Genomic DNA, 115,343 nt, shown 5'->3' with positions numbered 1-115,343 from the left:
GATGTTACCGTAACCGCCGCCCCAGCTTGGGATGTCGGAGTGGTTGTCGTATTCGGTGAAGTGCAGTTTGAACATCGTGCCTTTGGCGCGGCCATCCTGAATGGTGTACACCGCATCCAGGCTGTAGGCAGACTCTTCAATAGTCCGGTTTTTGTCGTAGTACGCATCCGGATTGCTCTGCCAGGTAGCGGGTTTAGCATCCCATGCGTAAACGTAGGAAGCGCCGATGGCGAAGCCTGGAAGATTCCAGTTTTTCAAGTCATACATCGCACCGAAGAAGACCGCTTTTTCGCCGTTGGCGTTGAAGTCAGAACGGTTATCCCACCAGATATCCAGGCGACCGTTGGAGGAAGCGTAGGTTGGAGTCATACGTTGCAGGAAGTATCCCTGCTGACCGTCGGCTTTAACCCAGGTGCCTTCCAGACGCAAATCCACTACATCAGCCGCCCGGTAACCAAAGGTCAATGCTTGCAGCCAGGCAGTGCCGTCGTAAAGGTCGTTGACGCTGCGATCGTCAACTTTATCGCGCGTACCGTAGAACTGGTAGCTGGTGGTTAACGGGCTACCGGCGATATCAAATTTGTAGCTGGCTTTGGCAAAGTATTGATCGATATACCCTTCCGCCTGACCAAATGCTGCTTCCAGTACGAAGTTATTTTTGAAGTCGTATTTCGCACCGATGGAGTGCAGATAATCAACTTTGGTGGTTTTATCGTTCTGATAAAACTCATCCATTTCCAGATGCCACGGTGCTTTGTATTCGTTGGTCCACATGTAGGAGAAACTCAACGCACCAGCATCGCCGTAATCAAAATTCGCCCCGGCTTCCGCCCCCTGATAAGTACCCGGCATAAAGCTCCAGTGCGGCGCTAACAGCGTTTGACCAGTTGGCTGAATGTAACCTGCCCTCGCCCAAACCGGACCGTATTTAAATTTGGCCGCTGCTTTATACAGGCTTATACCGCTTTTATCGCCGGACCAGTCTTCGTCATAGGCTTTATTACTTTTTGAAAACGCGATTTCGTTCGGGTGAGAGCTGTCACCGTTTTCCGCCATTTCAATCGCCGTAAACGCGGCAATATCAAGGCCGAACATATCAGCAGCATAACCGGACTGAAAATCGAGGTTGGCGTTCCAGGTGGAGTGAGAAAGGTTGGTTTTGTATTTGTCGCCGTCGGTAACATCTTTACGGTCGCGTTCACGCTGCCAGTAATAGATACCGCCGGTTAAGGTTGAATCGTCGATGAATCCTTCGGCGCGAGCCTCCGGCATTGCCATAAAGCCCGACATTGCTGTAACACCGGCGATAGCCAGCGCCAGCGTACTACGTTTGCCACTAAACGTACGCATGGGTTAATCCTCTTTGACGTATAAATTGCTGCACCAAAGGTGAACAGCGAAAAAAATAAAAATTAAAAAAGTAGCGTTGAGAAAAGTCTCGCTGACTACAGGAACAGACTATTTTTCGCGACGCGAATTATCAATCTCTTTCTGTAACCAGAATGTAAGAACATGAGCAACCGCACATATTTTGATGATTTTTGTTACAAGGCTTAAGTTTGCAGTTGAAAGGCTTGCAGAAGAATAAAAACGTGAAATTCCAGCAAGATGAAAGCGGTTACATTTTATTTAATTATGTTTTGTGATTTTAAATTTATTTTATGGATAAATTGCGAAGCGGAATTAATTCGCGAAGAAAAGCAGAAAAAACGCCGCAGAGCGCGGCATTTTGAATTGTTTGCATGTTTCATGCCGGATGCGGCGTAAACGCCTCACCCGGCCTGGTAGAACTTAAAATTACTCGCCTACTTTCGCCCAGGTATCACGCAGCCCAACGGTGCGGTTAAATACCGGTTTTTCCGCCGTAGAATGGCGGCTGTCGAGGCAGAAATAACCTTCACGCTCAAACTGGAATGCTTTACCCGCTACCGCGTCTTTCAGAGACGGTTCAGCAAAGCCCTGTTTGATCACCAGCGATTCCGGGTTAATCACCGACAGGAAATCATCCGCAGCACCTGGGTTCGGCACGCTGAACAGACGATCGTACAAGCGGATTTCAACCGGCAGCGCATGTGCCGCGCTCACCCAGTGGATAACACCTTTCACTTTACGACCATCTGCCGGATCTTTGCTTAAGGTGTCGGCGTCATAAGTACAGAAGATGGTGGTGATATTGCCTTCGGCATCTTTCTCCACGCGTTCTGCCTTAATGACGTAAGCATTACGCAGACGCACTTCTTTACCCAGCACCAGACGCTTGTACTGCTTGTTAGCTTCTTCGCGGAAATCGGCGCGGTCGATCCAAATCTCACCGCTAAACGGCACCTGACGGCTCCCCATTTCCGGTTTGTTCGGATGGTTCGGCATGGTAACCATTTCGCCTTCGCCCTGGTAGTTTTCGATAACCAGTTTCACCGGATCGATAACCGCCATTGCGCGCGGGGCGTTTTCGTTGAGATCTTCACGGATGCAGGATTCCAGCGACGCCATTTCAATGGTGTTGTCCTGCTTGGTCACGCCGATGCGTTTGCAGAACTCACGAATAGAAGCCGCAGTGTAACCACGACGACGCAGACCGGAAATGGTCGGCATACGCGGGTCATCCCAGCCTTCAACGTGCTTGTCGGTCACCAGCAGGTTCAGCTTACGCTTGGACATCACAGTGTATTCCAGATTCAGGCGCGAGAATTCGTACTGGCGCGGGTGAACAGGAATGGTGATGTTGTCCAGCACCCAGTCGTACAGGCGACGGTTGTCCTGGAACTCAAGCGTACACAGAGAGTGCGTAATACCTTCCAGCGCATCGCTGATGCAATGGGTGAAGTCGTACATCGGGTAGATGCACCACTTGTTGCCAGTCTGGTGGTGTTCAGCAAATTTAATGCGGTACAGCACCGGATCGCGCATTACGATAAATGGCGACGCCATGTCGATTTTCGCACGCAGGCAGGCTTTACCTTCTTCAAAACCACCGGTACGCATTTTTTCGAACAGCGCCAGGTTCTCTTCAACGCTGCGGTCGCGGTACGGGCTGTTTTTACCCGGCTGCGTCAGGGTGCCGCGGTATTCGCGGATCTGTTCCGGTGTCAGTTCATCAACGTACGCCAGGCCTTTATTGATCAGTTCGATCGCATAGGCGTGGAGCTGATCAAAATAATCGGAGGAGTAACGGACGTTACCAGACCAGTGAAAACCTAACCACTCTACGTCGTTTTTGATCGACTCAACATACTCGATATCTTCTTTTACCGGGTTAGTGTCGTCGAAACGCAGGTTGCACTGGCCTTTATAGTCCTGGGCGATCCCGAAGTTCAGGCAGATAGATTTCGCATGGCCAATATGCAGATAGCCATTCGGCTCCGGCGGGAAACGGGTGTGTACTGTGGTGTGCTTACCACTGGCCAGATCTTCATCGATGATCTGACGAATAAAGTTAGTCGGGCGGGCTTCTGCCTCACTCATCGTGGATTCCTCAAAGCGTAAACAACGTATAACGGCGTATGATCTTATAAGCGGGACAGGCTGACAACTGTTAGTTAGTGAAAATCGAAAATCTCACTGAGATTATGGGGATGATTGATGAAAAAAAAAGCGGCAGAGAAGATCTCCACCGCTTGTCATTGTTGGATGCGACGCTGCCGTGTCGCATCAGGTATAAAGCAGATTACTTTTTGATTTCATACAGCGGTGTTTGACCCGCCACGACATGGCCCTGAGCTTTAATGATCAAGCCGCTGAAATCGTCGATATTGCTGCAAACCACCGGGCTAATCATCGAGCGGGCGTTTTCGTTCAGATAATCCAGATCCATTTCCAGAATCGGTTGCCCTGCGCTTACTTGCGCGCCCTCTTCCACCAGACGTTTAAAGCCTTTACCTTCCAGCGCTACGGTGTCGATACCCATATGGACGACGATCTCCGCGCCTTTTTCGGTTTCCAGGCAGAACGCGTGGTTGGTGTTGAAGATTTTCACGATTGTCCCTGCGGCTGGTGATACGACGATTTTATCTGTCGGTTTCACCGCCACACCGTCACCCACCGCTTTGCTGGCGAATGCTTCGTCAGGAACCTGATCCAGTGCCACAACATCACCGGTAATCGGCGATACCAGCTCCGCGACAGACACCGCGTTTGGTATAGCCTGCGGTTTTGCTACAGGCGCGGCAGTTGCAGGCGCAGTTTCAGCTGACGCAGCGGCTACCGGACCACGGGCAACAACTTTCTTCATTGCATCGCCAATGGATTCCGCTTTCGCGCCAACAATCACCTGAATAGTCTGTTTGTTCAGTTTCACTACCCCAGAAGCACCCAGCCGTTTACACATCGCATCGTTGACGCGAGCCGAGTCAACCACGGTCAGGCGCAGACGAGTAATACAGGCGTCAATTGCTTTCAGGTTGTCAGTGCCGCCAACCGCAGCAATATAGTTGGTCGCCAGTTGATTGAGGCCTTCTTCAGTGTTGCTGTTGGCTTCTTCAGTAACGATCTCATCTTCTTTATCTTCACGACCCGGCGTTTTCAGGTTGAACATGCGGATAACCAAACTGAACACCACGAAGTAGATAGCGAAGAAGACAACACCCATAACCAGCAGCATCCAGACGTTCTGGCTGGCGGCCGGCAGGTTATACATCAACGCGTAGTCGATAGCCCCCGCAGAGAAGGAGAAGCCCGCGTGGATACCCAGCAGCGTTGCCACAAACAGGCTGATACCGGTCAGCAGTGCGTGCAGGAGGTACAGCAGCGGCGCAAGGAACATGAACAGGAATTCCAGCGGCTCAGTCACACCGGTCAGGAACGCAGTAACAGCAACAGAAAGCAGCATACCGCCAACCATCGGACGACGCTCTTTCGGTGCTGCAAAGTACATCGCCAGCGCCGCACCCGGCAGACCGAACATCATGATCGGGAAGAAGCCGGACATGAACATCCCCGCGGTGCCGTCACCGGCATAGAAGCGGTTGATGTCACCGTGGAAAACCGTACCCGCCGCGTTGGTGAATTCACCAATCTGGAACCAGGCGATGGTGTTCAGTACCTGATGCAGACCGGTTGGGATCAGCAGACGGTTGATGAAACCAAAGATACCGGAACCCAGCGCGCCCGCAGAAACGATCCACTCGCCGCCTGCATGGATAGCGTGCTGTACCGGCGGCCAGACGTAACCAAAAATGGCCGCCAGCACCAGGCAGAAGAAGCCGGTGGCGATCGGCACAAAGCGTTTGCCGCCGAAGAAGCTCAGGAAGTCCGGCAGTTTAATATCGGACCAACGGTTATAGGCTGCACCACCGACCAGACCGGTAATGATACCCGCCAGTACACCCATGTTAATTTCCGGGTTGATGGTCACCATCGCTTTGGTTAACACAAAGTAACCTACCGCACCCGCCAGTGCCGCCGCACCTGCGCTGTCTTTCGACCAGCTGGATGCCACGCCGATGGCGAAGATTAATGCGAGGTTATCAAAAATCGCACCGCCCGCCTGGGCAATAAACGCAACGTTAAGTAAATCTGGCTGACCGAATCGCAGCAACAGCGCCGCCACCGGCAGCACCGCGATAGGGAGCTGTAACGCCCTACCGAGTCGCTGGAAAAAACCTAAAATATTCATCTTATTCCCCCTACGAGAACCCTATTTGGCTCGTTTAAAGCCGTATTTTTATTTTGCTGCAAATTGTACTGCCGATGTTCTGTAATCAGATTGTTAGATCATCTGCTACAGAGTGTGTGAAAATTTAATTCGTATCGCAAATTAAACGCGTGTCTTTTGTGAGTTTTGTCACCAAATATCGTTATCATCACTCCCTTTTACTGGCTAAACCAGAAAACTTATTTTATCATTCAAAAAATCAGGTCGGATTGACGCCTGTCTGCGCAAATCCAGGTTACGCTTAAAGATGCCTAATCCGCCAACGGCTTACATTTTACTTATTGAGGTGAATAATGAGACTGATCCCCCTGACTACCGCTGAACAGGTCGGCAAATGGGCTGCTCGCCATATCGTCAATCGTATCAATGCGTTCAAACCGACTGCCGATCGTCCGTTTGTTCTGGGCCTGCCGACTGGCGGCACGCCGATGACCACCTATAAAGCGTTAGTCGAAATGCATAAAGCAGGCCAGGTCAGCTTTAAGCACGTTGTCACCTTCAACATGGACGAATATGTCGGTCTGCCGAAAGAGCATCCGGAAAGCTACTACAGCTTTATGCACCGTAATTTCTTCGATCACGTTGATATTCCAGCAGAAAACATCAACCTTCTCAACGGCAACGCCCCGGATATCGACGCCGAGTGCCGCCAGTATGAAGAAAAAATCCGTTCTTACGGAAAAATTCATCTGTTTATGGGCGGTGTAGGTAACGACGGCCATATTGCATTTAACGAACCGGCGTCTTCTCTGGCTTCTCGTACTCGTATCAAAACACTGACTCATGACACTCGCGTCGCGAACTCTCGTTTCTTTGATAACGATGTCAATCAGGTGCCAAAATATGCCCTGACTGTCGGTGTTGGTACATTGCTGGATGCCGAAGAAGTGATGATTCTGGTGCTGGGTAGCCAGAAAGCACTGGCACTGCAGGCCGCCGTTGAAGGTTGCGTAAACCACATGTGGACCATCAGCTGTCTGCAACTGCATCCAAAAGCGATCATGGTGTGCGATGAACCTTCCACCATGGAGCTGAAAGTTAAGACTTTAAGATATTTCAATGAATTAGAAGCAGAAAATATCAAAGGTCTGTAATTGTTATCCCTGCCCTGACACCTTGCTCAGGGCAATATTTTTTAAAATCGGGGGTCAGAATGTATGCATTAACCCAGGGCCGGATCTTTACCGGCCACGAATTTCTTGATGACCACGCGGTTGTTATCGCTGATGGCCTGATTAAAAGCGTCTGTCCGGTAGCGGAACTGCCGCCAGAGATCGAACAACGTTCACTGAACGGGGCCATTCTCTCCCCCGGTTTTATCGATGTGCAGTTAAACGGCTGCGGCGGCGTGCAGTTTAACGATACTGCTGAAGCAGTCAGCGTAGAAACGCTGGAAATCATGCAGAAAGCCAATGAGAAATCAGGCTGTACTAACTATTTGCCGACGCTTATCACCACCAGCGACGAGCTGATGAAACAGGGCGTGCGCGTTATGCGCGAGTACCTGGCAAAACATCCGAATCAGGCGTTAGGTCTGCATCTGGAAGGCCCGTGGCTGAATCTGGTAAAAAAAGGCACCCATAATCCGAATTTTGTGCGTAAGCCTGATGCCGCGCTGGTCGATTTCCTGTGCGAAAATGCCGATGTCATTACCAAAGTGACCCTGGCACCGGAAATGGTTCCTGCAGAAGTCATCAGCAAACTGGCAAATGCCGGGATTGTGGTTTCTGCCGGTCACTCCAACGCGACGTTGAAAGAAGCGAAAGCCGGTTTCCGCGCGGGGATTACCTTTGCCACCCATCTGTACAACGCAATGCCGTATATTACCGGTCGTGAGCCGGGCCTGGCGGGCGCGATCCTCGACGAAGCTGACATTTATTGCGGTATTATCGCTGATGGCCTGCATGTTGATTACGCCAACATTCGCAACGCTAAACGTCTGAAAGGCGACAAACTGTGTCTGGTTACTGACGCCACCGCGCCAGCAGGTGCCAACATTGAACAGTTCATTTTTGCGGGTAAAACAATATACTACCGTAATGGACTTTGTGTGGATGAGAACGGTACGTTAAGCGGTTCATCCTTAACCATGATTGAAGGCGTGCGTAATCTGGTCGAACATTGCGGTATCGCACTGGATGAAGTGCTGCGTATGGCGACGCTCTATCCGGCGCGTGCGATTGGCGTTGAGAAACGTCTCGGCACACTCGCCGCAGGTAAAGTAGCCAACCTGACTGCATTCACACCTGATTTTAAAATCACCAGGACCATCGTTAACGGTAACGAGGTCGTAACTCAATAAGAGAAAGTATGACACCAGGCGGACAAGCTCAGATAGGTAATGTTGATCTCGTAAAACAGCTTAACAGCGCGGCGGTTTATCGCCTGATTGACCAGTATGGGCCAATCTCGCGGATTCAGATTGCCGAGCAAAGCCAGCTTGCCCCCGCCAGCGTAACCAAAATTACGCGTCAGCTTATCGAACGCGGGCTGATTAAAGAAGTTGATCAGCAGGCCTCCACCGGGGGCCGCCGCGCTATCTCTATCGTCACCGAAACCCGCAATTTCCACGCAATCGGCGTACGGCTTGGTCGTCACGACGCCACCATCACCCTGTTTGATCTCAGCAGCAAAGTGCTGGCAGAAGAACATTACCCGTTGCCGGAACGTACCCAGCAGACGCTGGAACATGCCCTGCTGAATGCCATTGCTCAGTTTATTGATAGCTACCAGCGCAAGCTGCGCGAGCTGATCGCCATTTCCGTGATCCTGCCGGGGCTTGTTGACCCGGACAGCGGCAAAATTCATTACATGCCGCATATTCAGGTGGAAAACTGGGGGCTTGTAGAAGCACTGGAAGAGCGTTTTAAAGTGACCTGTTTTGTCGGCCACGATATCCGCAGTCTGGCGCTGGCGGAGCACTACTTCGGTGCAAGTCAGGATTGCGAAGACTCCATTTTAGTGCGTGTCCATCGCGGAACCGGGGCCGGGATTATCTCTAACGGGCGCATTTTTATTGGCCGCAACGGCAACGTCGGTGAAATTGGCCATATCCAGGTCGAACCGCTGGGTGAACGCTGCCACTGTGGCAACTTTGGCTGCCTGGAAACTATCGCCGCCAACGCTGCCATTGAACAACGGGTGTTGAATCTGTTAAAGCAGGGCTACCAGAGCCGCGTGCCGCTGGACGACTGCACCATAAAAACTATCTGCAAAGCTGCGAACAAAGGCGATAGCCTGGCGTCGGAAGTGATTGAGTATGTCGGTCGTCATCTGGGCAAAACCATCGCCATTGCCATCAACCTGTTTAACCCGCAAAAAATTGTTATTGCCGGAGAAATCACCGAAGCCGATAAAGTGCTGCTCCCTGCTATTGAAAGCTGCATTAATACCCAGGCGCTGAAGGCGTTTCGCACTAATCTGCCGGTGGTACGTTCTGAGCTGGATCACCGCTCGGCAATCGGCGCTTTTGCGCTGGTAAAACGCGCCATGCTCAACGGTATTTTGCTCCAGCATTTGCTGGAAAATTAATGTGCTTTTATAGTGGCGCTTATTGTTGTCAATATTCTGGGTAGTCCATGACCATTAAAAATGTAATTTGCGATATCGACGGCGTGCTGATGCACGATAACGTCGCCGTACCGGGTGCAGCGGAATTTTTGCACGGGATTATGGATAAAGGCCTGCCGCTGGTGTTGCTGACCAACTATCCTTCGCAGACCGGGCAAGATCTGGCGAACCGCTTTGCCACTGCCGGTGTCGATGTACCTGACAGCGTGTTTTATACCTCTGCGATGGCGACCGCCGATTTCCTGCGTCGCCAGGAAGGCAAGAAAGCGTATGTGGTGGGCGAAGGCGCACTGATTCATGAACTGTACAAAGCCGGTTTCACTATTACCGATGTGAACCCTGATTTTGTGATTGTTGGCGAAACGCGTTCCTACAACTGGGACATGATGCATAAAGCAGCCTATTTCGTCGCTAACGGTGCACGTTTTATCGCCACCAACCCGGACACCCACGGGCGCGGTTTTTATCCGGCGTGTGGTGCGCTGTGTGCGGGGATCGAAAAAATCTCCGGACGTAAACCGTTCTATGTTGGTAAGCCGAGTCCGTGGATCATCCGCGCAGCATTAAACAAAATGCAGGCGCATTCGGAAGAAACGGTGATTGTCGGCGATAACCTGCGTACCGATATTCTGGCGGGCTTCCAGGCCGGTCTGGAGACGATTCTGGTACTCTCCGGCGTTTCGTCGCTCGACGATATCGACAGTATGCCATTCCGCCCCAGCTGGATTTACCCATCGGTCGCCGAAATTGACGTTATCTGAATACCACCCACGTCTGCGGACGTGGTTGGCTCTGATGACAAGCGCCAAACTGCCTTATGCGCTACGCTTATCAGGCCTACGCAGCTCCTGCAATATATTGAATTTTCATGCTTTTGTAGGCCGGATAAGGCGTTCACGCCGCATCCGGCATGAACAAATCGCACTTTGTCAGCAATTTGGCCCCCGTAAAATATAACCATTCAATAAAACCCGCTAAAAATTATCGATTCATCAATAAATACATCCTTACACCAGACCTTTTTTCACCAATCGACAATCACCATTACGTTTTTTATTTTTTCACCGCCAAATCGCTTGCGCACAGTGCTGCTTTGCGGCATTTTTTTAAACAAGCAAACACAACAAGCAACAAATACCAGGTTAACGGAGAAGGTTATGTGTTCAATTTTTGGCGTATTCGATATCAAAACAGACGCAGTTGAGCTGCGTAAGAAAGCACTCGAGCTGTCACGCCTGATGCGTCATCGTGGCCCGGACTGGTCCGGTATTTATGCCAGCGATAACGCCATTCTCGCCCACGAACGTCTGTCCATTGTTGACGTTAACGCGGGGGCGCAACCTCTCTACAACCAACAAAAAACTCATGTGCTGGCAGTAAACGGTGAAATCTACAACCACCAGGCATTGCGCGCTGAATATGGCGATCGTTACCAGTTCCAGACCGGGTCTGACTGTGAAGTGATCCTCGCGCTGTATCAGGAAAAAGGGCCGGAATTTCTCGACGACTTACAGGGCATGTTTGCCTTTGCCCTGTACGACAGCGAAAAAGATGCCTACCTGATTGGTCGCGACCATCTGGGGATCATCCCACTGTATATGGGCTATGACGAACATGGTCAGCTGTATGTGGCCTCAGAAATGAAAGCCCTGGTGCCGGTATGCCGCACGATTAAAGAGTTCCCGGCGGGGAGCTATTTGTGGAGTCAGGACGGCGAAATCCGTTCTTATTATCATCGCGACTGGTTCGACTACGATGCGGTGAAAGATAACGTGACCGACAAAAACGAGCTGCGTCAGGCACTGGAAGATTCCGTTAAAAGCCATCTGATGTCTGATGTGCCTTACGGTGTGCTGCTATCTGGTGGCCTGGATTCCTCAATCATTTCCGCTATCACCAAGAAATACGCAGCCCGTCGCGTGGAAGATCAGGAACGCTCTGAAGCCTGGTGGCCGCAGCTGCACTCCTTTGCTGTAGGTCTGCCGGGTTCACCGGATCTGAAGGCAGCCCAGGAAGTGGCAAACCATCTGGGCACTGTGCATCATGAAATTCACTTCACTGTACAGGAAGGTCTGGACGCCATCCGCGACGTGATTTACCACATCGAAACCTATGATGTGACCACTATTCGCGCTTCAACACCGATGTATTTAATGTCGCGTAAGATCAAGGCGATGGGCATTAAAATGGTGCTGTCCGGTGAAGGATCTGATGAAGTGTTTGGCGGTTATCTTTACTTCCACAAAGCGCCGAATGCCAAAGAACTGCATGAAGAGACGGTGCGTAAACTGCTGGCCCTGCATATGTATGACTGCGCCCGTGCCAACAAAGCGATGTCAGCCTGGGGCGTGGAAGCACGCGTTCCGTTCCTCGACAAAAAATTCCTCGACGTGGCGATGCGCATTAACCCACAGGATAAAATGTGCGGTAACGGCAAAATGGAAAAACACATCCTGCGTGAATGTTTTGAAGCGTATCTGCCTGCAAGCGTGGCCTGGCGGCAGAAAGAGCAGTTCTCCGATGGCGTCGGTTACAGTTGGATCGATACCCTGAAAGAAGTGGCGGCGCAGCAGGTTTCTGATCAACAGCTGGAAACTGCCCGCTTCCGCTTCCCGTACAACACACCGACCTCAAAAGAAGCGTATCTGTACCGGGAGATCTTTGAAGAACTCTTCCCGCTTCCGAGCGCCGCTGAGTGCGTGCCGGGCGGCCCGTCCGTCGCGTGTTCTTCCGCTAAAGCGATTGAGTGGGATGAGGCGTTCAAGAAAATGGACGATCCGTCTGGTCGTGCGGTTGGCGTTCACCAGTCGGCGTATAAGTAAGAAATGCGGTACTGCCCCGGAGAAATCCGGGGCTGTTTTAGTTATTGAGCTGCTTGTTGATTCTGATATGCAGTAAGGAAATGTTCCGGGTTTGCCACATCACTGTTTGACAACTCATCACTGTAGGCCACCGACCAGGTCGCCTGCTCATCCGGAATATGCAGGCTGCCATTCCCCTCTTTCAGGCGTAATAACTCAAAAGATTTGCCCTTAATTACGGCGGTATAGGATTTTCACCTTCCTGTAATGCTTTCACTTTACAGCGAAAAATATGGCCATCGATGTCATTATCAACATGCGATACCTGAATGAGGGCTTCATTAGAGGCTTTCGGCCCTATCCGCATCATCCACACCACAGCGCCTTCCTGCCCACGATAGCCAAAAACATATTTACCGATTTCCGGTTTGACCGTATCGGCAAACGCAGATTGCATAAGTAATAACGCACCCATCAGCGCCGTCATAAAACGCAGCATAGTATTCCCTCAATAAATCGCCTGAAGTGGTAGCAGAGATGCAGGCGTAGCGATCCCTGCCCTGTCCTGTTGCAACGGGCCAGTATTTCATAGATTAATTTCCCACCACTATTGTTGAATTCCGAATTTCATCCTGTATGACAAAAGAATGGCTGTAGGGTGGGGAAAAAACACAAAGTAAACAATAATTGACGAATATAGCGCCACGCTGTTCGCAACCTAACCAAACAGTCACTTTCGAGCAATTTTCCTTGAAAAAGAGGTTGACGCTGCAAGGCTCTATACGCATAATGCGCCCCGCAACGCCGATAAGGTATCGCGAAAAAAAAAGATGGCTACGTAGCTCAGTTGGTTAGAGCACATCACTCATAATGATGGGGTCACAGGTTCGAATCCCGTCGTAGCCACCATCTTTTTTTGCGGGAGTGGCGAAATTGGTAGACGCACCAGATTTAGGTTCTGGCGCCGCAAGGTGTGCGAGTTCAAGTCTCGCCTCCCGCACCATTCACCAGAAAGCGTTGTACGGATGGGGTATCGCCAAGCGGTAAGGCACCGGTTTTTGATACCGGCATTCCCTGGTTCGAATCCAGGTACCCCAGCCATCTTCTTCGAGTAAGCGGTTCACCGCCCGGTTATTGGGGTATCGCCAAGCGGTAAGGCACCGGTTTTTGATACCGGCATTCCCTGGTTCGAATCCAGGTACCCCAGCCATCGAAGAAACAATCTGGCTACGTAGCTCAGTTGGTTAGAGCACATCACTCATAATGATGGGGTCACAGGTTCGAATCCCGTCGTAGCCACCAAGTTCTGAATGTGTCGAATGCGTTCGGCAAATTCACAAACCAATTTGTTGGGGTATCGCCAAGCGGTAAGGCACCGGATTCTGATTCCGGCATTCCGAGGTTCGAATCCTCGTACCCCAGCCAATTTATTCAAGACGCTTACCTTGTAAGTGCACCCAGTTGGGGTATCGCCAAGCGGTAAGGCACCGGATTCTGATTCCGGCATTCCGAGGTTCGAATCCTCGTACCCCAGCCACATTAAAAAAGCTCGCTTCGGCGAGCTTTTTGCTTTTCTGCGTATATTCAATGTCGAATGCGATGTTGACTCGTCTTATCCTTCAAAGTCGGATGCGACGCTGACGCGTCTTATCCGACCTACGGTTGGCATGCATCCGGCAATGTTGTAAGGCTACAACCCTAACGCATATTTCAGCGCCTGACGTTTCAACATGCCAGCACGCTCCGCCGCCATCAAACCAAGATTACGCACAAAACGCAGTGGTGGCAGATTATTGCTGAATCCGGCATAAAACAGATCCATACCGCTCTGCATAATGAAGTTATCCGCCATGCGCCGCATCTGGTAACGCTTGAGGATCGGATAACTGGCCCACGCTTCGCCATGGCTGCGAGCGTTGACCAGAACGTCAATCAGGGCATCGACATCACGATAACCAAGATTCACCCCCTGCCCCGCCAGCGGATGGATGGTATGCGCGGCATCGCCCACCAGTGCCAGTCCCGGCTGCACATACTGCAACGCATGGCGGCGCGTCAGCGGAAAAGCGCCAGCGGCAAGCGGTGTTACATACCCAAGACGTGACGGGAAATGCTTCGCGATTTCCGCCTGTAGCTGCGCCATATTCATATTCTGCAACTGGCGAATGCGTGCCGGAGAGTCATACCACACCAGCGATGCCCAGTTATCAAACAACGGCAGAAACGCACGAGGTCCATCCGGGGTAAATTGCTGCCAGGTGCTGTCGCCGGGATCGTTCTCACACTGTACGCTAATCAACATACACGACTGTGCATACTGCCAGGCATGAACGCCAATTCCCGCCATCTGCCGCACCTGCGAATTTGCGCCGTCGGCACCAATCACCAGCTTCGCGCGGATCGTTTCACCGCCCTTCAGTTCCAGCTCCTGAAGATCATTATGGCGATGCAGCGCAATCAGCGAGCCTGGCACACGTAACGTTACTTTCGGATGCGCTTCCAGCGCCTGCCACAGCGCCTGTTGCAGGACAGTGTTTTCCACCATGTAGCCAAGCAGCGGTAGCTTAAGTTCAGCGGCGTCAAACACCACATGCGCCGTTTCCCACTCCCACGTTTCCAGTCTGCGGTAAGGATGGCAACGCATAGCCTGTACCGCGTCCCAGACGCCTAAACCTTTAAGCAATGATACCGAAGCCGCACTGATCGCCGAGATCCGCACGTCCGGTTGGCTGTCAGCGACAAACGGCGCAGGTTCTGCGTGCTCGATCACCGTTACCGCAAATCCGTGCTGTGCCAGCCCCAGCGCCAGTGCGCCGCCGACCATTCCTCCGCCGACAATGGCAATTTCCGTTGGTTGATTTGTCATGGTCAATCATCCTGTTAGCAATATGCTTTAAGTTTACAGGATTTTTACCCCCAAGGGCTGATAACGCTCATACTGGTCACAACGGCAGCAAAGCATTACACTATGCGCCCTGCATTCCTGGCTACTATTTCGCAAGAGCAAGTCGATGACCAAAAAACTCCATATTAAAACCTGGGGCTGTCAGATGAACGAGTACGATTCATCGAAGATGGCCGATCTGCTGGATGCCACCCACGGCTATCAACTGACCGACGTGGCGGAAGAAGCGGATGTGCTGCTGCTGAACACCTGCTCAATCCGCGAGAAGGCTCAGGAAAAAGTCTTCCATCAGTTGGGTCGCTGGAAACTGTTAAAAGAGAAGAATCCAGACCTGATTATCGGCGTCGGCGGCTGCGTGGCATCGCAAGAAGGCGAGCACATTCGCCAGCGCGCCCACTATGTCGATATTATTTTTGGGCCGCAAACGCTGCACCGCCTGCCGGAGATGATCAACTCCGTGCGCGGCGACCGCAGCCCGGTTGTAGATATCAGCTTCCCGGAAATCGAGAAGTTTGACCGTCTGCCGGAACCGCGTGCCGAAGGGCCGACCGCGTTTGTCTCCATCATGGAAGGCTGCAATAAATATTGCACCTACTGCGTAGTGCCTTACACCCGTGGTGAAGAGGTAAGCCGTCCGTCCGACGATATTCTGTTTGAGATTGCCCAACTTGCTGCTCAGGGCGTGCGTGAAGTTAACCTGCTCGGCCAGAACGTGAACGCCTGGCGCGGTGAGAACTACGACGGCACCACCGGATCGTTTGCCGATCTACTGCGTCTGGTTGCTGCGATCGACGGGATCGATCGTATTCGCTTTACCACCAGCCATCCGATCGAATTCACCGACGATATCATCGAAGTGTACCGCGACACGCCGGAGCTGGTGAGCTTCCTGCATCTGCCGGTACAGAGCGGTTCCGATCGCATTCTGAACCTGATGGGACGTACCCATACAGCGCTGGAGTACAAAGCGATCATCCGTAAACTGCGTGCGGCGCGTCCGGATATTCAGATCAGTTCTGACTTCATCGTTGGCTTCCCTGGTGAAACCACCGAAGACTTCGAGAAAACGATGAAGCTGATTGCCGACGTCAATTTCGACATGAGCTACAGCTTTATCTTCTCTGCACGTCCGGGTACGCCAGCCGCCGATATGGTTGATGATGTTCCGGAAGAAGAGAAGAAGCAGCGTCTGTATATTCTACAAGAACGTATTAATCAGCAAGCGATGGCATGGAGCCGCCGGATGCTCGGCACCACCCAGCGTATTCTGGTAGAAGGTACATCGCGTAAGAGCATCATGGAGCTTTCCGGTCGCACTGAAAATAACCGCGTGGTCAACTTCGAGGGCACACCGGATATGATCGGTAAATTCGTCGATGTAGAAATTACCGACGTCTACCCGAACTCTCTGCGCGGTAAAGTGGTGCGAACTGAAGATGAAATGGGTCTGCGCGTGGCAGAAACACCGGAATCGGTGATTGCCCGTACCCGCAAAGAAAACGACCTTGGCGTGGGTTATTATCAGCCGTAATTCTCAGGCCCGCCGTTCCGGTGGGCCTTGTTTTTTCTCTCTTTATCCCCATCTTTATCGCAATGCTTGCGCCTTTTTCCTGTGGCGTGAATAATTTCCTTATAGGCCGGTGAATGTTCAGCTTCCGGCGGCATACAGATAAGAGGAACGGTTTGAACATAGACACTCGCGAAATCACCCTGGAGCCAGCAGACAACGCGCGTCTGTTGAGCCTGTGCGGCCCGTTTGATGACAACATCAAACAACTCGAACGCCGTCTCGGCATCGAGATCAATCGCCGCGATAACCACTTTAAACTGACCGGCCGTCCGATTTGCGTCACCGCTGCGGCAGACATTCTGCGTAGCCTGTATGTCGATACCGCCCCGATGCGCGGTCAGATTCAGGATATTGAACCGGAACAGATCCACCTTGCGATTAAAGAAGCGCGGGTACTGGAGCAAAGCGCGGAGAGCGTGCCGGAGTACGGCAAAGCGGTCAATATCAAGACCAAACGCGGCGTAATCAAACCGCGCACGCCAAACCAGGCGCAGTACATTGCCAATATTCTCGACCATGACATCACCTTCGGCGTTGGCCCGGCGGGTACGGGTAAAACCTACCTGGCAGTGGCTGCGGCAGTTGATGCCCTGGAGCGTCAGGAAATTCGCCGTATTCTGCTGACTCGTCCGGCGGTAGAAGCCGGTGAGAAACTGGGCTTCCTGCCTGGCGATTTAAGCCAGAAAGTAGACCCGTATTTGCGCCCGCTGTACGACGCGCTGTTTGAAATGCTGGGCTTTGAGAAAGTCGAGAAACTGATTGAGCGCAACGTTATTGAAGTCGCGCCGCTGGCCTATATGCGTGGCCGTACGCTGAACGACGCGTTTATCATTCTCGATGAGAGCCAGAACACTACCACCGAACAGATGAAGATGTTCCTGACCCGTATCGGTTTTAACTCAAAAGCGGTTATCACCGGCGACGTCACGCAGATCGACCTGCCGCGTAATACCAAGTCAGGCTTACGTCATGCCATCGAAGTGCTGGCTGACGTCGAAGAGATCAGCTTTAACTTCTTCCACAGCGAAGACGTGGTTCGTCACCCGGTGGTGGCGCGTATCGTTAACGCTTATGAAGCCTGGGAAGAAGCAGAACAAAAACGTAAAGCGGCGCTGGCAGCAGAACGCAAGCGCGAAGAACAGGAACAAAAATGAGTCAGGTGATCCTCGATTTACAACTGGCATGTGAAGATAATTCCGGGTTACCGGAAGAGAGCCAGTTTCAGACATGGCTGAATGCGGTGATCCCGCAGTTTCAGGAAGAGTCGGAAGTGACTATTCGCGTGGTCGATACCGCCGAAAGCCACAGTCTGAATCTGATCTATCGCGGTAAGGATAAGCCGACCAACGTGCTCTCCTTCCCGTTTGAAGTGCCGCCTGGCATGGAAATGTCGCTACTGGGCGATCTGGTTATCTGCCGTCAGGTGGTTGAGAAGGAAGCTCAGGAGCAAGGCAAACCACTGGAGGCGCACTGGGCGCATATGGTGGTGCACGGCAGTCTGCATTTGTTAGGTTACGATCACATCGAAGATGACGAAGCAGAAGAAATGGAAGCCCTCGAAACAGAGATTATGCTTGCTCTGGGCTATGAGGATCCGTACATTGCCGAGAAAGAATAATTTGCCAGGCATTTGACTGGCAGATGTCCCCGCCGTTGGTGATTAACGACGGCGTTTTGATTAACTAACATGAGAACCCATACGACGCCATGAGCGACGACAATTCACATAGTAGTGACACGATAAGCAACAAGAAGGGATTTTTCTCCCTGTTACTCAGCCAACTTTTCCACGGTGAACCGAAAAACCGTGACGAACTGCTGGCGCTGATCCGTGATTCCGGGCAGAACGACCTTATCGACGAAGATACGCGCGATATGCTCGAAGGGGTGATGGACATCGCAGACCAACGCGTCCGCGACATCATGATCCCCCGCTCCCAGATGATTACCCTGAAACGCAACCAGACGCTGGACGAATGCCTTGATGTCATCATCGAGTCCGCCCACTCACGTTTCCCGGTGATTAGCGAAGACAAAGATCACATTGAAGGGATTCTGATGGCGAAAGACTTGCTGCCGTTTATGCGCAGCGATGCTGAAGCCTTCAGCATGGACAAAGTGTTACGTCAGGCAGTTGTCGTTCCTGAAAGTAAGCGCGTAGACCGGATGCTGAAAGAGTTTCGCTCTCAGCGTTACCACATGGCGATCGTCATTGACGAATTCGGTGGGGTTTCCGGTCTGGTGACCATTGAAGACATCCTGGAACTGATTGTTGGTGAGATTGAAGACGAGTATGACGAAGAAGATGATATCGACTTTCGTCAGCTGAGTCGCCATACCTGGACCGTGCGCGCACTGGCTTCCATTGAAGACTTCAACGAAGCGTTCGGCACCCACTTTAGCGATGAAGAGGTCGACACCATCGGTGGTCTGGTGATGCAGGCATTTGGGCATCTTCCGGCGCGTGGCGAAACCATCGACATCGACGGTTACCAGTTCAAAGTGGCGATGGCCGACAGTCGGCGTATTATTCAGGTTCATGTCAAAATCCCGGATGACTCACCCCAGCCGAAGCTGGATGAATAAAACCGAAACTGGATAGATAACTACATGGCTTTTGCCTCATTAATTGAACGCCAGCGCATTCGCCTGCTGCTGGCGTTATTATTCGGTGCCTGCGGAACGCTGGCCTTCTCTCCTTACGACGTCTGGCCTGCGGCGATTATTTCGCTGATGGGGCTTCAGGCGCTGACCTTTAACCGCCGTCCACTCCAGTCTGCCGCTATTGGCTTTTGCTGGGGATTTGGCCTCTTTGGCAGCGGTATTAACTGGGTCTATGTCAGCATCGCGACTTTTGGCGGAATGCCTGGCCCGGTTAACATCTTCCTGGTGGTGCTGCTGGCGGCGTATTTGTCGCTGTATACCGGACTGTTTGCTGGCGTGCTGTCGCGTCTGTGGCCGAAAACCACCTGGCTGCGCGTGGCGATTGCCGCCCCTGCTCTCTGGCAAGTGACCGAGTTTCTGCGCGGTTGGGTGCTGACCGGCTTCCCGTGGTTACAGTTCGGCTATAGCCAGATTGATGGCCCGTTAAAAGGGCTGGCACCGATAATGGGCGTGGAAGCCATTAACTTCCTGCTGATGATGGTTAGTGGCCTGCTGGCACTGGCGTTGGTCAAACGCAACTGGCGTCCGCTGGTAGTGGCCGTCGTGCTGTTTGCCCTTCCCTTCCCGCTGCGTTACATCCAGTGGTTTACCCCGCAACCGGAGAAAACCATTCAGGTTTCGATGGTTCAGGGCGATATTCCGCAATCACTGAAATGGGACGAAGGCCAGCTTCTTAATACGCTGAAGATTTACTACAACGCAACGGCACCGCTGATGGGCAAATCATCGTTGATTATCTGGCCGGAGTCGGCGATAACCGATCTGGAAATTAATCAGCAACCGTTCCTCAAAGCACTGGACGGTGAGTTGCGCGATAAAGGGAGCTCGCTGGTAACCGGGATTGTTGACGCGCGTCTCAATAAGCAGAACCGCTACGATACTTACAACACCATCATCACGCTGGGGAAAGGTGCGCCGTACAGCTACGAATCAGCCGATCGCTATAACAAAAACCATCTGGTGCCGTTTGGCGAGTTTGTCCCGCTGGAGTCGATTCTGCGTCCGTTAGCGCCGTTCTTTGATCTGCCAATGTCGTCGTTCAGCCGTGGGCCATATATCCAGCCACCGCTGTCGGTAAACGGTATTGAGCTTACTGCGGCTATTTGCTACGAGATCATTCTCGGCGAGCAAGTGCGTGATAACTTCCGCCCGGATACTGACTACCTGCTGACTATCTCCAACGATGCATGGTTTGGTAAGTCTATTGGTCCATGGCAGCACTTCCAGATGGCGCGAATGCGTGCGCTGGAGCTGGCGCGCCCATTGCTGCGTAGCACCAACAACGGCATTACGGCGGTGATTGGCCCGCAGGGTGAGATTCAGGCGATGATCCCGCAGTTCACCCGCGAGGTGTTAACCACTAATGTGACACCGACCACCGGACTCACACCGTATGCACGTACCGGCAACTGGCCGCTGTGGGTGCTGACGGCGCTGTTTGGTTTTGCCGCTGTGCTGATGAGCCTGCGTCAACGACGTAAATAATCCCTTCTTATCGTGCCGGAATACATCCCGTATTTCGGCACGCTCACCGGATGCGGCATCAGTGCGTTATCCGGATAACAAAATTCCCCTATCCAACTTTGGCACATCTATTGCTTTGTTATACAAGGCAAAGCTTGAACCAGCATCAGTACAACCCGGTTGCACCACAGCAATCCACGGGTAGCACCAAAAGAGTGCATTTTAAGAATTTTGCTTCGGAATGGTGCGGCGCATCTCGCAAAAACAAACAATAAAACAGCAATATCTTTACATTTAGCCAAACTAAATGTTACCTAACAGGCACAACACTGCACAATAAAGTTGCAGACGATAACAACACAAACACTCACAACGGGTATCCATGCGTTCTTAACGCAGAAGATAAAGGAGTTGGATATGCAATTACGTAAACCTGCCACAGCAATCCTCGCCCTGGCGCTTTCCGCAGGACTGGCACAGGCAGATGACGCCGCCCCGGCAGCGGGCAGTACGCTGGACAAAATCGCCAAAAACGGCGTGATTGTCGTCGGTCACCGTGAATCTTCAGTACCTTTCTCTTATTACGACAATCAGCAAAAAGTGGTGGGTTACTCGCAGGATTACTCCAACGCCATTGTTGAAGCAGTGAAAAAGAAACTCAACAAACCGGACTTGCAGGTGAAACTGATTCCAATCACCTCACAAAACCGTATTCCACTGCTGCAAAACGGCACTTTCGATTTTGAATGTGGTTCCACCACCAACAACGTCGAACGCCAGAAACAGGCGGCTTTCTCTGACACTATTTTCGTGGTCGGTACGCGCCTGTTGACCAAAAAGGGGGGCGATATCAAAGATTTTGCCGACCTGAAAGACAAAGCCGTAGTCGTCACTTCCGGCACTACTTCTGAAGTTTTGCTCAACAAACTGAATGAAGAGCAAAAAATGAATATGCGAATTATCAGCGCCAAAGATCACGGTGACTCTTTCCGTACCCTGGAAAGCGGTCGTGCCGTTGCCTTCATGATGGATGACGCTCTGCTGGCCGGTGAACGAGCGAAAGCGAAGAAACCAGACAACTGGGAAATCGTCGGCAAGCCGCAGTCTCAGGAAGCCTACGGTTGCATGTTGCGTAAAGATGATCCGCAGTTCAAAAAGCTGATGGATGACACCATCGCTCAGGTGCAGACCTCCGGTGAAGCGGAAAAATGGTTTGATAAATGGTTCAAAAATCCAATTCCGCCGAAAAACCTGAACATGAATTTCGAACTGTCAGACGAAATGAAAGCACTGTTCAAAGAACCGAATGACAAGGCACTGAACTAATTACAAGAACCAGGGGCGGAAATTCCAGCCCTCTCGATTGTTACGTAGCACGGACAGACTATACGCCTGATGGTCGTTCCCCATCGGGCCTGAAAACCGCAATACGCTGGGTAACAATCTTCGAGGGTAGCAGTTAACGCTGCTACCCTCTTTTTTCTGGAGTAGATTTATGTCTATAGACTGGAACTGGGGTATTTTTTTACAACAAGCCCCGTTCGGCAACACCACCTATCTTGGTTGGATCTGGAGTGGTTTTCAGGTGACGATCGCTTTGTCGATCTGCGCCTGGATTATCGCTTTCCTCGTCGGTTCATTTTTCGGCATTTTACGTACCGTTCCAAACCGTTTTCTCTCCGGTCTGGGTACGTTGTATGTCGAGCTGTTCCGCAACGTGCCGTTGATTGTGCAATTCTTTACCTGGTATCTGGTGATCCCGGAGCTGTTGCCGGAGAAAATCGGCATGTGGTTTAAGGCCGAGCTGGATCCCAATATTCAGTTTTTCCTTTCATCCATGCTTTGCCTGGGGCTGTTTACCGCCGCCCGTGTTTGCGAACAGGTACGCGCCGCGATTCAGTCGTTGCCGCGTGGGCAAAAGAATGCCGCGCTGGCAATGGGGCTGACGCTACCGCAGGCTTACCGCTACGTACTGCTGCCTAATGCTTATCGCGTTATCGTCCCGCCGATGACTTCGGAGATGATGAACCTGGTGAAAAACTCCGCCATCGCCTCGACTATCGGTCTGGTAGATATGGCGGCGCAGGCGGGTAAATTACTCGATTACTCCGCTCACGCCTGGGAGTCGTTTACCGCCATTACGCTTGCGTATGTGTTGATTAACGCTTTTATCATGCTGGTGATGACGCTGGTTGAACGTAAAGTTCGCCTGCCCGGCAACATGGGGGGCAAATAATGTACGAGTTTGACTGGAGTTCCATTGTTCCTTCCCTGCCATATCTGCTCGACGGGCTGGTGATCACCCTGAAAATCACCATCACGGCGGTGGTCATTGGGATTTTGTGGGGCACGATGTTGGCGGTAATGCGTTTATCCAGCTTTGCGCCTGTGGCGTGGTTTGCTAAAGCCTACGTTAACGTGTTCCGTTCGATCCCACTGGTGATGGTACTGTTGTGGTTTTACCTGATTGTGCCGGGTTTTCTGCAAAATGTGCTGGGATTATCGCCGAAAACCGATATCCGTTTAATTTCTGCAATGGTGGCGTTTTCGATGTTTGAAGCAGCCTACTATTCAGAGATTATCCGCGCTGGTATTCAAAGTATTTCTCGTGGTCAGTCGAGCGCCGCGCTGGCGTTGGGGATGACTCACTGGCAGTCGATGAAACTGATTATTCTGCCGCAGGCTTTCCGCGCGATGGTGCCGCTGCTGCTCACTCAGGGCATCGTACTGTTCCAGGATACCTCACTGGTGTATGTGTTATCTCTGGCCGATTTCTTCCGTACCGCCTCAACCATTGGTGAGCGTGATGGTACGCAGGTTGAGATGATCCTGTTTGCCGGATTTGTTTATTTCGTTATTAGCCTTAGCGCGTCGTTGTTGGTCAGCTACTTGAAAAGAAGGACAGCATAATGATTACCCTGAAAAATGTTTCAAAATGGTATGGTCACTTTCAGGTGCTGACCGACTGCTCAACCGAAGTGAAAAAAGGCGAAGTGGTGGTGGTTTGCGGCCCGTCTGGTTCCGGCAAATCAACGCTGATTAAAACCGTCAACGGCCTCGAACCGGTGCAGCAAGGTGAAATTACCGTCGATGGCATCGTGGTTAACGATAAGAAAACCGATCTGGCAAAGCTGCGTTCCCGCGTCGGGATGGTGTTCCAGCATTTCGAGTTGTTCCCCCATTTGTCGATTATTGAAAACCTGACCCTGGCGCAGGTGAAAGTGCTTAAACGCGATAAAGCACCCGCTCGTGAAAAAGCATTGAAATTGCTGGAGCGCGTGGGACTTTCCGCACATGCCAATAAATTTCCGGCGCAGCTTTCCGGCGGTCAGCAACAGCGTGTGGCGATCGCTCGCGCATTGTGTATGGATCCTATTGCCATGCTGTTCGACGAACCGACATCGGCGCTGGATCCGGAGATGATCAACGAAGTGCTGGACGTAATGGTCGAACTGGCGAACGAAGGAATGACCATGATGGTGGTGACCCACGAAATGGGCTTTGCCCGTAAAGTGGCGAATCGGGTGATCTTTATGGATGAGGGTAAAATTGTCGAAGACTCGCCGAAAGATGCGTTCTTCGATGATCCGAAATCGGACCGCGCAAAAGACTTCCTCGCGAAAATTCTGCATTAATCACTCTGGCGCGCATACCCAAGTGCGCGCCATCTCACGCTTTATCGTTTCGCTCCTCGTATCTGTTACATCCTGGCGTTACCCTTGTCGCAAAGAAGCACACAACAAGGAGCAACAATGGCACTGCCAATTCTGTTAGATTGCGACCCAGGTCATGATGACGCTATCGCAATAGTTCTCGCCCTCGCCTCACCAGAGCTTGATGTCAAAGCAATTACGTCTTCCGCCGGAAACCAGACACCAGAAAAAACCTTACGCAATGTTCTGCGTATGCTGACCTTGCTTAATCGCACCGATATTCCGGTGGCAGGCGGCGCGGTAAAACCGTTAATGCGTGAGTTGATTATCGCGGACAATGTGCACGGCGAAAGCGGTCTCGACGGCCCGGCATTACCGGAACCGACGTTCGCACCGCAAAACTGTACGGCGGTGGAGCTGATGGCGAAAACGCTGCGTGAAAGTGCGGAACCTGTCACGATTGTGTCTACCGGACCGCAAACTAACGTTGCCTTGCTGCTCAATAGCCATCCGGAACTGCATAGCAAAATTGCCCGTATCGTGATTATGGGCGGCGCAATGGGGCTTGGTAACTGGACGCCAGCCGCCGAGTTTAATATTTATGTTGACCCGGAAGCGGCAGAAATTGTCTTCCAGTCAGGGATCCCGGTGGTGATGGCCGGTCTGGATGTTACTCACAAAGCACAAATTCACGTTGAGGACACCGAGCGTTTCCGCGCGATTGGCAACCCTGTTTCAACCATTGTTGCCGAACTGCTGGATTTCTTCCTCGAATATCATAAAGACGAAAAATGGGGCTTTGTCGGCGCACCGCTGCATGACCCATGCACCATCGCCTGGCTGTTAAAACCGGAGTTGTTTACCACTGTTGAGCGCTGGGTTGGCGTGGAAACACAAGGGAAATATACCCAGGGTATGACGGTTGTTGATTATTATTATCTGACCGGCAATAAACCGAATGCCTCTGTAATGGTCGATGTTGATCGTCAGGGCTTTGTTGATTTACTGGCTGATCGTCTGAAATTTTACGCTTAACACACGTCATTGATTAAGATCACCACGCGTTACCTGGGTGGTCTTAATCTGTTTATCTCTTTTTCTTTCAAGATATAAATGCAATGGATAATGCAGAACTCGCCATTGGTATCGATCTCGGTACTACCAATAGTTTAATTGCCGTCTGGAAAGACGGTGCCGCGCAATTAATTCCAAATAAGTTCGGTGAATATTTAACACCATCCATAATTAGCATGGATGAAAATAATCATATTTTAGTCGGAAAACCGGCTGTATCACGGCGTACTTCGCATCCGGATAAAACGGCAGCGTTATTTAAACGTGCAATGGGCAGTAATACCAACTGGCGGTTAGGCAGCGACACATTTAACGCGCCAGAACTGTCCTCTTTGGTATTACGCTCATTAAAAGAAGATGCCGAAGAATTTCTGCAACGTCCGATTAAAGATGTGGTGATCTCTGTTCCGGCTTATTTCAGCGATGAACAACGCAAGCATACCCGTTTAGCAGCGGAGTTAGCCGGTTTAAATGCGGTACGCTTAATTAATGAACCCACAGCAGCTGCGATGGCGTATGGCCTGCATACCCAACAAAATACCCGTTCGCTGGTGTTTGATCTCGGTGGCGGCACGTTTGACGTTACGGTGCTTGAGTACGCCACGCCGGTGATTGAAGTTCACGCCTCCGCTGGCGACAACTTTCTTGGCGGCGAAGATTTTACTCATATGCTGGTGGATGAAGTTTTAAAACGCGCCGCAGTGGCTAAAAACATGCTCAACGAAAGTGAGCTGGCAGCCCTGTACACCAGCGTGGAAGCGGCAAAATGCGGCAATCAATTACCGCTGCAAATTAGCTGGCAGTATCAGGAAGAAACGCGTGAGTGCGAATTTTACGAGAACGAACTGGAAGATTTGTGGTTGCCGCTGCTCAATCGCTTGCGAGTACCGATTGAACAGGCGTTGCGCGATGCACGTCTGAAGCCAAGTCAAATCGACAGTCTGGTGCTGGTTGGCGGCGCATCACAAATGCCGCTGGTGCAGCGAATCGCCGTGCGTCTGTTTGGCAAATTACCGTATCAAAGTTACGATCCGAGCACCATTGTCGCGCTGGGCGCAGCAATCCAGGCCGCCTGCCGCTTACGCAGTGAAGATATTGAAGAGGTGATCCTCACTGATATTTGCCCTTACTCGTTGGGTGTTGAAGTTAACCGCCAGGGCGTTTCCGGCATTTTCTCGCCGATTATTGAACGAAACACCACTGTACCGGTGTCGCGTGTAGAAACTTACTCGACCATGCACCCGGAACAGGATTCAATTACGGTTAACGTCTATCAGGGAGAAAACCACAAAGTTAAAAATAACATTCTGGTGGAATCCTTCGATGTGCCGTTGAAGAAAACCGGGGCTTATCAGTCGATTGATATTCGCTTTAGTTATGATATCAACGGCTTGCTTGAAGTTGACGTGCTTCTGGAAGACGGCAGCGTTAAGTCCAGAGTCATTAATCACAGTCCTGTAACATTGAGCGCGCAGCAGATTGAAGAGAGTCGGACGCGGTTATCCGCATTGAAAATTTATCCGCGCGATATGCTCATCAACCGTACCTTTAAAGCCAAACTGGAAGAGTTGTGGGCGCGGGCGCTGGGTGACGAGCGAGAAGAGATCGGCCGGGTGATCACCGATTTTGATGCGGCGTTGCAGTCAAACGATATGGCCCGCGTCGATGAAGTTCGGCGACGGGCGAGCGATTATTTGGCTATTGAGATCCCTTAAACACGGCTGCCGGATGCGGCATAAACGCTGCATCCGGCATCGGCGCAAAAAACACATCCTCAGCTAAACAACATCGCGATTTTTCCGAGAGCATAACCTATCACCAGCACCGTTAAGCTGATTTTGATAATACTGGTAATGCTCTGTGGTTTTTCATCCTCATCATTTTTTTCTTCGGGGTTTTCAGGTGTTGGCTCATCGACATCTTCATCCTCCGGCTCGAGTTTCACTTTCGTCAACAGCATCCGGGTGATAATGGCCTCTAATGGATGAGCATCTCCACCTTCCAGCCTTGTATTAAGACGGGCCAGCATCTCTTGTTTCGGGAACGCTTCCAGCACAACCTGTTCCGCTACCCGATACAAATCCAGTAACGGTGAATCTTGTTCTGTCTCGCTACCGACTCTCGATTTCCACCACGCCCATGCTTTGCGCTTGAAGAATAACGACTCAATAAACGATTGACCTAACGGCGATAATTTTCCGCTATGTAAAATTTCCGCCCATAACAGCCGCGTCCGGGCGCTCTCACCAGGAACATATTTCAACGGTTGACCTTGCGCATCAACCATGCTCTGCGCTTCGATAACCATCACTAACAGCGCGAAATAATCCGGGCAATGACGCTTGCTCCACTGCAACAACAAATTATCGGCTTGTGTAGATGGGTAACTCTCCCGGTATGCGCAGAGATCGGCAAGCAGGCTTTCCCCCTCGCCACAGTACAACCGTTGCGCACACTGGTAATAACGGGCATCTTCGCTTTCTGGTTCTTCTGCTTGCCACTGTTGGGCAACAGGAATGAGTTCCGCCATACCTATTTTCACCGAGCTGTACCAGCGCAACAGTTTGCGATGTAACTTGACATCATCAGGAATGAACCACGGACCTTCCATTGCCATAAACGCAGTGACATAGTCGGGATGGTAACGGCAGCAGCGTTCCAGCGCGAAGTAATACTCAACAGTCTGGTTCTGCAACGCGACGGGATATTCCAGAAGGCTAAGGAAATCGAAACAATCACCAGCCTGAATGGCCTCAAGAAAAGCCTCCCTTTCTTCCTCATCCATTCCTTCGCTGTCATTAAACGAATGCCAGTTCAAACGCTCTGCCAGCAAAGAAGCACAATTTAATGAAAGATATCGCGATTCTATAGCGATTGCACACAGCGGCCAGCGTAATTGATCGACATCCTCCATGTTCCAGGTATTTAATTGCTGAATAAATTTCTGCCAGGCGGAGGGCTGAAAACGATCACTTTCTGAATCCAGTAATGTCCTGAATGCACGTAGTATTTCATGTTCAGCGGCGGCATCTTTACCTTCATTATCTGCTTCCTCGACAGGATTTACCGCCAGTCGCAGCGCCTCTTCATAGGCCTGGCGTAATGCTTTAAACCCCTGCGGATCGGTTTCGGGATGACACAACGGTAAGCGAGCAAGATAAGCCTGGCGGATAATGTCTATTTGCGTCGTGCTTTCAATTTCGAGGATTTGCCAACATGTTTTCATAGGTCGCTCACATCCTTAAGCGTTACCGGGCATTCAGGCTGGACAGTTAATGGCTGCCAGGGAAGCGTGGCATAGAAACGATCGCTTCCCGCTGCCAGCTCTTCGAACATCCGACTCCCGGCGCTATCGTATTTGTACAGGGTTAGCGCCTCGCGTAGCGAAGCGTTGTCTTCGCACTGAGAAGATTGCCAGTAGAGACGCCCTAACGAATAGGCGGAAAAATAGTGCATCCAGCTGTGATAGTAATGGTGAGCTCGGACATAGACGCGCGATTGCAGCCATAAACTCTCGTCTTCCGTCAGCCAGTTGTTGAGCACACCGACCCGTGACAGAAACCCCATTCGAACATAATCCCAGGCTTTGATTCCCCCTTCTCCACAGCACATAGCGGTTTGGGCAACGAATTGGGTATAAATCAACCCTCTCTCCGAGCCACCAGCAATTAATGCTTTCCACTCTTCAGGGGAAGAGCGATGCCATGTCAGATATAAGCCAGCTAAATCATTGGCATGACCATCATCAGTCATCTGATAAATAGTCTGAATTAAATCATCACGATTATTTATTCCCCAGGATGATGAGAGATCGAATTCTTTTATCCCGGTATACATTTTTGGCGAGTCATGCGCGGGTTTGCAACCCTGATTAAGTATTTCCATGGGCGCAGAAAGCGCAAAAAGAAGATATTGTTCTTCCTTATTCATTTGTTAATAATCCCTTAAGTGCATTAACTGACTACTTTTTTATTATTGATGAGTATAAACTTGACGCTTTCAAAATAAAAAGAAAATCGAAGCATTCACACATGAATAAAAAATTAATGTATATATTCGCAATTTTTATAGTTGCAGCAATTACCTGTATTAGCCAACCCAAGAAAACGACGTTGCGTGATAAAGCCATGGTGAATTATGTCTTTGATTATTTAAGCTCACCGGGCAGTCTTCCATTCACCACGGCAGCCACGGAGCTTTCCGCGATTCATGGTCACTCAACGTCGCAATATCGCCTTGGAGAATTTTATCTTCATGGTAGCGACGGTAAACCACTGGATTATACACAGGCGAGATACTGGTATGAGCAATCAGCGGAACAGGAAAATCCACGCGCGCAAAGTAAACTGGGGTGGATCTACCTCAAAGGTCTGGGGGTTAAACCCGATACCCGTAAAGCAATTCTCTGGTATAAGGAAGCAGCTGAACAAGGGTATGCTCATGCTCAATATACTTTAGGTTTGATCTACAGAAACGGCTCAGGTATTAATGTTAACCATTATGAATCTCAAAAATGGTTAAAACTGGCCGCCAAACAACATTACAAAAATGCGGAAAGATTACTTGCCAGGCTTCCCGCACATTAACGTCGACTGTCACCCGAACAGATGGAGTATTTTCCCTATCAAACCAGCAAAGATAAAAATATAGAAAATAATTTTAATGATGCCCAGACAGCCTGGTCCACCATCGTCAACGGGCATTGGCTGCGGTTGCGGCTCCGGTTCGACGGTTTGCTTCTCGGTAAAATTTGCCGCCTGAATTAATAACCGTCGAATAATTAATGCTTCCAGAGGACAACGATCTTCTGCATCAAGGCGGCTCACAATCGGGATTAATGATTCTTCTGTAGGTTGGCTGGCCTGCACTAATTGTTTGGCAACTAGATATAATGGCCATAAGGGATGTTCTGTATCACGCGTGAGTGAGATCCGCGGCTTACGTCCTTTGTGCAAAACCATCTCGACCAGAGAACGCCCCAGCGCAGAGAGTTTTTCATCACTGAGTATTTCGTATAAATGAAAACGCGTACGAGCGCTGTCACCAGGGACATAAAGTAGCGGTTTTCCCTGATCGTTAACCAGATCACGCGCTTCAATCATCATCACCACTAATGGGTAATAATCGACCCGATGCTGACGGCACCATTGCAACATTAAAGCATCCGCCTGGGTGGAGGGATACTCGCGCCAGTAGTCACAAAGTTCTGCCAGCAGGCTTTCGCCTTCTCCACAATAGACGCGTTGCGCGTATTCATAATAACGCGCATCTTCATTATCAGGTTCAGCTTCCCGCCACGACCGGGCGTAATCCAGAAGTTCGGGGATATCCAGGCGGCTTGTGCTATACCAGCGGAGTAAATTTCTGTGCAAATTTGCATCATCGGGGATAATCACTGCGCGATGTTGCGCTAAATACAATGTCAGCCATTCTGGATGCGATGACCAAATCCGAGCGAACATTTGGTAAAAATCAATGGTGTCATTTTGTACGGCAACGGGCAGATGCAGAATGGTCTGGAAGTTAAAAACATTCCCCTTCGCAATGGCATATAAAAAGGATTCCAGTTCTTCTTCGTCTATTTCCCCGACGTTTTCCTCCTGCAACCACCGCAATCTTTCTGCTAATAACACCACGCACTCGAAGGATAAATGGGCAGTGTTCATGGCTATTGTGCACAGCGACCAGCGTAATTCATCAATATCTTCCATCGAGCAATAATTTAATTGCTGAATGAATCGCTGCCAGGCAGAGGGCAGAAAACGTTCGCTATCAGAGGCGAGTAACGCACGAAAGGCGAGCAGAATTTCATGTTCTGCAACTTCATGTTCTTCTGATTGCCAAACAGATTTAGCAGGGGACTGCGCAATCCGTAGCGCATCCTCATACGCCTGACGAAGTTGTTTAAAACCTTGCGGATCGGTTTCTGGATGAAAGGACGGTAACAGCGCCAGATAAGCGCGGCGGATAATATCGACGTCAGTCGTTTCCTCTATTTCGAGAATCTTCCAGCAATTTTTCATAGGTCGCTCATATCCTTAAGCGTTTCCGGGCATGTGGGGTAGTCAGCCAGTGGTTGCCAGGGTAAGGTCGCGTAATATGCATCGTCACTGGCAAATAATTGATAAAACATATCATTGCCGGAATCGTCGTATTCTTTACGCGCCAAGAATTCACGTAATAACTGAAGATTATCATCTTCGGGAGACTGCCAATATTGCCGACCAAAGGTATAACCGGCAAAATATTGCCGCCAGTTACTATAATAACGTAGAGCCCGTAGATGAATGCGCGACTGTATCCACAAGCTTTCTTCTTCACTCAACCAGTTATTAAGCACGCCCATTCGGCTTAAAAAACCCATCCGGACATAATCCCAGGCTTTAATTCCTCCCTCACCACAGCATTCGGCGGTGCTGGCGACAAATTGCGCATAAGCCTGACCTTGCTCATTTAATTCAGCAAGATAGTCACGCCATTCACATGGCGAATAACGAAACCAGCAGTGATAAAACCCTGCCAACCGCGCGGCATGACCGTTATCAATCATTCGGTGAATTGTGCGCAGTAGATCATCACGGTCATCAATTCCCCAGGAGGAAGAAAGGTCAAAAAAGCGTGTACCTAAATACATTTTGGGGGATGAATGCGAAGGTAAACAGCATTCATTGCGTATTTCCATCGGAGTGGAAAGTGCAAACAATATTTTTTGCGACTCCATGTCCATATAATTTATCCTTAAATATTCATTCAATGAATATTAACCACGTTGCGAGGCTCATTTATTTATACTTTTCTGACGCAACATAATACGCATAAAATAAGGCTTACGCAAAAATGGAACACATAAAAATATAATATGCTTTATATGCAACCATAAGGAAATGATAATGATTTTTACGTCAAGTTGCTGCGATAATTTATCAATAGATGAGATTATCGAACGTGCTGAAAAAGGCGATTGCGATGCTCAATATATTATTGGGTTTTATTATAATCGCGATAGCGCAATTGACTCTCCGGACGACGAAAAGGCCTTTTACTGGCTGAGGCTGGCCGCTGAGCAAGGTCATTGTGAAGCACAATATTCCTTAGGGCAAAAGTATACCGAGGATAAAAGCCGTCATAAAGATAATGGGCAAGCCATCTTTTGGCTGAAAAAAGCTGCCCTACAAGGCCATACTTTCGCTTCCAACGCCCTTGGCTGGACACTGGATCGTGGAGAAGACCCCAACTATAAAGAAGCGGTTGCCTGGTATCAGATAGCCGCGGAGAGCGGAATGTCTTATGCGCAAAATAATCTTGGGTGGATGTACAGAAATGGCAACGGAGTCGCACAAGACTATACGCTGGCATTTTTCTGGTACAAACAAGCTGCATTACAAGGCCATAGTGACGCGCAAAACAATCTGGCCGATCTTTATGAAGACGGAAAAGGCGTTGCTCAAAACGAGACACTCGCCGCATTCTGGTATTTGAAAAGCGCACAGCAGGGTAATCGGCATGCCCAGTTTCAAATTGCATGGGATTATAACGCTGGCGAAGGGGTGGACCAGGACTATAAGCAAGCCATGTACTGGTATCTGAAGGCTGCCGCTCAGGGGAGCGTCGGCGCTTACGTCAACATCGGTTATATGTATAAACACGGACAAGGCGTTGAGAAAGATTATCAGGCCGCCTTTGAATGGTTTACGAAAGCCGCTGAATGCAATGACGCCACTGCCTGGTATAACCTGGCCATTATGTATCACTACGGAGAAGGAAGACCTGTCGATCTCCGACAGGCTCTCGACCTGTATCGTAAAGTTCAGGCATCCGGTACCAGGGATGTCAGTCAAGAAATCCGTGAGATTGAAGATTTACTGTAAGAGATAAAAACAAGGGCCGGGGAATTTTATTCGGCCCATATTCTCTTTATTGCTGTGCGAAATCATACCATTAAGGCTCGAACGGGCGTCTCTGGAACTGGTCATGACCACATTTCGGGCATAGCGTCAGCACTTCCGGTGTGTAGATCGGGAGATGGAAATGACATTTCTCGCAGACCAGATTCCCCAGCCCTACCACTTCTCCGCTGTGATAAACCCCGTGATGATTGAGGTCCTGGAAAACCTCGCGCCATTCAAGCTGCGTTTTATCGGTGATGTCTGCCAGCTCCTGCCACAAGCTTTCTTTAATCACCCGCATAAAGACGCTGTCAGACTCTTCTTTCAGGCTCTCTTCATAGCTCATGGCGAACTCTTCCAGGTCACGTCTGACAGCTCGCGTCAGCTCATCGACCTCGGTTCGCGTTAACTCCCCTGTTTTTATTACGCGCTCGCGCGCCTGTTCCACCAGTGCGTCGATATCACGTTCGCCATTGCGCAGGCGTTCGCTCAGTGACGCGACCAGTTCACGGTAATATTGAGCAACCTTGTTCATCGTTTCATCTCCCGGGTCGTTAACTGACTATAATAATAGACGTTCTTTGTTCCTTGCTTTGCTAATACGCCCACAAACTCTGTAAATTAATGTATGAATAATCCGGGCATCATTTCAACGTCGAGTGCGCGAAAGGCTGTTTTGACGCGGACGTTTGGGCTATGCTATGCGGATCTGAAAAACCACCTCAACGCTACATTTGTAGCCGTATTGAAAACAGGACCACTGGCTGCCATGCAAGAGCAATACCGCCCGGAAGAGATAGAATCCAAAGTACAGCTTCATTGGGATGAGAAGCGCACATTTGAAGTAACCGAAGACGAGAGCAAAGAGAAGTATTACTGCCTGTCTATGCTTCCCTATCCTTCTGGTCGACTACACATGGGCCACGTACGTAACTACACCATCGGTGACGTGATCGCCCGCTACCAGCGTATGCTGGGCAAAAACGTCCTGCAGCCGATCGGCTGGGACGCGTTTGGTCTGCCTGCGGAAGGCGCGGCGGTGAAAAACAACACCGCACCGGCACCGTGGACGTACGACAACATCGCGTACATGAAAAACCAGCTCAAAATGCTGGGCTTTGGTTATGACTGGAGCCGCGAGCTGGCAACCTGTACGCCGGAATACTACCGTTGGGAACAGAAATTCTTCACCGAGCTGTATAAAAAAGACCTGGTATATAAGAAGACTTCTGCGGTCAACTGGTGCCCGAACGACCAGACCGTACTGGCGAACGAACAAGTTATCGACGGCTGCTGCTGGCGCTGCGATACCAAAGTTGAGCGTAAAGAGATCCCGCAATGGTTTATCAAAATCACCGCTTACGCTGACGAGCTGCTCAACGATCTGGATAAACTGGATCACTGGCCAGACACCGTTAAAACCATGCAGCGTAACTGGATTGGTCGTTCCGAAGGCGTAGAAATCACTTTCAACGTTAACGACTATGACAACACGCTGACCGTTTACACTACCCGCCCGGACACCTTTATGGGTTGTACCTACCTGGCGGTAGCGGCAGGTCATCCGCTGGCACAGAAAGCGGCGGAAAATAATCCTGAACTGGCGGCCTTTATTGACGAATGCCGTAACACCAAAGTTGCCGAAGCTGAAATGGCAACGATGGAGAAAAAAGGCGTCGATACTGGCTTTAAAGCGGTTCACCCATTAACGGGCGAAGAAATTCCCGTTTGGGCAGCAAACTTCGTATTGATGGAGTACGGCACGGGCGCAGTTATGGCGGTTCCGGGTCACGACCAGCGCGACTACGAGTTTGCCTCTAAATACGGCCTGAACATCAAACCGGTTATCCTGGCAGCTGACGGCTCTGAGCCAGATCTTTCTCAGCAAGCCCTGACTGAAAAAGGCGTTCTGTTCAACTCTGGCGAGTTCAACGGTCTTGACCATGAAGCGGCCTTCAACGCTATCGCCGATAAACTGACTGCGATGGGCGTTGGCGAGCGTAAAGTGAACTACCGCCTGCGCGACTGGGGTGTTTCCCGTCAACGTTACTGGGGCGCGCCGATTCCGATGGTGACGCTGGAAGACGGTACCGTAATGCCGACCCCGGACGACCAGCTGCCGGTGATCCTGCCGGAAGATGTGGTGATGGACGGCATTACCAGCCCGATTAAAGCAGATCCGGAGTGGGCAAAAACTACCGTTAACGGTATGCCAGCGCTGCGTGAAACCGACACTTTCGACACCTTTATGGAGTCCTCCTGGTACTATGCGCGCTACACTTGCCCGGAGTACAAAGAAGGTATGCTGGATTCCAAAGCGGCTAACTACTGGCTGCCGGTGGATATCTACATTGGTGGTATCGAACACGCCATTATGCACCTGCTCTACTTCCGCTTCTTCCACAAACTGATGCGTGATGCAGGCATGGTGAACTCTGACGAACCAGCGAAACAGTTGCTGTGTCAGGGTATGGTGCTGGCAGATGCCTTCTACTATGTTGGCGAAAACGGCGAACGTAACTGGGTTTCCCCGGTTGATGCTATCGTTGAACGTGACGAGAAAGGCCGTATCGTGAAAGCGAAAGATGCGGCAGGCCATGAACTGGTTTATACCGGCATGAGCAAAATGTCCAAGTCTAAGAACAACGGTATCGACCCGCAGGTGATGGTTGAACGTTACGGCGCGGACACCGTTCGTCTGTTTATGATGTTTGCTTCTCCGGCTGATATGACTCTCGAATGGCAGGAATCCGGCGTGGAAGGGGCTAACCGCTTCCTGAAACGTGTCTGGAAACTGGTTTACGAGCACACAGCGAAAGGTGATGTTGCGGCACTGAACGTTGATGCGCTGACTGAAGATCAGAAAGCGCTGCGTCGCGATGTGCATAAAACGATCGCTAAAGTGACCGATGATATCGGCCGTCGTCAGACCTTCAACACCGCAATTTCGGCGATTATGGAGCTGATGAACAAACTGGCGAAAGCACCGACCGATGGCGAGCAGGACCGCGCCCTGATGCAGGAAGCGCTGCTGGCGGTAGTCCGTATGCTTAACCCGTTCACCCCGCACATCTGCTTCACGCTGTGGCAGGAACTGAAAGGCGAAGGCGATATCGACAACGCACCGTGGCCGGTTGCTGACGAAAAAGCGATGGTGGAAGACTCCACGCTGGTCGTGGTGCAGGTTAACGGTAAAGTCCGTGCAAAAATCACCGTTCCGGTGGACGCAACGGAAGAACAGGTTCGCGAACGTGCTGGCCAGGAACATCTGGTAGCAAAATATCTTGATGGCGTTACCGTGCGTAAAGTGATTTACGTACCCGGTAAACTCCTCAATCTGGTCGTTGGCTAAGCGCGGGAGGAAGCGTGCGATATCTGGCAACATTGTTGTTATCTCTGGCGGTGTTAATCACCGCCGGGTGTGGCTGGCATCTGCGTGATACCACGCAGGTTCCTTCCACTATGAAGGTCATGATCCTGGACTCAGGCGATCCGAACGGGCCATTAAGCCGTGCGGTGCGTAACCAGTTACGTCTGAATGGTGTCGAGTTGCTTGATAAAGAAACCACGCGTAAGGACGTTCCATCCCTGCGTTTGGGTAAAGTGAGCATCGCGAAAGATACCGCATCGGTATTCCGTAACGGTCAAACAGCAGAGTATCAGATGATCATGACGGTCAATGCGACCGTGTTGATCCCCGGCCGTGACATCTACCCGATTAGCGCCAAAGTCTTCCGTTCGTTCTTCGATAACCCGCAAATGGCGTTAGCGAAAGATAACGAACAAGACATGATCGTAAAAGAGATGTACGACCGTGCTGCCGAACAGCTGATTCGTAAGCTGCCAAGCATCCGTGCTGCGGATATTCGTTCCGACGAAGAACAGACGTCGACCACAACGGATACTCCGGCAACGCCTGCACGCGTCTCTACCACGCTGGGTAACTGATGATTCGGTTGTACCCGGAACAACTCCGCGCGCAGCTCAATGAAGGGCTGCGCGCGGCGTATCTTTTACTTGGTAACGATCCTCTGTTATTGCAGGAAAGCCAGGACGCTATTCGTCAGGTCGCTGCGGCGCAAGGGTTCGAAGAACACCACACTTTTTCCATTGATCCCAACACTGACTGGAATGCGATCTTTTCGTTATGCCAGGCCATGAGTCTGTTTGCCAGTCGACAAACGCTATTGCTGTTGTTACCCGAAAACGGACCGAATGCGGCGATCAATGAACAACTTCTCACACTCACCGGACTTCTGCATGACGACCTGCTGTTGATCGTCCGCGGTAATAAATTAAGCAAAGCGCAAGAAAATGCCGCCTGGTTTACTGCTCTTGCGAATCGCAGCGTGCAGGTGACCTGTCAGACACCGGAGCAGGCTCAGCTTCCCCGCTGGGTTGCTGCGCGTGCAAAACAGCTCAACTTAGAACTGGATGACGCTGCAAACCAAGTGCTCTGCTACTGTTATGAAGGTAACCTGCTGGCGCTGGCCCAGGCACTGGAGCGTTTATCGCTGCTCTGGCCAGACGGCAAACTGACATTACCGCGCGTTGAACAGGCGGTGAATGATGCCGCGCATTTCACCCCTTTTCATTGGGTTGATGCTTTGTTGATGGGAAAAAGTAAGCGCGCGTTGCATATTCTTCAGCAACTTCGTCTGGAAGGCAGCGAACCGGTTATTTTGTTGCGCACATTACAACGTGAACTGTTGTTACTGGTTAACCTGAAACGCCAGTCTGCCCATACGCCACTGCGTGCATTGTTTGATAAGCATCGGGTATGGCAGAACCGCCGGGGCATGATGGGCGAGGCGTTAAATCGCTTAAGCCAGCCGCAGTTACGTCAGGCCGTGCAACTCCTGACACGAACGGAACTCACCCTCAAACAAGATTACGGTCAGTCAGTGTGGGCAGAGCTGGAAGGGTTATCTCTTCTGTTGTGCCATAAACCTCTGGCGGACGTATTTATCGACGGTTGATATGAAATCTTTACAGGCTCTGTTTGGCGGCACCTTTGATCCGGTGCACTATGGACATCTTAAACCCGTGGAAACGCTGGCGAATTTGATTGGTCTGACGCGGGTCACAATCATCCCTAATAATGTTCCTCCGCATCGTCCCCAGCCGGAAGCGAACAGCGTGCAGCGTAAACACATGCTTGAACTGGCGATTGCCGACAAGCCATTATTTACTCTTGATGAACGCGAGCTAAAGCGCAATGCCCCCTCTTACACTGCGCAAACACTGAAAGAGTGGCGGCAGGAACAATGGCCAGACGTGCCGCTGGCGTTTATTATTGGTCAGGATTCACTGCTGACCTTTCCGACCTGGTACGAATACGAAACGATACTCGACAATGCACATTTGATCGTCTGTCGGCGTCCAGGTTACCCACTTGAAATGGCGCAACCGCAATACCAGCAATGGCTGGAAGATCATTTGACACATAACCCGGAAGATCTTCACCTTCAGCCTGCCGGTAAAATTTATCTGGCTGAAACGCCGTGGTTTAACATCTCGGCGACCATCATCCGCGAACGTTTGCAAAACGGTGAATCGTGTGAGGATTTATTGCCGGAACCGGTACTGACTTACATTAACCAACAAGGCTTGTATCGCTGATACCTGTCGTTACGGAGGGCATGATGCGACTGTGGTTAATTCGTCATGGCGAAACGCAAGCGAATATCGATGGTCTGTACAGCGGTCATGCTCCCACACCCCTGACTGCGCGCGGTATTGAGCAAGCGCAAAATCTGCATACGCTGCTACATGGTGTTTCCTTTGACCTGGTTTTATGCAGTGAACTGGAACGGGCACAGCATACCGCGCGACGGGTTCTCAGTGATCGCCAGCTTCCCGTGCAAATCATCCCTGAACTCAACGAAATGTTTTTTGGCGACTGGGAGATGCGACATCATCGCGACCTCATGCAAGAAGATGCCGAAAACTATAGCGCGTGGTGCAATGACTGGCAGCATGCTATCCCCACGAACGGTGAAGGATTTCAGGCATTTTCACAACGAGTGGAACGGTTTATCGCAAGGCTTAGTGAATTTCAGCACTATCAGAATATTTTAGTCGTCAGCCATCAGGGTGTACTGAGTCTGTTAATCGCCCGTTTAATTGGTATGCCTGCCGAAGCTATGTGGCATTTTCGCGTTGACCAGGGGTGTTGGAGCGCCATTGATATCAACCAAAAATTCGCGACGCTACGCGTCCTCAATAGCCGTGCCATCGGGGTCGAGAATGCATGACTTTTCTGTTTTTTTACGGGTAAGCCGCAACGACCATTGACAGCCCCGGGCAGGCTGATATTCTCCGCAGCCAGACTTTTTTCGCCAGACACGACTTTGTAGAAATTGTTTTACAAAAATGGCGATGCAATCTGCGGCGCGGGGTGGGATGATAGCCCACTTTCGAAAGCCGATTCGGCGACAATTGTCCCGAAATCGCCTCTGGTTCAGGTATACTGACAGACCATTTTTATCTATTTGATTCACCCAGGGGGAAAACTTGCAGGGTAAAGCACTCCAGGATTTTGTTATCGACAAAATTGATGACCTCAAAGGTCAGGACATCATCGCCTTAGACGTTCAGGGCAAATCCAGCATCACCGACTGCATGATCATCTGTACGGGTACGTCCAGCCGTCATGTTATGTCCATTGCTGACCACGTTGTGCAGGAGTCTCGCGCAGCGGGCCTGTTACCGCTCGGCGTAGAAGGTGAAAACAGCGCCGACTGGATTGTCGTGGATTTGGGCGATGTGATTGTCCATGTCATGCAGGAAGAGAGCCGTCGCCTGTATGAACTGGAAAAACTCTGGAGTTAATGCGTGAAGCTGCAACTTGTCGCCGTGGGAACGAAAATGCCGGACTGGGTACAAACCGGTTTTACCGAGTACCTGCGTCGTTTTCCGAAAGATATGCCCTTCGAGCTGATTGAAATTCCGGCCGGAAAACGCGGCAAGAATGCGGACATCAAGCGCATACTCGACAAAGAGGGTGAGCAGATGTTGGCGGCCGCAGGCAAAAACCGCATTGTCACCCTCGATATTCCAGGCAAGCCCTGGGATACGCCGCAGTTAGCCGCTGAGCTGGAACGCTGGAAGCTGGATGGTCGCGACGTCAGTCTACTGATTGGCGGGCCTGAAGGGTTGTCGCCTGCCTGTAAAGCGGCGGCGGAGCAGAGCTGGTCGCTGTCGGCGCTTACCCTCCCCCATCCGTTGGTTCGCGTGCTGGTCGCAGAGAGTCTGTACCGGGCGTGGAGCATCACCACCAACCATCCTTATCACCGTGAGTGATAAGGGAGCTTTGAGTAGAAAACGCAGCGGATGAAACTACAGAACTCTTTTCGCGACTATACGGCAGAGTCCGCGCTGTTTGTGCGCCGGGCGCTGGTCGCCTTTTTGGGGATTTTGCTGCTGACCGGCGTGCTTATCGCCAACCTGTATAATCTGCAAATTGTTCGCTTTACCGATTACCAGACCCGCTCTAATGAAAACCGCATTAAGCTGGTGCCTATCGCGCCCAGCCGCGGCATTATCTACGACCGTAACGGTATCCCTCTGGCCCTCAACCGCACTATCTACCAGATAGAAATGATGCCGGAGAAAGTCGATAACGTGCAGCAAACGCTGGACGCTTTGCGCAGCGTGGTTGATCTGACCGATGACGATATTGCTGCATTCCGAAAAGAGCGCGCACGTTCACACCGTTTCACCTCCATTCCGGTGAAAACTAACCTGACCGAAGTACAAGTAGCTCGCTTTGCCGTCAATCAGTACCGTTTTCCGGGTGTTGAAGTTAAAGGCTATAAACGTCGTTACTATCCTTACGGTTCGGCGTTGACCCACGTCATCGGCTATGTGTCGAAAATCAACGATAAAGACGTCGAACGCCTGAATAATGACGGCAAACTGGCCAACTATGCGGCAACGCATGATATCGGTAAGCTGGGCATTGAGCGTTACTATGAAGACGTGCTGCACGGTCAGACCGGTTATGAAGAGGTTGAAGTTAACAACCGTGGGCGTGTTATCCGCCAGTTAAAAGAAGTGCCACCGCAAGCCGGACACGATATTTACCTGACGCTGGATCTCAAACTCCAGCAATATATTGAAACGCTGCTGGCGGGTAGCCGCGCAGCGGTGGTAGTCACCGATCCGCGTACAGGTGGGGTGCTGGCGCTGGTTTCCACGCCTAGTTATGACCCAAACCTATTTGTTGACGGTATCTCCAGCAAAGATTATTCCGCCTTGCTGAACGACCCGAATACACCGCTGGTGAACCGCGCCACACAGGGGGTTTATCCTCCCGCGTCTACAGTTAAACCCTATGTGGCGGTTTCGGCATTGAGCGCCGGAGTGATCACGCGCAATACGACGCTGTTTGACCCAGGCTGGTGGCAACTGCCAGGTTCGGAAAAACGTTATCGTGACTGGAAAAAATGGGGCCACGGGCGTCTGAATGTCACAAGATCGCTGGAAGAATCTGCGGATACCTTCTTCTATCAGGTGGCCTACGATATGGGAATCGATCGCCTCTCCGAATGGATGGGTAAATTCGGTTATGGTCATTACACCGGTATCGACCTGGCGGAAGAACGTTCCGGCAACATGCCTACCCGCGAATGGAAACAGAAACGCTTTAAAAAACCGTGGTATCAGGGTGACACCATTCCGGTTGGTATCGGTCAGGGTTACTGGACAGCGACCCCAATCCAGATGAGTAAGGCACTGATGATCCTGATTAATGACGGTATCGTGAAGGTTCCGCATTTGCTGATGAGCACCGCCGAAGACGGCAAACAGGTGCCATGGGTACAACCGCATGAACCGCCCGTCGGCGATATTCATTCCGGTTACTGGGAGCTGGCGAAAGACGGTATGTACGGTGTTGCTAACCGCCCTAACGGTACGGCGCATAAATACTTTGCCAGCGCACCGTACAAAATTGCGGCGAAATCTGGTACCGCTCAGGTCTTCGGTCTGAAAGCGAACGAAACCTATAATGCGCACAAAATTGCCGAGCGTTTACGTGACCACAAACTGATGACCGCCTTTGCGCCATACAATAATCCGCAAGTGGCTGTCGCCATGATTCTGGAGAACGGCGGCGCGGGTCCGGCGGTTGGTACGCTGATGCGCCAGATCCTCGACCACATTATGCTGGGTGATAACAACACCGATCTGCCTGCGGAAAATCCAGCGGTTGCCGCAGCGGAGGACCATTAATCATGACGGATAATCCGAATAAAAAAACATTCTGGGATAAAGTCCATCTCGATCCCACAATGCTGCTGATTTTACTGGCATTGCTGGTTTACAGCGCCCTGGTTATCTGGAGCGCCAGCGGTCAGGATATTGGCATGATGGAGCGTAAAATCGGCCAAATCGCGATGGGTCTGGTCATCATGGTGGTGATGGCGCAAATTCCTCCACGCGTTTATGAAGGCTGGGCCCCCTATCTCTATATCATCTGTATTATTTTGCTGGTGGCGGTAGATGCTTTCGGTGCCATCTCTAAAGGCGCTCAACGCTGGCTGGACCTCGGTATTGTTCGTTTTCAGCCGTCGGAAATTGCCAAAATAGCCGTGCCACTGATGGTTGCGCGCTTTATCAACCGCGACGTTTGCCCGCCATCGTTGAAGAACACAGGCATCGCGCTGGTGCTGATATTTATGCCCACGCTGCTGGTGGCTGCGCAGCCTGACCTGGGGACATCAATCCTCGTTGCGCTTTCCGGTCTGTTTGTACTGTTCCTCTCTGGCCTTAGCTGGCGTCTGATTGGCGTCGCAGTAGTGCTGGTAGCGGCGTTCATTCCGATTCTGTGGTTCTTCCTGATGCATGATTACCAGCGCCAGCGCGTAATGATGCTCCTGGACCCGGAATCAGACCCACTCGGCGCGGGCTATCACATTATTCAGTCTAAAATTGCTATTGGCTCCGGCGGATTACGCGGCAAAGGCTGGCTGCATGGCACTCAGTCACAACTTGAATTTCTCCCCGAACGCCATACCGACTTTATCTTCGCGGTACTGGCGGAAGAGCTGGGATTAGTGGGCATTTTGATTCTGCTCGCTCTTTACATTCTGCTGATCATGCGCGGGCTGTGGATAGCCGCCAGAGCGCAAACCACCTTTGGTCGCGTCATGGCTGGCGGCTTAATGCTGATATTATTCGTTTATGTCTTCGTAAATATTGGTATGGTAAGCGGTATTCTGCCGGTTGTAGGGGTTCCGCTCCCACTGGTCAGTTATGGAGGATCGGCGCTAATTGTGCTGATGGCTGGGTTCGGGATTGTAATGTCAATCCACACCCACAGGAAAATGTTGTCGAAAAGCGTGTAAGAGGTGCGCAATGCGTAAGCAGTGGCTCGGGATCTGCATCGCGGCAGGAATGCTCGCGGCATGTACAAGCGATGATGGTCAGCAACAGACGGTAAGTGTACCGCAGCCTGCGGTATGTAACGGCCCCATAGTTGAAATTAGCGGGGCGGACCCGCGTTTCGAACCACTGAACGCGACGGCAAATCAGGATTACCAGCGCGACGGTAAAAGCTACAAAATCGTGCAGGATCCGTCTCGATTTAGCCAGGCGGGACTGGCGGCAATCTATGATGCCGAACCCGGCAGTAACCTGACGGCCTCTGGCGAAGCTTTCGATCCGACACAGCTGACGGCGGCCCATCCAACGCTTCCGATCCCCAGCTACGCCAGAATCACTAACCTGGCTAACGGGCGAATGATCGTGGTGCGCATTAATGATCGCGGTCCTTACGGCAATGACCGCGTTATTTCGCTTTCTCGCGCAGCAGCTGACCGTCTTAACACGTCAAACAACACCAAAGTTCGTATCGATCCGATTATTGTCGCCCAGGATGGTTCGCTTTCTGGTCCTGGTATGGCTTGTACCACAGTCGCCAAACAGACTTACGCCCTGCCTGCACCTCCCGATTTAAGCGGCGGCGCAGGAACAAGTTCAGTGTCTGGCCCGCAGGGTGACATTCTTCCGGTCAGTAATTCGACGCTAAAAAGCGAAGATCCGACTGGCGCGCCGGTAACCAGCAGCGGTTTCCTCGGCGCACCAACGACCTTAGCGCCTGGTGTTCTGGAAGGCAGCGAACCAACGCCTGCACCACAGCCCGTTGTTACAGCTCCGTCGACAACGCCTGCAACCTCGCCTGCAATGGTTACACCGCAAGCCGCCTCGCAAAGCGCCAGCGGCAACTTTATGGTGCAAGTCGGGGCCGTTAGCGATCAGGCTCGTGCGCAACAGTACCAACAGCAACTGGGACAGAAGTTCGGCGTCCCCGGTCGCGTAACTCAAAATGGCGCGGTCTGGCGGATCCAGCTTGGCCCATTCGCCAGCAAAGCCGAAGCCAGTACCTTGCAGCAACGTTTGCAAACCGAAGCCCAATTACAGTCATTTATTACCACCGCGCAGTAGCGTAAAGCAGGCATCTGATGTGTCAATTTCTGTAAATGACGTTAACAAAGTCACGCGGAAAGTCAGATGCCTGCCGGTAGTGCATTTGCTATAGTAGGGCACTTTTTTTAATTCCATCACGGATGTCGTAGTTCAGACCATGAATACCATTTTTTCCGCTCGTATCATGAAGCGCCTGGCGCTCACCACGGCTCTTTGCACAGCCTTTATCTCTGCTGCACATGCCGATGACCTGAATATCAAAACTATGATCCCGGGTGTACCGCAGATCGATGCGGAGTCCTACATCCTGATTGACTATAACTCCGGCAAAGTGCTCGCCGAACAGAACGCAGATGTCCGCCGCGATCCTGCCAGCCTGACCAAAATGATGACCAGTTACGTTATCGGCCAGGCAATGAAAGCCGGTAAATTTAAAGAAACTGATTTAGTCACCATCGGCAACGACGCATGGGCCACCGGTAACCCGGTATTTAAAGGTTCTTCGCTGATGTTCCTCAAACCGGGCATGCAGGTTCCGGTTTCTCAGCTGATCCGCGGTATTAACCTGCAATCGGGTAACGATGCTTGTGTCGCCATGGCCGATTTTGCCGCTGGTAGCCAGGACGCTTTTGTTGGCTTGATGAACAGCTACGTTAACGCCCTGGGCCTGAAAAATACCCACTTCCAGACGGTACATGGTCTGGATGCTGATGGTCAGTACAGCTCCGCGCGAGATATGGCGCTGATCGGCCAGGCGTTGATCCGTGACGTACCGAATGAATACTCGATCTATAAAGAAAAAGAATTTACGTTTAACGGTATTCGCCAGCTGAACCGTAACGGTCTGTTATGGGATAACAGCCTGAATGTCGACGGCATCAAAACCGGACACACTGACAAAGCAGGTTACAACCTTGTTGCTTCTGCGACTGAAGGCCAGATGCGCTTGATCTCTGCGGTGATGGGCGGACGTACTTTTAAAGGCCGTGAAGCCGAAAGTAAAAAACTGCTGACCTGGGGCTTCCGTTTCTTCGAAACCGTTAACCCACTGAAAGTAGGTAAAGAGTTCGCCTCTGAACCGGTTTGGTTTGGTGATTCTGATCGCGCTTCGTTAGGAGTTGATAAAGACGTGTACCTGACCATTCCGCGTGGCCGCATGAAAGATCTGAAAGCCAGCTATGTGCTGAACAGCAGTGAATTGCATGCGCCGCTGCAAAAGAATCAGGTCGTCGGTACTATCAACTTCCAGCTTGATGGCAAAACGATCGAACAACGCCCGCTGGTTGTGCTGCAAGAAATCCCGGAAGGCAACTTCTTCGGCAAAATCATTGATTACATTAAATTAATGTTCCATCACTGGTTTGGTTAAAAATCGAACACTTGAAAGTGTAATTTCCGTCCCCATATACTAAACATCAGTAAAAAACTCCCGCCTTCTGGCGGGAGTTGCTATTTAATTACGTTACGCCGGAGCTGACATGAAAACCAAACTTAACGAACTGCTTGAATTCCCTACTCCTTTTACTTACAAAGTTATGGGGCAGGCGTTACCTGAGCTGGTTGATCAGGTGGTTGAAGTGGTACAGCGCCATGCGCCAGGTGACTACACCCCAACGGTAAAACCAAGCAGCAAAGGCAACTACCACTCGGTATCTATCACTATCAACGCGACTCATATCGAGCAGGTTGAAACACTGTATGAAGAACTGGGCAAAATCGATATTGTCCGCATGGTTCTGTAACTCGCTTCTCCGTTACCCGGCTCCTGGTCGGGTAACTCCCCTCTCCTCGCTGTGATATACTTTTCCCCCACTTTTACTCATTCTCCACGGAGATGCCGTTTTGTATCAGGATAAAATTCTTGTCCGCCAGCTCGGTCTTCAGCCTTACGAGCCAATCTCCCAGGCTATGCATGAATTCACCGATACCCGCGATGAAAGTACCCTTGATGAAATCTGGCTGGTCGAGCACTATCCGGTATTTACCCAAGGGCAGGCAGGAAAAGCGGAGCACATTTTAATGCCGGGTGATATTCCGGTGATTCAGAGCGATCGCGGTGGGCAGGTGACTTATCACGGGCCGGGGCAACAGGTGATGTATGTGTTGCTTAACCTGAAACGCCGTAAACTCGGTGTGCGTGAACTGGTGACCTTGCTTGAGCAAACAGTGGTGAATACCCTGGCTGAACTGGGTATAGAAGCGCATCCTCGGGCTGACGCGCCTGGTGTCTATGTCGGGGAAAAGAAAATTTGCTCACTGGGTTTACGTATTCGACGCGGTTGTTCATTCCACGGTCTGGCATTAAACGTCAATATGGATCTTTCACCATTTTTACGTATTAATCCTTGTGGGTATGCCGGAATGGAAATGGCTAAAATATCACAATGGAAACCCGAAGCGACGACTAATAATATTGCACCGCGTTTACTGGAAAATATTTTAGCGCTACTAAACAATCCTGACTTCGAATATATTACCGCTTAATTGCATACATCAATGGCCCAATTTACACTGGGTCATTACTCATAACACCTGCTAATGCTTTACATCTCCTTCGCGTTTGTATATTTTCTTTATCACTTGCAGAAATGCGATGCTACGCCTTGCTCCGTAACTCACCCCATTGATTAACTTATTGAAATAGTTGATTATGGTGAGCAAAAGCGTTCCGTTCCAATTAGACATAAGATTATTGTAATTTTTTTTAATATTATTTTTCCATGAATAAAATTGGAGTAAGTGCGTGGATAGTAATAATCAAATTGAAACCTGTTTAAGCAGAAAGTCGTCAGAAGATAAACCACAAATATTTACAACCTTACGAAATATTGATCTTAACCTTCTGACTATTTTTGAAGCTGTATATGTACATAAAGGGATCGTTAATGCAGCGAAAGTGCTTAATCTGACACCCTCGGCAATCAGTCAGTCTATTCAGAAACTGCGCGTTATATTCCCTGACCCATTGTTTATTCGCAAAGGCCAGGGTGTCACTCCTACCGCATTTGCGATGCATCTACATGAGTATATCAGTCAGGGCCTTGAGTCCATTCTTGGCGCGCTGGATATCGAAGGAAGCTATGATAAGCAACGAACGATAACTATTGCGACCACCCCCTCGGTCGGAGCCCTGGTCCTTCCTGTCATCTATCGGGCGATTAAATCTCACTATCCGCAGCTTTTACTGCGCAACCCCCCCATCAGCGACGCGGAAAACCAACTCAGTCAGTTTCAAACCGATCTCATCATCGATAACATGTTTTGCACCAATCGTACGGTGCAACATCATGTTCTGTTCACCGACAATATGGTGTTAATTTGCCGCGAGGGAAATCCACTACTCTCTTTAGAAGATGACAGGGAGACTATCGACAACGCTGCGCATATACTCCTGTTACCGGAAGGGCAAAATTTCAGCGGTCTGCGGCAGAGAGTTCAAGAGATGTTTCCGGACCGGCAAATCAGTTTCACCAGCTACAACATTTTGACAATCGCTGCACTGGTTGCCAACAGTGACATGTTAGCGATTATTCCCAGCCGTTTTTATAACCTGTTTAGCCGTTGCTGGCCGCTGGAAAAACTGCCTTTTCCGTCCTTAAATGAGGAGCAAATAGATTTCTCTATCCACTACAACAAATTCAGCCTGCGTGATCCCATCCTGCACGGGGTAATAGATGTTATCCGTAATGCATTTTGAAAAAGTATTGTTACAGCCAGATCACAGCGAAGAACGAAAAAATGGCACAATCCAACAACAATTTTACATTTTCGCGACCGCTTTGGCTGCTTTCAGGTCCGTTTCAATGATATACTGCCAGTCGTTAATTCAAAAATAGTTGATAATTACAACAATCTATTGAATTGAAACGCTTTCCTTCGTAATTCGCAACTGGAACACGCACGCTATGAGTAAACCCATTGTGATGGAACGCGGTGTTAAATACCGCGATGCCGATAAGATGGCCCTTATCCCGGTTAAAAACGTGGCAACAGAGCGCGAAGCCCTGCTGCGCAAGCCGGAATGGATGAAAATCAAGCTTCCAGCGGACTCTACACGTATCCAGGGCATCAAAGCCGCAATGCGCAAAAATGGCCTGCATTCTGTCTGCGAGGAAGCCTCCTGCCCTAACCTGGCGGAATGCTTCAACCACGGCACAGCAACGTTTATGATCCTCGGCGCTATTTGTACCCGCCGTTGTCCGTTCTGTGACGTTGCCCACGGTCGCCCGGTAGCTCCGGATGCCAATGAACCAGTGAAACTGGCGCAGACCATTGCCGATATGGCGCTGCGTTATGTGGTTATCACCTCCGTTGACCGTGATGACCTGCGCGATGGCGGTGCCCAGCACTTTGCGGATTGCATTACTGCCATTCGGGAAAAAAGCCCGCAAATCAAAATTGAAACTCTGGTGCCGGATTTCCGCGGTCGTATGGATCGTGCTCTGGATATTCTGACCGCCACACCACCAGATGTGTTCAACCATAACCTGGAAAACGTACCGCGTATTTACCGTCAGGTACGGCCTGGTGCAGATTACAACTGGTCGCTGAAGCTGCTGGAACGCTTTAAAGAAGCGCATCCGGAAATCCCGACCAAGTCTGGTCTGATGGTGGGTCTGGGTGAAACCAATGAAGAAATTATTGAGGTAATGCGCGACCTGCGCCGTCATGGTGTGACGATGTTAACGCTGGGGCAATATTTGCAGCCAAGCCGCCATCACCTGCCGGTTCAACGTTACGTTAGCCCGGATGAGTTCGACGAAATGAAAGCCGAAGCGCTGGCGATGGGCTTTACCCATGCTGCATGCGGTCCGTTTGTCCGCTCGTCTTACCACGCCGATTTGCAGGCGAAAGGGATGGAAGTTAAGTAATCCTGTAATAATTACTTACATCTGTCTGATAAAAAACCCGCTTTTTGAAGCGGGTTTTTTGTATCGAACAAGATATTGAGGGAGCGTCCTGCTCGCCACGTCACTCTTTATGAGAGAGCTTTTCAGCCTGAAGATCAACGTCTGCGCCTTTTTTCGCCGCAGCATCGTCATCATTCATCGCCTTCTTGAACCCTTTAATGGCCGCTCCAAGGTCTCCGCCCAGCGTACGTAACTTCTTAGTCCCAAACAGCAGAACGACCAGCGCCGCAACTACCAGCAGTTTGGTAATACTAATCTCACCCATAGATACCTTCTTGACATATAACCGGCAACAGAACGCGCCTTAAAAACCAGAGAATATTAACGGTCATTCGACGCGCGCACACAATAGCAATCTGTAACAAGGTGAATCAAGCGCCGAGTAAAAAAACATCATAATAATTGCGGCGGCGCAAAGCGACGGTTGTTTAAGACGGGCAGTTGCGCGCGCACCTGACGCACACGTTCGGGCGTCACTTCCGCCATAATGAGTGCAGGCATTTCTGACGCTGCCGCAATGGTGACGCCAAAGGGATCTATAATCCGGCTTTGCCCGATATTTTTGTTCCCGCACTCCCCCGCCGCCACCATATAACAGGTGGTATCCAGCGCACGAGCGGCAAGCAACGTTGACCAGTGATGCTCTTTGAGCGGCCCACGAACCCAGGCGGCAGGAAGTACCAGGATTTCAGCTCCCTGTAATGCCTGTGCCAGCGCCAGCTCTGGAAAGCGTAAGTCATAACAGGTCATCAGACCGACCTTCATCCCTTCCACCTCCAGTAACGGAGCTATTTCATTACCAGCATCAACATGGCGTGATTCCTGAATGGCAAATGCATCATAGAGATGCAGTTTGGCATAACGGGCGACGATGTTTCCTGCCTGTAGCGCCACCAGCATATTCCATGCGCGCCCCGGCGTTGAAGGAACATGAATCGTCAGAATTGTCGTCATCATGTTACGTTTACTTTCTCGCCGTAAACGTCCGAGGAATTCGCCTTCCAGCAGCTGTGCTGATTTAACCGATAGATCTGCATCATGATCATCACGCGCCAACAATGCTTCCGGCAGGACAAACAGCGAAACGTCGTTTTCCGCCGCCTGCGCCATCAACGAGGCACAAATCTCAGCGTTCTTTTCCCACACAGATGTAACAGCAAACTGTCCTGCAGCAACCAGCATTGCCACCTCCTGTCAGAGTCGTAAAATTCGCCAACGACGATTATTCGGCGTTACACTTATCACTCATACAAATCAAATAGCAGGATTTTGCAGTGTTACAACTTCTTTTAGCAGTTTTTATTGGCGGTGGTACGGGAAGCGTGGCGAGATGGCTGTTAAGTATGCGATTTAACCCGCTGCATCAGGCGATTCCGTTGGGGACGCTGGCTGCAAACCTGATTGGGGCATTCATCATAGGAATGGGATTCGCCTGGTTTAGCAGGATGACGAACATTGATCCAGTGTGGAAAGTATTAATCACCACCGGATTTTGTGGCGGTCTAACAACCTTCTCAACATTTTCGGCAGAAGTGGTGTTTTTGTTACAAGAGGGCCGCTTAGGCTGGGCGTTACTGAACGTTTTCGTCAACCTTTTGGGGTCTTTTGCCATGACCGCACTGGCTTTCTGGCTGTTTTCCGCCTCAACCGCACACTAAAGACCAAAAAAAACCCGCTGATTAAGCGGGTTTTGAATTCTTGCTGACGTATCTTACAGAGCGATTACGTTTGCAGCAGAAGGGCCTTTGGCACCGTTAGTGATTTCGAACTCTACGCGCTGACCTTCAGCAAGAGTTTTAAAACCATTAGTCTGGATTGCAGAGAAGTGTACAAACACGTCTTTGCTGCCGTCTTCCGGAGTAATGAAACCGAATCCTTTGGACTCATTAAACCACTTAACGTTACCTTTAATCTTAGACATCAAAATTACCTTTACATGAAAAATAGACACAAATGCTGTGTCGGTTACCAGTACACCAATTGTGGTACGCTTTGTCCAGTGCAACTTTACTAAAAAGTGATAAAAGTCGCGTTATTTTTGATGTTAATTATTTTACCCATTGATTTTAAAGAGTTTACTAAAATTTCATTTGTCTCAAAACTGAAAGCGCATCCAGGCAAAGTACACATTGCCATTGTTATAGGTACCCGGAATGTAGGTCATCTGAAAAGTCACTGGACCATAACCCACAGAGGCCAATGGCAGTAGAACCGGGAGAGGGATGTAATTCCAGTTATCGCGTGCCGTTACGCCAGCGGTGAATCCCAGTCCTAAATGAAAATTTTCATCCGCCAGCGGTCGCCAGGTACTTTCCCATCCGTATCCGGCAATCGGTTCCCATTTGTTCCACGAGTCCTTAAATGCCATGGCATACAGGCCATGCCAGTTTCCTTTTTCATCCCAACGCGACTGACCAAAACCGCCACCCCACGGTCGCTCGTTATAGCGATCGGTTTTTTCTTTGTCGTAAGCGAAACGAGCATGCCAGGTGATGGCAGGAATATATAAATCATAATGTTCAGGCTGTTGCCAGGTTTGTGTAATATTTTCTCCAAACGTTGTCATCCACTCATCTGCGTTAGCAAAAACTTTACCAACGCTGATTAACTGAATAAAAACAAAGGAAAAGATAGCGACATATTTACTCACGTTCATTTGTGACCATAAAACATTTATCAAAAATCTACTACTAGCATAGCAAAGCTACAATTAACATAACCTTAATAGCCCCAACATAAAGAACAATCTGAATAGCTGCTCTATTTATTTCCGCTTGTTTAAGTTAAATATTTCCGCGCATCGATTAAAGATGATGTATCGTTTTCTGCGATGGGAATAGTCAAAAAAGAAAAACCAAGTATTTTTTGATGACAAAATGCAACCAAGGAAAAATTTCTTTATTTTTTAATTGGATACAAAAATCACCTTAACGAAGAATATAATATATATCGTCAACCCATGCTCATGGCAGATTATTTTCTGAGCACGCAACCGCAGCTAACACCATTGCTATTAACAAATTTGCATCAATCCGCCATCAATTTACACACATTATTATGTGGTAATTGCCAAACGCTAAATATGCGTTTTGTTATCTATGTATAAAAACAGCAACTTCAATGTCTTAATGGCAGTTTTTCTTGATTTTAATCAGCATTCACCGCCAATTTATTGGGCATATTTTTTCCTTAAGTTTTAGGAATTTTTTATTATTTACTTTGGGGCCTGGAGACAGGAAAAATTATGCTGACATTCATTGAACTCCTTATTGGGGTTGTGGTTATTGTGGGTGTAGCTCGCTACATCATTAAAGGGTATTCCGCCACTGGCGTGTTATTTGTCGGTGGCCTGTTATTGCTGATTATCAGTGCCATTATGGGGCACAAAGTGTTACCGTCCAGCCAGGCTTCAACAGGCTACAGCGCCACGGATATCGTTGAATACGTTAAAATATTGCTAATGAGCCGCGGCGGCGACCTCGGCATGATGATTATGATGCTGTGTGGCTTTGCCGCTTACATGACCCATATCGGCGCGAATGATATGGTGGTCAAGCTGGCGTCAAAACCATTGCAGTATATTAACTCCCCTTACCTGCTGATGATTGCCGCCTATTTTGTCGCCTGTCTGATGTCTCTGGCCGTCTCTTCCGCGACCGGTCTGGGTGTTTTGCTGATGGCAACCCTGTTTCCGGTGATGGTAAACGTTGGTATCAGCCGTGGTGCAGCTGCTGCTATTTGTGCCTCCCCGGCGGCGATTATTCTCGCACCGACTTCAGGGGATGTGGTGCTGGCGGCGCAGGCTTCCGAAATGTCGCTGATTGACTTCGCCTTCAAAACGACGCTGCCTATCTCAATTGCTGCAATTATCGGCATGGCGATCGCCCACTTCTTCTGGCAACGTTATCTGGATAAAAAAGAGCACATCTCTCATGAAATGTTAGATGTCAGTGAAATCACCACCACTGCTCCTGCGTTTTATGCCATTTTGCCGTTCACGCCGATCATCGGAGTGCTGATTTTTGACGGCAAATGGGGTCCGCAATTACACATCATCACTATTCTGGTGATTTGTATGCTGATTGCCTCCATTCTGGAGTTCATCCGCAGCTTTAATACCCAGAAAGTTTTCTCTGGTCTGGAAGTGGCTTATCGCGGGATGGCAGATGCGTTTGCTAACGTGGTGATGCTGCTGGTTGCCGCTGGGGTATTCGCTCAGGGGCTTAGCACCATCGGCTTTATTCAAAGTCTGATTTCTATCGCCACCTCGTTTGGTTCGGCGAGTATCATCCTGATGCTGGTATTAGTGATCCTGACAATGCTGGCGGCAGTCACGACCGGTTCAGGCAATGCGCCGTTTTATGCGTTTGTTGAGATGATCCCGAAACTGGCGCACTCTTCCGGCATTAACCCGGCGTATTTGACTATCCCAATGCTGCAGGCGTCAAACCTCGGTCGTACCCTGTCACCCGTTTCTGGCGTAGTCGTTGCGGTTGCCGGGATGGCGAAAATCTCACCATTTGAAGTCGTAAAACGCACCTCGGTGCCGGTGCTTGTTGGGCTGGTGATTGTTATCGTTGCTACAGAGCTGATGGTGCCAGGAACGGCAGCCGCGGTCACAGGCAAGTAAATAGTCATGCCGGAGGCAAGTTTCCTCCGGCTTTATCATGTCACCCACTGTGGTATATGCGTTGCGGTCTGCCAACTTTGCCGTGAACAATTTCAGCAATAATCAGATGGCGGCTGGCGCAATATTCAAGATAACGTCTGGCAGTGGTGCGGCTGATAGTCAGTGCCTGCGCCACCGTTTCTGCCGTATGTTGCACACCAGGCTCTTTAAACAGTTTTCGCACCGCGTTTAGCGTCAAGGGGTCAATGCCGATCGGCAGTTCGTCTTTGGGTTCACCGCGAGCATAGGCATTAAACATCTCATCAATTTGCTTCTGGCTGGCGCTATCAATACTTTCCAGCATATGTTTACGCTGGCGGAAACGGGTTAGCGTTTGCCCCAGCCGTTCATAGGCAATTGGCTTAATGAGATAATCAAATACACCACAACGTACGGCCTCAGACACCGTTTCCATATCGCTGGCTGCAGTGGTAAACACCACGTCGCCGGGATAATGCGCCTGCACCAGTTCATGCAGTAAATTAATCCCTCTACCGTCAGGAAGATAGTTATCGAGCAAGATTAGCCCCGGCTTAAAACGCTCGATCATCATTCGGGCCTGCGCCAGGTTTCCCGCCAGTAATATCTGACTGAATCCGGGAATGTGACGAATATATTCCGCATGCATCTCTGCCAGCGGCGTTTCGTCCTCAACGATCAATAGGGTTAATGGAGCTGTCATTAGGTTTCACTTTCGGAATATAGATTGAAAATAAGGTACCGCAGGGATCATTATCTTCGAGAGTGATAACACCACCGCAGCGCGTTACGTAACTGGCAATCAAGTACAACCCAATGCCATGTTCGCCGGGCTCGTCAGCACGCGTACTGACACCCTGCTCAAATATTTTGTCTCGTAGAGACTCTGGAACGCCGCAGCCCTGATCGGCGACTTCAATCACCACATCATCGCCTTCATCGCTGAGGAATAATTCAACGATCTTGTTTCCTTCATCGCTACGCAGGCTGGCTTCGAAGGCGTTATCAAGTAAATTGCCAACAATGGCTGCAAACTCGGTGCTGTCCAGTCCTGGCGGCAGTTGCGAAAGCTGACTTCCGGGGACGATGACCATTTTTAGCCCCAGTTCGCGGGCGCGCTGCACTTTACCAAAAAGCAGCCCCGCCACCTGGCGATCGGCAAACGCCTCGCGCAGGCTATCAATAAGCTGTTGCTGGGCCTGAGACTCCCCCTGCACCATCGCCAACACGCGATCATACTCTTTCATCTGCAACAGACCATTGAGCGTCGACATCCAATTGAGATGCTCGTGTCGCAATGTGCGCAGGCTCTCGACGTATTGTTTAATTTGCGTCAGTTGCGCATTGAGGGTGGATATTTCGTCTTTACTACGAAAGCTGATAATGGCCCCCAGCAAATCATCACCTGAACGAATAGCTTCCCGGTTGGCAATAACGCTCAGACCGTTAAAGTTCGCCACCACATCCTGACGTTTTTCATCAATCTGTTCGGTAAAGAAATCGGCGGGCCTGACCACTTCAGCAATGGGTTTACCCAACCATTGCCGTCCGGGGGAACTCAGACCCAGCATCTTTCTTGCGTTACGATTGATGGCGGTAATGTAACCATGCGGATCCACCGCAATGAGCCCTTCATAAACCGAACTAAACAGCGCTTCTTGCTGACGGACCACGCGTGCGATTTGCTTTGGCTCCATGCCCATCATCTGCCGACGGATATGCGCGGCCAGGAACCACGATAGCAACATCAGAATCCCTAACAGCACGACAAACACACCTGCCATCGGTAATAAAAACTCAGCACGCCAGCTATCGATTTTACTCACCAGGTAGCCAATCGACACCACGCCGATGACTTTTCCATCGTCATCAAAGATTGGCGTTTTGGCACGCATCGCCATGCCAATTGACCCTTTCCCGGTGATGAAGTAGCTCTCCCCTTTCTCCAGCGCGCCCGGTTTGGTGAACTGCATAGGATAACCAATTTTCTCCGGATTAGGATGGTAAAGACGAATCGAGTGCCGATCGCCAATCACCACATAATCGAAATCAGTATCTCTTTGTAATTTGTCAGCGATGGTCGCCAGCCTCTTGTAGTCACGCGTTTTCACTGCGCTGATGATACTGTCATTAGAAGCAATAATTTTTGCCTGATTCATTGCCATGTCGCGCACATGAAGCGTTAAATAGTCCTCAAAACTGGCCGTAAAATATTGCGCCAGGGCTGCAATGACAAATATTGAGAACACCAGAATCAGCAAAAAGATACGCAGCGGAAATGCCAGTCTTTGGAAAAATGCAAACTGTTTATTCTCGTTAAGCTGCAACATTGTTTTCCTTGCGGGTTGTCCCGAGCCTCTTTGACGGATGTAATTAAAATGTTGAATCAAAATACATAGATATTAAATATAATCGTGGCAAATTTTATTCATTAAATCAATTAAATCACTTAAACCTGCGGGTCATTTCGTAATTACATTAATTAAAAAACTTAAAACCATTAAATAAATAAAAAACCACTAACTCTATGTGAAATAAATCAAAATTTCACGCTGCAATACTCCTTAGGATGTATAGCGAAAGGAGAAAAAGATATACCTCGATCGCCCCCCTTTCTCCCAAGTGAAAATAAAAGGTTATCAGTTTGCAACATCGAACAACATTCGTTGCAAATCGATAACAACATGCACCTTCAGGATACTATTTATTATGTTCGGCAATGATATTTGCACCCGTGTAAAACGTTCAGAAAATAAAAAAATGGCGGAAATCGCCCAATTCCTGCATGAAAATGATTTGAGCGTTGACACCACAGTCGAAGTATTTATTACCGTAACCCGCGATGAAAAGCTTATCGCGTGCGGTGGAATTGCCGGAAATATTATTAAATGCGTTGCTATCAGTGAATCCGTTCGCGGTGAAGGACTGGCGCTGACATTAGCCACCGAGCTAATTAACCTCGCCTATGAGCGGCACAGCACGCATCTGTTTATTTATACCAAAACCGAATACGAGGCGCTGTTCCGCCAGTGCGGTTTTTCCACGCTGACCAGTGTACCCGGCGTGATGGTGCTGATGGAAAACAGCGCCACGCGACTGAAACGCTATGCCGAATCGCTGAAAAAATTTCGTCATCCAGGGAACAAGATTGGCTGCATTGTGATGAACGCCAATCCCTTTACGAATGGTCACCGTTATCTGATTCAACAGGCTGCAGCACAGTGCGACTGGTTGCATCTGTTTTTAGTTAAAGAAGATTCTTCACGCTTTCCCTATGAAGACCGGCTGGATCTGGTGTTAAAAGGCACCGCCGATATTCCACGCCTGACTGTGCATCGCGGCTCCGAATACATCATCTCCCGCGCTACGTTCCCTTGCTACTTCATTAAAGAACAGAGCGTCATTAACCATTGTTACACCGAAATTGATCTGAAGATTTTCCGTCAGTACCTCGCTCCCGCGCTGGGTGTAACTCACCGCTTTGTCGGTACTGAACCCTTTTGTCGCGTTACCGCCCAGTACAACCAGGATATGCGCTACTGGCTGGAAACGCCGACTATCTCCGCACCGCCCATCGAACTGGTTGAAATTGAGCGGCTGCGTTACCAGGAGATGCCGATATCCGCTTCCCGGGTACGTCAACTGCTGGCGAAAAACGATCTCACGGCTATCGCGCCGCTGGTCCCTGCAGTCACGCTGCATTATTTGCAGAACCTGCTTGAGCACTCCCGCCAGGACGCGGCAGCTCGTCAAAAGACCCCCGCATGAGAAACAGGTGAAAAATGAAAATAAACCAGCCCGCCGTTGCAGGCACCCTTGAGTCTGGGGATGTGATGATACGCATCGCCCCACTCGATACGCAGGATATCGACCTGCAAATCAACAGCAGCGTTGAGAAACAGTTTGGCGATGCAATTCGCACCACCATTCTGGACGTTCTCGCCCGCTACAACGTGCGCGGCGTACAGCTGAATGTCGATGACAAAGGCGCACTGGACTGCATTTTACGTGCACGACTGGAAGCCCTGCTGGCACGCGCCAGCGGTATCCCGGCTCTGCCATGGGAGGATTGCCAATGATTTCCGCTTCGCTGCAACAACGTAAAACTCGCACCCGCCGCAGCATGTTGTTTGTGCCTGGTGCCAATGCCGCGATGGTCAGCAACTCCTTCATCTACCCGGCTGATGCCCTGATGTTTGACCTCGAAGACTCCGTGGCATTACGTGAAAAAGACACCGCCCGCCGCATGGTTTACCACGCGCTGCAACATCCGCTGTATCGCGATATTGAAACCATTGTGCGTGTAAACGCGCTGGATTCCGAATGGGGTGTTAACGACCTGGAAGCCGTCGTTCGCGGTGGTGCGGACGTTGTGCGTCTGCCGAAAACCGATACCGCTCAGGATGTTCTGGATATCGAAAAAGAGATCCTGCGTATCGAAAAAGCCTGTGGTCGTGAACCCGGCAGTACCGGCTTGCTGGCGGCGATTGAATCTCCGCTGGGCATTACCCGCGCAGTGGAAATCGCTCACGCTTCCGAGCGTTTGATCGGTATCGCCCTCGGTGCAGAAGACTATGTGCGCAACCTGCGTACAGAACGCTCCCCGGAAGGAATTGAACTGCTGTTCGCTCGCTGCTCCATTTTGCAGGCCGCGCGCTCTGCGGGTATTCAGGCGTTCGATACCGTCTATTCCGACGCTAACAACGAAGCCGGATTCCTGCAAGAAGCCGCCCACATCAAACAGCTGGGCTTTGACGGCAAATCGCTGATTAACCCGCGTCAGATTGATCTGCTGCACAACCTCTACGCACCGACCCAGAAAGAAGTGGATCACGCCCGCCGCGTCGTAGAAGCCGCTGAAGCCGCCGCTCGCGAAGGCCTCGGCGTGGTTTCCCTGAATGGCAAGATGGTGGACGGTCCGGTTATCGATCGCGCCCGTCTGGTGCTCTCCCGCGCAGAACTTTCCGGCATCCGCGAAGAATAAGGCAATCAAAATGACGCAGAAAATTGAACAATCTCAACGACAAGAACGGGTAGCGGCCTGGAATCGTCGCGCTGAATGCGATCTTGCCGCTTTCCAGAACTCGCCAAAGCAAACCTACCAGGCTGAAAAAGCGCGCGATCGCAAACTGTGCGCCAACCTGGAAGAAGCGATTCGTCGCTCGGGTTTACAGGACGGTATGACGGTTTCCTTCCATCACGCTTTCCGTGGCGGTGACCTGACCGTCAATATGGTGATGGACGTCATCGCGAAGATGGGCTTTAAAAACCTGACTCTGGCCTCCAGCTCCCTGAGTGATTGCCATGCGCCGCTGGTAGAACACATTCGCCAGGGCGTGGTTACCCGCATTTATACCTCTGGCCTGCGCGGTCCACTGGCGGAAGAAATCTCCCGTGGTCTGCTGGCGGAACCGGTGCAAATCCACTCTCACGGCGGACGTGTGCATCTGGTACAGAGCGGCGAACTGAATATAGACGTGGCTTTCCTCGGCGTCCCGTCCTGTGATGAATTCGGTAATGCCAACGGCTACACCGGTAAAGCCTGCTGCGGCTCCCTCGGCTATGCAATGGTTGATGCAGACAACGCGAAACAGGTTGTGATGCTCACTGAAGAACTGCTGCCTTATCCTCATAATCCGGCAAGCATTGAGCAAGATCAGGTTGATCTGATCGTCAAAGTTGATCGCGTTGGCGATGCCGCGAAAATCGGCGCTGGCGCGACCCGTATGACCACTAACCCGCGCGAACTGCTTATTGCCCGTAGCGCTGCGGATGTGATTTTCAACTCAGGCTACTTTAAAGAAGGTTTCTCCATGCAAACCGGCACCGGCGGCGCATCGCTGGCGGTAACCCGTTTCCTGGAAGACAAAATGCGTAGCCGCGATATTCGCGCCGACTTCGCCCTTGGCGGTATTACCGCAACGATGGTTGATCTGCACGAAAAAGGTCTGATCCGCAAACTGCTGGATGTACAGAGCTTTGACAGCCACGCTGCACAATCGCTGGCCCGTAACCCCAATCACATCGAAATCAGCGCCAACCAGTACGCTAACTGGGGTTCAAAAGGTGCATCGGTTGATCGTCTCGACGTGGTGGTACTGAGCGCGCTGGAAATTGACACCCAGTTCAACGTTAACGTGCTGACCGGCTCTGACGGCGTACTGCGTGGCGCTTCCGGTGGTCACTGCGATACCGCGATTGCCTCTGCACTTTCCATCATCGTCGCACCGCTGGTACGCGGTCGTATTCCGACTCTGGTGGATAACGTGCTGACCTGCATCACCCCGGGCTCCAGTGTCGATATTCTGGTCACAGACCACGGTATCGCAGTTAACCCGGCACGTCCGGAACTGGCAGAACGTCTGCAGGAAGCGGGGATCAAAGTGGTTTCTATTGAGTGGCTGCGTGAACGTGCGCGTCTGCTGACCGGTGAACCACAGCCGATTGAATTCACCGACCGCGTCGTTGCCGTTGTGCGTTACCGCGATGGCTCGGTGATCGATGTTGTGCATCAGGTGAAGGAATAAGCCATGCACCTGCTTCCTGAACTCGCCAGCCACCATGCGGTGTCAATTCCCGAGCTGCTCGTCAGCCGGGATGAAAGGCAAGCACGGCAACACGTCTGGCTCAAGCGCCATCCTGTTCCACTGGTCTCCTTTACCGTGGTTGCGCCTGGGCCGATTAAAGACAGCGAGGTCACACGCCGAATTTTTAATCATGGCGTGACAGCCTTGCGTGCCTTAGCCGCAAAACAGGGCTGGCAAATTCAGGAGCAGGCTGCACTGGTTTCCGCCAGCGGGCCGGAGGGCATGTTGAGCATTGCCGCCCCGGCTCGCGACCTCAAGCTCGCCACCATTGAGCTTGAACATAGTCATCCTCTCGGGCGGTTATGGGATATCGATGTCCTGACACCCGAAGGCGAAATTCTCTCCCGCCGCGACTATTCACTGCCGCCTCGCCGCTGCCTGTTGTGCGAGCAAAGCGCAGCTGTTTGCGCGCGTGGAAAAACCCATCAACTGACCGATTTACTCAACCGCATGGAGGCGCTGCTGAACGATGTCGATGCCTGCAACGTCAACTAAAACCACAAAGCTTGCGACGTCATTAATCGATGAGTACGCCCTGCTGGGCTGGCGCGCCATGCTGACTGAAGTCAATCTGTCACCGAAACCAGGCCTCGTGGATCGGATTAACTGCGGTGCGCATAAAGATATGGCGCTGGAAGATTTTCACCGCAGCGCGCTGGCGATTCAGGGCTGGTTACCCCGTTTCATTGAATTTGGTGCCTGTAGTGCTGAAATGGCACCAGAAGCGGTACTCCACGGATTACGCCCAATTGGTATGGCTTGCGAAGGTGATATGTTCCGCGCCACTGCGGGCGTAAACACGCATAAGGGCAGCATTTTTTCTTTAGGGCTACTGTGTGCGGCAATTGGCCGTTTGCTTCAGCTCAACCAGTCGCTAACGCCAACAACCGTTTGTTCTACGGCGGCAAGTTTCTGCCGTGGCCTGACCGATCGCGAACTGCGTACCAATAATTCACAACTGACGGCAGGTCAACGGTTGTACCAGCAGCTTGGCCTTACCGGCGCACGCGGTGAAGCCGAAGCGGGTTATCCACTGGTGATCAACCACGCCCTGCCGCATTACCTCACTCTGCTGGATCAGGGGTTAGATCCTGAACTGGCATTGCTCGATACCTTGCTCCTACTGATGGCGATCAACGGCGATACCAACGTTGCATCGCGCGGTGGCGAGGGGGGCCTGCGCTGGCTACAGCGCGAGGCGCAAACATTATTGCAAAAAGGGGGCATTCGAACCCCCGCCGATCTCGATTATCTCCGGCAGTTCGACAGGGAGTGTATCGAACGAAATCTCAGTCCAGGCGGCAGTGCCGACCTGCTGATCCTTACTTGGTTTTTAGCACAGATTTAATTATTTAAGCACTTGATAAAATTGGAATATTAATTGTCGGAGAACCCGTATGTCTTTAGCAAAAGATAATATATGGAAATTATTGGCGCCCCTGGTGGTGATGGGTGTCATGTTTCTTATCCCTGTACCTGACGGTATGCCGCCGCAGGCGTGGCATTACTTTGCAGTGTTTGTGGCAATGATTGTCGGCATGATCCTCGAGCCAATTCCGGCAACGGCGATCAGTTTTATTGCGGTTACTATTTGCGTTATTGGCAGTAATTACCTGCTCTTTGATGCCAAAGAATTAGCTGACCCAGCGTTTAATGCGCAAAAACAGGCGCTGAAATGGGGTCTGGCTGGTTTTTCCAGCACCACGGTATGGCTGGTATTTGGCGCATTTATTTTTGCATTAGGGTATGAAGTTTCCGGGTTAGGTCGTCGCATTGCCCTTTTCCTGGTGAAATTCATGGGCAAACGCACGCTGACGTTGGGTTATGCGATTGTCATTATCGACATTCTGCTGGCACCGTTTACACCGTCCAACACCGCGCGTACCGGGGGTACGGTTTTTCCGGTCATTAAAAACCTGCCGCCGCTGTTTAAATCATTCCCGAACGATCCGTCCGCGCGTCGTATTGGCGGCTATTTGATGTGGATGATGGTCATTAGTACCAGTCTGAGTTCGTCCATGTTTGTCACCGGTGCGGCACCAAACGTACTGGGTCTGGAGTTCGTCAGCAAAATTGCCGGTATCCAGATTAGCTGGTTGCAGTGGTTCCTCTGCTTCCTGCCGGTTGGGGTTATCTTGCTTATCATTGCGCCGTGGCTTTCCTACGTGCTGTACAAACCGGAAATCACACACAGTGAAGAAGTGGCAACCTGGGCGGGTGATGAACTAAAAACCATGGGTGCGCTGACACGCAGAGAGTGGACGCTGATTGGTCTTGTATTGCTCAGCTTAGGTTTGTGGGTATTTGGCAGTGAAGTCATTAATGCTACTGCGGTAGGTCTGCTGGCAGTTTCGCTAATGCTGGCCCTGCACGTTGTGCCGTGGAAAGACATTACCCGCTATAACAGCGCATGGAACACACTGGTCAACCTGGCAACTCTGGTTGTGATGGCTAATGGCCTGACTCGTTCTGGTTTTATTGACTGGTTCGCCGGTACCATGAGTACGCACCTGGAAGGATTCTCACCAAACGCAACGGTGATTGTACTGGTTCTGGTGTTCTACTTTGCGCACTACCTGTTTGCCAGCCTGTCTGCGCACACCGCAACCATGCTGCCGGTTATTCTGGCCGTCGGTAAAGGTATTCCGGGCGTACCAATGGAACAACTGTGTATCCTGCTGGTGCTGTCTATCGGTATCATGGGCTGTCTGACGCCGTATGCAACCGGTCCTGGGGTGATTATTTACGGCTGTGGCTATGTGAAATCAAAAGATTACTGGCGACTTGGTGCAATCTTCGGGGTGATTTACATCTCTATGCTGCTGTTGGTTGGCTGGCCGATTCTCGCCATGTGGAACTAATACGTTCGCCAAACGCTGAATAAATCATCACGCCCGCCAGGTAAGCCCACCTGGCGGGCTTTTTTATGATTTAATAGATAGTATTCAGTGTATGTATGAGTTCCACACCCATTATGAAAGCATTCTGGCGTAACGCCGCGTTGCTCGCGGTTTCTCTGCTTCCCTTCTCTTCTGCCAACGCCGTGGCGTTGCAGGCAAAACAGTATGGCGATTTTGATCGCTATGTCCTGGCCCTCTCCTGGCAAACCGGATTTTGCCAGAGTCAACACGATCGAAATCGTAACGAACGAGATGAATGTCGCCTGCAAACCGAAACGACCAACAAAGCTGATTTTCTGACCGTACATGGTCTATGGCCAGGATTGCCTAAATCGGTTGCTGCCCGTGGTGTTGATGAACGCCGCTGGATGCGCTTCGGTTGCGCTACTCGCCCAATCCCGAATCTACCAGAAGCGCGCGCCAGCCGAATGTGTTCATCGCCGGAAACCGGGTTATCGCTGGAAACGGCCGCTAAACTAAGTGAAGTCATGCCAGGAGCTGGCGGACGTTCCTGCCTGGAACGCTACGAATATGCCAAACACGGTGCCTGCTTTGGTTTTGATCCAGACGCATACTTCGGCACGATGGTACGCCTGAATCAAGAAATTAAAGAGAGCGAAGCCGGAAAATTCCTTGCGGATAACTACGGTAACACAGTGAGCCGCCGTGACTTTGATGCCGCCTTTGCCAAAAGCTGGGGAAAAGAGAACGTGAAAGCAGTTAAGCTAACGTGCCAGGGTAACCCTGCGTATTTGACTGAAATTCAGATCTCGATCAAAGCTGACGCCATCAACGCTCCGCTTTCTGCCAACTCATTCTTGCCACAACCACACCCAGGCAACTGTGGCAAAACCTTTGTGATTGATAAAGCAGGTTATTAATCCTCTGATTTACAAAACACGCTAATTCGTCTTCCATAAACCATGACGATTAAGATTTATACATAATGCGCTACATTGAGGAATTCCCTGAATGTGACGCAAATCACTTCAAAGAGTGAGCAACAGTCAGTATCATCATGTGAGTTAAACCCTCGCCGCCTGACGGTGAGGGTTTTCTTTTGGGTATGTTTATCTGCGACACTCGCAGTACCGACGACATGGAGTAAAAATGTCCAGACCAACTATCATCATTAACGACCTGGATGCCGAACGCATCGATATTCTGCTGGAGCAACCCGCCTATGCTGGTTTGCCAATCGCCGACGCGTTAAACGCAGAGTTGGATCGCGCCCAAATGTGTTCGCCAGAAGAGATGCCACACGACGTGGTGACAATGAACAGCCGGGTTAAATTCCGCAATCTTAGCGATGGCGAAGTGCGTGTGCGCACGCTGGTGTATCCGGCAAAAATGACCGACAGCAATACTCAGCTTTCCGTTATGGCTCCGGTAGGTGCCGCACTGCTGGGGCTGCGCGTTGGCGATTCCATTCACTGGGAACTTCCGGGCGGCGTTGCAACCCACCTTGAAGTGCTGGAACTCGAATACCAGCCAGAAGCTGCTGGCGACTACCTGCTTTAATCCCATCTGCACAAGCGATAACTCGCTTTGCCCAGAGGATGCACTCGCATCCTCTTTTCGCTCAAATATCAACCAGATTTATCATTTTGCTCTTAAGCGCAGCATTCTAATCTGAACTGGTTATTCATCTGCGGAACCTCATATGAGCGAAGCTCTCGGTATCACTGCATTTTATATATTCATAGCCGCGATTATTGTTGCTGCAGTGCTATACCTTGAACAACGCTGGTAGCGCCTGGTTTTATTTATTTTCCAGCTCAATAGCAAATTCAGATCAAATCAGCCTCGCAAATCATAGATTCATAACCAATAATGTGCTGTTATGTATACATGCAAAAACAAGGAGAGAATGCTTATGTACAAGACAATCATCATGCCAGTGGATGTTTTCGAAATGGAATTGAGCGACAAAGCTGTTCGCCACGCTGAATTCCTCGCCCAGGATGACGGAGTTATTCATCTACTTCACGTACTACCCGGGTCAGCCAGCCTGAGCCTGCACCGTTTTGCCGCTGATGTGCGTCGTTTTGAAGAGCATCTGCAACATGAAGCAGAAGAACGTCTGCAAACGATGGTCAGCCACTTCACCATCGATCCTTCCCGCATTAAGCAACATGTCCGTTTTGGTAGCGTGCGGGATGAAGTCAATGAGTTGGCAGAAGAACTGGGGGCTGATGTTGTAGTTATCGGTTCTCGCAACCCATCGATTTCGACCCATCTGTTAGGTTCTAACGCCTCGAGCGTGATCCGCCACGCCAATCTGCCGGTGCTGGTTGTGCGTTAATTGCCAGAATAAATATCCCGCCCTGCCCGGAGCCATCCCGGCGGGGCTTTTTATTGCCATAAAAAAGCCGCCAGGTTTGACCCCGGCGGCTAAGCAATTGCAGGTGAATCTTACTTCTTCTTATGCTGTTTTGGTGCGAATCAGGTAGTCAAAAGCACTCAGAGAGGCTTTGGCACCTTCGCCAGTGGCGATGATGATCTGCTTGTACGGAACCGTTGTACAGTCACCCGCTGCGAACACGCCTTTCACGTTGGTTTCGCATTTCGCATCAATGATAATCTCGCCCATGCGGTTACGTTCGACTGCGCCTTCGAGCCAGTTGGTGTTCGGCAGCAGACCAATCTGCACGAAAATACCGGCCAGTTCGATGTTGTGAATATCGCCGCTGACACGATCGCGATATTCCAGACCAACGACTTTGCTGCCGTCGCCTTTCACTTCCGTGGTTTGCGCATTCAGAATAATTTCGACGTTTTTCAGGCTGCGCAGTTTGTCCTGCAGAACCTGGTCGGCTTTCATTTCTGGCGCAAATTCCAGCAGCGTTACGTGCTCAACGATACCCGCCAGGTCAATTGCCGCTTCCACGCCGGAGTTACCGCCGCCGATAACCGCTACGCGTTTACCTTTAAACAGCGGGCCGTCGCAGTGCGGGCAGTAGGTCACGCCTTTGGTGCGATACTGATCTTCGCCCGGAACGTTCATGTTGCGCCATTTTGCACCGGTCGCCACGATAATGCTGCGTGCTTTCAGTACCGCGCCAGAAGCTGTTTCAATCTGATGCAGGCCACCTTCAACCGCTGCCGGGATCAGTTTGCTGGCGCTCTGGCTGTCGATCACATCAACGTCGTATTCATCAACGTGAACTTTCAGCGCACCTGCCAGTTTCTGGCCTTCGGTCTTCGGTACAGAAATGTAGTTTTCGATATCAACGGTATCGAGGATCTGACCACCAAAACGTTCGCCCATCAGACCGGTACGGATGCCTTTACGTGCGGAGTAAATTGCTGCCGCTGCACCCGCCGGGCCGGAACCGACGATTAATACGTCATAAGCATCACGCTTGTTCAGCTCTTCTGCCGCACGTTTTTCCGCGCCAGTATCAATTTTGGCGACGATTTCAGTCAACGTCATGCGACCCTGACCAAACTCTTTCCCGTTTACGAACACTGCCGGAACGCCCATCACGTTGCGATCGGTGATTTCGTTCTGGAAGGTGCCGCCGTCAATTGCAGTGTGCTTGATGCGCGGGTTCAGTACGCTCATCAGATTCAGCGCCTGCACCACATCCGGGCAGTTGTGGCAAGAGAGCGAGTAATAGGTTTCGAATTCAAAATCACCGTCAATATGGCGAATCTGCTCCAGCAGAGACTGCGCTTCTTTCGACGGATGACCACCGGTCCACAACAACGCCAGTACCAGCGAGGTAAACTCGTGGCCCAGCGGGGAACCTGCAAAACGTGGCCCCTGGTTGGAACCTGGGTTAGTGATCAGGAAAGACGGCTTACGCACCGGCAAGCTGTTATCTTCTTTAAAGGTGACTTTGTCTGACAGTTCTGCGATTTCAGCCAACAGTTCCTTGATTTCTGCCGATTTAGCGCTGTCATCCAGCGTGGCAATTAACTCAACAGGCTTGGTCAATTTCTCAAGGTAAGCCTTGAGTTGAGTTTTCATATTTGTGTCGAGCATGTTTATCTCCTGGGCTTTAAACATCATCATGCAAGCGGCCTCTGCGGCTACCTGGATGCAGCTTGCATCATGGTGCGGGGAAGAAAATCGGGTGCCGCAGCACCCGAAGAATTAGGTGAATTTCCGAAGTATTTCGCGCCGGAGTTGGTAGCGCGAAAGACGAAGGAAATTTAGATTTTACCAACCAGGTCCAGAGACGGAGCCAGAGTTGCTTCACCTTCTTTCCATTTAGCCGGGCAAACTTCACCTGGGTGAGAAGCTACGTACTGTGCTGCTTTGATTTTACGCAGCAGGTCAGACGCGTCACGGCCAATGCCTTCAGCGGTAACTTCGATTGCCTGGATGATACCCTGCGGGTCAACAACGAAGGTCGCACGGTCAGCCAGACCTTCATCTTCACGCATGTTGTCGAAGTTACGGGTCAGGGCGCCAGTCGGGTCGCCGATCATCGCATATTTGATTTTAGCGATGGTTTCAGAGCTGCTGTGCCATGCTTTGTGGGTGAAGTGAGTATCGGTAGATACTGCGTATACGTCTACGCCCAGTTTCTGCAGTTCTTCGTAGTGGTCAGCAACGTCACCCAGTTCGGTCGGGCATACGAAAGTAAAGTCAGCCGGGTAGAAGAAGAAGACGCTCCAGCGGCCTTCGGTATCTTTTTCGGTGATTTCGATGAATTCGCCGTTTTTGAATGCCTGGTTTTTAAAAGGTTTAATTTTGGTGTTAATCAAGGACATCTATACTTCCTCCGTGTTTTCGATGAGATGTAAGGTAACCAATTTTTGCCGATTCGGCTAATGCGTTTCCATTATCAAATCGATAAGTTTTACCTTACAACCTTCGTAAGACAACTTTGTGAACTTTGCACCGCCAGCGGCGATAAAAAGTAAAATGGCCCCCTTTCCAGGTGACCGTGTAATCTGAACTACCCTTTGGTATCTTCAGCGCCTGCCTGCAGGCTGAGGTGTTGCCCTTACAAATGCAACAACGACATGGATTACAACACCCTCATAAACAAAGGGCAATCACCTGATCTAAGCTCTTACCTATGACAGTGATAGGTTATGCCTTTTACCCGACTTTTGCACTGACTGAAAAGGACAAATTAATGTTAAAAAAGATACTTTTACTGGCTCTGCTTCCTGCAATCGCCTTCGCAGAGGAACTTCCTGATCCAGTAAAAGCGATTGAAAAACAGGGCATTACAATCATCAAAACGTTCGATGCTCCCGGAGGAATGAAAGGTTATCTCGGCAAGTATCAGGATATGGGCGTCACCATCTACCTGACTCCAGATGGTAAGCACGCTATCTCCGGTTACATGTACAACGAGAAAGGTGAAAACCTGAGTAACACACTTATCGAAAAAGAAATTTACGCACCAGCCGGGCGCGAAATGTGGCAACGGATGGAACAATCCCACTGGCTCCTCGACGGTAAAAAAGACGCGCCGGTCATTGTCTACGTCTTCGCCGATCCGTTCTGCCCATATTGTAAACAGTTCTGGCAGCAGGCTCGCCCGTGGGTTGATTCTGGCAAAGTGCAATTAAGAACATTGTTGGTTGGCGTTATCAAGCCAGAAAGCCCGGCGACAGCAGCGGCAATTCTTGCCTCCAAAGATCCCGCAAAAACCTGGCAAGAATATGAAGCCTCTGGTGGCAAGCTTAAGCTAAACGTGCCTGCAAACGTAAGTACAGAGCAAATGAAAGTGTTAAGCGACAACGAGAAACTGATGGACGATCTGGGGGCAAATGTCACACCAGCTATCTACTACATGAGTAAGGAAAATACACTGCAACAGGCCGTGGGGTTGCCCGATCAGAAAACGCTTAATATCATTATGGGGAATAAATAAAAGATAATTCATGGATGGTTGAAATATATCCCTATTTTTCAACCATCCTAAAAAAGCATGAATTGCTCGCTCTGCCCTAAGTGGCTGTGCTATTTTAGAAAAACTTAATTCTGAGTTAAGCAAAAAAACATAATACAAATAAATACAACAGCAACATTATTGAACAAATGAATGATTTATAGAAGAGATAATATAACGGAGTATGTTATGGCGAATCTTTATGACCTAAAAAAATTTGATCTGAATTTACTGGTCATATTTGAGTGTATTTATCAACATCTCAGCATTAGTAAAGCGGCAGAATCATTATATATAACGCCCTCTGCTGTTAGTCAGTCGTTACAACGTTTACGTGCGCAATTTAATGACCCGTTATTCATTCGCTCAGGGAAAGGTATCGCGCCGACTACGACAGGGTTAAATCTGCATCATCATCTTGAGAAAAATCTCAGAGGCATTGAACAAACGATCAATATTGTTAATAAGTCTGAGCTAAAGAAAAATTTTATTATCTACGGTCCTCAGCTTATTTCTTGTACTAATAACAACATGCTAATCCGCTGTCTTAGACAAGATACTTCAATCGATATAGAATGCCATGACATACTGCTTTCAGCTGAAAATGCCGAAGAACTGTTGGTTCAACGCAAAACTGACCTGGCAATTACACTACAACCAGTAATTAGCCGCTCTGTCATCTGCATGCCGTTACATACTATTCGCAATTCTCTTATATGTAGCAACAAACATCCTCGTATTACCGATACCAGTAACTATGAACAAATTATCGCCGAAGAATTCACCTTGTTGATATCTAAATCAGCAGGGATTGACGAAATTCAAATGGACATAGATGAACGTTTTATGAACCGTAAAGTTTCATTTCGCAGTTCTTCTTTGTTGACGATAATTAATAGTATTTCTGTTACTGACTTATTGGGCATTGTGCCCACCGAACTGTACGATTTACATCGTGATTTTTTGAAGTTACAAGAGATAAAACTGGAACGACCACTTCCTGCGGTTAAACTTTATATTTCCTATAACAAGGCTTCGTTGAACAACCTTGTCTTCTCACGATTCATAGATCGTTTAAATGATAGCTTCTGATTTATTACCACGGATAAATGTTATATTACGCATCAATTAATTCATTGTGTGAATATAAAATAATGTGCTCTATCTTGCTTCGTTTACCCTATAATTAACGGATTCATCTCACGAGTCACCCCGTAACGTTCAGAGAGCGTTTTCAGATGTCTATTTATAAAATCCCGCTTCCACTGAATATTCTGGAAGCTGCAAAAGAACGTATTACCTGGACACTTAACACCCTACCCCGCGTCTGCGTTTCTTTTTCGGGTGGTAAAGATTCCGGATTAATGCTGCATCTGACCGCCGAACTTGCCCGACAAATGGGCAAAAAAATTTGTGTTTTATTTATCGACTGGGAAGCTCAGTTCTCTTGCACCATTAACTATGTTCAGTCTCTGCGCGAGTTGTACACCGATGTCATCGAAGAGTTTTACTGGATTGCGCTCCCGCTTACAACGCAAAATTCCCTATCACAATACCAACCCGAATGGCAGTGCTGGGAACCTGATGTCGAATGGGTACGTCAGCCCCCGCAAGATGCGATAACCGATCCTGACTTTTTCTCCTTTTACCAGCCTGGCATGACCTTCGAACAATTTGTGCGTGAGTTTGCCGAATGGTTTTCGCAAAAACGTCCGGCGGCGATGATGATCGGCATCCGTGCGGATGAGTCCTACAACCGTTTTGTCGCCATCGCCAGTTTAAATAAACAACGTTTTGCCGATGATAAGCCCTGGACTACTGCCGCACCAGGCGGTCATAGCTGGTACATTTACCCCATCTACGACTGGAAAGTCGCTGATATCTGGACCTGGTATGCTAGCCATCAACGCCTCTGTAACCCACTGTATAATATAATGTATCAGGCAGGCGTTCCTCTACGTCATATGCGAATTTGCGAACCTTTTGGTCCGGAACAACGGCAAGGATTATGGCTCTATCACGTTATCGAACCGGATCGCTGGGCTGCTATGTGCGCACGAGTCAGCGGGGTAAAAAGTGGCGGCATTTACGCCGGACATGACAACCATTTTTATGGTCATCGGAAAATCCTCAAGCCCGAACATTTAGACTGGCAGGAGTATGCATTATTGCTACTCAACAGCATGCCGGAGAAAACAGCTGAGCATTATCGCAATAAAATCGCCATTTATTTGCACTGGTATCAGAAAAAAGGCATCGAGGTTCCACAAACCCAGCAAGGGGACATTGGCGCGAAAGATATCCCCTCCTGGCGGCGAATATGCAAAGTTTTACTCAATAACGATTACTGGTGTCGGGCATTATCATTTAGCCCGACCAAAGCGAAGAACTATCAGCGTTATAACGAACGAATAAAAGGAAAACGTCAGGAATGGGGGATACTATGCAACAACGATTAACGCAGGATTTAACCCAATTTCTCGCCAGCTTGCCGGAAGACGATCGCATCAAAGCGATTAATGAAATCCGCATGGCGATCCATCAGGTTAGCCCCTTTCGAGAAGAGCCAGTGGATTGCGTTCTGTGGGTTAAAAACAGCCAACTTATGCCTAATGATTACAACCCAAACAACGTGGCACCACCCGAAAAAAAACTGCTGAAAAAATCCATTGAAATAGATGGTTTTACCCAACCCATTGTGGTCACGCATACGGATAAAAATGCCCTGGAAATCGTGGATGGTTTTCACCGCCATGAAATTGGTAAAGGCTCATCATCGTTAAAATTACGCTTAAAAGGTTATTTGCCGGTGACCTGTCTGGAAGGTACGCGTAATCAACGCATCGCCGCGACTATTCGTCATAACCGCGCTCGTGGACGTCACCAAATCACTGCCATGTCAGAAATCGTCCGTGAACTCAGCCAGTTGGGATGGGACGATAATAAAATTGGCAAAGAGCTGGGAATGGACAGCGACGAAGTGCTACGCCTGAAGCAAATTAACGGCCTGCAAGAGTTGTTTGCCGACCGTCAATATTCCCGCGCCTGGACGGTTAAATAGCTAAAGCTGGCGCAGGCGTTCAGCTGCTGCCAGCAACGTCGATTCCTTCTTGGCAAAACAGAGACGAATCAGTTTATGTGGGAAGGGATCGGCGCAAAACACCGATAGCGGAATCGCCGCTACGCCGTGCTCCTGCGTCAGCCACTGGCAAAACTCAACGTCATCCAGGGTAGATACGGCGCTGTAATCCACCAGCAAAAAGTATGTACCTTCGCACGGTAAAATCTCCAGCCGGCTTTCATTTAAGGCATTCACCAGAATATCGCGCTTCTGGCGATAAAAGTCCGGTAACGCAAGATAATGCTCAGGTTCTGCACGTAGCATATCGGCAAGCGCCAGCTGTGCCGGGGTATTCACCGAAAAGGTCAGATACTGATGTACCTTGCGAATTTCGGCACTGATGGGCGCTGGCGCAACGCAATAACCCACTTTCCAGCCGGTCATATGATAGGTCTTGCCAAATGAAGAAACTGCCACCGCCCGCTCACGCAGCTGCGGATGCGCCTGCACGCTGGCATGGCCCTGTTGTGAAAAGTTGATGTGCTCGTAAACTTCATCGCTAATGACAAAAATCTCGTGCCCGGCAATTGCCTGCCACAAAGCGGCGAAATCAGCCTGCTGCCAGACAGTTGCACTGGGGTTATGCGGGGTGTTGAGGATCACCAGTCGGGTGCGCTCGCTTAACAATGCGGCAAATTCCTGCCAGTCCACGCGAAAATGCGGTGGTTGCAGTGCAATACGTTTCACTATTCCCCCCGAAAGCGCGATGGCGGGCGCGTAACTGTCATAGCTGGGATCAAAGCAGATCACTTCATCACCATTGCGCACCAATGCGGTAATCGCTGCATATAACGCTTCCGTCGCCCCTGCCGTTACGGTGATATCACTATCGGCATCCGGTTGATAGCCATACAGACGTTCCGTTTTCTGAGCAATCGCCTCGCGCAAGGCCTGCACGCCAGTCATAGGCGCGTATTGGTTTGCCCCCTGGTCAACATGGTACGCCAGCCGCTCCTGCAAATAGCGCGGACCATCAAAATCAGGAAAGCCTTGCGAAAGGTTAATCGCCTGGTGTTGCTGCGCCAGCGCGCTCATCTGGGTGAAAATAGTGGTGCCAAGTTGTGGAAGTTTGCTTTGTGGAATCAGAGGGTTATTTGTCATTTTTTATTGTGCCTGACGAAGTTGTGTTGAAGGCACTATAACACGATGCTAGTATTTGGCAATCAAGACGTTTAGATGTCTAAATAAAACAATAAGGACAACACAACATGCCTCACAATCCTATCCGCGTGGTCGTCGGCCCGGCTAACTACTTTTCACATCCCGGCAGTCTCAATCACCTGCACGATTTTTTCACTGATGAACAACTTTCTCGCGCGGTGTGGATCTACGGCGAACGCGCCATTGCTGCGGCGCAAACAAAACTTCCGCCAGCGTTTGAACTGCCAGGGGCAAAGCATATTTTGTTTCGCGGCCATTGCAGCGAAAGCGATGTACAACAACTGGCGGCTGAGTCCGGTGACGATCGCAGCGTGGTGATTGGCGTCGGCGGCGGCGCACTGCTCGACACCGCGAAAGCCCTCGCCCGCCGTCTCGGTCTGCCGTTTGTTGCCGTTCCGACGATCGCCGCCACCTGCGCCGCCTGGACACCGCTCTCCGTCTGGTATAACGATGCCGGACAGGCGCTGCATTATGAGATTTTCGACGACGCCAATTTTATGGTGCTGGTGGAGCCAGAGATTATCCTCAATGCGCCGCAAGAATATCTGCTGGCGGGGATCGGTGACACGCTGGCGAAATGGTATGAAGCGGTGGTGCTGGCCCCGCAACCAGAAACGTTGCCGCTAACCGTGCGACTGGGGATCAATAATGCGCAGGCCATTCGCGACGTCTTGTTAAACAGTAGCGAACAGGCGCTTGCCGATCAGCAAAATCACCAGTTAACGCAATCATTTTGCGATGTGGTGGATGCGATTATTGCCGGAGGTGGAATGGTCGGTGGTCTGGGCGATCGTTTTACGCGTGTGGCAGCAGCTCATGCCGTGCATAACGGTCTGACCGTGCTGCCGCAAACCGAGAAGTTTCTCCACGGCACCAAAGTCGCCTACGGAATTCTGGTGCAAAGCGCCTTGCTGGGTCAGGATGATGTGCTGGCGCAATTAACTGGAGCGTATCAGCGTTTTCATCTGCCGACTACGCTGGCGGAGCTGGAAGTGGATATCAATAATCAGGCGGAGATCGACAAAGTGATTGCCCACACCTTGCGTCCGGTGGAATCCATTCATTACCTGCCGGTCACGCTGACACCGGATACGTTGCGTGCAGCGTTCGAAAAAGTGGAATCGTTTAAAGCCTGACGTACATATTTAGCAGCAGCGCGCGCCGCCTTTTCCACCGTAGCGCGCGTCCTGCCGCTCACGGAAAAACTCCTCGTAGGTCATCGGCGTTTGATCGGGATGGTTAACCCGCATATGTTCGACATAGTTGTCGTAATCAGGCATACCAATCATCAGTTTCGCCGCCTGACCTAAATATTTTCCGGCTTTTGCCAGTGAATCAAACATCAATACCTCCGGTAAACAGGTTGCTGATAGAGTGCATTAATAGCTATCAACGCGCTCGGTCAGTCCCCTCGCCCCAACGGGGAGAGGGTTAGGGTGAGGGGGAACACTCGGCACCATGCCAACTTTCGCCAACATTCCCCCCTCACTCTGACTTTAGTGCGCGCCTTTCGCCTGCGCCACGATCTCCTCGACATTTTCCGGCATTGGCTCATACGGCGTTTCTTTCGCCGTTGGCTTCGGCTCTTTCAATGCCGCCAGTGCCGTCTTAATCGAGAACAGTGCCAGAACCACCACGACCACCATAAAGAAGATGGTTAACCCGGCATCAAGACGGTTGTTGAACACCAGTTGCGCCAGTTGTGACTCAGTATACTGCGATGGAATATTGCCGCTGTCGATCATTGCCTGGAACTTGTTAGCAATCGCCAGGAAGCCGACTTTCGCATCCGGGCTAAACGCTTTCTGCCAGCCTGCGGTCAGGGTACAAATCAGCAGCCAGGCCGTTGGTACCAGCGCCACCCAGGCGTAACGTTGACGTTTCATTTTGAACAGCACCACAGCACAGAGCATCAGCGCCATCCCTGCCAGCATCTGGTTGGCAATACCAAACAGCGGCCACAAGGTGTTAATACCGCCCAGCGGATCGACCACACCCTGATGGAGGAAGTAGCCCCACGCCAGTACGCACAGCGCCGTTGCCAGCAGGTTAGCAGGCAGTGAATCGGTCCGTTTCAGGCCCGGAGACACCACGCCCAGCAGATCCTGCAACATAAAGCGCGCGGCACGCGTACCTGCATCCACCGCCGTCAGAATAAACAGTGCTTCAAACAGAATGGCGAAGTGATACCAGAACGCCACATCCATCATGCCGCCCAGCGCACCGTGCAGAATGTAGGCCATCCCCACCGCCAGGGTCGGCGCACCGCCCGCACGGGAAATGATCGACTGTTCACCCACTTCGCTGGCAATCTGGTTTAGCGTATCCGGGGTAATCGCAAAGCCCCAGCTACTCACCACCTGCGCGGCAGAAGCAACCACATCCGCCGTCCCTGCCGGAGCCAGCACCGCCATCGGGCTGTTCATGGCGAAGTACACACCCGGATCGATGATACAGGCGGAAACCAGCGCCATAATCGCTACGAAGGATTCCATTAACATCCCGCCGTAGCCGATAAAACACGCCTGCCCTTCGTTCGCCAGCATCTTCGGCGTGGTACCGGAAGAGATCAGCGCATGGAAGCCAGACACCGCGCCACAAGCGATGGTGATAAACAGGAACGGGAACAGGTTACCGGTCCATACCGGGCCTGTGCCATCGACAAATTTAGTTAGCGCAGGCATGGTCAGCGTCGGGCGCATAATCAAAATGCCTACCGCCAGACCGACGATAGTCCCGATTTTCAGGAAGGTTGAGAGGTAGTCGCGCGGAGCCAGCAGCAACCACACTGGCAGCACCGCCGCCACGAAGCCGTAACCCACCAGCATCCAGGTCAGCTGCACACCCGTAAAATCAAAGTACGGTGCCCAGGTCGGACTTTCTGCCACCCAGCCGCCAGAGATAATGGCGAAAATCAGGAATACCAGGCCAATCACCGACACTTCGCCAATACGCCCCGGACGCAGATAACGCAGGTAGATCCCCATAAACAGCGCCAGCGGAATGGTGAACGCAACGGTATACGTTCCCCACGGACTATGGGTCAGGGCTTTCACCACGATCATCGCCAGTACTGCAAGGATAATGACCATGATCATAAAGCAGGCCACCAGCGCAATCACCCCGGCGGTTGGCCCCATCTCTTCTTTGACCAGCTCACCCAGCGAGCGACCATCGCGGCGCGTAGAAACAAACAGCACCATGAAATCCTGCACCGCACCGGCGAGAACCACCCCAGCGAGCAGCCAGATCATCCCTGGCAGGTAACCCATTTGCGCCGCCAGTACCGGCCCAACCAACGGACCTGCTCCGGCAATGGCCGCAAAATGGTGACCGAACAGCACTTTTTTGTCCGTCGGCACATAGTCCAGCCCGTCGTTATGGCGCACCGCTGGCGTCATACGCGTCGGGTCAACCGCCAGCACATTTTTGGCGATATACAGCCCATAAAAACGGTAAGCGATCAGATAGATACAGACCGACGCCACCACAATCCACAGCGCGTTGATCTGTTCCCCACGATTTAAAGCAATGTATCCCAGAGCAAATGCTCCCATTACAGAGAGCACTGTCCAGACGAGGTATTTCCCTGATTTGTTCATAGTTGTTATCCGTGTGCGTGTCCATAGAGATGTTACATTTTGTTTCTATAACATCTTTGTACAATTTAACAACACGGCAACCATGTAAATCGGAGTTGAAACCAATATTTAACTTAACAATGTTAACTCGATCACTCCGTTAACCGAGTTTTCCTGCAATCTCATTTAATTCTGTCGGGCTCATCCCAAAACTGCCGTACCCAGCCGACAAGTGCAACAACGCCGCCCCTGTTCATCGAAAACGACGATTTCCCAGCTCTGATTTTGCCGCCCAAGATGCAGCGGCTGGCAGACACCGCGCACCTTGCCTTCAGACACCGGGCGATGATGTGTGGCGTTAAGTTCCGTGCCCACCACACACTGTCCGTCGCGGGTCATCATAAATCCGGCCATCGATCCCAGCGTTTCCGCCAGCGCCGCCGACGCGCCGCCATGCAGCAGGCCAAACGGCTGATGAGTACGGTTATCAACCGGCATTTCGGCTTCCAGCACATCATCGCCCAGACGGGTATACACAATTCCCAGATGCGCCACCATTGTGTTATCGCTGGTGGCGTTCAGCTCGTCGAGCGTTAAATGGCGTTTCCAGATCATGCTTATGCCCCCAGCGTCGAGCCGCCATCCACCACAATATCCTGTAGGGTGATATGGCTGGCGAGGTCAGAGGCGAGGAACAAAATCGTATTGGCGATCTCCTGTGGACGGGCGATTTTCCCCAGCGGAATGCCGAGTTTAAACTGCTCGCCAAAGCCGCGAATACGCTGCTCTTCGGCGTCATCGCTCACCCACAGCGTGCGTTGCATATCGGTGTCGGTGGAGCCTGGCGAAACCACATTACAGCGCACGCCGCTACCCGCCAGTTCCAGCCCAACGCTCAACGCCAGGCTTTTCAGCGCCGCTTTCGACGCGCCATAAGCACTCATACCAATGCGCGGCGTGTGTGCGGCGTCGGACGCAACAGTAACAATCGCCCCGCCCCGCTGACGGCGAAACTGGTTCATGGTCTGCTGGAACAGGTTAAACGCACCACCGACATTGACCGCAAAAGTCTGCTGCCAGTCCTCCTTACTGAGCTGATCGGTCGCGCCCATGCGCAAAATTCCCGCCGCATTGACCAGCACGTCCAGTCGCTCCGTTTCAGCTAACAGTCGCTGACATACCTGCGCCACCTGCGCAGCATCGGCAACATCCATCACTTCTGTCGCAAAGGGATATTGCTCCTGAGCGAACGCTTGATCAAAACCAGTGACTTTCGCTCCCGCCTCAACAAACGCCAGCGCCGTGGCGTAGCCGATACCTTTCCCTGCGCCAGTTACCCAGACATTTTTACCGCTGAAATCCATTATTTCACCTCGCGGGAAAGTAGCTTCCACCAGGCGTCGATGGTCGGGTTTTTCGCCAGCATGACAAAGTCGATATCGCCATGCACTTTGCGCCAGCGCGCCGCCAGCGCCATCATCCGCACCGAATCCAGACCGTAGTCGTTCAGGTTGTCGTCATCGAACGGTTCATCGGACTCGTCCAGCAACGGCAGGATCACCTCACGCAGCGCCGCTTTGCTGGCGGGGATAGGTGCTGGCAGTAATTCTTCGGTCATCACCACCCGGCCAGAACGTCCGGCCACATATTTCAGCGACATCAAATGCTCGTCACGGCTGAAATCGGCCAGCGCATCTGCCACCATAAACGGTTTAATATCGCGCATAAATGCGTCGGTTGCGGTGGTCATACAGCCAATGTGGGCATATACCCCGGTAATAATCAGCTGGTTACGTCCACTCTCTTTCAGCATTTGCTCCAGCGGGGAACGATGAAACGCGCTGTAGCGCCACTTCACCAGCACCGTGTCGTCGGCATCTGGCGTCAGGCTATCCACCACCTTTTGCTGTTCCGGCGAACGGGTCAGGCCAGGCCCCCACATATCATTCAACAGCGCCCGATCTTCATCGCTCTGCTCTTTCGGCTGGGCGGTGTAATAAACCGGGATATTGTGCTGTTTGCAGTAGTCGCGTAGTGCCGCAATATTCGCGATCACCTGCTCCATCATCGGGCAGTTCTCGCCCCAGAAGCTGACAAAATAGTCCTGCATATCATGGATTAACAACGCGGCACGTTGCGGTTCAAAGGCCCAGTCGACTTTATTCTGCGGAATATCGTGAGACTCCGGCAGTGCGTAAGCCTGTAATTTTGGAATAGCCATCGTGTTCTCTCCTTCAGGCTGATGCGCGTGACGCCAGCCACTGACGTAATTGTTTTTTATCGACTTTCCCGACCGCCGTCAGCGGAAGTGAATCCACACACTCCACGCGATCCGGTAATTTAAATTCGGCAATACCCTGTTCACGCAGGAAACGACGCACCTGCACCGCGCGTAGAGGCTCTTTTACCACCAGATAAGCACAGCTTTTTTCGCCCATCAGCTCATCTTCCATGCTCACCAGTGCGGCGTAGATCACCGCCGGATGGCGCAGCAGCAGGTTTTCGATCTCTTCGGCAGCGATCTTCTCGCCGCCACGGTTGATCTGATCTTTCTCGCGCCCCTGCACGGTGATGTACCCCTCTGGATCAATAGAGATCAGATCGCCAGAACAGTAAAAACCGTTGGCATCAAAGGCGCTGGCATTGTGCTGCGGGCTTTTGTAATAGCCACGGAAGGTGTACGGACCGCGCGTCATCAGGCGTCCAACTTCTCCTTGCGGTAGTGGATTTCCTTCAGCATCGGCAACCCACACTTCATCGTCCGGACACATTGGATAGCCCTGGGTATGGATAATTTTCTCCGCGCTATCATCAAGACGGGTGTAGTTCACCAGCCCTTCCGCCATGCCGAATACCTGCTGTAACTGGCAGCCAATCTCTGCGGGAATACGCGCCGCAAGCGTGGCAGAAAGACGTGCACCACCGACCTGTAACAGTTTCAGCGAGGCAAGCTGCGCCCGGCTTTCGCCTTCGGTCAGCGCCTGTAACCACAGGCTGACTGCGGGTGGCACCAGCGCGGTGACGTTCACCTGATGTTTTTCAATCAATGGGAAGCAGAGCGTGGCGCTGGGGTCGGCAGCCAGAACGACAGTGCCGCCAGCGAGAAATACGCCCAGCGATCCTGGCGAACTCATGGCGTAGTTATGAGCCGCCGGGATCGCGCACAGGTAGCGTGTCTGTTGTGTGAACTGACAAATCTCGACGCTACGACGCACGCTGTAGTAGTAGTCGTTATGAGTGCGCGGGATCAGCTTCGGTGTGCCGGTGGTGCCGCCGGAAAGCTGGAAATAGGCCACTTCATCAGCAGGTGACGGCGTGGCAGTAAAATCCTCAGCCGGATGGTTAATCGCATCCTGCAAGTTATGCTCACCGCTGTCGTTGTGCAGTTGCACCACGCGAATGGAGGAATGCTCTGCAACAAATGTATTGAGGAAATCATCTCCGCTAAACAGCGCATGCTGGCGATCGGCAATCAGTAACGCCGGTTCAATCTGGCTGGCATAGGCGTTCAGTTCACTACGCTGATGGCTGAACAGCGCCAGCACCGGCGCAACGCCCAGTTTCAGCAGCGCGAAAAAGGTAATGTAAAGTTCAGCGACGTTACCCAGTTGTACCAGCGCGGTTTCACCAGGTTTAATGCCCTGACGGCGCAAACTACACGCGAGGTTATCCGCCGCCTGATTCAGCTCCCGGTAACTCAACTGCCGCTCGCCGTCGATGACCGCGATGCTGTCGCTTGCGGCATGACGGGTCAGAATGTCGGTCAGCGGCAAATCCTGCCAGTAGCCTTTTTCCCGATAGCGACGGGAAAACTCTTCCGGCCAGCGGGTGAATGGAATGCTCATCCTCACTCCTTAATGCAATCCAAAAACGTTCAACATGGTAGAAAGTTTGACGCCCGTTTCGCGCCACTCACCCAACGGTGACGACGCAGGCACAATCCCCGCTCCGGCAAACAGACGCACCTGATTTTCCCGCAGCTTCGCGCAGCGGATGGTCACCACCCACTCGCCGTTACCTTCGCTGTCACACCAACCCACAATGCCGCCAAACAGTTCGCGGTCGAACGGCTCCAGTTCAGCAATAACCTGGGTCGCGGCCTGATGCGGGAAACCGCTCAGCGCGGGGGTCGGATGCAGCAGACAGGCCAGCGTCAGTGCGTTCTCATGCGAATTCGCTTTACCTTCAAAGGGAGTTGCGAGATGCCACAGCGTCGGCGTGGTGATCAGTTGTGGAGAAGAAGGGACGTGTAACTCACTACTGCGTTCGCGCAGTACCTCTTTCATCGCCTGAGTCACCAGTTCATGTTCATGGCGATCTTTTTCTGACGCCAGCAGACGATTACCCGCTTCGCGATCGAGCACTTCATCCGGCTGACGACGCGCGGAACCGGCTAACGGAATGGAGCTAAAACGCTCGCCGTCTTTACGTAGCAGCAGTTCCGGGCTGGCCCCCAGCAGAACGCCACCATCAGCCAGCGGGACATGGAAGTTGTAACTAACCGGGTTTTGCGCAATCAACCGTTCCAGCAATACGCCACTATCAATGGCGGCGTCAGTGGTGATATCAATCAACCGTGACAACACCACTTTGTCGACCTGCGGCGTGGCGGTAAGTGCGGCGGCGCGAGCAACCATCTGTTCAAACGTGGTTTGATCCGGAATTGCCTGGCGTTCCACCACGTTCAGCGACTGGCTGCGGGTAAAACGGCGGGCTGAAGATTGTTTTTCCTGGCGGGAGAACGACTGCCAGGATTCAGGAATATACAGCGATGAAGGCTGACGTGGATCGAAGGGAATCGCCCCGACCATCACCGGATTTTTGATGCCCTGCGCTTTGGCATCGGCAAACAGCTCGGCGAGTTTTTGCTGGAAGGGACTGTCGGGTGAATCCCCGTTCACAGCGGGTTCATCGAAGCGGGCGAAACATCCTGACGTCGTAAAACTGCGGTACGGCGACATAAAGAAAAAGCGATTGGGCGCAAGTGTTGCCATGGTCTGCTGTACTTCCTCAGCCAGTGACGTATCCATATCATCCTCCACAAAATGATAAAGGCTTTAATAATGATTATCATTTATATTTTCGGTCGCTAACCTAAAAGCAAACGCGCACTATGTCAACTCTTGAGGTAACGCAATCTGCAACTCGGGGTTGCATCTGGTTGTGGTTACAATGAAAATGAGAAGCATTAACTTCATTAATAACAGGAAGCTGACTTGTGAGACTCGCCCCGCTCTACCGCAACGCCCTTCTATTAACAGGACTTTTGCTTTCAGGAATAGTCGCAGTTCAGGCCGCCGACTGGCCGCGTCAGATTACTGACAGCCGGGGCACTCATACCCTGGAAAGCCAGCCGCAGCGTATTGTTTCCACCAGCGTCACCCTGACCGGCTCACTGCTGGCGATTGATGCTCCGGTGATTGCCAGCGGCGCGACCACGCCGAATAACCGCGTCGCGGATGACCAGGGCTTTTTACGCCAGTGGAGCAAGGTGGCGAAAGAACGCAAACTGCAACGGCTCTATATCGGCGAACCAAGTGCAGAAGCCGTTGCCGCGCAAATGCCGGATCTGATTTTAATTAGCGCAACCGGCGGCGATTCGGCGCTGGCGCTGTACGATCAGCTTTCCACCATCGCCCCAACATTAATCATCAATTACGACGACAAAAGCTGGCAGTCGCTGTTAACGCAGCTTGGCGAAATTACCGGGCATGAGAAACAAGCGGCAGAGCGGATTGCGCAGTTTGATAAGCAACTGGCGGCGGCGAAAGAGCAAATCAAATTACCTCCGCAGCCGGTCACTGCCATTGTCTATACCGCCGCTGCACACAGTGCTAATCTCTGGACGCCTGAATCAGCACAAGGGCAGATGCTGGAACAACTCGGCTTTACGCTGGCGAAGTTGCCAGCAGGGTTAAACGCCAGCCAAAGCCAGGGCAAACGCCATGACATCATTCAGCTTGGTGGGGAAAATCTGGCTTCAGGGTTAAATGGCGAGTCACTATTCCTGTTCGCCGGTGATCAGAAAGATGCCGATGCGATTTATGCTAATCCGCTGCTCGCGCACCTGCCTGCAGTACAAAACAAGCAGGTTTATGCGCTGGGAACCGAGACGTTCCGTCTGGATTACTACAGCGCCATGCAAGTGCTGGAACGGCTTAAGGCGCTGTTTTAAGCATTAACTGTCGGACGCTGTCACCTGCGGCGGCGTCTGGCGAAAACGCCGCAACTCCACCAGCACCAGCAATAACAACACGCCGATAATCAACAAACCAAAACCGCTCGCGCTTGCGGAAGCAACCGGTGTCATCATCGCGCCCAAACCGCCCAGCAGCGCCGCGCCTATGGCATCGCCCGTCACGTTTTGCGCCGTCCACAAACCGTTAATCCGCCCTAACATCGCTTCCGGGGTTTGCGTTTGCAGCATTGTGTATTGCAGCAACGAACTAACCGCGCTCAGCCAGCCGAACAGCGCCAGACAAACCACGCCTAAAATCCACATCGGCATCAGGCCAAACAGACCAATGGCGAGGAACGATCCCAGCGTGGAAAGCAGCATCAATAACCCTGGTCGCGCGCTATGTGCCAGCTTCCCGCTGGTTAACGCGCCAATAGCCGCACCGAGCGGGATCGCCGCATAGAGAAAACCAATCTGTGCCGCCGACATCTGCCAGTTGTCAGCCAGCGCCGGATACAGTACCCGCACCGCGCTCGCCATCGTCAATAAACCACCCAGCAGCGCAATCCCTCCCACCAGCGGGCTGGCGAGCAGAAAACGAAATCCTGCCAGTAATGATTTCAACGGATGCTCACGCGGCTGCGGTGGCGGTGGCAACGCCGGAAGGCTTAACAACGGTAGCAAGGTAATAAACGTGCCCGCCGCCGCCAGCCCGTAGTTCCAGGCTACGCCGCCGGTCGCCAGCAATAAACCGCCAATCATAGGCGAAATCACCGACCCCAGACGCACGGTCAACATGGTGATCGCCCCGGCCTGCATTAAGTTTTCACGCCCTACCAGTGCAGGTGTCGCCGCCAGTAGCGCCGTAACGCCAAGCGATGCGAAAAAACCATCCCATAAACCGAGTAAATAGATTGCCAATAGAGATGGCTCCGGCAGCAGTGCATTAAGGCACAGTCCAATGAAGCCAATGCCACAGGTGCCGCGCGCCAGCAAAATCACTTTTTTGCGTTCATAGCGATCCGCCAGCACACCGCCGACCATCAGGCCAACAAACATCGCGCCGCCGGTCAGCGTCACCGAAAGCCCCACCTGCCAGGTAGAATGCGTCATCATCTGGATCTGCACCGGTACCGCGACGCCGAGCAAACCCAGAGACACAATTGAGATAAAACGAGCGAGGAATACTGCGCGAAACGCCGGGTGCGTTTTCAACAGGCTGAGGTTAAGCAGCCAGGATTGTTTATTCATTACAATACCTTGCCATCAAATATTTTAAATACCTATTCTTAGGCTGCACATGCTAACATATCCAAATATGATCGATAACGATAATTAATTTCATTATCATGGAAGTTCGTATGTCTGGTTCTGTTGCCGTGACACGCGCCATTGCCGTGCCCGGATTGCTGTTATTACTGATTATCGCGACGGCATTAAGCCTGCTCATTGGGGCAAAATCACTCCCCGCTTCCGTAGTGCTGGAGGCCTTCTCCGGCACCTGCCAGAGCGCCGACTGCACCATCGTGCTCGACGCGCGACTGCCGCGCACCCTTGCCGGTTTACTGGCCGGCGGTGCGCTTGGCCTTGCCGGGGCGTTGATGCAAACCCTCACCCGAAACCCACTTGCCGACCCCGGCTTGCTTGGTGTGAACGCCGGAGCCAGCTTTGCCATTGTGCTGGGTGCGGCGCTGTTTGGTTACTCATCCGCGCAGGAACAACTGGCGATGGCCTTCGCCGGGGCGCTGGTGGCCTCATTGATTGTTGCCTTTACCGGCAGCCAGGGCGGCGGGCAGTTAAGTCCGGTGCGTTTAACCCTGGCGGGCGTGGCACTGGCGGCGGTGCTGGAAGGGCTGACCAGCGGCATCGCCCTGCTTAATCCTGACGTCTACGATCAGTTGCGTTTCTGGCAAGCCGGTTCGCTGGATATTCGCAATCTACATACCTTAAAAGTGGTGCTGATCCCGGTGCTGATCGCCGGAGCAACCGCGCTATTACTGAGCCGCGCGCTGAACAGTTTAAGCCTCGGCAGTGACACCGCGACGGCGCTGGGTAGTCGCGTGGCGCGCACACAGTTGATTGGTCTGCTGGCGATTACCGTGCTTTGTGGTAGTGCGACGGCGGTAGTTGGCCCGATTGCCTTTATTGGCCTGATGATGCCGCATATGGCACGTTGGTTGGTTGGAGCAGATCATCGCTGGTCGCTGCCCGTCACACTACTTGCCACCCCTGCCCTGCTGCTGTTTGCCGATATCATCGGGCGGGTGATTGTGCCCGGCGAACTGCGCGTTTCTGTAGTCAGTGCCTTTATTGGCGCACCGGTGCTGATCTTCCTCGTGCGACGTAAAACGCGAGGTGGCGCATGATTTACGTCTCTCGCCGATTAATCATCACCTGTTTGCTGCTAATTACCGCCTGTGTGGTTGCAGGTATCTGGGGATTACGCAGCGGTACCGTCACGCTGGAAACCTCGCAGATATTCGCCGCGCTGATGGGCGATGCGCCGCGCAGTATGACGATGGTGGTCACCGAATGGCGTTTACCACGCGTGCTGATGGCGCTGTTGATTGGCGCGGCACTGGGCGTCAGCGGCGCGATTTTTCAGTCGCTGATGCGTAACCCGCTCGGCAGCCCTGACGTAATGGGCTTTAACACCGGGGCGTGGAGCGGCGTGCTGGTGGCGATGGTGCTGTTTGGTCAGGACCTGACGGCTATTGCCCTGGCAGCAATGGCGGGGGGCATTATCACTTCGCTGTTGGTCTGGCTGCTTGCCTGGCGTAACGGCATCGACACCTTTCGGTTGATTATTATCGGCATCGGCGTTCGCGCCATGCTGGTGGCCTTTAATACCTGGCTGTTGCTGAAAGCGTCTTTAGAAACGGCGCTAACAGCGGGTTTGTGGAATGCCGGATCGCTCAACGGCCTGACGTGGGCAAAAACCTCGCCTTCCGCACCCATCATTATATTGATGCTCATTGCCGCCGCCTTACTGGTACGCCGGATGCGCTTGCTGGAAATGGGCGATGATACCGCGTGTGCGCTGGGCGTCAGCGTCGAACGTTCGCGTCTGTTAATGATGCTGGTTGCAGTGGTGCTTACCGCTGCGGCAACAGCGCTTGCCGGGCCGATTTCCTTTATTGCTTTAGTCGCGCCGCACATTGCCCGACGCATTAGCGGCACCGCTCGCTGGGGGCTGACCCAGGCGGCGCTGTGCGGGGCGTTGTTACTGCTGGCGGCCGATCTCTGCGCCCAACAACTGTTTATGCCGTATCAACTTCCGGTTGGCGTCGTTACCGTCAGCCTCGGCGGTATTTACCTTATCGTCTTGTTAATTCAGGAGTCTCGCAAAAAATGACCGAATCAGTAGCCCGTTTGCGTGGCGAACAGTTAACCCTCGGATATGGCAAATATACCGTTGCGGAAAATCTGACTGTAGAAATACCTGATGGTCACTTCACGGCAATTATCGGGCCAAATGGCTGCGGTAAATCCACGTTACTGCGTACCTTAAGCCGCCTGATGACGCCTGCTCACGGGCATGTCTGGCTGGATGGTGAGCACATTCAACATTACGCCAGTAAAGAGGTTGCACGCCGGATTGGCCTGTTGGCGCAAAACGCCACCACGCCGGGAGATATCACCGTGCAGGAGCTGGTGGCGCGTGGGCGTTACCCGCATCAACCGCTGTTTACCCGCTGGCGCAAAGAAGATGAAGAGGCCGTCACAAAAGCGATGCAGGCCACGGGAATCACCCATCTGGCGGATCAAAGCGTGGATACCCTCTCCGGTGGGCAACGCCAGAGAGCGTGGATCGCGATGGTGCTGGCCCAGGAAACGGCAATTATGCTGCTCGATGAACCCACGACCTGGCTGGATATCAGTCATCAGATTGATCTCCTGGAACTGTTAAGCGAACTGAACCGCGAGAAAGGCTATACCCTGGCGGCGGTGCTGCACGATCTTAATCAGGCCTGTCGTTACGCCAGCCATTTGATTGCATTGCGGGAAGGGAAAATTGTTGCTCAGGGAGCGCCGAAAGAGATTGTCACTGCTGAATTGATCGAGCGCATTTATGGTCTGCGCTGCATGATTATTGACGACCCGGTTGCCGGAACGCCGCTCGTGGTGCCGCTCGGACGAACGGCACCTTCAACCGCAAATAGTTAAACTAAGTGCTCTTACATCACGGCATCCTGTTTTCTGGATGCCATCGCATGGCGCAACAGCACGCCACCACAAGCCACCATCCCGCCGATCATCGCAGAAAGGATCACAATAATCGCCTTACCCGGACCGTCTTTTTTCACTGGCAATGACGGGCTTAACTGATATTTAAACGGCGTAAAATTCACATCGTTGATATTTGCTTTTGTTAACTGCTCAACAAGATACTGACGATTACGTAATTCACCGTTCAGTTCCGCAACGTCAGTAACCGCTTTTTCAATTTCCAGTTTGCGTTCAATACCGTCTGCGCCGAGAGAAATAGAGAAATCGGGGTCATCTTTAACGGCCTGACCATTACTGTAAACGGGCTTTTTAATTCCTGCCGCGTTAGCAATGTCGAGTGAATAATTGAGGCGCTGAATGTTTGCATCAAGTTGATTTTTCGTTTTAATGCGGTCCTGAGCCAGTTTTTCTTTTTCAAACTGGGTTTTGATCTCCAGTTTATTACGGACGTTTTCTATCGACTCTTTCACCACCAACGCAGAGATATAATCGATATACCCGCTCAAAACGGTCTGCGCCTCTTCACTGGTTGGCGCGGTAAAACTTAGCGTCCAGGAGTTATACAGTGACGGTTCATCTTTTTTCTTACTGGCATTGTCATCAACCGCTTTCATTTTTTCGCTCAATGCGACAATTGCGCGATGCAAATCCAGCTCGTCGATTTTCGCCTCTTTTAATTGGTCCATCACATAAGGTGTTGAGCGCAGGTACTCTTCCAGCAAGCTAACCGACTGAAACTTCTTGATAAACAGGTTAAATGCTTCTGTACGATCAATTTTGATATCCAGATCCAGCACACGAAGCTTAGTGAATGTTTTCTCAAGCGCCTGCCACTGAACAGGTTCTGGAGGCGTGACAACCGCCGCGCTGGTCCATTTTTGCGGCAGGATGAAAGAGATCAGCAATCCTGTGCAGGCAAACGCAAAAACGACCGCCATGACCGTTTTTTTGGCCCGCCATAAAACTTCGATTAGATTAAGTAAATCAATTTCATTATTACTGGGCGACGCCAGAGGATACTCGGGAAAATGAGTGTCACTTCCCTGTTTAATATTCAGTGATGACATGGGGTATAACCTGAAAATGAGTCCAATAAGAGTAAATCTCCACGGCCCCCACTCTACCAGTTGGTGAGATTTATCCGAAGCTGAAGTTTGTAAATTACTCCCACTGAATGCAACATTCACTCTATTTCAGAGAAACACCCACCAAATTTATAAATTAAACAAATGATAAACCCATAATTATTTTCTGTAATTATGGGTTTATAGATAATATAAATTTACTTATTTAGCGTCGCACGAATAATCGGCCCAATTTTTTCAAACGCCACCGGAGAGATAATATCCACATGCGCACAATCCTGACGATAGATATCCAGCTCCGCAATCCACGGCGACCAGGCGCGTTCGGGATTCATACCTTCCTGAAGCGTGCGTTCAGCAACAAACAGCGTCGCTTTACCGTCAAACGGTACACTATGAGCAGTCGTCAGCAGGCGCACAGCATCAGCGTAGTTGCCTTCAATGGTGGTAAACAACTCCGTTGAAGTACTTCCCTGCTGTGCCGCCAGGAAGGCCTCGCGCTCGCGGTTAATCTCCGCCAGTACTTCCGGGTCCAGACCATTAGCCTCTTTTTTCTGCCAGTTTTGCGTTTCTGGCGGCCAGGTATCCAGCAAGCCAAGAAATGCCACCTGTTCACCACGGGTACGCAGTCGCGCCGCTATGCCCTGCGCCAGCGTACCGCCCAGCGAATACCCCAGCAGGTAATAAGGGCCGTGCGGTTGTTGTTCAAGTAACGTTGCCAGATGCGCTTCGCAGACTTCATCCAGGTTTGCCGCGGTCTGCATGGGGCCATGAGGGCGCGGCGACTGAATGCCGATAATCGACCATTGTGGATCGAGATAACGCGAGAGCACGCTGAACTGCCAGGCAAAACCGGACGCAGGATGGAAACAAAACAGCGTCGGGCCATTACCTTCACGCAACGGCAGAATGGTTTCGAATCCCATGCGCCGGGAGCTGTCTTCTTCACCATCAATAATCGTTGCCAGTTTGGCGACAGTTGACGCGACCATCACCTGCCCCGGCGTCACCTGACGGGCAAACTGCCGACTTAACTGCGCAGCCAGTTTCATTGCCAGTAGCGAATGACCGCCAAGCGCAAAGAAATCAGCATCGGCATCCTGCACGTCACAACCCAGCAACGACGAGAATGCCGCGGCGATAATCGTTTCACTGCCCGCTTTCGGCGCACGCCCCGGCGCTTGTGCTTTCAGTTCAGGCAACGGTAAGGCTTTGCGATCCAGCTTGCCGTTGGCGCTAAGAGGTAACTGTGGAAGTTGCAGCAGAACGACGGGTACCATATGCGGCGGCAATGTTTCGCGCAGTTGCGCCTGCAATGCGCTGGTATCCAACGGCAGACCTGATTGCGACACCAGATAGCCCACCAGCTGACGCGCATCCCCCCCGGTGGCTGTCGCCTGATTAATCACACAAGCGTGGGTAACAGCTTGCTCGACATCCGGCAGCGCCTGCATCACGCGATCGATTTCGCCCAGTTCAATTCGCTGACCACGAATTTTTAGCTGATCGTCACTACGCCCGAGATACTCCACCGCGCCGTTTTCCAGCCAGCGGGCAACATCTCCGGTACGGTACATGCGTTCACCTGGGGTAAAAGGATCGGCAATAAAGCGGCTGGCGGTCAGATCGGGTCGTCCCAGATACCCTTGCGCCAGTTGGATGCCGGTGAGATAGAGATCGCCTGCCACACCCGGCGGCACCGGATGCAACATCGCATCAAGAATACGCAGGCCCGTATTCCACACTGGATAACCAATCGGCACGCTGCTACCGCGCACCTGTGCCAGTTCCTCGCCAAAAGCCGGATACCAGCTGACATCTACCGCCGCTTCCGTCGGGCCATATAGATTATGCAACGGCACGCCGGTTAACTGTTGCCATTCGCGGCATAAATCGGCCGGTAAGGCTTCACCGCTACAAAAAACCTGTTTCAAGGTCGCGCAACTCTGGCGAGCAGTTTCCGGCGTCAGCGAAGCAACAAATGCCGCCAGCATAGAGGGCACAAAGTGCGTGGTCGTTACGCCATATTCGGCAAAGAATTGCTGCATAGCGAGCGGGTCGCGGTGCGCTTCCGGTTCAGCCATCACCAGTTTCGCCCCGGCAATAAACGGCCAGAAAAACTCCCACACCGAGACATCAAAACTGCACGGCGTTTTTTGGGCAACGACATCTTCGCCTGTAAGCGGGTAATGGTTTTGCATCCACAACAGGCGGTTGACGATAGCCGTCTGCCCGACCATTACCCCTTTCGGTCTGCCGGTGGAACCGGAGGTAAAGATGATATAAGCCGTGTGGTGCGGTTGTGAAAGTTGCAGCGGCGCACTGCCCTGCGGTTTAAGCGGGGCGTTATAGCAAAGGCTGGTTAAATCTGGAACATCGGCAAAGCGCGGCAGTTGATCGTCGGTGGTGATTAACAGCGACGGGCGCGCATCTTCCAGCATCATCTTCAGACGATCGTCCGGATAGCCGGTATCCAGCGGTAGCCAGGCCGCGCCTGCTTCAACAATTGCATGCAGCGCCAGGGTCAAAAAGACCGAGCGCGGTAGCGCCACCGCCACGCTGTCGCCTGGTTTAACGCCGCGCTCACGCAGCAGATTCGCCAGCGCCACCACCTGTTCGCGCATTTCCCGATAGCTAAACTGGTAACGCGCATCAACCAGCGCCGGAGCATCCGGTGTTTTTGCCGCTTGTTCTGCCACTAGCGCGCTCAGCGTGGTTTCTGGAATCTCAACCTGAGTGGCGTTGATCTGCGCCAGCTGCGCATATTCACCTGGCAGCATAATATCGACATCGCCGCACAACAGCGCCGGATCCGCGGCGAACTGGGCAATCAGCATTTTCAGGCGTTCAGCGTGTTGAATTAACGTTGGCTCATCGTAACGCTGTTTATTGGCGAGGATCTCAATACTCAAATCACCGTGTTCATCTGGGAACAGGGCCAGTTCAAGGTCATTAACCGGACCGGTTGCCAGGGTATGGGTTTGCGTCTGAACACCATGAATATCCAGTTGGTAATCAAATACCTTGATATTGAGTACCGGACCGAACAGCGGTTCCTCTCCTGCCGCTCGCCCGCTGTCACGGACAATTTGTTCGGCATCGTAACGTTGATGACGACGCATTTTTTTCAGTTGTGCTGCCAGTCGGGTTGCCAGTTCCGGCAGCGTTTCTTGTGCCGCAATGTGAATCCCCAACGGCAAAACGTTGAGCACGGGTCCGGTAGCCGTCAGCGCCGCCGAGCCCAGTCGACGCATAAAGATAAATCCGGCGGCGTAGTCCATGCGATTGCACAATCGCCCCAGCCACAAAGCCGCCAGCGCAAGGGCTAAATCGGTACGCTGCACACCTGAAAGTTGCATAGCCAGCTGGCGGAATTCCCCGTCGGTAAATTCCAGTTTCAGGCGCAAAATATCTGCCGAAGCGCTGCGCCCCGGTAAAGGTGCCGGAGAAAGTGACGCGGGCGGTGGCAGTTGACGACGCTGTTCCGCCCAGAATGCCGCATCACGCTGCCAGGCTTCACTTTCGCGGTACTGCTGATACTCTTCCACTACATCAGCGAAAGACGTAAACGGCGAAGCAGGCGTTGGTTCGCCACGCAGCAATGCGCAGTAAATATTGGCGATCTGGCGTGTAATGGCCGGGAAACTGAAGCCATCGACCAGCAAATGGTGATAACGCTGATACCAGTACCAGCGGTTATCCGCCACCTGTATCAACTGATGAAAGACCAGTGGTTTACCGCTATCGACGCGCAGATCTTGTTGCAAATCCGCCTGCATTAATGCCCGCGCAGTACCGTGCGGATCAATGTTGGTTCGCAGGTCGATAATTTCTGGCAGTTCGAACGTCAGCGCATCATCGACCCACTGCCAGACTTCGCCGTTATCTTCCGTAAAACGCATCCGCAGCGTATCTGCTTGCGCTAATCCGGCAACCACCGCGCGGGCCAGTAATGGCGCATCAACCTCTCCGGTTAACTCAACGTAATGCGCCACGCTCCAGGCGGAGGGTAAATCTGACAGTTTTTCTGCCATCCAGATGCCGGGCTGTGCGGCGACCAAAGGTAAATGCTGGCTCATTGCGCCTCCTGCAACTGGGTGAAATTCGACGGTGTCAGAGTACGCCAGTGGGCTTCCAGCCACTGCTGGCAGGACGCCTGTGACTGCGGCTGACACACAACGTCCCAGCCTGCCGGTAAGGCGCATTGTTGCGGCCACAGACTGAATTGCCCCTGCGCATTGCGCAAAATGTAAAACGCTCCCTGCGGATCATCGAAGGGATTACTGAATGCCATATTCAACTCCTGTCATGGAAAAGTGGTTGCCAGAGGTCAATTAGCCCCTGCATCAAGCCACCGCGCCAACAAAGCGCATCATGTCCGCCGTCAACCTGACGCCAGAAAATGGATTCTTTTATAGGGTGTAATTGCGCATACAGCGCCTGATTGGCCCGCATGATCATCGGCTCGCGAATACCCGCTTCCAGCACAATGCGCAGACCTTCGGCGCTAACTTCACCAGCTTTAAGTTGCTCAAGTAAAACACCTTCTTGCTGCCCGCCCCGATGCGGCCACCAGTACGATCCTGACTGGCTTAATACACAGCCAAAACGTTCAGGCCAGTGCAGTCCGGCATACAGCGCGGAAAGCCCACCAAAACTCTGCCCGGCGACCACGGTGCGATCGGCGCGATCGCTAAAAGGGGCAATAGCTTTCACCAGGGGTAATAACTCTTGCTGTACTGCCAGCCAGAAATCCGCATTACACGGCAGTTCGTGAGCGCGGTGCGTGGTGTCGATAGCGTCGATCAACACATACACGGCGGGAGGAAGTTGCCGACGATGGGTCAGCGAAGTCAGCGCAGGCCAGACGGGCATACTCTGCGCCCAAAATTCGCCATCAAGCAAAACTGCCAGCGGGCGTTCTTCTGCTGTTGCATCGCCGGTGGTAAAAATCCATACACGGCGTGAATTTTTCAACTGTTCACTTTTCCAGATAATTTCTTTGACAGGTATTTCTGGCGCTTGCGGACAATCCCATCCCGGTTGCAGAGGCGCTTGCGGCATTTCGAGTGCAGAAACAGCGTGCCCTCGCCCGCCTTTCCAGCTTTGTGGATTCAGCGGATCGGCTATCGCCTGGGGTAATAGTTTTCGCCAGCCTTCACGTAATTCGAGGCGATCGGGGGATGGTGCAGAAAAAATGTCATCGCGTTCGGTGGGAATAAAACAGTAGCTGCCGCGCCAGTTGGCATTGAGTTGTGTCGTCCACTGCCAGACGTTGGTGCCTGCAATTCGCTGCATCGACTGGGGCTGGCTGTTCTGATGGTGATCGGTCACACCAGTGACGTAGACCCATACCCGCTTTATCGTCGAGTATTCTTCAGAACCTTGGGGATCACGCCACCAGAAAGTGACCTCAAACATTTCGTCATTCAGACGCTGCCATTCCGGGCCATGTTTCGACTGCCACCAGCTCTCACTTCCTACTTTTAACGCCGTCACACCATAACCCCATGTTTACTGTGCAATTTTTCATTGATTGCAGAAATATATTGATAATATTATTGATAACTATTTGCATTTGCAATAGCGTAATGGCGCGCCGTGGGAAGCGCGGACATTAATTAACCAACTGCACTGCGTGTCTTTCAGGATCAAAGGTTTTCGCGGTAGCGGGGTGCGTCGTATTGATGACGACCATGCCCGACAGTTGCAATTCGTGGCAAAAATGCAGGAATAAAACAATGAACAAGAAGATTCATTCCCTGGCCTTGTTGGTCAATCTGGGGATTTATGGGGTAGCACAGGCACAAGAGCCAACCGATACTCCTGTTTCACACGACGATACCATTGTCGTTACCGCCGCCGAGCAGAACTTGCAAGCGCCTGGCGTTTCGACCATCACCGCAGATGAAATCCGCAAAAACCCCGTTGCCCGCGATGTGTCGGAGATCATCCGTACCATGCCAGGCGTTAACCTGACCGGTAACTCCACCAGTGGTCAGCGTGGGAATAACCGACAAATTGATATTCGCGGCATGGGTCCGGAAAACACGCTGATTTTGATTGACGGCAAGCCGGTAAGCAGCCGTAACTCGGTGCGTCAGGGCTGGCGTGGCGAGCGCGATACCCGTGGTGATACCTCCTGGGTGCCACCTGAAATGATTGAACGTATTGAAGTTCTGCGTGGTCCGGCAGCTGCGCGTTATGGCAACGGCGCGGCGGGCGGCGTGGTTAACATCATTACCAAAAAAGGCAGTGGTGAGTGGCACGGCTCCTGGGACGCATATTTCAATGCGCCAGAACATAAAGAGGAAGGTGCCACCAAACGCACTAACTTTAGCCTCACCGGTCCGCTGGGCGACGAATTCAGCTTCCGCTTGTATGGCAACCTCGACAAAACCCAGGCTGACGCGTGGGATATCAACCAGGGCCATCAGTCCGCGCGTGCCGGAACCTATGCCACGACGTTACCAGCCGGGCGCGAAGGGGTGATCAACAAAGATATTAATGGCGTGGTGCGCTGGGACTTCGCACCATTGCAATCGCTGGAACTGGAAGCGGGTTACAGCCGCCAGGGTAACCTGTATGCGGGCGATACCCAGAACACCAACTCTGACTCCTATACCCGCTCGAAATATGGCGATGAAACCAACCGTCTGTATCGCCAGAACTACTCGCTGACCTGGAACGGCGGCTGGGATAACGGCGTGACCACCAGCAACTGGGTGCAGTACGAACACACCCGTAACTCGCGCATCCCGGAAGGTCTGGCGGGCGGCACAGAAGGGAAATTTAACGAAAAAGCGACACAGGATTTCGTCGATATCGATCTCGATGACGTGATGCTGCATAGCGAAGTTAACCTGCCGATTGATTTCCTCGTTAACCAGACGCTGACGCTGGGTACGGAGTGGAATCAGCAACGGATGAAGGACTTAAGTTCCAACACCCAGGCGCTCACCGGGACGAATACCGGTGGCGCTATTGATGGCGTGAGTGCCACCGACCGTAGCCCATATTCAAAAGCAGAAATTTTCTCGCTGTTTGCCGAAAACAATATGGAGCTGACTGACAGCACCATCGTAACGCCGGGGCTGCGTTTCGATCATCACAGCATTGTTGGCAATAACTGGAGTCCGGCGCTGAATATCTCGCAAGGTTTAGGCGATGACTTCACGCTGAAAATGGGCATTGCCCGTGCTTATAAAGCGCCGAGTCTGTACCAGACTAACCCAAACTACATTCTCTACAGTAAAGGTCAGGGCTGCTATGCCAGCGCGGGCGGCTGCTATCTGCAAGGTAATGATGACCTGAAAGCGGAAACCAGTATCAACAAGGAGATTGGTCTGGAGTTCAAACGCGACGGCTGGCTGGCGGGCGTCACCTGGTTCCGTAACGATTATCGCAATAAGATTGAAGCGGGCTATGTGGCTGTAGGGCAAAACGCAGTCGGCACCGATCTCTATCAGTGGGATAACGTACCGAAAGCGGTGGTTGAAGGTCTGGAAGGATCGTTAAACGTACCGGTTAGCGAAACGGTGATGTGGACCAATAACATCACTTATATGCTGAAGAGTGAAAACAAAACCACGGGCGACCGTTTGTCGATCATCCCGGAGTATACGTTGAACTCAACGCTGAGCTGGCAGGCACGGGAAGATTTGTCGATGCAAACAACCTTCACCTGGTACGGCAAGCAGCAGCCGAAGAAGTACAACTATAAAGGTCAGCCAGCGGTTGGACCGGAAACCAAAGAAATCAGCCCGTACAGCATTGTTGGCCTGAGCGCGACCTGGGATGTAACGAAGAATGTCAGTCTGACCGGCGGCGTGGACAACCTGTTCGACAAACGTTTGTGGCGTGCGGGTAATGCCCAGACCACGGGCGATCTGGCAGGAGCCAACTATATCGCCGGTGCCGGGGCGTATACCTATAACGAGCCGGGACGTACGTGGTATATGAGCATTAATACTCACTTCTGATGCTAACGTCAGATTGTTGACAAAGTGCGCGTCGTTCATGCCGGATGCGGCGTGAACGCCTTATCCGGCCTACAAAAATCTTGCCAATTCAATATATTGCAGGACCATGTAGGCCTGATAAGCGTAGCGCATCAGGCAGTTTTGCGTTTGTCATCAGTCTCGAATATAGTCGATATGAAAACTACGCATACCGCCCTCCCCTTTGCCGGACATACGCTGCATTTTGTTGAGTTCGATCCGGCGAGTTTTCGCGAGCAGGATTTACTCTGGCTGCCACACTACGCACAACTGCAACACGCTGGACGTAAACGTAAAACAGAGCATTTAGCTGGACGAATCGCTGCTGTTTATGCCTTGCGGGAATATGGCTATAAATATGTGCCCGCTATCGGCGAGCTACGCCAACCTGTGTGGCCTGCGGAGGTATACGGCAGTATTAGCCACTGCGGGACTACGGCATTAGCCGTGGTATCTCGTCAACCGATTGGCATTGATATCGAAGAGATTTTCTCTGTACAAACCGCAAGAGAATTGACAGACAACATTATTACACCAGCAGAACACGAGCGACTCGCAGAATGCGGTTTAACCTTTTCTCTGGCGCTGACACTGGCATTTTCCGCCAAAGAGAGCGCATTTAAGGCAAGCAAGATACAGGCCGCTCAAGGTTTTCTGGATTATCAGATAATTAGCTGGAATAAACAGCGGATCATCATTCGACTAGAGGATGAGCAGTTTGCTGTGCACTGGCAGATAAAAGAAAAGATAGTCATAACGCTGTGCCAACACGATTAATTGACAACTTCTGGTACGATTCGCCCGCAGCCATCACTGACCGCGGGCGAAAGTGTAAAGCAGGTGCCTTACCACCCTGACCTGACAACCGGATATGCGGGGATTACTCCCCGCACAACGGCTACTTCTTCGGTTCGTAAGCGAGAACAGCCTTAAACTCAATATTACGTTCCTTCACCGTAAACTCACACAGCGAGTCTCCGACCAGAAGCGTAAATCCCAGCACCGTTAAACACAGCACTATGACTGCCACAAGGGCATATTTCGTCAGCATGTTTATATTGCCTCCATGCGAAGAAGGGACTACCATCCAAATTGTCTGGTTTGGAGTGGCAGCCCCAGGGTTGATAGAAATATCTCCTGGGGCTTCATCTTTCCAGACCTCAGAGTAAACCTGAAACCGGAAAGCTTCAGGCACCCGCCGTTATCTTACCCTTCCTTATCAAAATAGCTGTTTATTTATACAGCGAGTCCTGTTTCGGACTTCTGTTGGCAACGCTCGTTATTGTTCGTAAAACGAAATCGCCCGCAGCCATTGCTGACCGCGGGCGAAAGTGTAAAGCAGGTGCCTTACCACCCTGACCTGACAACCGGATATGCGGGGATTACTCCCCGCACAACGGCTACTTCTTCGGTTCGTAAGCGAGAACAGCCTTAAACTCAATATTACGTTCCTTCACCGTAAACTCACACAGCGAGTCTCCGACCAGAAGCGTAAATCCCAGCACCGTTAAACACAGCACTATGACAGCCACAAGGGCATATTTCGTCAGCATGTTTATATTGCCTCCATGCGAAGAAGGGACTACCATCCAAATTGTTTGGGTTTGGAGTGGCAGCCCCAGGGTTGATAGAAATATCGTCCTGGGGCTTCATCTTTCCAGACCTCAGAGTAAACCTGAAACCGGAAAGCTTCAGGCACCCGCCGTTATCTTACCCTTCTTCAGCAAAATAGCTGTTTATTTATACAGTGAGTCCTGTTTCGGACTTCTCACTCCTCATTTGATCAACTGAAGCTGAACCCGTATTTTTCTGCATGCCTCAATCGTCAAAATTCTTCGCCACCAGCCAGCTCTGCCATAACTTGTCACATTGCAAAAGTAGCCAAACTTCTTCAGTCACAATCAGTTCACCATCACCAAAAAAAAGAAGCATTCCAGAACTTCCGCATCTCGCCCAGCCGCTCCGACTTCTATACTGAATAGAAAACGCCAACATAAGAGAAACCTATGCCATTACCCGATTTTCATGTTTCTGAACCTTTTACCCTCGGTATTGAACTGGAAATGCAGGTGGTTAATCCGCCGGGCTATGACTTAAGCCAGGACTCTTCAATGCTGATTGACGCGGTTAAAAATAAGATCACGGCCGGAGAGGTAAAGCACGATATCACCGAAAGTATGCTGGAGTTGGCGACGGATGTTTGCCGTGATATCAACCAGGCTGCCGGGCAATTTTCAGCGATGCAGAAAGTCGTATTGCAGGCAGCCGCAGATCATCATCTGGAAATTTGCGGCGGTGGCACGCACCCGTTTCAGAAATGGCAGCGTCAGGAGGTATGCGATAACGAACGCTATCAACGAACGCTGGAAAACTTTGGTTATCTCATTCAACAGGCGACCGTTTTTGGTCAGCATGTCCATGTTGGTTGCGCCAGTGGCGATGACGCCATTTATTTGCTGCACGGCCTGTCACGGTTTGTGCCGCACTTCATCGCCCTTTCCGCCGCGTCACCATATATGCAAGGAACGGATACGCGTTTTGCCTCCTCACGACCGAATATTTTTTCCGCCTTTCCCGATAATGGCCCGATGCCGTGGGTCAGTAACTGGCAACAATTTGAAGCCCTGTTTCGCTGCCTGAGTTACACCACGATGATCGACAGCATTAAAGATCTGCACTGGGATATTCGCCCCAGTCCTCATTTTGGCACGGTGGAGGTTCGGGTAATGGATACCCCGTTAACCCTTAGCCATGCGGTAAATATGGCAGGATTGATTCAGGCTACCGCCCACTGGTTACTGACAGAACGCCCATTTAAACATCAGGAGAAAGATTACCTGCTGTATAAATTCAACCGTTTCCAGGCCTGCCGCTATGGGCTGGAAGGCGTCATTACCGATCCGCATACTGGCGATCGTCGGTCACTAACGGAAGACACCTTGCGTTTACTGGAAAAAATCGCCCCTTCTGCACATAAAATTGGCGCATCGAGCGCAATTGAAGCACTGCACCGCCAGGTCGTCAGTGGTCTGAATGAAGCGCAGCTAATGCGTGATTTCGTCGCCGATGGTGGCTCGCTAATTGGGCTGGTGAAAAAGCATTGTGAGATCTGGACCGGAGAATAAGTCGGGAATTGCCTTACAGAAGAATATCCCTGACAATGGTGTTTTAACTTACATTTAACAATGTTATGAAACACCCTTTAGAAACCTTGACCACCGCAGCAGGCATTTTGCTGATGGCTTTCCTCTCTTGCCTGCTGCTTCCCGCCCCCGCATTGGGGCTGACGCTGGCACAAAAACTGGTGACCACGTTCCATCTGATGGATCTTAGCCAGCTTTACACTTTATTGTTTTGTCTGTGGTTTTTAGTGCTGGGCGCTATTGAGTATTTTGTTCTGCGCTTTATCTGGCGACGCTGGTTCTCGCTGGCGGATTAAACGTCGATTATCGCCGAACTTCGCGGCATACTTTGCTTATTCTCCTTCGCCTAAAGGAACGTTTATGGATAAGCAATCACCGCACGAAACGACGAAACGCCTGGCCCTTGAGTTACCCTTTGTCGAGCTTTGCTGGCCTTTTGGCCCGGAGTTCGATGTTTTTAAAATTGGCGGCAAGATTTTTATGCTGTCGTCGGAGCTGCGCGGCGTCCCCTTTATCAATCTGAAGTCCGATCCACAAAAATCCCTGCTAAATCAGCAAATATACCCAAGCATCAAGCCAGGGTATCACATGAATAAAAAGCACTGGATTTCGGTGTATCCCGGCGAGGAAATCTCCGAAGCGTTACTTCGCGATCTGATCAACGATTCGTGGAATCTGGTGGTTGATGGTCTGGCTAAACGCGATCAAAAACGACTGCGTCCTTACTCAACCGTAAATCAATAGCGCATTTTTCTCGCTTACCATTTCATCTCGATCCTTGTAATCTGCTGGCACGCAAAATTACTTTCACATGGAGTCTTTATGGATATCATTTCTGTCGCCTTAAAGCGTCATTCCACTAAGGCATTTGATGCCAGCAAAAAACTAACCCCGGAACAGGCCGAGCAGATCAAAACTCTCCTGCAATACAGCCCATCCAGCACCAACTCCCAGCCGTGGCATTTTATTGTTGCCAGCACGGAAGAAGGTAAAGCGCGTGTTGCCAAATCCGCTGCCGGTAATTACGTGTTCAACGAGCGTAAAATGCTTGATGCCTCGCACGTTGTGGTGTTCTGTGCAAAAACCGCGATGGACGATGCCTGGCTGAAGCTGGTTGTTGACCAGGAAGATGCCGATGGCCGCTTTGCCACGCCGGAAGCGAAAGCCGCGAACGATAAAGGTCGCAAGTTCTTCGCCGATATGCACCGTAAAGATCTGCATGATGATGCAGAGTGGATGGCAAAACAGGTTTATCTCAACGTCGGCAACTTCCTGCTCGGCGTGGCGGCGCTGGGTCTGGACGCGGTACCCATCGAAGGTTTTGACGCCGCAATCCTCGATGCAGAATTTGGTCTGAAAGAGAAAGGCTACACCAGTCTGGTAGTTGTTCCGGTGGGTCATCACAGCGTTGAAGATTTTAACGCTACGCTGCCGAAATCTCGTCTGCCGCAAAACATCACCTTAACCGAAGTGTAATTCTCTCTTGCCGGGCATCTGCCCGGCTATTTCCCCTCAGATTCTCCTGATTTGCATAACCCTGTTTCAGCCGTCATCATAGGCTGCTGTTGTATAAAGGAGACGTTATGCAGGATTTAATATCCCAGGTTGAAGATTTAGCGGGTATTGAGATCGATCACACCACCTCAATGGTGATGATTTTCGGTATTATTTTTCTGACCGCCGTCGTGGTGCATATTATTTTGCATTGGGTGGTACTGCGGACCTTCGAAAAACGCGCCATTGCCAGTTCACGGCTTTGGTTGCAAATCATTACCCAGAATAAACTCTTCCACCGTTTAGCTTTTACCCTGCAGGGGATTATCGTCAATATTCAGGCGGTATTCTGGCTGCAAAAAGGCACCGAAGCGGCAGATATTCTGACTACCTGCGCGCAGTTGTGGATCATGATGTATGCGCTGCTTTCAGTCTTCTCGTTGCTGGATGTTATTTTGAATCTGGCGCAGAAATTCCCGGCGGCATCTCAGTTACCGCTGAAAGGGATATTTCAGGGGATTAAACTGATCGGCGCGATTCTGGTCGGCATTTTGATGATCTCGCTGCTGATTGGTCAGTCGCCAGCGATTCTGATCAGCGGTCTTGGTGCAATGGCTGCCGTGCTAATGTTGGTATTTAAAGATCCGATTCTTGGTCTGGTGGCAGGTATTCAGCTTTCCGCGAACGATATGCTGAAACTGGGCGACTGGCTGGAGATGCCGAAATACGGCGCGGATGGCGCGGTGATCGATATTGGGTTAACCACCGTCAAAGTACGTAACTGGGACAATACCATTACCACTATTCCCACCTGGTCTCTGGTTTCTGACTCCTTTAAAAACTGGAGCGGGATGTCAGCATCTGGCGGGCGACGTATTAAGCGCAGTATCAGTATTGATGTCACCAGTATTCGTTTTCTTGATGAAGACGAAATGCAACGTCTGAATAAAGCGCATTTGTTAAAGCCTTATTTAACCAGCCGCCATCAGGAAATTAATGAGTGGAATCGCCAGCAAGGTTCTACGGAGTCGGTATTAAACCTGCGCCGAATGACCAATATTGGAACCTTTCGTGCCTATCTGAACGAATATCTGCGGAATCATCCGCGGATTCGCAAAGATATGACCTTAATGGTGCGCCAACTGGCTCCTGGTGATAACGGTTTACCGCTCGAGATCTATGCGTTTACCAACACCGTGGTGTGGCTGGAATATGAAAGCATTCAGGCTGATATATTCGATCACATATTTGCGATTGTCGAAGAGTTTGGTCTGCGACTTCATCAGTCGCCAACCGGCAATGATATTCGCTCTCTGGCGGGTGCATTTAAGCAGTAATTAAATAAATATCCTCCGGCATAGCCGGAGGTTTTTCAAATGCGCCTATAAGGCTCTCTTACCAGCCGCGCCCTAACAGGCGCACACGATCTGACATTTGCATCCAACTTCGTTACTTACGGCCCGTAAACGGGCTGCCCGGATAGGGAATCGATAACTGCTCTCCCATTTTATCCTCTTCAAGCTGGTGCTTTATGTAATCCTGTATCTTCGCCGTGTTCTTACCCACCGTATCGACGTAGTACCCTCTGCACCAGAACTCCCTGTTCCTGTATTTGAATTTCAAATCACCAAACTGCTCGTAAAGCATCAGACTGCTTTTCCCTTTCAGATATCCCATAAAGCCGGATACGCTCATTTTGGGCGGGATCTCCACAAGCATATGGATATGATCTGCACAGCATTCAGCTTCCAGAATCCGTACACTTTTCCACTCACACAGCTTTCTCAAAATACTGCCTATTGCTCTACGCTTCTCTCTGTAGAACACCTGTCTTCGGTATTTTGGCGCAAATACTATGTGATATTTACAGTTCCATCGGGTGTGCGCTAAGCTCTTTTCGTTCCCCATTGGGACCCCCTTTTGATTTCTTGTTTGACACTTGCAGTTGCCAGACCGCAAGGTGTTTTAACAAATCAAAAGGGGTTTTAATAACTGGCTTAAAGCTGAAAGCTTTCCGGAACCCCCAGCCTAGCTGGGGGTTTTCTGTGCACAAAAAACCGCTCTCATCGAATGGATGAGAGCGGACATCGTTTTGTCGGATGTAGCGTGAATGCCTTATTTCCGACGCAGCGTTTTAAATGCCACAAACAGGAATACAATCCACACCGGCAGCAGGATCGCTGACAAGCGCATATCATCCATCGTGCACATCAGCAGCAAAATCATGCCGAGGAAGGCAATACAAAGATAGTTGCCGAACGGATAAAGCAGCGCCTTAAACTGTGTTTCACGTCCCTGACGTCGCATCGCCGCGCGAAAACGCAGATGCGCCAGGCAGATCATAATCCAGTTCAACAGCAGCGTTGCTACCACCAGCGCCATCAGCAGACCAAACGCTTTTTGCGGCAGCAGATAGTTGATTAACACCACCAGCGAAGTGATCGCTCCGGAAAGCATCAGCGAGTTAATCGGCACGCCGCGACGGCTGACGCGAGTCAAAAACTTCGGCGCATTACCCTGCACAGAAAGGCCAAACAGCATGCGGCTGTTAGAGTAAACCCCGCTGTTATACACTGACAGCGATGCTACCAGAATGACGAAGTTCAGCGCAGAAGCTACCACGTTGCTGTCGAGATTATGGAAAATCATCACAAACGGGCTACTGTTGGATTTCACTTCCACCCACGGATAGAGTGCCAGTAAAACTACCAGTGAACCGATATAAAACAGCAGGATGCGATACACTACCTGATTTACCGCTTTCGGAATGCTTTTTTCCGGATCGCGCGCTTCAGCGGCAGTAATCCCAATCAGCTCCAGACCGCCGAAGGAGAACATAATCACCGCCAGCGACAAAATCAGCCCATTCCAGCCGGTGGCAAAGAAACCACCGTAGCGCCAGAGGTTGTCGATACTGGCTTTCTCGCCGCCGTGACCAGAAAACAGCAGCCACAGGCCAAAGCCGATCATACCGATGATTGCCAGCACTTTAATCAGCGCAAACCAGAACTCGGTTTCGCCATATAAGCGCACGTTCACCAGGTTAACGGCGTTGATGATAATAAAGAAGGCGGCAGCCCAAATCCACGTTGGAACATCCGGGAACCAGTACTGCATATAGATGCCCGCAGCGGTCAGCTCTGCCATTCCCACCAGCACGAACATTACCCAGTAGTTCCAGCCAGAGAGGAAGCCCGCAAACGGTCCCCAGTATTTATAGGCAAAGTGGGCAAATGAACCGGATACCGGCTCCTCAACCACCATTTCGCCAAGCTGGCGCATAATCAGGAAAGCGATGATCCCGGCGACGCCGTAGCCCAGCAATACAGCCGGACCCGCCATCTGAATCGCCGGGCCAATGCCTAGAAACAGACCAGTACCAATTGCGCCACCCAGCGCAATCAGTTGAATATGACGGTTATGTAATCCGCGATGAAGCGTCGGCTCTTGATTCGACGCAGTATCTTCCGATACGGTTGACGCGTTTTTCACGCCTTTCCCCTGTGTGTCTTTTTTGTTGAGGGGCACCTTTTAACATTTAGTGCCCATCGTCGCAAGACACAATCCACACGGTTAAACCGGGTATCCTGCTTTTATTTCCGTACCCGATGTCGGTGCAGCCACATCAGCTTATACGCCGCCGGGATAATAAACAGCGATAGCAAAGGCGCGGTGATCATGCCGCCAATCATCGGCGCGGCAATCCGGCTCATCACCTCTGAACCTGCTCCCGTTCCCCACAGAATCGGCAGCAGACCAGCGATAATCACCGCCACCGTCATCGCTTTCGGGCGCACGCGCAGGACAGCGCCGTGATACAACGCCTCATCCAGCTTCTGCTCGCTGAATGTTTGCGGATTATTCAACGACGGCTCGGCCTCTATGGCATGACGTAAATACATCAGCATCACCACGCCAAATTCGGCGGCAACCCCGGCAAGGGCAATAAAACCGGTGCCCGTCGCCACGGAAAGATGAAAGCCCATCCACCACAGCAACCAGATGCCGCCCACCAGCGCAAACGGTACGCTGCTGATAATCAGCAACGCTTCGCCCACCCGACGGAACGCCAGATACAACAGCACGAAGATGATCATCAACGTCATCGGCACCATCAGTTTCAGCTTATGGTTGGCGCGCTCCAGTAGCTCGAACTGCCCGGAGAATGCCACGCTGGTGCCCGGTTTTAACTGCACTTTTTCAGCTATCGCTTTTTGCAGATCGTGAACCACCGACACCATGTCACGATCGCGGGCATCGATATAAATCCAGCTCGTCGGGCGCGCATTCTCGGTTTTCAGCATCGACGGTCCGGTAGAGACTTTAACGTCAGCCACGTCTGCCAGGGTGATTTGCTGCTTCATCGGCGTCAGAATCGGCAACTGGCGCAGCGCCTGCGGACTATCGCGCCAGCTTTGCGGATAACGCAGATTAATTGGATAACGGGCAATCCCTTCCACCGTTTCGCCAACCATCGCCCCGCCCACCGCAGATGTCACAAACAATTGCACATCCGCCACCGTCATACCGTAACGCGCGGCTTTTTCACGGTTAATCTCAACGTTAATATAGCGCCCACCTTCCAGACGCTCGGCAAGCGCAGAAGCTACGCCTGGCACCGTTCGCGCCACTTCTTCAATTTGCTCCGCCATCGCGTCGATATCCGCCAGCACAGTGCCGGAAACTTTAATGCCGATAGGGCTTTTAATGCCGGTTGAGAGCATATCGATACGGTTACGAATTGGCGGCACCCACAGATTCGCCAGCCCCGGCAGACGCACGGTGTTATCCAGTTCTTCAATGATTTTGTCCATCGTCATGCCTGGCCGCCACTGATCTTGTGGCTTAAGCTGGATGGTCGTTTCTACCATCTCCAGCGGAGCAGAATCGGTGGCGGTTTCCGCTTTCCCGGTTTTGCCAAATACCCGCGCCACTTCAGGTACGCTCATAATCAGCTTGTCGGTTTTTTGCAGCATACTCGCCGCCTCTGCTGCGGAAATCCCCGGCAGCGTCGATGGCATATACAACAAGTCGCCTTCATTGATCTGCGGTAAAAATTCCCCGCCAACTTTATTGAGCGGCCAGAGAACCGTCAGCACCGAAAGCGCTGCCACCAGCAGCGTGGTTTTTGGCCAGTGCAGTACTTTCAGCAACAGCGGATGATAAGCACGAATCAAAAAGCGATTGAGCGGGTTACTGCTTTCTGGCGGAATTTTGCCACGGATCCAGTAACCCATCAGGATAGGGATCACTATGATCGCCAGCAGCGCCGCACCCGCCATCGCATACGTTTTGGTGAACGCCAGCGGGCCAAACAGACGCCCTTCCTGCCCTTCCAGGGTGAAGATCGGGATAAACGACAACGTGATAATCAGCAGACTGATAAACAACGCCGGACCCACTTCAACAGACGCATCGGTGATCACCTGCCAGCGCGTTTTATTATCCAGCGTGGCGTCAGGATGCTGGTGCTGCCACTCTTCCAGCCGTTTATGCGCATTCTCGATCATGACGATAGCGGCATCGACCATCGCCCCGACGGCAATCGCAATGCCGCCCAGCGACATAATATTGGCGTTCAGTCCCTGAAAGTGCATGACAATAAAAGCAATACACAACCCCAGCGGCAACGAAATAATCGCCACCAGCGCCGAGCGCACATGCCAGAGAAACAGCGCACAGACTACCGCCACCACAATAAACTCTTCCAGCAACTTGCCGCTGAGGTTGTCGATGGCGCGGTCAATGAGCTGGCTGCGATCGTATGTTGTAACTATCTCCACGCCTTCCGGCAGACTACTTTTCAGCGTTTCCAGTTTGTCTTTCACGGCGGCGATCACTTCTCGGGCGTTTTTGCCGGAGCGCAGGATCACCACCCCGCCCGCCACTTCGCCTTCGCCGCTCAGTTCGGCAATGCCCCGGCGCATCTCCGGGCCAATCTGGACCTTCGCAACATCGCGCAGATAAACGGGCACGCCATTTTCACTGGCTTTTAAAACGATGTGATTAAAGTCGTCGAGCGTTTGCAGATAGCCGCTGGCGCGCACCATATATTCCGCTTCCGCCAGTTCGATCGACGAACCGCCCGCTTCCTGGTTTGAAGCATCCAGCGCGCTTTTTACTTCGGCGAGACTGATGCCATATTGCGCCAGGCGCTGAGGATCGATAACCACCTGATACTCTTTCACCACACCGCCTACCGACGCCACTTCCGCAACGTCAGGAATGGTTTTCAGCTCATATTTGAGAAACCAGTCCTGCAATGAGCGTAAATCGGCAAGATCGTGCTTACCGCTGCGATCCACCAGTGCATATTCATAGATCCAGCCAACACCCGTGGCATCTGGCCCCAGCTCGGCGCTGACTCCCGCAGGCAGCTTACCCTGTACCTGGTTGAGGTACTCCAGCACCCGCGAGCGCGCCCAGTATGGATCGGTGCCATCTTCGAAAATGACATACACATAAGAGTCGCCAAACTGCGAGAAACCGCGCACAGTCTTCGCGCCAGGCACCGACAACATAGTGGTGGTTAGCGGATAAGTCACCTGATTTTCAACGATTTGCGGTGCCTGACCGGGATAGCTGGTTTTAATAATCACCTGTACATCAGAGAGATCCGGCAGTGCATCCACTGGCGTGTTAATGATGGTCCAGGTGCCCCAGATACTCAGACACAACGCGCCCATCAGCACCAGAAAACGGTTCGCCACCGAGCGACGAATAATCCATTCAATCATTGGCTATTCCCTCAATGCGCATGGGTAGCACTTTCAGAGCGCATCCGCTCCAGTGCGCCAGAAATATTGGCTTCGGAATCAATCAGGAACAGGCCGCTGGAAACCACCTTTTCACCTTCCGCCAGACCAGAGCGTAACGCGGTGACGCCTTGCGATGCCTGGAAAACGGCAACGCGTTTCGGTACAAAGCGTCCGTCGGCATCAACGGTAATCACCCGCTGTTCGTTGCCGGTATCAATCAGCGCCTGTGACGGAATGAGCAGCATCGGTTCGCTGGCGGTGTTGAGTTGCAACCAGGCGTTCATTCCCGGTTTTAGCGCCTCGTCGGCGTTGTCGACTTCCAGACGCAGCTGCAGCGTGCGGGTCGCGGCATCCACGCCGGGTAGCAGGGTCCATTTGCGAATGGTGAGTGTTTTATCAGGTCGCGCCGGAACGGTGAGCGTAAACTGCGAGGCATCTTTCACCAGCCAGGCGATGGACTCCGGGATCGCGGCAGTGATCCACACCGGGTCCATACCCTGAATTTTCGCTACCACATTATCTTTGGCGATATTCATTCCCGCGCGCAGATCAAACGCGGTGATCACGCCATCAATGGGCGCTTTGAGCGTAAAGCGAGTCTGGATTTTTTGCGTGGCGATCAGGCGGCGAATATCCGCCTCCGGCATTCCCGCCAGTCGCAGCCGCTCAAGAATGCCTTCAGTCTGGGTCGCCGTACCGCCGGTTTCGCGCAGCAGTAAATACTCACTCTGCGCTTCCACCCAGTCGGGAATGGTCAGGTCGAGAAGCGGTGTGCCCTTTTGCACTTTATCGCCCACGGTAAGCGGATACACCTTGTCGATAAACCCGGCAGCGCGAGCCTGCACAATGGCATACTGATACTCGTTGTAACTGACATTCGCCGGGAAACTCTGGGCAAAAGTCAGCGGCCCGCGCGTGACGGTAGCCGTTTTCACCCCCAGATTCTGCGTCTGAGTCGGGTCAATGCGCACACCAGACGCAGAACTCTCTTCATCGGCATATTTCGGCACCAGATCCATATCCATAAACGGCGATTTACCTGGTTTATCGAACCGCGTATTGGGATACATCGGGTCGTACCAGAATAAAATTTTACGTTCTGCGGTCGACGTTTTTTCTGCGGGCGGTTCCGCCTTTGCAAACCAGGTAAAACCTGCCGCAGAAATAATACCGCCCGCGATCATGCTGCCGATAATAAGCGCGATTTTTTTCATCTCATTAAACCTGGGTTACTGGCTGACTTTAATATCCTGTAATAAAGAAAGGTTGCCCTGCTGGACAAAATTAAACGCCACTTTGTCGCCGGTTTTAATTTCACTCATTTTCGTCTGCGGGGTGATGGTAAAGCGCATGGTCATCTCCGGCCAGTTCACCGCGGTAATTGGATCGTGGTGGATGGTGATTTTTTTGCTTTCCAGATCAATGGTTTTTACCACACCGGTGGCGCTAATGACCTGTGGTTGTGCCTCGCTCATGGTTTCATGATGATGTTCGTTAGCCTGGGCATTAAAGCCAATAACGGTAAACAGACTGAACATTGCGACTTGCAGTGCTTTTTTCATTTATTCTCTCCTGGAGTTAAAAATTATTGCTGCCAACCGCCGCCTAAGGCGGTATATAAAGAAATTTCATTAACCTGACGGGCATAATTCAGGTCAAGTAAAGTTTGTCGGGTTGCAAATAAAGAACGCTCAGCATCCAGCACTTCCAGATAACTTACCGCGCCGTGCTGATATAATGCCCGCGCCCGTTGCAAAGTAATTTGCAGCGACGCCAGATAACGCTGCTGGGCGCTAATTTGATCGTTCAGGCTTTGACGTAATGCCAGCGCATCTGCCACTTCTTTAAAGGCGTTCTGGATTTTCTGTTCATAATTCACCACCGACTGCTGCTGGCGAATTTCGGCGATATCCAGATTGGCCTGGTTGCGTCCGGCATTAAAAATGGGGATCTCAATTTTGGGAATAAAATTCCACATCCCGCTGCTGGCGTTAAATAATGACGACAGATCGCTGCTGGTGGTCGATATTCCGCTGGTCAGGCTGATAGACGGGAAAAATGCTGCACGTGCAGCACCAATATTGGCATTAGCCGCCATTAACGCGTGTTCAGCTTCCATAATATCCGGGCGCTGCAATAAAATTTGCGACGACAAGCCCGCCGGTAATTTAACGCTTTGCAGGCTGTGGCTGTTTACTGTCTGCGCTTGCGGCAGCTTGCCGTAGCTTCCCAATAACAGTTGCAATGCATTATTCGCCTGCGCCAGTTCCCCCTGACGTTTAGCGATGTCGCTGCGGGTACTTTCAATCACCCCGCGAGCCTGTTCCAGCGCCAGAACATTGCTGCTACCGGTCAACAGTTGTTTTTCGACAAACGCATATGACTGCTGATAATTACGCAGCGTTTCTTCGGCGATTTGCAATTGCGCATACGCCAGCTGCTGATTGAAATAGCTTTGCGCGACATTAGAAACCAGCAGAATATGCACCGCGCGCTGGGCTTCCTCAGTGGCTAAATAATTTTGTCGCTCGGCTTCGCTCATGTTCTTTAAGCGACCGAAAAAATCGAGATCAAAGCTGGCGTTAAGGCCAGTCGAGAACTCCCGCGTCGTGGCTGAATCGCCTTTAAGATTGCCGCTCCAGCTGCCGCTGCCCTCGCCATTGAGCTGTGGGTAGCGGTCGGCATCGGTCAGACGATATTGCGCCCGCGCTTCCTGCACTTTCAGCGTCGCCATGCGCAAATCCCGGTTATTCACCAGCGCCTCGCTAATCAGCGTCTTCACCTGATTATCAACAAAAAAGGTGCGCCAGCCCGCGTTCTGGTAGTTATCTGCTGCGTTAACCAGGCCGTTCTGGTTGAGTGAGAACTGCTGCGGCACGGGCATTGCCGGGCGCTGATAATCCGGTGCCAGTGAACAACCGGTTAGCGCAAGGGCCACACAAAATGGCAGAAGTTTACAAGGAGACATAGGCACATAATTTCTGGTGATTTTATGTCGCCAACTTTACCCGCCAGGCTCTGATTTTCCGGTGACAGGAAAATGACAAAATTGTCATTTTGCCAATAAGCGATTGCCATCTGATCCCGCTACTCTAGAATTGCCCGGGCAACATGCGGAGGAAATATGAAACTGTTGATTGTCGAAGATGAAAAGAAAACCGGAGAATACTTGACCAAAGGGTTAACCGAAGCCGGTTTTGTGGTCGATTTGGCCGACAACGGGCTGAATGGCTACCATCTGGCGATGACCGGTGATTATGACCTGATAATCCTCGATATTATGCTGCCAGACGTGAACGGCTGGGATATCGTGCGTATGTTGCGTTCCGCCAATAAAGGGATGCCGATTCTGTTGCTTACCGCGCTTGGCACCATTGAACATCGCGTCAAGGGGCTGGAGTTGGGGGCAGATGACTACCTGGTGAAGCCATTCGCTTTTGCTGAACTGCTGGCGCGGGTGCGCACATTACTGCGGCGCGGGGCGGCGGTGATTATCGAAAGTCAGTTTCAGGTTGCCGATTTGATGGTCGATCTCGTCAGCCGCAAAGTCACCCGCAGCGGTACGCGCATCACTCTGACCAGTAAAGAGTTTACTCTGCTGGAGTTTTTCCTTCGCCATCAGGGCGAAGTGCTGCCCCGCTCGCTTATCGCCTCGCAGGTGTGGGACATGAATTTCGACAGCGACACTAACGCCATTGATGTGGCGGTGAAGCGGCTGCGTGGCAAAATCGACAACGACTTTGAGCCGAAGCTGATTCAAACCGTGCGCGGCGTGGGTTACATGCTTGAGGTGCCGGATGGTCAGTAAGCCATTTCAGCGCCCGTTTTCGCTGGCAACCCGCCTGACCTTTTTTATCAGCCTCGCCACCATCGCGGCGTTTTTCGCCTTTGCATGGATAATGATCCACTCGGTAAAAGTGCATTTTGCCGAGCAGGATATTAATGATTTAAAAGAAATTAGCGCCACACTTGAACGGGTACTTAATCACCCTGACGAAACGCAAGCCCGACGCTTAATGACGCTGGAAGATATTGTCAGTGGTTATTCCAATGTGTTGATCTCCCTGGCAGATAGCCACGGTAAAACGGTATATCACTCCCCCGGTGCGCCCGATATCCGCGAGTTTGCACGTGATGCCATACCCGATAAAGACGCGCGGGGCGGCGAGGTGTATCTCCTTTCCGGCCCGACAATGATGATGCCGGGCCACGGTCACGGGCATATGGAACACAGCAACTGGCGGATGATTAACTTGCCGGTTGGCCCGTTGGTGGACGGCAAACCGATTTATACGCTCTACATCGCGCTTTCGATCGATTTTCATCTTCATTACATAAATGATTTGATGAATAAACTTATTATGACCGCATCGATCATCAGCATCCTGATCGTCTTTATCGTGCTATTGGCGGTACATAAAGGTCACGCGCCGATCCGCAGCGTCAGCCGTCAAATCCAGAATATCACCTCGAAAGATCTCGACGTTCGCCTTGACCCGCAGACCGTGCCGATTGAGCTGGAACAGCTGGTACTGTCGTTCAACCATATGATCGAGCGTATTGAGGATGTCTTTACTCGCCAGTCCAATTTCTCAGCGGATATCGCTCACGAAATTCGTACACCAATTACGAATCTCATAACGCAAACCGAAATCGCCCTCAGCCAGTCACGCAGCCAGAAGGAGCTGGAAGATGTGCTCTACTCTAATCTCGAAGAGCTGACGCGAATGGCGAAAATGGTCAGCGATATGTTGTTTCTCGCCCAGGCCGATAACAACCAGTTAATCCCCGAAAAGAAAATGCTCAACCTGGCGGATGAAGTCGGCAAAGTGTTCGATTTTTTCGAGGCGTTAGCGGAAGATCGCGGCGTGGAGTTGCGGTTTGTTGGTGACGAGTGTCAGGTTGCGGGCGATCCGCTGATGCTGCGTCGGGCGTTAAACAACCTGCTTTCTAATGCCCTGCGTTATACGCCACCCGGAGAGGCTATTGTAGTACGCTGCCAGGCGGTCGATCATCAGGTGCAAGTTACCGTCGAAAACCCCGGTACGCCCATTGCGCCCGAACACTTACCGCGATTGTTTGACCGTTTCTACCGCGTTGATCCTTCCCGCCAGCGAAAAGGCGAAGGTAGCGGCATTGGGCTGGCGATAGTGAAATCGATTGTTGTCGCGCATAAAGGCACAGTTGCGGTAACGTCAGATGCGCGAGGAACAAGGTTTGTGATTGTGCTGCCGGAGAGGGAGTGATAGGTCATATAACGCAATAGATATTATTTGAATTGAGAATTTGATATTTCGCCGGAAGAAAAAGCGTAAAATCCGTTTCGTGCAGATGGTGAGTTTTATCAGGGTATGGCGGTAGCGTAACTGCCTTTTGATAATATATGTGGTGTGAATATACACCCCAGATAGCTTCACCAGCCAAATATATTTTTGAGATTAAAATATCGTATATTAATCGTATGAGTGAAAATCCTGTTGCTAAATCTGAAAACGTATTATTTTAAAAAAAATCTTATAATTCTCATAGAGACTTTAAAGTGTCAAACAGAGATACTCCATAAGGAAGAAAAATTAATATAAAGAATGCCCCGTAGCAAATATCCAACAAGAAAGTGCTGGGGGGGGAATATACCGAAGGCAAAGCGCCTACAATTTGTCTGGAAGGAAAAGACAATCGTACTGGTTCACATGGTGCATTACACTCAGCTACAGGCACTCTAATAGAAGAAAAGCATTTTGGAAAAGAAATGAGTTATAAAGATGCCAGATGTATGGTAATTGATGAGGTTGCATTAATGTACGGTTGTGATAAATCTTGTTTGAAAGCGCAACTGGATAAAGCTTACCAAGACGCTTATACCTGTGGTGATTTAACTCTGCAAAAATCAATGCAGGTGATGGGGGTGTTATAAACGATGAAGATATTTGAGGTGATAAATGATCATAGATATAGAATCGTATCAGAAATATCTCAAAGGCTTTTATATATATGACTGCACCTATGGTTACGAGCATGGAAAAGTAGGTCTTTCATTGATTGAAGTGGTAGATGAGGAGCATGCCGAATATGAAAACCCTTTTTACCCACCTGAAAAGAGATTAATTTCCATTACGTTTACCCTCTCCAAAAAATATCGCATATATGGTCGTCGCGCAACAGGGATATCTCTGATGACTATATCTTCTGGTTGGCCCCCATCTCAGACCGAATATGTTATGGTCAGTCAGGACCGTGATGTTATGAGTTATAAAGAAGATGTATACAAAGGAGTAGAAGAAAGTATAAATATACTCATACCAGGTTCTATCGATATGTTTTCCGTTATAATAAAAGTAGTACGAATTGAAAACAGTGTTTACGCTATCGGTAGTGGTTTCAGAATATACAAACGTGTTGATCACCAAATTTGGCGGGAACATTCTACATACCTGCCTGTCCCCGATGGATTGTTAGATAGGAAGGTAGAAGCAATAACCAGAAGTCGATTCCGAGATTTATCTGGTTTTTCCGAATCGGATATGTATGCAGTGGGCGGAACGGGAACGGTTTATCACTTTAATGGTGAGCAATGGAAACAACTCCCTTTTCCGACAAATAAACTTCTGTACACAGTTTGCTGTGCCGGTGACGGATTTGTTTATATTGCTGATTTTGACGGTGCTATATGGAAGGGTCGCAATGAGCAATGGACACAAATTACGCATGGTGGAATGACCATGCCTTTCCTCGACATGGGATGGTTTGATGGACGTCTCTGGTGTGCCAGTGATTATGGCATCTGGGTACTGGAAGATGACAAACTGGTGCTTGCCATGCATGCAAAACATAAACCCGTCCCTCCTGAAGTGGCCGTTTTAAGTAAAAGAATTGATGTTTCACCCGATGGGACCGTGATGATGGTTTGTGGTTCCAGAGGAGCTGCTATTTATGATGGTAATGCCTGGAATGTCCTCTTTGATTCAATGGCGTTTGAATAGCCTCCCGGGCCAGCAGTTAATTTAAAGGAAAGTGGG

At 51.3% G+C, this 115,343-nt stretch carries 105 protein-coding genes, 7 tRNA genes and 2 pseudogenes (1 of these 114 only partly in view); 75 read left to right on the top strand and 39 right to left on the bottom strand.

Annotated features, from left to right (window positions below; genetic code table 11):
- The 3 genes from chiP to nagE form a co-directional block, all read right to left on the bottom strand.
- A protein-coding gene (gene chiP, locus G434_RS02420; protein ID WP_001258828.1) for a chitoporin ChiP crosses the window boundary here: on the bottom strand, positions 1-1,350 show its 5' portion. 57 nt of this gene lie to the left of the window's left edge; 1,350 of the gene's 1,407 nt are visible here — the first part of the coding sequence; it begins with the start codon at positions 1,348-1,350; its stop codon lies beyond the left edge, outside the window.
- Positions 1,351-1,797: 447 nt separating this feature from the next.
- Complete coding sequence (gene glnS, locus G434_RS02425; RefSeq protein WP_001287164.1) at positions 1,798-3,462, bottom strand: glutamine--tRNA ligase; 1,665 nt, start codon at positions 3,460-3,462, stop codon at positions 1,798-1,800.
- Positions 3,463-3,664: 202 nt separating this feature from the next.
- Positions 3,665-5,611 carry a PTS N-acetyl glucosamine transporter subunit IIABC gene (gene nagE / locus G434_RS02430; RefSeq protein ID WP_001023116.1) on the bottom strand — a complete coding sequence of 649 codons (1,947 nt, stop codon included), beginning with the start codon at positions 5,609-5,611 and terminating at the stop codon, positions 3,665-3,667.
- Positions 5,612-5,943: 332 nt separating this feature from the next.
- Between nagE and nagB the strand changes: the two genes are divergently transcribed.
- The 5 genes from nagB (at position 5,944) to asnB (ending at position 12,042) form a co-directional block, all read left to right on the top strand.
- A complete protein-coding gene (nagB, locus tag G434_RS02435; RefSeq protein WP_001237072.1) occupies positions 5,944-6,744 on the top strand; it encodes a glucosamine-6-phosphate deaminase in 801 nt (266 codons plus the stop codon).
- Between the two features lie 59 nt (positions 6,745-6,803).
- Positions 6,804-7,952 carry an N-acetylglucosamine-6-phosphate deacetylase gene (gene nagA / locus G434_RS02440; RefSeq protein WP_000271154.1) on the top strand — a complete coding sequence of 383 codons (1,149 nt, stop codon included), beginning with the start codon at positions 6,804-6,806 and terminating at the stop codon, positions 7,950-7,952.
- An 8-nt stretch (positions 7,953-7,960) separates the two neighbouring features.
- Positions 7,961-9,181: a DNA-binding transcriptional regulator NagC gene (gene nagC / locus G434_RS02445; RefSeq protein WP_000187594.1), complete on the top strand. Its 1,221-nt coding sequence runs from the start codon at positions 7,961-7,963 to the stop codon at positions 9,179-9,181.
- A 47-nt stretch (positions 9,182-9,228) separates the two neighbouring features.
- Positions 9,229-9,981, top strand: a complete 753-nt coding sequence (nagD, locus tag G434_RS02450) for a ribonucleotide monophosphatase NagD (RefSeq protein ID WP_000153129.1) — start codon at positions 9,229-9,231, stop codon at positions 9,979-9,981.
- 396 nt (positions 9,982-10,377) lie between these two features.
- On the top strand, positions 10,378-12,042 hold the full coding sequence (asnB, locus tag G434_RS02455; RefSeq protein WP_000337077.1) for an asparagine synthase B: 1,665 nt from the start codon (positions 10,378-10,380) through the stop codon (positions 12,040-12,042).
- A gap of 41 nt (positions 12,043-12,083) precedes the next feature.
- On the opposite strand, the pseudogene G434_RS31025 reads toward asnB, so the two are convergent.
- Positions 12,084-12,520: pseudogene (locus G434_RS31025) on the bottom strand (hypothetical protein).
- Between the two features lie 333 nt (positions 12,521-12,853).
- Between G434_RS31025 and G434_RS02465 the strand changes: the two are divergent.
- From G434_RS02465 to G434_RS02495, 7 genes are all read left to right on the top strand, one after another.
- Positions 12,854-12,930, top strand: a tRNA-Met gene (locus tag G434_RS02465).
- 9 nt (positions 12,931-12,939) lie between these two features.
- Positions 12,940-13,024 (top strand) — tRNA-Leu (locus G434_RS02470).
- A gap of 23 nt (positions 13,025-13,047) precedes the next feature.
- A tRNA-Gln gene (locus G434_RS02475) sits at positions 13,048-13,122 on the top strand.
- A 34-nt stretch (positions 13,123-13,156) separates the two neighbouring features.
- Positions 13,157-13,231: transfer RNA gene (locus G434_RS02480), tRNA-Gln, on the top strand.
- A gap of 15 nt (positions 13,232-13,246) precedes the next feature.
- Positions 13,247-13,323 (top strand) — tRNA-Met (locus G434_RS02485).
- Between the two features lie 48 nt (positions 13,324-13,371).
- Positions 13,372-13,446: transfer RNA gene (locus G434_RS02490), tRNA-Gln, on the top strand.
- 37 nt (positions 13,447-13,483) lie between these two features.
- Positions 13,484-13,558, top strand: a tRNA-Gln gene (locus tag G434_RS02495).
- Between the two features lie 153 nt (positions 13,559-13,711).
- On the opposite strand, the gene ubiF is transcribed toward G434_RS02495, so the two are convergent.
- Positions 13,712-14,887 (bottom strand): 3-demethoxyubiquinol 3-hydroxylase, encoded by a 1,176-nt coding sequence (gene ubiF / locus G434_RS02500; RefSeq protein WP_000184547.1) that lies wholly within the window; start codon positions 14,885-14,887, stop codon positions 13,712-13,714.
- Between the two features lie 145 nt (positions 14,888-15,032).
- Here ubiF and miaB point away from each other — a divergent pair, with 145 nt between their 5' ends.
- The 11 genes from miaB (at position 15,033) to hscC (ending at position 27,066) form a co-directional block, all read left to right on the top strand.
- Positions 15,033-16,457 (top strand): tRNA (N6-isopentenyl adenosine(37)-C2)-methylthiotransferase MiaB, encoded by a 1,425-nt coding sequence (gene miaB, locus G434_RS02505; protein WP_000162740.1) that lies wholly within the window; start codon positions 15,033-15,035, stop codon positions 16,455-16,457.
- Positions 16,458-16,609: 152 nt separating this feature from the next.
- Complete coding sequence (locus tag G434_RS02510) at positions 16,610-17,650, top strand: PhoH family protein (protein WP_024193853.1); 1,041 nt, start codon at positions 16,610-16,612, stop codon at positions 17,648-17,650.
- Positions 17,647-18,114: an rRNA maturation RNase YbeY gene (gene ybeY / locus G434_RS02515; RefSeq protein WP_000084463.1), complete on the top strand. Its 468-nt coding sequence runs from the start codon at positions 17,647-17,649 to the stop codon at positions 18,112-18,114. Before G434_RS02510 ends, ybeY begins: the two co-directional genes overlap by 4 nt.
- Positions 18,115-18,203: 89 nt before the next feature.
- Positions 18,204-19,082: a CNNM family magnesium/cobalt transport protein CorC gene (gene corC / locus G434_RS02520; protein ID WP_001278605.1), complete on the top strand. Its 879-nt coding sequence runs from the start codon at positions 18,204-18,206 to the stop codon at positions 19,080-19,082.
- Positions 19,083-19,106: 24 nt separating this feature from the next.
- Positions 19,107-20,645 carry an apolipoprotein N-acyltransferase gene (gene lnt / locus G434_RS02525; RefSeq protein ID WP_000853024.1) on the top strand — a complete coding sequence of 513 codons (1,539 nt, stop codon included), beginning with the start codon at positions 19,107-19,109 and terminating at the stop codon, positions 20,643-20,645.
- A gap of 396 nt (positions 20,646-21,041) precedes the next feature.
- Entirely contained in the window at positions 21,042-21,950 is a 909-nt protein-coding gene (gene gltI / locus G434_RS02530) for a glutamate/aspartate ABC transporter substrate-binding protein GltI (protein ID WP_001309342.1), read from the top strand.
- Between the two features lie 169 nt (positions 21,951-22,119).
- Positions 22,120-22,860, top strand: coding sequence for a glutamate/aspartate ABC transporter permease GltJ (gltJ, locus tag G434_RS02535; protein ID WP_000020941.1), 741 nt, complete (start codon positions 22,120-22,122; stop codon positions 22,858-22,860).
- Positions 22,860-23,534 (top strand): glutamate/aspartate ABC transporter permease GltK, encoded by a 675-nt coding sequence (gene gltK, locus G434_RS02540; RefSeq protein WP_000272809.1) that lies wholly within the window; start codon positions 22,860-22,862, stop codon positions 23,532-23,534. Before gltJ ends, gltK begins: the two co-directional genes overlap by 1 nt.
- Positions 23,534-24,259 carry a glutamate/aspartate ABC transporter ATP-binding protein GltL gene (gltL, locus tag G434_RS02545; protein WP_000631384.1) on the top strand — a complete coding sequence of 242 codons (726 nt, stop codon included), beginning with the start codon at positions 23,534-23,536 and terminating at the stop codon, positions 24,257-24,259. The genes gltK and gltL overlap by 1 nt, the downstream gene beginning before the upstream one ends.
- A 117-nt stretch (positions 24,260-24,376) precedes the next feature.
- Positions 24,377-25,312, top strand: a complete 936-nt coding sequence (gene rihA, locus G434_RS02550; protein ID WP_001207525.1) for a pyrimidine-specific ribonucleoside hydrolase RihA — start codon at positions 24,377-24,379, stop codon at positions 25,310-25,312.
- Between the two features lie 83 nt (positions 25,313-25,395).
- The gene (gene hscC, locus G434_RS02555) at positions 25,396-27,066 is read left to right on the top strand and encodes a molecular chaperone HscC (RefSeq protein ID WP_000367863.1); all 1,671 of its coding nucleotides are present in this window, start codon (positions 25,396-25,398) and stop codon (positions 27,064-27,066) included.
- 59 nt (positions 27,067-27,125) lie between these two features.
- Here the strand turns inward: hscC and djlC are convergent, their stop codons facing one another.
- Together djlC and G434_RS02565 are read right to left on the bottom strand one after the other, a co-directional pair.
- Positions 27,126-28,577 carry a co-chaperone DjlC gene (djlC, locus tag G434_RS02560; protein WP_001309341.1) on the bottom strand — a complete coding sequence of 484 codons (1,452 nt, stop codon included), beginning with the start codon at positions 28,575-28,577 and terminating at the stop codon, positions 27,126-27,128.
- Entirely contained in the window at positions 28,574-29,281 is a 708-nt protein-coding gene (locus G434_RS02565; RefSeq protein ID WP_001030927.1) for a DUF1266 domain-containing protein, read from the bottom strand. The genes djlC and G434_RS02565 overlap by 4 nt, the downstream gene beginning before the upstream one ends.
- Before the next feature lie 101 nt (positions 29,282-29,382).
- On the opposite strand from G434_RS02565, the gene G434_RS02570 reads away from it, so the two are divergent.
- Complete coding sequence (locus G434_RS02570; protein ID WP_001035680.1) at positions 29,383-29,937, top strand: tetratricopeptide repeat protein; 555 nt, start codon at positions 29,383-29,385, stop codon at positions 29,935-29,937.
- 9 nt (positions 29,938-29,946) lie between these two features.
- Here G434_RS02570 and G434_RS02575 read toward each other — a convergent pair whose 3' ends face one another.
- Complete coding sequence (locus G434_RS02575; protein ID WP_000786593.1) at positions 29,947-31,374, bottom strand: J domain-containing protein; 1,428 nt, start codon at positions 31,372-31,374, stop codon at positions 29,947-29,949.
- On the bottom strand, positions 31,371-32,078 hold the full coding sequence (locus G434_RS02580) for a DUF1266 domain-containing protein (RefSeq protein WP_000367040.1): 708 nt from the start codon (positions 32,076-32,078) through the stop codon (positions 31,371-31,373). The genes G434_RS02575 and G434_RS02580 overlap by 4 nt, the downstream gene beginning before the upstream one ends.
- Before the next feature lie 163 nt (positions 32,079-32,241).
- Here G434_RS02580 and ybeQ point away from each other — a divergent pair, with 163 nt between their 5' ends.
- On the top strand, positions 32,242-33,219 hold the full coding sequence (ybeQ, locus tag G434_RS02585) for a Sel1 family TPR-like repeat protein YbeQ (protein WP_000578153.1): 978 nt from the start codon (positions 32,242-32,244) through the stop codon (positions 33,217-33,219).
- A gap of 70 nt (positions 33,220-33,289) precedes the next feature.
- Here the strand turns inward: ybeQ and G434_RS02590 are convergent, their stop codons facing one another.
- Positions 33,290-33,772: a zinc ribbon-containing protein gene (locus tag G434_RS02590; protein WP_001044880.1), complete on the bottom strand. Its 483-nt coding sequence runs from the start codon at positions 33,770-33,772 to the stop codon at positions 33,290-33,292.
- Between the two features lie 234 nt (positions 33,773-34,006).
- Between G434_RS02590 and leuS the strand changes: the two genes are divergently transcribed.
- The 15 genes from leuS to lipA all read left to right on the top strand — a co-directional run bounded on the left by leuS (position 34,007) and on the right by lipA (position 49,541).
- A complete protein-coding gene (gene leuS, locus G434_RS02595) occupies positions 34,007-36,589 on the top strand; it encodes a leucine--tRNA ligase (protein WP_016238990.1) in 2,583 nt (860 codons plus the stop codon).
- A 14-nt stretch (positions 36,590-36,603) separates the two neighbouring features.
- Entirely contained in the window at positions 36,604-37,185 is a 582-nt protein-coding gene (gene lptE, locus G434_RS02600) for an LPS assembly lipoprotein LptE (RefSeq protein WP_001269673.1), read from the top strand.
- Positions 37,185-38,216 carry a DNA polymerase III subunit delta gene (gene holA / locus G434_RS02605; RefSeq protein ID WP_000620503.1) on the top strand — a complete coding sequence of 344 codons (1,032 nt, stop codon included), beginning with the start codon at positions 37,185-37,187 and terminating at the stop codon, positions 38,214-38,216. Before lptE ends, holA begins: the two co-directional genes overlap by 1 nt.
- Before the next feature lies 1 nt (position 38,217).
- Positions 38,218-38,859: a nicotinate-nucleotide adenylyltransferase gene (gene nadD, locus G434_RS02610; RefSeq protein WP_000838894.1), complete on the top strand. Its 642-nt coding sequence runs from the start codon at positions 38,218-38,220 to the stop codon at positions 38,857-38,859.
- Between the two features lie 23 nt (positions 38,860-38,882).
- Entirely contained in the window at positions 38,883-39,494 is a 612-nt protein-coding gene (locus tag G434_RS02615; RefSeq protein ID WP_001241878.1) for an adenosylcobalamin/alpha-ribazole phosphatase, read from the top strand.
- 259 nt (positions 39,495-39,753) lie between these two features.
- Positions 39,754-40,071: a ribosome silencing factor gene (rsfS, locus tag G434_RS02620; RefSeq protein ID WP_001161664.1), complete on the top strand. Its 318-nt coding sequence runs from the start codon at positions 39,754-39,756 to the stop codon at positions 40,069-40,071.
- Positions 40,072-40,074: 3 nt separating this feature from the next.
- Entirely contained in the window at positions 40,075-40,542 is a 468-nt protein-coding gene (gene rlmH / locus G434_RS02625; RefSeq protein WP_000776104.1) for a 23S rRNA (pseudouridine(1915)-N(3))-methyltransferase RlmH, read from the top strand.
- A gap of 30 nt (positions 40,543-40,572) precedes the next feature.
- On the top strand, positions 40,573-42,474 hold the full coding sequence (gene mrdA / locus G434_RS02630; protein WP_000776191.1) for a peptidoglycan DD-transpeptidase MrdA: 1,902 nt from the start codon (positions 40,573-40,575) through the stop codon (positions 42,472-42,474).
- Positions 42,475-42,476: 2 nt separating this feature from the next.
- Positions 42,477-43,589, top strand: coding sequence for a peptidoglycan glycosyltransferase MrdB (gene mrdB, locus G434_RS02635; RefSeq protein WP_000131719.1), 1,113 nt, complete (start codon positions 42,477-42,479; stop codon positions 43,587-43,589).
- Positions 43,590-43,599: 10 nt separating this feature from the next.
- Complete coding sequence (gene rlpA / locus G434_RS02640) at positions 43,600-44,688, top strand: endolytic peptidoglycan transglycosylase RlpA (RefSeq protein ID WP_001231428.1); 1,089 nt, start codon at positions 43,600-43,602, stop codon at positions 44,686-44,688.
- 139 nt (positions 44,689-44,827) lie between these two features.
- Positions 44,828-46,039, top strand: a complete 1,212-nt coding sequence (gene dacA / locus G434_RS02645) for a D-alanyl-D-alanine carboxypeptidase DacA (protein ID WP_001092082.1) — start codon at positions 44,828-44,830, stop codon at positions 46,037-46,039.
- A 109-nt stretch (positions 46,040-46,148) separates the two neighbouring features.
- Positions 46,149-46,412 carry a DUF493 family protein YbeD gene (gene ybeD / locus G434_RS02650; protein WP_000850550.1) on the top strand — a complete coding sequence of 88 codons (264 nt, stop codon included), beginning with the start codon at positions 46,149-46,151 and terminating at the stop codon, positions 46,410-46,412.
- Positions 46,413-46,512: 100 nt separating this feature from the next.
- Positions 46,513-47,154 (top strand): lipoyl(octanoyl) transferase LipB, encoded by a 642-nt coding sequence (lipB, locus tag G434_RS02655; RefSeq protein WP_000284040.1) that lies wholly within the window; start codon positions 46,513-46,515, stop codon positions 47,152-47,154.
- Positions 47,155-47,413: 259 nt separating this feature from the next.
- Positions 47,414-48,367: a YbeF family transcriptional regulator gene (locus G434_RS02660; protein WP_000378057.1), complete on the top strand. Its 954-nt coding sequence runs from the start codon at positions 47,414-47,416 to the stop codon at positions 48,365-48,367.
- Positions 48,368-48,575: 208 nt separating this feature from the next.
- The gene (lipA, locus tag G434_RS02665; RefSeq protein ID WP_000042632.1) at positions 48,576-49,541 is read left to right on the top strand and encodes a lipoyl synthase; all 966 of its coding nucleotides are present in this window, start codon (positions 48,576-48,578) and stop codon (positions 49,539-49,541) included.
- A gap of 100 nt (positions 49,542-49,641) precedes the next feature.
- Here lipA and tatE read toward each other — a convergent pair whose 3' ends face one another.
- Together tatE and G434_RS02675 are read right to left on the bottom strand one after the other, a co-directional pair.
- Positions 49,642-49,845: a twin-arginine translocase subunit TatE gene (tatE, locus tag G434_RS02670; RefSeq protein WP_000503931.1), complete on the bottom strand. Its 204-nt coding sequence runs from the start codon at positions 49,843-49,845 to the stop codon at positions 49,642-49,644.
- A 128-nt stretch (positions 49,846-49,973) separates the two neighbouring features.
- Complete coding sequence (locus G434_RS02675; protein ID WP_001305561.1) at positions 49,974-50,762, bottom strand: deaminated glutathione amidase; 789 nt, start codon at positions 50,760-50,762, stop codon at positions 49,974-49,976.
- Positions 50,763-50,854: 92 nt separating this feature from the next.
- Between G434_RS02675 and crcB the strand changes: the two genes are divergently transcribed.
- Entirely contained in the window at positions 50,855-51,238 is a 384-nt protein-coding gene (gene crcB, locus G434_RS02680) for a fluoride efflux transporter CrcB (RefSeq protein ID WP_000939743.1), read from the top strand.
- A gap of 53 nt (positions 51,239-51,291) precedes the next feature.
- Here crcB and cspE read toward each other — a convergent pair whose 3' ends face one another.
- Both cspE and pagP read right to left on the bottom strand, forming a co-directional pair.
- Positions 51,292-51,501 carry a transcription antiterminator/RNA stability regulator CspE gene (gene cspE, locus G434_RS02685; RefSeq protein WP_000034825.1) on the bottom strand — a complete coding sequence of 70 codons (210 nt, stop codon included), beginning with the start codon at positions 51,499-51,501 and terminating at the stop codon, positions 51,292-51,294.
- A gap of 174 nt (positions 51,502-51,675) precedes the next feature.
- Positions 51,676-52,236, bottom strand: coding sequence for a lipid IV(A) palmitoyltransferase PagP (gene pagP, locus G434_RS02690; protein ID WP_001305560.1), 561 nt, complete (start codon positions 52,234-52,236; stop codon positions 51,676-51,678).
- Between the two features lie 588 nt (positions 52,237-52,824).
- On the opposite strand from pagP, the gene dcuC reads away from it, so the two are divergent.
- Positions 52,825-54,210, top strand: coding sequence for an anaerobic C4-dicarboxylate transporter DcuC (gene dcuC / locus G434_RS02695; RefSeq protein ID WP_000955057.1), 1,386 nt, complete (start codon positions 52,825-52,827; stop codon positions 54,208-54,210).
- Positions 54,211-54,250: 40 nt separating this feature from the next.
- On the opposite strand, the gene dpiA is transcribed toward dcuC, so the two are convergent.
- Together dpiA and dpiB are read right to left on the bottom strand one after the other, a co-directional pair.
- On the bottom strand, positions 54,251-54,931 hold the full coding sequence (gene dpiA / locus G434_RS02700; RefSeq protein WP_000126494.1) for a two-component response regulator DpiA: 681 nt from the start codon (positions 54,929-54,931) through the stop codon (positions 54,251-54,253).
- Positions 54,900-56,558, bottom strand: a complete 1,659-nt coding sequence (gene dpiB / locus G434_RS02705; RefSeq protein WP_001305557.1) for a sensor histidine kinase DpiB — start codon at positions 56,556-56,558, stop codon at positions 54,900-54,902. Before dpiB ends, dpiA begins: the two co-directional genes overlap by 32 nt.
- A gap of 379 nt (positions 56,559-56,937) precedes the next feature.
- Here dpiB and citC point away from each other — a divergent pair, with 379 nt between their 5' ends.
- The 11 genes from citC (at position 56,938) to uspG (ending at position 66,020) form a co-directional block, all read left to right on the top strand.
- Positions 56,938-57,996 (top strand): [citrate (pro-3S)-lyase] ligase, encoded by a 1,059-nt coding sequence (gene citC / locus G434_RS02710; protein ID WP_000467674.1) that lies wholly within the window; start codon positions 56,938-56,940, stop codon positions 57,994-57,996.
- 14 nt (positions 57,997-58,010) lie between these two features.
- Complete coding sequence (citD, locus tag G434_RS02715) at positions 58,011-58,307, top strand: citrate lyase acyl carrier protein (protein ID WP_000700703.1); 297 nt, start codon at positions 58,011-58,013, stop codon at positions 58,305-58,307.
- Entirely contained in the window at positions 58,304-59,212 is a 909-nt protein-coding gene (gene citE / locus G434_RS02720; protein WP_001309339.1) for a citrate (pro-3S)-lyase subunit beta, read from the top strand. Before citD ends, citE begins: the two co-directional genes overlap by 4 nt.
- A 10-nt stretch (positions 59,213-59,222) precedes the next feature.
- Positions 59,223-60,755, top strand: a complete 1,533-nt coding sequence (citF, locus tag G434_RS02725) for a citrate lyase subunit alpha (protein ID WP_000192243.1) — start codon at positions 59,223-59,225, stop codon at positions 60,753-60,755.
- Positions 60,756-60,758: 3 nt separating this feature from the next.
- Positions 60,759-61,310 (top strand): citrate lyase holo-[acyl-carrier protein] synthase, encoded by a 552-nt coding sequence (gene citX, locus G434_RS02730; RefSeq protein WP_000550422.1) that lies wholly within the window; start codon positions 60,759-60,761, stop codon positions 61,308-61,310.
- Entirely contained in the window at positions 61,285-62,163 is an 879-nt protein-coding gene (gene citG / locus G434_RS02735) for a triphosphoribosyl-dephospho-CoA synthase CitG (protein ID WP_000062464.1), read from the top strand. The genes citX and citG overlap by 26 nt, the downstream gene beginning before the upstream one ends.
- A 49-nt stretch (positions 62,164-62,212) precedes the next feature.
- Positions 62,213-63,676, top strand: coding sequence for a citrate/succinate antiporter CitT (gene citT, locus G434_RS02740; protein WP_000050323.1), 1,464 nt, complete (start codon positions 62,213-62,215; stop codon positions 63,674-63,676).
- Positions 63,677-63,789: 113 nt separating this feature from the next.
- Positions 63,790-64,596, top strand: coding sequence for a ribonuclease I (rna, locus tag G434_RS02745; RefSeq protein ID WP_001298345.1), 807 nt, complete (start codon positions 63,790-63,792; stop codon positions 64,594-64,596).
- A gap of 229 nt (positions 64,597-64,825) precedes the next feature.
- Positions 64,826-65,236, top strand: coding sequence for a nucleoside diphosphate kinase regulator (gene rnk, locus G434_RS02750; RefSeq protein WP_000089731.1), 411 nt, complete (start codon positions 64,826-64,828; stop codon positions 65,234-65,236).
- A 142-nt stretch (positions 65,237-65,378) separates the two neighbouring features.
- Positions 65,379-65,468, top strand: a complete 90-nt coding sequence (gene yldA, locus G434_RS31150) for a small membrane protein YldA (RefSeq protein ID WP_001287361.1) — start codon at positions 65,379-65,381, stop codon at positions 65,466-65,468.
- Positions 65,469-65,591: 123 nt separating this feature from the next.
- Positions 65,592-66,020, top strand: coding sequence for a universal stress protein UspG (gene uspG, locus G434_RS02755; RefSeq protein ID WP_000278505.1), 429 nt, complete (start codon positions 65,592-65,594; stop codon positions 66,018-66,020).
- A gap of 120 nt (positions 66,021-66,140) precedes the next feature.
- Here uspG and ahpF read toward each other — a convergent pair whose 3' ends face one another.
- Positions 66,141-67,706, bottom strand: a complete 1,566-nt coding sequence (gene ahpF / locus G434_RS02760; RefSeq protein WP_001314555.1) for an alkyl hydroperoxide reductase subunit F — start codon at positions 67,704-67,706, stop codon at positions 66,141-66,143.
- 170 nt (positions 67,707-67,876) lie between these two features.
- A complete protein-coding gene (gene ahpC, locus G434_RS02765; RefSeq protein WP_000052796.1) occupies positions 67,877-68,440 on the bottom strand; it encodes an alkyl hydroperoxide reductase subunit C in 564 nt (187 codons plus the stop codon).
- A 371-nt stretch (positions 68,441-68,811) separates the two neighbouring features.
- Between ahpC and dsbG the strand changes: the two genes are divergently transcribed.
- The 4 genes from dsbG to G434_RS02785 all read left to right on the top strand — a co-directional run bounded on the left by dsbG (position 68,812) and on the right by G434_RS02785 (position 72,637).
- On the top strand, positions 68,812-69,558 hold the full coding sequence (gene dsbG / locus G434_RS02770; RefSeq protein WP_001305556.1) for a thiol:disulfide interchange protein DsbG: 747 nt from the start codon (positions 68,812-68,814) through the stop codon (positions 69,556-69,558).
- 207 nt (positions 69,559-69,765) lie between these two features.
- Complete coding sequence (gene citR, locus G434_RS02775) at positions 69,766-70,668, top strand: DNA-binding transcriptional repressor CitR (protein ID WP_001366450.1); 903 nt, start codon at positions 69,766-69,768, stop codon at positions 70,666-70,668.
- Between the two features lie 146 nt (positions 70,669-70,814).
- The gene (locus tag G434_RS02780) at positions 70,815-72,035 is read left to right on the top strand and encodes a phosphoadenosine phosphosulfate reductase (protein ID WP_000029780.1); all 1,221 of its coding nucleotides are present in this window, start codon (positions 70,815-70,817) and stop codon (positions 72,033-72,035) included.
- Positions 72,008-72,637, top strand: a complete 630-nt coding sequence (locus G434_RS02785; RefSeq protein WP_000502941.1) for an IbrB-like domain-containing protein — start codon at positions 72,008-72,010, stop codon at positions 72,635-72,637. The genes G434_RS02780 and G434_RS02785 overlap by 28 nt, the downstream gene beginning before the upstream one ends.
- On the opposite strand, the gene ybdL is transcribed toward G434_RS02785, so the two are convergent.
- Positions 72,638-73,798, bottom strand: a complete 1,161-nt coding sequence (gene ybdL, locus G434_RS02790) for a methionine-oxo-acid transaminase (RefSeq protein ID WP_000183951.1) — start codon at positions 73,796-73,798, stop codon at positions 72,638-72,640.
- Between the two features lie 107 nt (positions 73,799-73,905).
- Here ybdL and hcxA point away from each other — a divergent pair, with 107 nt between their 5' ends.
- Positions 73,906-74,994: a hydroxycarboxylate dehydrogenase HcxA gene (gene hcxA, locus G434_RS02795; protein WP_001120474.1), complete on the top strand. Its 1,089-nt coding sequence runs from the start codon at positions 73,906-73,908 to the stop codon at positions 74,992-74,994.
- A 9-nt stretch (positions 74,995-75,003) separates the two neighbouring features.
- Here the strand turns inward: hcxA and G434_RS02800 are convergent, their stop codons facing one another.
- The 7 genes from G434_RS02800 to entC all read right to left on the bottom strand — a co-directional run bounded on the left by G434_RS02800 (position 75,004) and on the right by entC (position 82,469).
- Complete coding sequence (locus G434_RS02800; RefSeq protein WP_000460431.1) at positions 75,004-75,201, bottom strand: YbdD/YjiX family protein; 198 nt, start codon at positions 75,199-75,201, stop codon at positions 75,004-75,006.
- Between the two features lie 153 nt (positions 75,202-75,354).
- Positions 75,355-77,460, bottom strand: a complete 2,106-nt coding sequence (gene cstA / locus G434_RS02805) for a pyruvate/proton symporter CstA (protein WP_001043146.1) — start codon at positions 77,458-77,460, stop codon at positions 75,355-75,357.
- A gap of 180 nt (positions 77,461-77,640) precedes the next feature.
- Positions 77,641-78,054, bottom strand: coding sequence for a proofreading thioesterase EntH (entH, locus tag G434_RS02810; RefSeq protein ID WP_000637940.1), 414 nt, complete (start codon positions 78,052-78,054; stop codon positions 77,641-77,643).
- A 2-nt stretch (positions 78,055-78,056) separates the two neighbouring features.
- Complete coding sequence (gene entA / locus G434_RS02815) at positions 78,057-78,803, bottom strand: 2,3-dihydro-2,3-dihydroxybenzoate dehydrogenase EntA (protein ID WP_000347633.1); 747 nt, start codon at positions 78,801-78,803, stop codon at positions 78,057-78,059.
- On the bottom strand, positions 78,803-79,660 hold the full coding sequence (gene entB, locus G434_RS02820; protein WP_001007148.1) for an enterobactin biosynthesis bifunctional isochorismatase/aryl carrier protein EntB: 858 nt from the start codon (positions 79,658-79,660) through the stop codon (positions 78,803-78,805). Before entB ends, entA begins: the two co-directional genes overlap by 1 nt.
- Before the next feature lie 13 nt (positions 79,661-79,673).
- A complete protein-coding gene (gene entE / locus G434_RS02825) occupies positions 79,674-81,284 on the bottom strand; it encodes a (2,3-dihydroxybenzoyl)adenylate synthase EntE (RefSeq protein ID WP_000026840.1) in 1,611 nt (536 codons plus the stop codon).
- 9 nt (positions 81,285-81,293) lie between these two features.
- Entirely contained in the window at positions 81,294-82,469 is a 1,176-nt protein-coding gene (entC, locus tag G434_RS02830; protein WP_001309338.1) for an isochorismate synthase EntC, read from the bottom strand.
- Positions 82,470-82,657: 188 nt separating this feature from the next.
- On the opposite strand from entC, the gene fepB reads away from it, so the two are divergent.
- Entirely contained in the window at positions 82,658-83,614 is a 957-nt protein-coding gene (gene fepB, locus G434_RS02835; protein ID WP_001234347.1) for a Fe2+-enterobactin ABC transporter substrate-binding protein, read from the top strand.
- Positions 83,615-83,617: 3 nt separating this feature from the next.
- Here the strand turns inward: fepB and entS are convergent, their stop codons facing one another.
- On the bottom strand, positions 83,618-84,868 hold the full coding sequence (gene entS, locus G434_RS02840) for an enterobactin transporter EntS (RefSeq protein WP_001041789.1): 1,251 nt from the start codon (positions 84,866-84,868) through the stop codon (positions 83,618-83,620).
- Between the two features lie 110 nt (positions 84,869-84,978).
- Here entS and fepD point away from each other — a divergent pair, with 110 nt between their 5' ends.
- From fepD to fepC, 3 genes are read left to right on the top strand one after another with little or no spacing between them, the layout of a single operon-like run.
- On the top strand, positions 84,979-85,983 hold the full coding sequence (fepD, locus tag G434_RS02845) for a Fe(3+)-siderophore ABC transporter permease (protein ID WP_001298899.1): 1,005 nt from the start codon (positions 84,979-84,981) through the stop codon (positions 85,981-85,983).
- Entirely contained in the window at positions 85,980-86,972 is a 993-nt protein-coding gene (gene fepG, locus G434_RS02850) for an iron-enterobactin ABC transporter permease (protein WP_000640923.1), read from the top strand. The genes fepD and fepG overlap by 4 nt, the downstream gene beginning before the upstream one ends.
- The gene (gene fepC / locus G434_RS02855) at positions 86,969-87,784 is read left to right on the top strand and encodes an iron-enterobactin ABC transporter ATP-binding protein (RefSeq protein WP_000140647.1); all 816 of its coding nucleotides are present in this window, start codon (positions 86,969-86,971) and stop codon (positions 87,782-87,784) included. Before fepG ends, fepC begins: the two co-directional genes overlap by 4 nt.
- Before the next feature lie 11 nt (positions 87,785-87,795).
- Here the strand turns inward: fepC and wzz(fepE) are convergent, their stop codons facing one another.
- The 4 genes from wzz(fepE) to fes form a co-directional block, all read right to left on the bottom strand.
- Complete coding sequence (gene wzz(fepE), locus G434_RS02860; RefSeq protein WP_000096759.1) at positions 87,796-88,914, bottom strand: LPS O-antigen length regulator Wzz(fepE); 1,119 nt, start codon at positions 88,912-88,914, stop codon at positions 87,796-87,798.
- A gap of 215 nt (positions 88,915-89,129) precedes the next feature.
- A complete protein-coding gene (gene entF, locus G434_RS02865) occupies positions 89,130-93,011 on the bottom strand; it encodes an enterobactin non-ribosomal peptide synthetase EntF (RefSeq protein ID WP_000077747.1) in 3,882 nt (1,293 codons plus the stop codon).
- Positions 93,008-93,226, bottom strand: coding sequence for an enterobactin biosynthesis protein YbdZ (gene ybdZ / locus G434_RS02870; protein WP_000885788.1), 219 nt, complete (start codon positions 93,224-93,226; stop codon positions 93,008-93,010). Before ybdZ ends, entF begins: the two co-directional genes overlap by 4 nt.
- 2 nt (positions 93,227-93,228) lie before the next feature.
- Positions 93,229-94,431, bottom strand: coding sequence for an enterochelin esterase (fes, locus tag G434_RS02875; protein WP_000125856.1), 1,203 nt, complete (start codon positions 94,429-94,431; stop codon positions 93,229-93,231).
- 242 nt (positions 94,432-94,673) lie between these two features.
- Here fes and fepA point away from each other — a divergent pair, with 242 nt between their 5' ends.
- A complete protein-coding gene (fepA, locus tag G434_RS02880) occupies positions 94,674-96,914 on the top strand; it encodes a siderophore enterobactin receptor FepA (protein WP_001034923.1) in 2,241 nt (746 codons plus the stop codon).
- A gap of 174 nt (positions 96,915-97,088) precedes the next feature.
- Positions 97,089-97,709, top strand: a complete 621-nt coding sequence (gene entD, locus G434_RS02885; RefSeq protein WP_019842002.1) for an enterobactin synthase subunit EntD — start codon at positions 97,089-97,091, stop codon at positions 97,707-97,709.
- A 121-nt stretch (positions 97,710-97,830) separates the two neighbouring features.
- On the opposite strand, the gene hokE (G434_RS30395) is transcribed toward entD, so the two are convergent.
- Positions 97,831-97,983, bottom strand: coding sequence for a type I toxin-antitoxin system toxin HokE (hokE, locus tag G434_RS30395; RefSeq protein WP_000956465.1), 153 nt, complete (start codon positions 97,981-97,983; stop codon positions 97,831-97,833).
- On the opposite strand from hokE (G434_RS30395), the pseudogene G434_RS31020 reads away from it, so the two are divergent.
- Positions 97,952-98,213: pseudogene (locus G434_RS31020) on the top strand (hypothetical protein); the annotation flags it as partial. The gene hokE (G434_RS30395) and the pseudogene G434_RS31020 overlap by 32 nt on opposite strands.
- Positions 98,214-98,332: 119 nt before the next feature.
- Here the strand turns inward: G434_RS31020 and hokE (G434_RS02895) are convergent.
- Positions 98,333-98,485, bottom strand: coding sequence for a type I toxin-antitoxin system toxin HokE (hokE, locus tag G434_RS02895; RefSeq protein ID WP_000956465.1), 153 nt, complete (start codon positions 98,483-98,485; stop codon positions 98,333-98,335).
- Here hokE (G434_RS02895) and G434_RS31015 point away from each other — a divergent pair.
- From G434_RS31015 to ybdG, 6 genes are all read left to right on the top strand, one after another.
- The gene (locus G434_RS31015; protein WP_071592639.1) at positions 98,454-98,723 is read left to right on the top strand and encodes a hypothetical protein; all 270 of its coding nucleotides are present in this window, start codon (positions 98,454-98,456) and stop codon (positions 98,721-98,723) included. The two genes, hokE (G434_RS02895) and G434_RS31015, sit on opposite strands and share 32 nt — an antisense overlap.
- 215 nt (positions 98,724-98,938) lie before the next feature.
- Positions 98,939-100,057, top strand: coding sequence for a YbdK family carboxylate-amine ligase (locus tag G434_RS02905; RefSeq protein ID WP_001130641.1), 1,119 nt, complete (start codon positions 98,939-98,941; stop codon positions 100,055-100,057).
- A 65-nt stretch (positions 100,058-100,122) separates the two neighbouring features.
- The gene (locus G434_RS02910) at positions 100,123-100,371 is read left to right on the top strand and encodes a DUF1158 domain-containing protein (protein ID WP_000682524.1); all 249 of its coding nucleotides are present in this window, start codon (positions 100,123-100,125) and stop codon (positions 100,369-100,371) included.
- A 64-nt stretch (positions 100,372-100,435) separates the two neighbouring features.
- The gene (locus G434_RS02915; protein WP_000360972.1) at positions 100,436-100,819 is read left to right on the top strand and encodes an MmcQ/YjbR family DNA-binding protein; all 384 of its coding nucleotides are present in this window, start codon (positions 100,436-100,438) and stop codon (positions 100,817-100,819) included.
- A gap of 78 nt (positions 100,820-100,897) precedes the next feature.
- Positions 100,898-101,551, top strand: a complete 654-nt coding sequence (gene nfsB / locus G434_RS02920) for an oxygen-insensitive NAD(P)H nitroreductase (RefSeq protein WP_000351480.1) — start codon at positions 100,898-100,900, stop codon at positions 101,549-101,551.
- Positions 101,552-101,658: 107 nt separating this feature from the next.
- Positions 101,659-102,906: a mechanosensitive ion channel YbdG gene (ybdG, locus tag G434_RS02925; protein ID WP_001153148.1), complete on the top strand. Its 1,248-nt coding sequence runs from the start codon at positions 101,659-101,661 to the stop codon at positions 102,904-102,906.
- Between the two features lie 112 nt (positions 102,907-103,018).
- Here ybdG and tnpA read toward each other — a convergent pair whose 3' ends face one another.
- The 6 genes from tnpA to cusC form a co-directional block, all read right to left on the bottom strand.
- On the bottom strand, positions 103,019-103,477 hold the full coding sequence (tnpA, locus tag G434_RS02930) for an IS200/IS605-like element IS200C family transposase (RefSeq protein ID WP_000526135.1): 459 nt from the start codon (positions 103,475-103,477) through the stop codon (positions 103,019-103,021).
- A 207-nt stretch (positions 103,478-103,684) separates the two neighbouring features.
- Positions 103,685-105,061, bottom strand: a complete 1,377-nt coding sequence (gene pheP / locus G434_RS02935) for a phenylalanine transporter (protein ID WP_000786320.1) — start codon at positions 105,059-105,061, stop codon at positions 103,685-103,687.
- A 101-nt stretch (positions 105,062-105,162) separates the two neighbouring features.
- Positions 105,163-108,306 (bottom strand): Cu(+)/Ag(+) efflux RND transporter permease subunit CusA, encoded by a 3,144-nt coding sequence (cusA, locus tag G434_RS02940; protein ID WP_000573896.1) that lies wholly within the window; start codon positions 108,304-108,306, stop codon positions 105,163-105,165.
- A gap of 11 nt (positions 108,307-108,317) precedes the next feature.
- Positions 108,318-109,541 carry a Cu(+)/Ag(+) efflux RND transporter periplasmic adaptor subunit CusB gene (gene cusB, locus G434_RS02945; protein WP_000717115.1) on the bottom strand — a complete coding sequence of 408 codons (1,224 nt, stop codon included), beginning with the start codon at positions 109,539-109,541 and terminating at the stop codon, positions 108,318-108,320.
- 15 nt (positions 109,542-109,556) lie between these two features.
- On the bottom strand, positions 109,557-109,889 hold the full coding sequence (gene cusF, locus G434_RS02950) for a Cu(+)/Ag(+) efflux RND transporter periplasmic metallochaperone CusF (RefSeq protein ID WP_000709877.1): 333 nt from the start codon (positions 109,887-109,889) through the stop codon (positions 109,557-109,559).
- A gap of 23 nt (positions 109,890-109,912) precedes the next feature.
- Positions 109,913-111,295, bottom strand: coding sequence for a Cu(+)/Ag(+) efflux RND transporter outer membrane channel CusC (gene cusC, locus G434_RS02955; protein WP_000074191.1), 1,383 nt, complete (start codon positions 111,293-111,295; stop codon positions 109,913-109,915).
- A 156-nt stretch (positions 111,296-111,451) separates the two neighbouring features.
- On the opposite strand from cusC, the gene cusR reads away from it, so the two are divergent.
- The 4 genes from cusR (at position 111,452) to G434_RS02975 (ending at position 115,307) form a co-directional block, all read left to right on the top strand.
- Positions 111,452-112,135 (top strand): copper response regulator transcription factor CusR, encoded by a 684-nt coding sequence (cusR, locus tag G434_RS02960; RefSeq protein ID WP_000770953.1) that lies wholly within the window; start codon positions 111,452-111,454, stop codon positions 112,133-112,135.
- Positions 112,125-113,573 (top strand): Cu(+)/Ag(+) sensor histidine kinase CusS, encoded by a 1,449-nt coding sequence (gene cusS / locus G434_RS02965; protein ID WP_000253810.1) that lies wholly within the window; start codon positions 112,125-112,127, stop codon positions 113,571-113,573. Before cusR ends, cusS begins: the two co-directional genes overlap by 11 nt.
- Positions 113,574-113,941: 368 nt before the next feature.
- On the top strand, positions 113,942-114,241 hold the full coding sequence (locus tag G434_RS02970) for an HNH/endonuclease VII fold toxin-2 domain-containing protein (RefSeq protein WP_001305542.1): 300 nt from the start codon (positions 113,942-113,944) through the stop codon (positions 114,239-114,241).
- 25 nt (positions 114,242-114,266) lie between these two features.
- Positions 114,267-115,307 carry a WD40/YVTN/BNR-like repeat-containing protein gene (locus tag G434_RS02975; RefSeq protein ID WP_000582607.1) on the top strand — a complete coding sequence of 347 codons (1,041 nt, stop codon included), beginning with the start codon at positions 114,267-114,269 and terminating at the stop codon, positions 115,305-115,307.
- Positions 115,308-115,343: the final 36 nt, after the last annotated feature.

The sequence above is a fragment of the Escherichia sp. KTE172 genome (assembly GCF_000408845.1).
GTDB classification, from domain to species: domain Bacteria; phylum Pseudomonadota; class Gammaproteobacteria; order Enterobacterales; family Enterobacteriaceae; genus Escherichia; species Escherichia coli.
This window is presented reverse-complemented; position numbering and strand designations above follow the sequence as displayed.

What these genes read in the sequence shown, in the direction of transcription:
- fepD (WP_001298899.1), top strand. Translation starts at nt 84,979, where the DNA reads ATGTCTGGTTCTGTTGCCGTGACACGCGCCATTGCCGTGCCCGGATTG.
- entC (WP_001309338.1), bottom strand. Translation starts at nt 82,469, where the DNA reads ATGGATACGTCACTGGCTGAGGAAGTACAGCAGACCATGGCAACACTT.
- G434_RS02675 (WP_001305561.1), bottom strand. Translation starts at nt 50,762, where the DNA reads ATGCTGGTTGCTGCAGGACAGTTTGCTGTTACATCTGTGTGGGAAAAG.
- fepC (WP_000140647.1), top strand. Translation starts at nt 86,969, where the DNA reads ATGACCGAATCAGTAGCCCGTTTGCGTGGCGAACAGTTAACCCTCGGA.
- entH (WP_000637940.1), bottom strand. Translation starts at nt 78,054, where the DNA reads ATGATCTGGAAACGCCATTTAACGCTCGACGAGCTGAACGCCACCAGC.
- ahpC (WP_000052796.1), bottom strand. Translation starts at nt 68,440, where the DNA reads ATGTCCTTGATTAACACCAAAATTAAACCTTTTAAAAACCAGGCATTC.
- fepG (WP_000640923.1), top strand. Translation starts at nt 85,980, where the DNA reads ATGATTTACGTCTCTCGCCGATTAATCATCACCTGTTTGCTGCTAATT.
- tatE (WP_000503931.1), bottom strand. Translation starts at nt 49,845, where the DNA reads ATGGGTGAGATTAGTATTACCAAACTGCTGGTAGTTGCGGCGCTGGTC.
- glnS (WP_001287164.1), bottom strand. Translation starts at nt 3,462, where the DNA reads ATGAGTGAGGCAGAAGCCCGCCCGACTAACTTTATTCGTCAGATCATC.
- nagE (WP_001023116.1), bottom strand. Translation starts at nt 5,611, where the DNA reads ATGAATATTTTAGGTTTTTTCCAGCGACTCGGTAGGGCGTTACAGCTC.
- dpiB (WP_001305557.1), bottom strand. Translation starts at nt 56,558, where the DNA reads ATGTTGCAGCTTAACGAGAATAAACAGTTTGCATTTTTCCAAAGACTG.
- hscC (WP_000367863.1), top strand. Translation starts at nt 25,396, where the DNA reads ATGGATAATGCAGAACTCGCCATTGGTATCGATCTCGGTACTACCAAT.
- asnB (WP_000337077.1), top strand. Translation starts at nt 10,378, where the DNA reads ATGTGTTCAATTTTTGGCGTATTCGATATCAAAACAGACGCAGTTGAG.
- dcuC (WP_000955057.1), top strand. Translation starts at nt 52,825, where the DNA reads ATGCTGACATTCATTGAACTCCTTATTGGGGTTGTGGTTATTGTGGGT.
- miaB (WP_000162740.1), top strand. Translation starts at nt 15,033, where the DNA reads ATGACCAAAAAACTCCATATTAAAACCTGGGGCTGTCAGATGAACGAG.
- lnt (WP_000853024.1), top strand. Translation starts at nt 19,107, where the DNA reads ATGGCTTTTGCCTCATTAATTGAACGCCAGCGCATTCGCCTGCTGCTG.
- uspG (WP_000278505.1), top strand. Translation starts at nt 65,592, where the DNA reads ATGTACAAGACAATCATCATGCCAGTGGATGTTTTCGAAATGGAATTG.
- lipA (WP_000042632.1), top strand. Translation starts at nt 48,576, where the DNA reads ATGAGTAAACCCATTGTGATGGAACGCGGTGTTAAATACCGCGATGCC.
- G434_RS02780 (WP_000029780.1), top strand. Translation starts at nt 70,815, where the DNA reads ATGTCTATTTATAAAATCCCGCTTCCACTGAATATTCTGGAAGCTGCA.
- G434_RS02905 (WP_001130641.1), top strand. Translation starts at nt 98,939, where the DNA reads ATGCCATTACCCGATTTTCATGTTTCTGAACCTTTTACCCTCGGTATT.
- entA (WP_000347633.1), bottom strand. Translation starts at nt 78,803, where the DNA reads ATGGATTTCAGCGGTAAAAATGTCTGGGTAACTGGCGCAGGGAAAGGT.
- cusC (WP_000074191.1), bottom strand. Translation starts at nt 111,295, where the DNA reads ATGTCTCCTTGTAAACTTCTGCCATTTTGTGTGGCCCTTGCGCTAACC.
- G434_RS02785 (WP_000502941.1), top strand. Translation starts at nt 72,008, where the DNA reads ATGGGGGATACTATGCAACAACGATTAACGCAGGATTTAACCCAATTT.
- fepA (WP_001034923.1), top strand. Translation starts at nt 94,674, where the DNA reads ATGAACAAGAAGATTCATTCCCTGGCCTTGTTGGTCAATCTGGGGATT.
- nadD (WP_000838894.1), top strand. Translation starts at nt 38,218, where the DNA reads ATGAAATCTTTACAGGCTCTGTTTGGCGGCACCTTTGATCCGGTGCAC.
- citC (WP_000467674.1), top strand. Translation starts at nt 56,938, where the DNA reads ATGTTCGGCAATGATATTTGCACCCGTGTAAAACGTTCAGAAAATAAA.
- G434_RS02615 (WP_001241878.1), top strand. Translation starts at nt 38,883, where the DNA reads ATGCGACTGTGGTTAATTCGTCATGGCGAAACGCAAGCGAATATCGAT.
- rna (WP_001298345.1), top strand. Translation starts at nt 63,790, where the DNA reads ATGAAAGCATTCTGGCGTAACGCCGCGTTGCTCGCGGTTTCTCTGCTT.
- hokE (WP_000956465.1), bottom strand. Translation starts at nt 98,485, where the DNA reads ATGCTGACGAAATATGCCCTTGTGGCTGTCATAGTGCTGTGTTTAACG.
- G434_RS02590 (WP_001044880.1), bottom strand. Translation starts at nt 33,772, where the DNA reads ATGAACAAGGTTGCTCAATATTACCGTGAACTGGTCGCGTCACTGAGC.
- cusR (WP_000770953.1), top strand. Translation starts at nt 111,452, where the DNA reads ATGAAACTGTTGATTGTCGAAGATGAAAAGAAAACCGGAGAATACTTG.
- nagD (WP_000153129.1), top strand. Translation starts at nt 9,229, where the DNA reads ATGACCATTAAAAATGTAATTTGCGATATCGACGGCGTGCTGATGCAC.
- dacA (WP_001092082.1), top strand. Translation starts at nt 44,828, where the DNA reads ATGAATACCATTTTTTCCGCTCGTATCATGAAGCGCCTGGCGCTCACC.
- ybdG (WP_001153148.1), top strand. Translation starts at nt 101,659, where the DNA reads ATGCAGGATTTAATATCCCAGGTTGAAGATTTAGCGGGTATTGAGATC.
- hcxA (WP_001120474.1), top strand. Translation starts at nt 73,906, where the DNA reads ATGCCTCACAATCCTATCCGCGTGGTCGTCGGCCCGGCTAACTACTTT.
- G434_RS02910 (WP_000682524.1), top strand. Translation starts at nt 100,123, where the DNA reads ATGAAACACCCTTTAGAAACCTTGACCACCGCAGCAGGCATTTTGCTG.
- cspE (WP_000034825.1), bottom strand. Translation starts at nt 51,501, where the DNA reads ATGTCTAAGATTAAAGGTAACGTTAAGTGGTTTAATGAGTCCAAAGGA.
- G434_RS02975 (WP_000582607.1), top strand. Translation starts at nt 114,267, where the DNA reads ATGATCATAGATATAGAATCGTATCAGAAATATCTCAAAGGCTTTTAT.
- entE (WP_000026840.1), bottom strand. Translation starts at nt 81,284, where the DNA reads ATGAGCATTCCATTCACCCGCTGGCCGGAAGAGTTTTCCCGTCGCTAT.
- corC (WP_001278605.1), top strand. Translation starts at nt 18,204, where the DNA reads ATGAGCGACGACAATTCACATAGTAGTGACACGATAAGCAACAAGAAG.
- G434_RS31015 (WP_071592639.1), top strand. Translation starts at nt 98,454, where the DNA reads ATGACAGCCACAAGGGCATATTTCGTCAGCATGTTTATATTGCCTCCA.
- gltK (WP_000272809.1), top strand. Translation starts at nt 22,860, where the DNA reads ATGTACGAGTTTGACTGGAGTTCCATTGTTCCTTCCCTGCCATATCTG.
- yldA (WP_001287361.1), top strand. Translation starts at nt 65,379, where the DNA reads ATGAGCGAAGCTCTCGGTATCACTGCATTTTATATATTCATAGCCGCG.
- ybeQ (WP_000578153.1), top strand. Translation starts at nt 32,242, where the DNA reads ATGATTTTTACGTCAAGTTGCTGCGATAATTTATCAATAGATGAGATT.
- ybeY (WP_000084463.1), top strand. Translation starts at nt 17,647, where the DNA reads ATGAGTCAGGTGATCCTCGATTTACAACTGGCATGTGAAGATAATTCC.
- nagB (WP_001237072.1), top strand. Translation starts at nt 5,944, where the DNA reads ATGAGACTGATCCCCCTGACTACCGCTGAACAGGTCGGCAAATGGGCT.
- cusS (WP_000253810.1), top strand. Translation starts at nt 112,125, where the DNA reads ATGGTCAGTAAGCCATTTCAGCGCCCGTTTTCGCTGGCAACCCGCCTG.
- leuS (WP_016238990.1), top strand. Translation starts at nt 34,007, where the DNA reads ATGCAAGAGCAATACCGCCCGGAAGAGATAGAATCCAAAGTACAGCTT.
- entF (WP_000077747.1), bottom strand. Translation starts at nt 93,011, where the DNA reads ATGAGCCAGCATTTACCTTTGGTCGCCGCACAGCCCGGCATCTGGATG.
- citF (WP_000192243.1), top strand. Translation starts at nt 59,223, where the DNA reads ATGACGCAGAAAATTGAACAATCTCAACGACAAGAACGGGTAGCGGCC.
- ubiF (WP_000184547.1), bottom strand. Translation starts at nt 14,887, where the DNA reads ATGACAAATCAACCAACGGAAATTGCCATTGTCGGCGGAGGAATGGTC.
- G434_RS02580 (WP_000367040.1), bottom strand. Translation starts at nt 32,078, where the DNA reads ATGGACATGGAGTCGCAAAAAATATTGTTTGCACTTTCCACTCCGATG.
- holA (WP_000620503.1), top strand. Translation starts at nt 37,185, where the DNA reads ATGATTCGGTTGTACCCGGAACAACTCCGCGCGCAGCTCAATGAAGGG.
- ahpF (WP_001314555.1), bottom strand. Translation starts at nt 67,706, where the DNA reads ATGCTCGACACAAATATGAAAACTCAACTCAAGGCTTACCTTGAGAAA.
- mrdA (WP_000776191.1), top strand. Translation starts at nt 40,573, where the DNA reads ATGAAACTACAGAACTCTTTTCGCGACTATACGGCAGAGTCCGCGCTG.
- entS (WP_001041789.1), bottom strand. Translation starts at nt 84,868, where the DNA reads ATGAATAAACAATCCTGGCTGCTTAACCTCAGCCTGTTGAAAACGCAC.
- G434_RS02565 (WP_001030927.1), bottom strand. Translation starts at nt 29,281, where the DNA reads ATGAATAAGGAAGAACAATATCTTCTTTTTGCGCTTTCTGCGCCCATG.
- rlpA (WP_001231428.1), top strand. Translation starts at nt 43,600, where the DNA reads ATGCGTAAGCAGTGGCTCGGGATCTGCATCGCGGCAGGAATGCTCGCG.
- entB (WP_001007148.1), bottom strand. Translation starts at nt 79,660, where the DNA reads ATGGCTATTCCAAAATTACAGGCTTACGCACTGCCGGAGTCTCACGAT.
- rnk (WP_000089731.1), top strand. Translation starts at nt 64,826, where the DNA reads ATGTCCAGACCAACTATCATCATTAACGACCTGGATGCCGAACGCATC.
- G434_RS02915 (WP_000360972.1), top strand. Translation starts at nt 100,436, where the DNA reads ATGGATAAGCAATCACCGCACGAAACGACGAAACGCCTGGCCCTTGAG.
- tnpA (WP_000526135.1), bottom strand. Translation starts at nt 103,477, where the DNA reads ATGGGGAACGAAAAGAGCTTAGCGCACACCCGATGGAACTGTAAATAT.
- gltJ (WP_000020941.1), top strand. Translation starts at nt 22,120, where the DNA reads ATGTCTATAGACTGGAACTGGGGTATTTTTTTACAACAAGCCCCGTTC.
- citG (WP_000062464.1), top strand. Translation starts at nt 61,285, where the DNA reads ATGTCGATGCCTGCAACGTCAACTAAAACCACAAAGCTTGCGACGTCA.
- rihA (WP_001207525.1), top strand. Translation starts at nt 24,377, where the DNA reads ATGGCACTGCCAATTCTGTTAGATTGCGACCCAGGTCATGATGACGCT.
- hokE (WP_000956465.1), bottom strand. Translation starts at nt 97,983, where the DNA reads ATGCTGACGAAATATGCCCTTGTGGCAGTCATAGTGCTGTGTTTAACG.
- cusA (WP_000573896.1), bottom strand. Translation starts at nt 108,306, where the DNA reads ATGATTGAATGGATTATTCGTCGCTCGGTGGCGAACCGTTTTCTGGTG.
- nagC (WP_000187594.1), top strand. Translation starts at nt 7,961, where the DNA reads ATGACACCAGGCGGACAAGCTCAGATAGGTAATGTTGATCTCGTAAAA.
- cusB (WP_000717115.1), bottom strand. Translation starts at nt 109,541, where the DNA reads ATGAAAAAAATCGCGCTTATTATCGGCAGCATGATCGCGGGCGGTATT.
- citD (WP_000700703.1), top strand. Translation starts at nt 58,011, where the DNA reads ATGAAAATAAACCAGCCCGCCGTTGCAGGCACCCTTGAGTCTGGGGAT.
- ybdZ (WP_000885788.1), bottom strand. Translation starts at nt 93,226, where the DNA reads ATGGCATTCAGTAATCCCTTCGATGATCCGCAGGGAGCGTTTTACATT.
- ybeD (WP_000850550.1), top strand. Translation starts at nt 46,149, where the DNA reads ATGAAAACCAAACTTAACGAACTGCTTGAATTCCCTACTCCTTTTACT.
- citR (WP_001366450.1), top strand. Translation starts at nt 69,766, where the DNA reads ATGGCGAATCTTTATGACCTAAAAAAATTTGATCTGAATTTACTGGTC.
- nagA (WP_000271154.1), top strand. Translation starts at nt 6,804, where the DNA reads ATGTATGCATTAACCCAGGGCCGGATCTTTACCGGCCACGAATTTCTT.
- gltL (WP_000631384.1), top strand. Translation starts at nt 23,534, where the DNA reads ATGATTACCCTGAAAAATGTTTCAAAATGGTATGGTCACTTTCAGGTG.
- mrdB (WP_000131719.1), top strand. Translation starts at nt 42,477, where the DNA reads ATGACGGATAATCCGAATAAAAAAACATTCTGGGATAAAGTCCATCTC.
- cstA (WP_001043146.1), bottom strand. Translation starts at nt 77,460, where the DNA reads ATGAACAAATCAGGGAAATACCTCGTCTGGACAGTGCTCTCTGTAATG.
- citE (WP_001309339.1), top strand. Translation starts at nt 58,304, where the DNA reads ATGATTTCCGCTTCGCTGCAACAACGTAAAACTCGCACCCGCCGCAGC.
- G434_RS02570 (WP_001035680.1), top strand. Translation starts at nt 29,383, where the DNA reads ATGAATAAAAAATTAATGTATATATTCGCAATTTTTATAGTTGCAGCA.
- dpiA (WP_000126494.1), bottom strand. Translation starts at nt 54,931, where the DNA reads ATGACAGCTCCATTAACCCTATTGATCGTTGAGGACGAAACGCCGCTG.
- citX (WP_000550422.1), top strand. Translation starts at nt 60,759, where the DNA reads ATGCACCTGCTTCCTGAACTCGCCAGCCACCATGCGGTGTCAATTCCC.
- gltI (WP_001309342.1), top strand. Translation starts at nt 21,042, where the DNA reads ATGCAATTACGTAAACCTGCCACAGCAATCCTCGCCCTGGCGCTTTCC.
- nfsB (WP_000351480.1), top strand. Translation starts at nt 100,898, where the DNA reads ATGGATATCATTTCTGTCGCCTTAAAGCGTCATTCCACTAAGGCATTT.
- djlC (WP_001309341.1), bottom strand. Translation starts at nt 28,577, where the DNA reads ATGAAAACATGTTGGCAAATCCTCGAAATTGAAAGCACGACGCAAATA.
- G434_RS02575 (WP_000786593.1), bottom strand. Translation starts at nt 31,374, where the DNA reads ATGAAAAATTGCTGGAAGATTCTCGAAATAGAGGAAACGACTGACGTC.
- ybdL (WP_000183951.1), bottom strand. Translation starts at nt 73,798, where the DNA reads ATGACAAATAACCCTCTGATTCCACAAAGCAAACTTCCACAACTTGGC.
- citT (WP_000050323.1), top strand. Translation starts at nt 62,213, where the DNA reads ATGTCTTTAGCAAAAGATAATATATGGAAATTATTGGCGCCCCTGGTG.
- dsbG (WP_001305556.1), top strand. Translation starts at nt 68,812, where the DNA reads ATGTTAAAAAAGATACTTTTACTGGCTCTGCTTCCTGCAATCGCCTTC.
- cusF (WP_000709877.1), bottom strand. Translation starts at nt 109,889, where the DNA reads ATGAAAAAAGCACTGCAAGTCGCAATGTTCAGTCTGTTTACCGTTATT.
- entD (WP_019842002.1), top strand. Translation starts at nt 97,089, where the DNA reads ATGAAAACTACGCATACCGCCCTCCCCTTTGCCGGACATACGCTGCAT.
- G434_RS02800 (WP_000460431.1), bottom strand. Translation starts at nt 75,201, where the DNA reads ATGTTTGATTCACTGGCAAAAGCCGGAAAATATTTAGGTCAGGCGGCG.
- pagP (WP_001305560.1), bottom strand. Translation starts at nt 52,236, where the DNA reads ATGAACGTGAGTAAATATGTCGCTATCTTTTCCTTTGTTTTTATTCAG.